We start from the raw sequence: 115343 nt of genomic DNA, 5'->3' as shown, positions 1-115343 counted from the left end.
GAAGCGGAAAAAACCGGGGAAAAGCTGCAATCTTTATTAGAGGAAAAAAATGATTTAAAAGAACAAGTCAGTCTTGTACAGCAGAGCTACCAGCTGTCAAATGATGATGTCGACAAGCTAAAAGAGTTGGATAAACTGATGAACCAACTGAAAAATCATTACAAGCATATTTTGGCAAGCATAGAGAACTCCAATATTGCGTATTCCGTTTTACAGGAGGAACTGGAAAGTTTTAATAAGCAAATTGATCAAGCAAAGGAAAAATACAACGAATGGCATTCGATGCTTCAGGCATTGAGAAAGGATGAATTAAACGCGCGCGACAAATTAGCAGAACTAAAGCGAATGATGGCTGAGATTAAACGGGCGATTCGAAAAAACAACATTCCCGGCCTTCCGGAAAGCTTCGTGGAGCAATTACAAACTGCTCAGCAATCGTTTGAAAAGGTCAGCAATGCGCTTGAAGAAATTCCGCTCGATATGGATCGAGTCCAAACGTATTTAAACGATGCTGTGAGCATCATCGAACAATTAAAAGAAAACACAGATGAGATCATTGCCCAAGTTTGTTTAGTCGAAAGATTAATACAATACGGTAATCGATACCGCAGCACGTATTCGGGCCTTGATAAAAAATTAAAAGAAGCTGAACAGTTGTTCAGAAATTATGAATACAGCAAATCTTTGGAGCAAGCGGCTGCTGCCATAGAGGAAATCGATTCGGAAGCGATGAAAAGAATACAGAAGCTTGTTGAAAATGAATTGAAAGATCTATGATTTATGCCTGTCTTCGTTTGAAAGACGGGCATTTTTATTGCCGATGCTTCCATATTGGACTATAGTCAGTAAGCATTTTTATTTAACTATGAGGAGTTGAAGCAATAATGCTGCGCGAAATGTCGGTTTGGAGAGCATATTTTTTCACTTAACATGAGAAAACCTATAAGAAATTGAAACTCCACTCGTACAAACATGAGCAATTGCAGAGCTTGTTATCTATAAGATAATGAAATTCCACAGCCGGATGATTTTGTGAATCGTCCTTTCCTTATTTTTATTTGTCCCTTCTAGGCGCTTGCCGCTGTGACGGGCTTTTTTGTTGTAATTCATTGCCACATTTGTTATAAAGGTGAAAAAGGGAAACAATAGCAATCAAACAAACATTAAAAACAAGTTTCGAAAGCACGTACATATTTTTGAAGTTGAAAAGACGGTTGAGGTATGAAAGCGGAATTTTATAGAATGGGAAATTCACAATATAACGGAAAGGGTCGAGAGTGGATGGGAATATTGGACAGTAATAAAATCATGGAAATAAGAAGTCATGTTGAAAAACGAGTAGTGAAGCTGCCTGATGGTACGACTGTTCCATGCATAGGTCAAGGAACATGGTACATGGGAGATAAGCCACAGGAGAAAGCTAAAGAAATAAAAGCCTTACAACTTGGAATAGAATTGGGCATGAAAGTAATTGACACTGCTGAGATGTACGGAAATGGCGCTTCTGAACGCTTAGTCGGCGAAGCAATCAAAGGGCGCAGAGATGATGTGTTTTTAGTCTCTAAAGTGTATCCGCATAATGCAGGACTAGACAAGATTTCCGTTGCATGTGAAAACAGCTTAAAACGGCTGGGGACGGACTATTTAGATTTATATCTTTTACATTGGCGAGGCCGCATTCCTTTAGAAGAAACAATCGAAGGTATGGAAAAGCTGCGAAAAGAAGGAAAAATATTAAGATGGGGAGTCTCCAATTTTGACACAGACGATATGGAAGAGCTATGGAACACGCTCAACGGATCAAACTGTGCGACAAACCAAGTGTTATACCATATAGGTTCGAGAGGAATTGATTTTGATCTGCTGCCTTGGCACCGGGAACATCATATACCGATTATGGCGTACAGCCCCCTTGCCCAAGGAGGTACATTAAGAAAGCAGTTGTTGACGGATCCAACTGTTAATGAAATTGCCAAAAAATATAATGTAAAACCATTACAAATTGCACTTGCTTGGACGATACGCACGGATGATGTCATTGCTATTCCAAAAGCTGGGCAAGAGCAGCATGTGCTGGAGAATGCTGAAGCTGCTGCTATTGAATTAACCCAAGAAGACTTGAACCGACTTGATGAGGCATTTCCAAAACCTCGTAAAAAAGTGCCTTTGGATATCATTTAACATGTTGCTGAAGCAATATTCGGTAATACGCTGGAGTTGTCCAGAAAGTCAAGCTCCCATCGAAAACAAAAAATCATAAACACCGATATATCAAAGTTTCTAAAACATTAAAGGGGTCAATAACCCGAAAAAACGACTTATTAGACAGCCCCTTCATTAAAAGGAAATAGAAACGAAGGTCGTCATGAAAACTTTTTTCAAGGATTGACGTTTCCCGAGTTAGCTCTGGCAGGCAAGGAGCAAGCAAAAAGGGCAGCTAAAGGACATGATGATGAACGGATTCAAGAAGCGAATCATCAGCGGGTTAAAACTATTGAACCTGCTGGCAGCTGTGGCAGTGTTCCGGCAGTCTTTTGGAACGACATTACGCTTTGCGCTATAGGCGTTTTATGAGCTGCTTAAAAAGTAATTCACGATAGTCCGGTTATTTTGAAAAATAGAAGCCGATGCTTTTATCAACTTTTTATGGCATAATGAACAGCTGAGAAAATCAGCTAATTCTCGTTTCTCTAAAGCAAAATGCTAGAGGAGTAACGAGTTTTTTTATTTCTTTACTCTGTGTTCTAAAAGTGATTGATAGGAATGAGGAAGAGATTGATCTCAAATTTTATTTGCGGTTCAAGAAATGGGGAACGACTGACGAAGAAAGGGGAAATCATCCGCTTTGAGCGAGATTAGTCGTGCTTGATGATGTCGGTTTTTAAGATTGAACGCGGGAAGTTTTACACGCTGCTTGGGATCGGCGGATGCGGGAAGACGACAATGATCGAAGATGACGTTGTTGAATTCACAAAAAAAGCGGCTTACGTGCGTGGACAAAGGCTTTCGTCTGAATGAGCCCGTTTATGTGATGATCTTTTCTTTTTCATTTCAATTTACTTATGTTAATATTGCATTGCAAAGTGTTAGAAAATATAATTCAAAGGGGTATACAACCGATGCTTTACTTGGATAATAGTGCAACTACAAAGCCTTACCCTGATGTACTTGATACGTACCGGCAAGTGGCGGAAAAGTTTTTCGGGAACCCATCATCTCTTCATCATTTGGGTGTTCAAGCGGAAAGACTTTTAACAAAAGCAAGAGAACAAGTAGCCGATTTGCTAGGTGTAAGCGGACAGGAAATCATATTTACGTCTGGAGCAACGGAAGGAAATAATTTGGCGATTAAAGGCGCGGCTTTTGCACAAAGACATAAAGGAAAGCATTTGATTACGACTGTAATTGAACACCCTTCTGTCAGCGAAGCATTTGAACAGCTTGAAAAAGAATTCGGGTTTGAAGTGACGTGGATTCCTGTAAATGAAAATGGCATTGTGTCTCCAGCTGACATACAAAAGGCTGTACGTAACGATACAATCTTAGTGTCTGTTATGCATGTCAACAATGAAATCGGAGCGATTCAGCCAATTGAAGAGATTGGCGAAATACTTAAAAACTATCCGAACATCGTTTATCATGTCGATCACGTGCAAGGAGTCGGGAAGGTTCCTTTAAATATAAAAAAAGCGGGAATTGATTTATGTACAATATCTGGCCATAAATTTCATGCCCTAAACGGTACAGGAGTGTTGTACATTAGAAAAAATACACCAATTCTCACTCTTTTATCAGGGGGTGGCCAGGAAGCAAGCATTAGATCAGGCACTGAAAATTTAGCGGGCAGCGTGTCCCTAGCGAAAGGTTTAAGGCTGGCATTCAACGACTATGAAGAGAAGATCGATCGTCTGATTAATACGAAAAACTATCTTATAAATGAGCTTGAAAAAATAGATGGCATTATTATCAACACACCAAAGGAATCTTCCGCCCCTCATATTATCAACTTTTCTGTACCTGGTATAAAAGCGGAAGTTCTAGTTCATATGCTTGAAGAGGAGAATATTTATGTCTCCACTACTTCAGCTTGTTCTTCAAGGAAAAAGGGAGAAAGCAAAGTATTGAAGGCGATGGGCAAAAAAAGCAGCATCACCGAAAGCGCCATCCGCATAAGCCTTTCAATTGGGCAGACGATCGATGATGTCAAGCCGTTGATTGACGTCCTGCCATCATCTATACAAAAATTAAAAAATATAATGGGGTTATAAACATGCAATATGATCATATTTTAGTCAGATATGGTGAAATGTCTTTAAAGGGAAAAAATCGTAAACATTTTATTAACCATTTGAAAAACAATATAAAACTTGCATTGTCTTCCTTTTCGTCTTTAGAGTATACAGCAAACAGAGATCGTCTTTTCATCAAATTAAATGGAGAAGACGGGGAAAAGGTAGCGGAAAAATTGCAAACAGTTTTTGGCATACAGTCCTTCAGTTTGGCAATCAGAACGAAAAGCGACATCGAAGCCATAAAGGACACGGCTTTACAGGCAGTCAAGCAATTGTATAAAAACGGAGACACTTTTAAAGTGTCGGCCAAAAGAGCAGATAAATCGTTTCCGTTAACTTCAGACCAACTCAATTATGAAATTGGCCGGCATATACTTATTCATACTGACGGTTTGAAAGTAGATGTTCATCATCCGGACATAAACGTGCGCGTAGAAGTCCGTCCGCATGCCACATATATAATGTGCAAAGATTTTAAAGGGGCGGGAGGGCTTCCGGTTGGTTCAAGCGGAAAGGCGATGCTGATGCTTTCTGGAGGAATTGACAGCCCTGTCGCTGGGTATTTGTCAATGAAAAGAGGCTTGGAGATTGAAGCGATCCATTTCTTCAGCCCTCCATATACGAATGAAAGAGCGAAGCAAAAGGTTATGGATCTCGTAGAAAAATTAACCGAATTTGGCGGCAAAATCGTGCTTCACATCGTTCCGTTTACAGAAATTCAAGTGACCATTCAGCAAAAAATATTAGAAAATTATACAATGACATCGACTAGAAGAATGATGTTAAAAATTGCCGATGAAATTCGGAAAAACCGAGGCGCCTTAGCCATTGTAACAGGCGAAAGTCTAGGGCAGGTAGCAAGCCAAACGCTTGAGAGCATGTATGCTATTAATGAAGTGACGACAACTCCTATACTGAGACCTTTAATTTCAATGGATAAAAATGAAATCATTGAAATTGCCGAAAAAATTGATACGTTTGAGATTTCAAACAGACCTTATGAAGACTGCTGTACTATTTTTACACCAGCTTCACCGAAAACGAAGCCGAAAAGGGAGAAAATATTAAAGCTTGAAAGCTATGTAGATTTTCAACCTCTCATTCAGAAGGCGATTGAGGAAACAGTAACAATTGAATTTCCAAGAAAACATGATATACAAGAAAAAATAGAAGAGGATTTTGAAAATTTACTATAATATTCCACAAGTTCAAAACAATTACCATTTCGTTTTATGCATGAAGCCATGTGTTTTTTCACATTCTATATCCACAAGGAGGTGAATGACACATGGCTCAAAACAGATCTAGCAACTCTAACCAAATTTTAGTTCCTGGTGCTGAACAAGCACTTGAGCAATTAAAAACTGAAATCGCATCAGAATTCGGTGTAAACTTAGGTCCTGATACTACATCCCGCGCGAACGGCTCCGTTGGAGGAGAAATTACAAAGCGGCTTGTATCTTTTGCTCAGCAGCAACTATCTGGCGGTGGCGGAACATTTCAATAAATGAATATTTTGGCTTTTGAGCGAAAAGGTGATCCTTTTCGCTCATTTTCATTTTATAAAAAGGTTCTTTTCACTTTATCCCAGAAAGAATTATCTTTTAATTTAACAGTTTTAATTTTTTTCTTTCCTAATTCAATATCCAGCTGGTTGACATGACGAATGCTTAGAGCTTCGTTGTCCATTCCGATAATCGGATAATCGTTGCCGTCCTGCACTACTTTTAACGTAAGCTTTCGATTTCCGCTTAAAATAAAAGAGGATCCTAACGTCCGATATAGATTATTGTTCAAAGATGCAAGTTCAGTTACTTGTAAACAGTCTATGAGCGGATCGACGACAGCTCCCTTCACAGATTTATTGTAGGCTGTGCTCCCTGTTGGAGTGGCAATAATCATTCCGTCGCCTCGGAACGTTTCAAAATGCATATCATCAATAAATACATCCAGAACAAATGTTTTAATAATTGCTGATCTGACACTGCATTCATTTAAGCAGGAAATCTTTACTTCATGGTCGACGGTGACATCGATGGTTGGATATCTTCTTACCTCGACCTTTTCCAGCTGAAAAGCTTCAACTAATTTGTCTTTTTGATCTATATGGAAATCACAATAAAAACTGATATGCCCTTCAGTTGCGATGCCTATGTACAGACAGTCGTCGCGAAATTGCGTTTTTCTAACCGCTTGCAAAAATGTTCCGTCCCCTCCGATTGCTACGATAATGTTCGCATGTCTCCAATCTTCAACAGGACGAAAATCATACTGCTTCGCCAAGTCAATCAACGAAGCTATTTTCTGTTCAAGGTGATCGCTATGTTTGTAAAAGAAGTAGATATTTCGGCGTGGATCCATCAAAAAAACCTCCTCTTTTTGGAAGATTCTCCACAATTATATAAATAAATGTTAAAATACACTATGATATATAGTTTAACATTTTTATAATGGAACATGTCAAAAAAGGTGAAATTGAATCAAGGAGGTAAACATCTTGAGTGGAAAAAGGTGGGCTGCGTTAGGAATTGCCGCAGCATTATTTGTTTTTTCGATGATCATTAGCTTTACTTCTATGGCTGTTTCAAATGCAGAAAAATTGTCTGAGAATTTTTTTGAATCGCAGTTTTCCGAGGAAGTCCTTGAAGAAGGAATGCCGGATGAAAAAATTGCGGTGCTGGAAGTAAATGGAGTGATTCAAGATACGGGAGAAGATGTTACATCGATTTTTGCCAGTGAAGGCTACAATCATAAAGAATTTTTGAAATTGATTGAAAAGGCCGGCGAGGATAAAAGCGTAAAAGGAATAATTTTGCGAGTCAACTCTCCTGGCGGGGGAGTAGTGGAAAGTGCAGAAATTCATAAAAAACTAATGGAAGTTAAAGAAAAGGCGAAAAAGCCGATTTATGTTTCGATGGGAACCATGGCAGCTTCAGGAGGATATTATATTTCAACTCCTGCCGATAAAATTATTGCAGCACCGGATACGATGACAGGCTCGCTAGGGGTCATTATGCAAGGAATAAACTACAGTGAATTGGCAAAAAACTTTGGGGTGAAAGTAGAAACGATCAAAAGCGGTCCATATAAAGACATTTTTTCTTCAACAAGAGATATGACAAAAGAGGAAAGAGAAATTCTTCAAAAAATGGTGAATAACGCTTATGAAGGCTTTGTAGACGTAATCTCGCAAGGAAGAAAGATGGATGAAGGGGAAGTGCGGAAAATTGCCGATGGACGAATTTATGACGGCCGGCAGGCGAAGCAGCTCCATTTAGTTGACGAGCTAGGCTATTTTGATGATGCGGTGGAAATGATGAAAAAAGACTTAGACTTATCAGATCCATATGTATTCAAATATAAATCGAGCTTTGGATTTGAATCGTTCCTTTCCATGATGGCTGGGAAGGTGATCTCTAAAGATCTGGAAATGCAGGGACTATACAAATTGTTTTCACAACCGAATTCTCCCCGCCTGATGTATTTATATTCGGAGTAGGAGGTGCCAACATGGATGGAACATTTGAAGAAATAAATCAAATTGAACAAAAGCGTGAGGTTCAAACAGACATCTCTTATCACTTTGCGGGATTTTGGATGCGGTTTTGGGCATACTTGCTTGACCTCATTGTTGTTTCAAGCGTCATCCGAATTGTTGCCAATCCGCTTTTTTTACTGATCGGATTGGAAAAAAGCGATTTTATTTTTTCACCTTATCGAATTTTAAGCGCCTTGTTTTTCTTTTCCTACTTTATTCTTATGACGAAGTTTTTAGGACAAACGCTCGGGAAAATGGTTTTTGGCCTGCGTGTTATATCTTTAAAAAATGATAAGCTTACATGGACCGATGTTTTCTTCAGGGAATGGATCGGACGGTACATCTCCAAGGTTACGTGGATTGGATATTTGATCGTTGCTTTTACAAAAAAGAAACAAGGACTGCACGATTTATTCAGCGATACAACAGTTATTCATGATGAACGGTTTTCAAGATGACCTGCCGAAAAGGCAGGTTTATTTTTTTATAGAGAGGTGATAATGGTTCACTGAAAGGATGTGAAATTATGCCATTTTGGCTTGCAATAGTCTTTTTCCTATTTTTGATATTTGTGCTTCTTGTTGCAATGACAAAATTAACGATTGTACTTTCATATAAACACGATAAATATGACGATCGGTTAAGAGTGACATTTCTATTGTTTTTTGGCCTTATTCGCTACACAATCAAAATCCCTTTTATAAAACTGGATCAAGAAGGTCCAAATATTGTTTATAAACAAGAAAAAGAAACGAAACATTCAACTCAAAAATCGTCCGAAAAAGTGACTCCTGAAGAGCTGTTTGAGAAGCTGCAAAACTTTAAAGAAATATTGGAAAATGTTATCCATTTTTCCTTTATTATTCGGAAATTTTTGAAGAAGGTTCGGATTGTGAAATGGGAGTGGCGTACTGAAATCGGAACGGGAGAAGCTGCCTCAACAGGAATGTCGGCGGGTACACTATGGGGGATGAAAAGCTCTATTATTTATTTCGCTTCCCGATACTTTACATTAATAGGTTATCCAGTTGTTTCAATCTTTCCTAATTTCAACCGAATGGTTTTGAAAACGACATTTGTATGTATGATGCAATTCCGACTTGGGAATGCTATCATAGCAGGATTGCGTCTCGTAAAATGGTCGAGATCAAAAACAGCATTATGGCGAAACTTACCGTTTGCCAAGAAAAACAAGAAGAATGAACATAGTTTAGAGGAGGCAAAAGTATGAGCGATCATCCGATTCAAGGGTTAATGAAAACGGCAATGGAAAACTTGCAGCAAATGATCGATGTCAATACCATAATTGGCGATCCAGTTGAAACTCCTGATGGGAGTGTTATACTAACCGTTTCAAAAGTGGGATTCGGATTTGCGGCAGGTGGCAGTGAATTTTACGGACCGACAGGTGAAAAACATTCAAGCAGTCCTTATGGAAGCAGCACTACAGGTGAAAAAGGAAAACTTCCTTTCGGCGGAGGAAGCGGAGGTGGTGTATCGATTACGCCAATCGCATTTCTTATTGTTGGAACAAATGGAATCAAAATTCTTCATTTAGATGAAAATACCCATCTTTATGAAAAAATTTTAGATGCAACCCCTCAAACGGTAGAAAAAATTCAAGAACTGTTTCGAAAGAAAAAACATATACAAGACGATAACAATGAAAAAGAAAAAATTGATTTTGACATTTAAAGCTGCTTTGGCAGCTTTTTGAAATTTTCAAACACTTTTTCTTTGAAAAGTCTTCAAAAACAAGCTATAGTTAAACTATACATAGATTTGGAGGGGATAAAATGGCAAACGTAACATTTAAAGGAAATCCGGTAACTCTTTTAGGAAATGAAGTGAAGGTTGGAGATAAAGCGCCTGATTTCAAAGTGCTTGCGAATGATTTGTCGGAAGTTACTTTAGCTGATACAAAAGGGCAGGTCCGAATCATTTCTGTTGTTCCTTCGATCGATACTGGCGTATGTGATGCACAAACACGCCGCTTTAATGAGGAAGCTTCCAAGCTGGATAATGTTAAAATTTTAACAATCAGCATGGATCTTCCTTTTGCGCAACAACGTTGGTGCGGTGCGAACGGAATTGAAAATGTACAATTGTTATCTGACCATCGCGACGCTTCTTTCGGACAGGCGTACGGAGTATTAATCAAAGAATTGCGTCTGCTTGCTCGCGCTGTTTTTGTTGTTGATTCAAACGATAATGTAACATATGTAGAATATGTCAGCGAGGCGACAAATCATCCAAACTATGAAGCGGCGATTGAAGCTGCAAAAGCAGCAAATTAAGGACCTGATGCAAGGTCCTTTTTTTCTTGCTTATAAAACAATGAAACGCTAAAATGAAAGGATGTGACGAGCTTAAAGGAGGAAGCCTTTATGCAAGGATTTTCAAATGTTGAAAAACTGTTTTCACTCATTAATGAGACGGCAGAAATCATTAAAAACGAAATGAATTGTACATACATTGAAGCGGTAGCGAATACAGGAGAAAACCTGTTTCACAGAACTGCAGTTCAAGATTCCATTAGCGAAATTACAAGTAAAAAACTGAACAATATATACCGGACGTTTCATTTGGATCACTACTCAAATGAAGAAATTCGGAGAGCTTTTCAGCTCGCTGTTTTAAAAGGATTAAAGGAAGATAATCAGCAAATCCACCAAATGACCCCTGACAGCGTTTGCATATTGCTCGGCTATCTTGTGCAAAAATTTTTTCAAGATGAAAAAAATTTAATGATTTTAGACCCTGCTGTAGGTTCGGGTAATTTACTCTCGGCTGTCTTAAACCAACTGGAAGCAAAGCAAGTTGAAAGCATTGGAATCGATATAAATGATTTGTTAGTTAAAATCGCTTATGTGAATGCAAATTTGCAGAAGCATTCTATTGACTTTTATAATCAGGATAGCTTAAAAAACCTTTTTATCGACCCTGTGGATGCGGTGGTGTGCGACCTGCCAGTCGGCTATTATCCCGATCATGACGTCGCAAAGCATTTTGAATTGAAGGCTGATGAAGGCCATTCTTACGCCCATCATCTTTTTATTGAGCAGAGCATCCGCTATACAAAAGAAGGCGGTTATTTGTTTTTCCTTATACCAAACCATCTTTTTGAGACGCCTGAAGCTCCAAAATTGAATCGATATTTAAAAGAAAATACAGTGATCCAAGGCCTGTTGCAGCTCCCGCGCTCCATGTTTAAATCGGAAAATAGTCGAAAAAGCATCTTTATTTTGCAAAAAAAGGGAGAAGGAATTGTACCGCCCAAACGGGTTATGCTTGTTGATCTACCGAAATTTTCGAATAAAAAAGCTCTTGCTTCGATTATGGATCAAATTGATGAGTGGCTCCGGACAAATAAATGAAAAGATGAAGACACTAAAAGGTGACAGCCATGTCGCCTTTTTTTTTAGGATTCGGTTTATTTCTTCTATTTTTCATAAAAACTAAACTAGAGAAAAGAAATCTTCGGTTTTAGCGAATAGTGGCTTCCCGTTTCATTTAGGAAGTGGATGGAAGCGCTTTTTATTTTTAGAAATTTTTGTATACAGATAAACATTTATTTTTCACTTGAAATGTTGCTTTATCAATGTTTAAATGTATAGAGCGATCATCTCTCTTTTTAAAATTAGACAAGTCTGGTGTTTCACATATTTTGCTAATTTCTATGTCACATGCAGGAATTTTTAAAAAAGCTTCATCAACAAAAAGAAGGAGAGAATGAAAATACATGCCTAAGATTTTAGCTGTAAATGCTGGAAGCTCTTCATTAAAGTTTAAATTGTTTGAAATGCCGAATGAAGAAGTTTTAACAAAAGGGGTAGTTGAAAGGATTGGTTTGGACCAATCATTTTTTAAGATATATGTTAACGGAGAAGAAAAGAAAGAAAGTTGTCAAATTACCGATTTTTCAATAGCGGTACAGCTTGTGCTAAATAAATTAACTGAATATGGAATTATCCGGACGTTAAATGATATTGACGGAATCGGTCATAGGGTTGTACATGGAGGAGAGATCTTCAGTGACTCAGCGCTTATTACGGATGGAACTTTAAAGAAAATTGAAGAACTCTCTCATTTGGCGCCTTTGCATAATCCAGTCAATGTGCTTGGCATTCGCGCCTTCCAAAAGGTGCTTCCGGACGTTCCAGCGGTAGCGGTGTTCGATACTGCCTTTCACCAATCGATGCCGGAACAATCTTACTTATACAGTTTGCCATATGATTATTATGAAAAATACGGAATTCGCAAATACGGCTTCCATGGAACGTCTCATAAATATGTAACGGAACGGGCAGCTCAATTGCTTGAAAGACCTTTAAAGCATTTGCGGCTTATTTCCTGCCATCTAGGAAATGGTGCCAGCATTGCAGCAGTTGAAGGTGGAAAATCAATCGATACATCGATGGGATTTACGCCTCTTGAAGGTGTTGCGATGGGAACTCGTTCCGGAAGTATTGATCCAGCGCTTATCCCATATATCATGGAAAAAACAGGTAAAACCGCTGATGAAGTTATTAATGTATTAAATAAAAAGAGCGGACTTTTAGGAATATCCGGTTTCTCAAGCGATTTGCGCGATATCGAAGATGCTGCAGCGAAGGGGAATGCTCGCGCCGAATTGGCATTGGCGGTTTTTGCTGACCGCATTCATAAATATATCGGATCTTATGCGGCGCGGATGTGCGGTGTGGATGCGATTATCTTTACCGCCGGCATTGGTGAAAACAGTGACGTTGTCCGCGAACGAGTGCTGCGGGGATTGGAATTTATGGGCGTTTATTGGGATCCTGCCTTAAACAAAGTACGTGGAAAAGAAGCGTTTATTAACTATCCACACTCACCAGTAAAAGTTCTAGTTATACCGACAAATGAAGAAGTGATGATTGCAAGAGATGTAATGAGAATAGCGAATTTATAAGGTTTTGCCGAGGGTTAACAGCAAAACCTGAACTCGTAACCAACCAAGACCTAAATTTACCGTAAAGCAACCTTTTTCATGTAAAATTAAAATTACATGAAAGGAGGTTGCTTTTTTTTACCAATAAAAAGTGGAAATAATCTATTTATATGATGAACGATGCAGGGGAACTCGTTTTACATATTAAAAAATTCGCTTGATCATGACAAAAAATATTTAATAATTTTTTTGAGGAGAGGTAGCAGATTTTTCATCTTACAATAGCTGATGTGAAACAATTTACCGGGAGCCGTATCTCTGAAATGGTGAATAGGAGAACAGCTCCCGCACAAGAGACTGATGCTCAGTGGAAAGGGAAATCTCATTTAAAGTTTTTGGTTAATTGTATCGTTCTACAAACATATGTTGAAGCGATTCATGTTGTTTTGGCAAATCCTATTTCTCTCCGTTTAAAAATACACGCATTTTCTAGGATTTCTAAACTATTTGCCAGTATTAAGCGTTTCTGAATCTTCTTGATTGTTCGTTCACATAGCATTGGTCGTATAAATTACACTATGATCCTGCTTGGGAAGGACTATTCGATATATTCATCGTAATAGGTATGATCCTTCCAAAAGGTTTTTGTCAAATCAAAGAATTTCCTGCCTCCTGTTGTTACTGATGATGAAGAGACAACTATAAATTGTGGATAGCAAGTAATAAAAAATGGGTAAATAGTAAGTGAAGGAATAATATGGTATAAATTTTCTTGAAATAGCATACCCTAGCCTCTTAAGGAGGTGCTGTGTATGTGTAGTAAGGGGAATAGGAAATGGCGATTACTCAAAAAGCAGATAACCAAAAATTATCATTTATGGACGACATGAAAGCAATCATTCGGAAAAACATGAAGGAAAAAGGTTTAACTTCTGCCGAAGCGAGGAAGTCTTTAGGAATTAAAAAATATGAAAAGAAATAACATAAAAGCAGTTATGGATACAAATATTTTTATTGCAGATTGGTTTGAAGAATCTGAAGAATTCTAAAAATTACTTGAATTGGTGAAAAATAGAAAATAAGACTTCTCTTCGAACAAGATACAATCGTTGAATTGATTTATTTGGTAAAAATTTTGCTCGGCATAACATCGATGATGTTTCGGAAAGAATTTTATTACTGAAAGGGATTGCTGAACTGTTTTATCATTCCTTATCCATTAATACGATGAATTATAAAATTGAGAGTTCAAATGATAAATATGATGACATGTTTTTAAAATGTGCATTAAAAGGAAATGCAGATTATTTAATAACAGATGACATGCAGCATGGTCTACATGAAAGAGAATATGATAATTTAAAAATATATACGTCATGGGATTTCGTTAGACAGCAGCAAGAAGAAGAATATGGTGAAATTAAAGTAGAATGATGCTGACTATAAAACATTGCTTTTATTTTACACTCTTTTTCCTCTACACTCCTCACTTTTAGTGAAGAATAAGTTCAATTTTTATATGTAAATTCCCTCTATTTCGTTAATAATTCCTATACGCTTTGCTTGCAGTTTCAATGGCAGTACTCCATATCTTTTGATTTACCGCTTGCGCATTTTTTATTTCTTTTCATATAAAGCTCCGATAAGCGAACGGCCGAATTTCGGTTCTGGAAAAAATAAAAATGATTCATTCCCTCCAACATTTCTTATTTCAAAAATAAAGTAGTGATGATTGAAGGGGGATGAGAATAATAAATAGCGGTGAATCATTGCTCCGGTTTAAAAAACCGGAGTTTTTTGCATGATTTTCACCTTCTAGACAAATTCTAATAGCAAATAAACGATGAGGATGGAACAAAATGGCTAAAAAAAATGTGATATTGTTGATTATCGATACTCTCATGCTCCCTTTTTTGAAAAAAGCAGTAGACAATAAAATGGCGCCGGCTTTCGCCTTTTTCATGAAGCATGGTACTGCTTCAGAAATTATCAGTCCTTTTCCGACGATGTCCGTCAATGTGGAAAGCAGTCTGCTTACCGGGCATTACTCAGATGTGCATCACGTTCCAGGATTAGTCTGGTTTCATGATGAAGAAAAGCGTCTCATTAATTATGGAACAAATGCATCTGAGCTTTTACAGCTGGGGCTCGCAACTTCATTAAAGGATCCGCTGTACAATATAAATCATGAGCATTTAAACAAAAAGGCCGCAACCATTTTTGAAGAACTGAGCAAAAAGGGGAAAAATTCCGCGTCTATTAACGGACTTCTCTATCGAGGAAGTCAGGAAAAAGTAATGCAGCTTCCGTTTTTATTATCTTTGCTGCCTACTTTTCATAGAAGCCTTACTGTTAAGGGGCCGGATTTGTTAACTTACGGCTCCTTCATTAAACAGAACCCATTTGCAAAGTATGGACACTTCTGGCAAAGATTTGGCTTTAATAATCGATTTTCTGCTCAGGAGCTTATTTATCTTATTAAAAATCATTCTTTGCCTCCTTTTACAATGGTCTATTTTCCTGATATGGATCAAATTATACATAAAAAAGGAGTTGAGGATCTGTCAGGAATCGTAAAAACAGATCGTGAATTGCAAAAAGTGTTAGACAGTTTTCATTCATGGGAGGAAGCGCTGAAGAACAATGTTTGGATCATTATGGGCGATAACGGCCAAGCGGTTGTCCGCCCGAGAAATCAAAATCCTCTGATCCATTTAGAAAAGCTACTCAGCCCATATCGTATTACCAAGCTGTCAAAAGGTGTACGGAAGGATGATGATATCGTACTTGCGGTCAATCAACGCATGGCGTTCGTATATTTATTACAGCCGAACCATTCGCTTGAAGAAATTGCAAACATTTTGAAAACAGATGCACGCATCGATGTCATCGCTTGGCGGGAAGAAGAGGAAAAAATAAAAGTTGTTTCAGGGCGGCGGGAAGGAATGCTAATGTTTAAAAAAGGAGGTCAATGGGAAGATCCGTATGGAAGTATGTGGACTTTAAACGGAGACATTGAAGTGTTGGATATTTTCACGGAAGGAAGCCGAATTAAGTACGGGGAATATCCGGATGCGCTGGCAAGATTACATGCAGCCGCTTTGTCACATAAAGGACAATTTCTTATGATTAGCGCTTATCCTGGCTTTGAATTCAAGTACGGGTCATCTCCAGTGCATGTGGGCGGTGCGAGTCATGGCGGTTTACACCAGCATGACTCTTTAGCAGCAATCATCGTTTCAGGGACAGAGCGATTGCCGAAGTATAATCGGATGATAGATGTAAAGGATTGGATTTTATCAATGCTCGACTCTTAAGAGTTATATCAATTCCGTGATATAATATCATTGTATATTTGCGCGCATTTTTTTAAAAAGAAAGGCGGTGCATTTTTGGGGGCCATTTTGGAAGAAAGCTGGGAAAATCAAATGAAATGCTGGGAGGAAGAGTTGGAAAAATGTGCATGTAAATGCACGCTTCCATTTGACAAATGGCTGGAAACAAGATTGAATGACCTTCCTGAGCATATTCAAAAAGAAATGTTTGAGAAGGTCGATTACGTTTTGTTTCATATGCATTCGATTTTGCAAAGCTCGATCTTCTATTCAGAAACACGGAAGCGGATCCTCTCATTTGCACGTGTTATTTCCGATCAAGTTCAAACGATCACTGATTTAAAAAAGCTCCCTTTAGAAGAATGCTATCAATTGGCTGAGAAGGAAATGGCGAAGCAGCGGCTGTATTCCTTTATTCAAGGAGGAATCGCTTCTTCCGGTGGAGTTTTTTCGCTAAGTGCAGATATTGTGCTGCAAATGATTTTTCATATGCGGGCTGTGCAAACATTATCTCTTGCGTATGGTTATGAAGTTTCGTCCCCTTATGAAATGATGCTGTCTCTAAAGGTTTTTCACGGCTCTTTAATGCCGAAACATTTAAAATTTGAAGCGTGGAATCAATTAAAAGAGGAATTACAAAATGGAGATGATGCTTATTTTTATGAGCAGAACGAACCATTTGTCAACCATCAAACTGTAAATCAAATCTTAAAATGCATTGCCGTGCAAACATTCAAATATAAAACAATTCGGGGAAAACCGATTTTAAGCTTAATGATCGGAGGCGGCATTCGCTATCGTTCTATGAAAGTGGCCATTGAGTTTGCACATAAATTTTATCAATATAGACATCATTATGAAGGGATGAGCTTGAGATGAAAATATAATTTCTCAAGCTTTTGTTATATGCGGATCAATCCGGTACCAAAGCCATAAATCATTGATGATGGAAGCAATCTCACTGATTTCTTCATTTAGTCTGCACGAAAGATCAAAATCCTCTTCGTCATTCAACTGCTCTTGCTTTTTATTTATTATCGCTTCTAAATGTTTAATGCGGTCAGGGATTTGTCCACGTATACATTCCCAATCCGATAAAATTTGCTGTTGAACCTCATTTGGATATTCCTCCCAATGCTTGCTGAATGCAGGAAGAGGAATCCCCAATCTTTCGTTATATTCAAACATTTCCATTCCTCCATTTTTTATTATGCAAATTATATCATAAACAAATAATGCTTTTTTAAAAAAACTATTGAAAAAAGTCAGCAAAACTGTTACATTTTTAATTAATGATTGCATTTTTATGAATAAAAAAGTATTTTTATTCATTTTGTATACATCGGAGAGGAGAATGAACATGTCAAAACCAAAAGTAGTATTGGCCTATTCTGGAGGTTTAGATACATCTGTCGCCATCAAGTGGCTGCAAGAAAAAGGATACGACGTCGTTGCCTGCTGTCTGGACGTTGGGGAAGGGAAGGATTTAGAGTTTATTAAAGAAAAAGCACTAAAAGTCGGTGCTGTACAATCTTATATTATAGATGCGAAAAAAGAGTTTGCGGAAGAATATGCGTTGATCGCCCTTCAGGCACACACCCTTTATGAAGGTAAATATCCTCTTGTTTCCGCTCTTTCAAGACCGCTCATTGCCAAAAAATTAGTGGAAATTGCGGAAAAGACCGGCGCTGTCGCAGTTGCTCACGGTTGTACCGGAAAAGGAAACGACCAAGTGCGCTTTGAAGTTTCCATAAAAGCGTTAAATCCTGAGCTGGAGGTTTTGGCACCTGTTCGGGAATGGAAATGGTCGCGTGAAGAGGAAATTGAATATGCGAAACAGCATGAGATTCCAATTCCGATTGATCTGGACAGCCCATATTCCATCGATCAAAACTTATGGGGAAGAAGCAATGAATGCGGAGTTTTAGAAGATCCATGGGCTGCACCGCCTGAGGATGCTTATGAACTGACTTCTTCCATTGAAAATGCGCCGGATGAAGCGGACATCATCGAAATTGAATTTGAACAAGGCGTACCGGTAGCAGTGAACGGTCAAAGAATGCAGTTAGATGAACTTATTTTGAAGCTGAATGCGCTCGCTGGAAAACATGGCGTCGGCAGAATCGATCATGTGGAAAACAGACTTGTCGGCATTAAATCGCGCGAAGTGTACGAATGCCCTGCGGCTATGACATTGATCAAAGCGCATAAAGAATTGGAAGATTTAACACAGGTTAAAGAAGTAGCGCATTTTAAACCGCTGATCGAACAAAAGCTTGCCGAGCTTATTTACAACGGTCTTTGGTTCTCTCCGCTGAAAAGCGCATTGGAAGCATTTTTGAAAGAAACTCAAAAATATGTAACAGGGACAGTGCGCGTAAAATTGTATAAAGGGCACGCAATTGTTGAAGGAAGAAAATCTCCGTACTCGCTTTATGATGAAAAGCTGGCCACCTACACGCAAGAAGATTCATTTGATCATGAAGCAGCAGTCGGCTTTATTAAACTGTTCGGCCTTCCAACAGCGGTGAACAGCATCGTGAAAAACAAGAAGGTGACAATATGAAAAAACTTTGGGGCGGCCGTTTTCAAAAGACGCCCGAAGCATGGGTCGACGAATTCAATGCGTCGATCACGTTTGACAAACAGCTCGTAGAGGAAGACATTCAAGGGAGCCTCGCCCATGTTAAAATGCTTGCCAAGTGCGGCATTTTAACAAAAGAGGAAGGAGAAGCGATTGAAAAAGGGCTGCACCGTCTTTTGGAAAAAGCAAAAAATGGGGAGCTTGAATACTCCGTTCAATATGAAGATATTCATTTAAACATTGAAAAAATGTTAATAGATGAAATCGGACCGATCGGCGGAAAGCTGCATACATCAAGAAGCCGCAACGACCAAGTGGCGACCGATATGCATCTATACTTAAAAAAACATGTTGAAGCCATTGTGGAACTGATCAGAGAATTGCAAAAAGCGCTTGTAAACAAAGCTGAACAGCATATTGAGACGATTTTGCCGGGATATACACATTTGCAGCGGGCGCAGCCGATTTCATTCGCCCATCATTTATTGGCTTATTTTTGGATGCTTGAGCGTGACAAATCTAGATTTACAGAATCTTTGAAACGGATTAATATCAGTCCGCTTGGCGCTGCCGCATTAGCTGGGACAACCTTTCCGATTGACCGGAAATATACGGCTGAGCTTTTAGGCTTCGATGAAGTTTATTTAAACAGCCTGGATGCGGTGAGCGACAGGGATTTTATTGTTGAATTTATGAGCAACAGCTCGCTGTTGATGATTCATCTCTCAAGATTTTGCGAAGAATTAATTTTATGGTGCTCGCAGGAATTCCAGTTCGTTGAAATGGATGACGCTTATTCGACCGGCAGCAGCATCATGCCACAAAAGAAAAATCCGGATATGGCGGAATTAATTCGAGGGAAGAGCGGTCGCGTCGTCGGCAATCTCGTCGGTTTGCTGACGGTTTTAAAAGGTCTCCCTCTTGCCTATAACAAAGACTTGCAGGAAGATAAAGAGGGCATGTTCGATACTGTAAAAACAGTAGAGGGCTGTTTGCAAATTATGACGGGAATGATCGAAACGCTGAAAGTAAATAAAGAGCAGATGGAAAAATCGGTGAAGCAGGATTTTTCAAACGCTACTGAACTCGCTGACTATTTGGCGAAAAAAGGTCTTCCTTTCCGCGAAGCTCATGAAGTAGTCGGGAAACTTGTATATAAATGCATTCAAAAAGGAATCTATTTACTTGACTTGCCATTAGAAGAGTATAAGGAAGCATCCTCTCTGTTTGAAAATGATGTATATGAAGTTCTGAACCCATACGAAGCGGTCAACAAACGAAACAGCTTAGGTGGAACCGGATTTAAGGAAGTAAAGGAGCAAATCAATAAAGCAAAGGCGATTATATAAATCCAACTCCATTTGTTTTAATTGAATAAAGACCTTCAATGAAAAATCAGTCTTCTGCGCATAAGCTGAAACAGGCGGGTACTCATTGTGCCCGCTTTTTTGTATGGAAAGGCCGCCTTGCACTTGCATTCCAACCTCTTGCTGATAAAAATCGTGGAAGCTATTCCGTTTTTGCATTTTAAAAAATTATTGTAAAATGATTGTAGTAAATAAAGGGAGGAATTGATGGGTGCGCCATGCAATTGTTACGGCAGGCTCAAGAGGTCTTGGACGAAAGGTGACCGAATTATTTTTGGAAAAGGGGTACAGCGTGACGGTCAGTTATCACAATAATCAAACAGGAGTTGAACAACTGCAGGAAAAATATGCTTCTATGCGCGACCGTTTGCTGTTTATACGATGTGATGTGACGAAAAAGGAAGATTTAATTCGGCTGATTGATCAAACTTATCAGTGCTTTGGCCGTATTGACTGTTTAGTTAATAATGCGGGTCCGTATATATTTGAGAGGAAAAAGCTTGCTGATTATTCTGATCAGGAATGGTATGAAATGATTGAAGGAAATTTAAGCTCGGTGTTTCATTTAGTGAAACGAACAATCCCGATTATGAGGAAACAAAAGTATGGCCGAATCATTACCTACGGCTTCCAAGGTGCCGGGGATGCTTCAGGCTGGCTTCACCGCTCGGCGTTCAGCGCGGCTAAGACCGGACTAGTCTCTTTGACAAAAACGATTGCTATTGAAGAGGCGGAAAACGGCATCACAGCAAATATGGTTTGTCCAGGAAACATTACGGCGGAAATGAAAGAGGCGACCATTGAAGAAGCTAGAAAGCATATTGACGTGAACACGCCGATTGGAAGATCAGGTACAGGAGAAGATATCGCAAGAATTATAACCTTTTTGTGCGATGAACAGTCAGATTTTATTACAGGCGCCATAATTGAAGCGACGGGAGCCGCTAATGTCATTCATCGATTTCATCAATAATGATAAAACGTTTTCAAAAGCATAAGTTTCCAGTAAAATGAAAGTAGATTCAAAAAGGAGGGGTTTTTTATGAAGGTTTCCTTTCACGGTCATTCCATCGTTCAAATTGAAACAAATGGGAAAAACATTATCATTGATCCGTTCATTAATGGGAACGGGCAAACCGATTTGAAGGTTGAAGATGTGAAAGCAGATGTCATTTTGTTGACACACGGCCATAATGATCATGTAGGGGATACGGTTGAGATTGCAAAAAGAAATGATTCGTTAGTCGTGGCGATTGCAGAGCTGGCTACATACTTGAGCTGGAAAGGGATTAAAACCCATGGAATGAGCATCGGGGGAGCATACGAGTTTGAGTTTGGAAAAGTAAAGCTGACTCAGGCTTTCCATGGCTCCAGCTATACGGAAGATAACCAAAACATTGTGTATACTGGCATGCCAGCAGGAATTTTGTTGACAGCTGAGGACAAAACGATTTATCATGCAGGCGATACAGCATTGTTTTCTGATATGAAATTAATTGGAGAACGCAATGAAATTGATTTAGCCTTTTTGCCGATTGGCGATAATTATACAATGGGGCCGGAGGATGCTCTTACAGCAGCAGAATGGATTCGAGCTAAAAAAGTCGTGCCGATTCATTACAACACGTTCCCAGTGATCCAGCAAAACCCTGAAGATTTTGTTTCCAAGCTTCCAGACGGTGTCGGTCTCCTATTGAAACCAGGAGAAACAATCGAACTGTGAGATTTTTGATGGACGGCTTTTAGCCGTTCATTTTACGTATTATGAGTTCCAAGCATTTGTTTGCTAAACAGTAAATTTTAGGAAAAAATAAGTAAATGTTTGAAGAATTCGCCAATCTTGTAACTTAAAAGGAGGGAAGAAATTGGCGACAAAGCATGAACAAATTTTGAACTATATTGAGTCTCTGCCCGTCGGAGATAAAATTTCAGTCAGACAAATTGCCAAAGTTATGAATGTCAGTGAAGGAACTGCCTATCGTGCGATTAAAGATGCGGAAAATAAAGGCTTTGTCAGCACAATCGAAAGGGTCGGCACCATTCGAATTGAAAAAAAGAAAAAAGACAATATTGAAAAGCTGACATTTGCGGAGGTTGTCAATATTGTCGACGGACAAGTGTTAGGCGGAAGGGCCGGCCTTCATAAAACATTAAATAAATTCGTTATCGGCGCCATGAAATTGGAAGCGATGATGAGATATACAGGTGCTGGAAACTTGCTCATTGTCGGCAACAGGACAAAAGCTCAGCAGTCGGCTTTGGAAGCAGGAGCCGCCGTTTTAATAACCGGGGGATTTGACACAGATGATTATGTAAAAAAACTGGCGGATGAGCTCGAGCTCCCGATAATATCCACTAGCTACGATACTTTTACAGTGGCTACGATGATAAACAGAGCGATATATGACCAGCTGATCAAAAAGGAAATCGTGTTAGTGGAAGACATTTTGACCCCGTTAGAAAAAACTGTCACGTTAACCCCGAATGATCCGATTGAACGCTGGTTTGAATACAACCGGCAAACTGGACACGGACGATTCCCGGTCATTGATCAAGGTTTGAAGGTTGTTGGAATTGTCACGGCAAAGGATATTATGACGTCAGATCGAAAAACATCCATTGAAAAAGTGATGACAAAAAGTCCGATAACCGTTACAGGAAAAACATCTGTCGCTTCAGCTGCGCAAATAATGGTTTGGGAAGGAATTGAAGTATTGCCTGTTGTGGACGGAAACGGCCGCCTATCAGGTATGATTTCCAGACAGGACGTTTTAAAGGCTCTCCATTCAATTGAACGGCAGCCGCACACAGGTGAAAAAATTGATGACATCATCACGAGGCAGATGATCAATCTTTCTGATGAAGCAAAAGAATCAAACATTTTTAAATGTGAAGTAACACCGCAAATGACAAACCAGTTCGGTACCATTTCATACGGTGCCTTCACAACTCTAGTTACAGAAGCGGCCAATTATCATTTGAGACAGAAAAAGAAAGGCGAGCTTGTCGTTGAGAATATGACGATTTATTTTTTGAAACCTGTTCAAATGGAAAGCATGATTGAAATTCATCCGAAAATATTAGACGTGGGTCGAAAATTCGGGAAAATTGATGTGGAAGTATTCCACGAAAACACTTTAGTCGGCAAAGCTATGTTAATGGTGCAAATCATGGATCGTAATTAAAAAAAGGGGCTGTCCGAAAAGTCGATTGAATCGACCTTGGGCTCAGCCCTTTTTTCTGTTTTTAGGGTACAAAAAAATCGTCCTTTTTTATAGAATGAAATTGACCAAAAAACATTCTACAGAAAGGACGATTTCTTATGAATAATCAAATGACTATTCAAGAAAATTATAACACGCAATTAGAAATGACTCTAGAGGGTATTCAAAAAATAGAGGTTCAAAAGAATAAGAAACGCAAAAAACTAGTTTTCCAACCTTATTGCAATCGTCAAGTCATGAGCATTTTAGATATCGAAATGTATATTCCTGAAAATCATGTCGCCCGTTTAGTGGATGAAATGGTGGAATCGATTCCGGATGAAGTGTTGTATACTCATTATGTTGGTGGGGGTCGTGCACCCTATCACCCTAAAATGTTATTGAAAGTGATTTTATATGCGTACACTCAAAATGTTTATTCAAGTCGGAAAATAGCGCAAATGGTGAAAGAAAATCTTCCGATGATGTGGTTGGCGGGATTGCAAACCCCTGACCATCGCACAATAAATGATTTTCGTAGTGTTCGTATGTCAAACATGATGGATTCTGTATTTGAACAATTTGTCCTTCAACTAGTAGAACAAGGACTTATCGACCTCGACCATATTTTTGTGGATGGTACGAAAATAGAAGCGAATGCCAACAAATATACGTTTGTATGGCGAAAATCCGTAGAAAAATATGATCAGAAACTACGAGCCAAAATTCAATCGTTTCTACAAGAAGCGCACCAAATCGCCTTGGAGGAATTAAAAGAAGAACAATTAGAAGAAGAATTAGAAAAATCATCGGCACAACTTTCTGAGAGAATAGAAGCTTTGGAAAAAGATTATAAACAGGAAGAAGACAAAGAAAGAAAAAAAGAACTTCGCTCTAAAAAATCCCAACTCACCAAACAACTGAAAACGATTCAAACGGATTATCTTCCACGATTACGAAAATACAAAGTACAAAAACAGATTCTAGGTGAACGAAATAGCTACTCGAAAACCGACCATGAGGCCACTTTTATGCGAATGAAAGAGGACCATATGAAAAACGGCCAACTCAAGGCGGGTTATAATGTTCAACTCGCCACACAACATCAATTTATCGTGGGATTTGAAATTTATCAAAATCCAGGAGATACTCGCTGTTTCCAACCATTTATGGAAAAGTTATTGGAATCGATGCCGAAGGAAAAGAAACTCAAGTATGTCATTGCCGATGCAGGATATGCGAGTGAAGAAAACTATTTATATGCGATTGGCGAAGAAAAAGAACCTCGTTTTGAATTATTAGCCCCATACCAAACCTATTTGAAGGAACAAAGTAAAAAGTTTAAAAAGGATTTATCAAAAGTACAAAACTGGAAATACATCGAAGAAGACGATTGCTTTATCTGTCCGAACAATCGGAAAGTCGTATTCAAGTATTATCAAAAAAGAAAAAATGCATCTGGATACATACAAGATTTGAAAGTGTACGAGTGTGAAGATTGTACGGATTGCCCGTTGAAGAATGGGTGTACGAAAGCCAAAGGAAATCGTCGAGTATATTGGAACACGATTTATGAAGAAATGAAAGCGAAAGCCAAAGCAGCTCTTGGTGACGAACAAAAGGCAGCTCTTTATGCGAAGCGTAAAGTGGATGTCGAAAGTGTGTTCGGTAACATCAAGGGCAATTTGCGTTTCACTCGATTTCTGTTACGGGGGCTTCATAAAGTCCGAACAGAATTCGGGATTGTGGCAATGGCCCACAACATACTGAAATGGGCCGCAAATTCCCAAACCAATTTCAAAAATAAGGAAACAGAGCGAATGGAAAAACTCATTGTTTTCTCCATTCGCTCTGTTTTTATGGACTTTTTAGACAAGCCCTCTTCCATATAATTTTCTTAGCGGGCATTTTCGCTTTCTTTGATTGCCAAAGGCAAATAATATTTGTAAGCTTTATATCCTGCCCAAATGCTCAGACAACCTGTTATAATAAAAACAACACCGACGATGAGCGCAACAGTGGATCGGTTTAAAAACATTTGGTTTAATCCGAAAAAGAAGACAAACAATCCTAGAGAAATGCTAGATTTAGATGAAATCCAGCTTCTTTCCATCGGACGTTTCGTGCGAAAATATTTGATTTTGTAAAAAACATAAAAAGATAAAGAAATGACCGTTAGGATAGCTAAAACAGGCATGATGTCAACCTCCATCTAAGTATCGTATATCATTTTACCATTAGTAAATGATGAAATAAAACATTTATGATGATAAAGGAGAGCTGAAATGAAACAACAGATTTTAAATGAAATAAAAGCATTCGATACGATTATTATACATAGACATGTCCGGCCGGATCCTGATGCATACGGTTCTCAGTGCGGGCTTGCGGAATTGTTAAAAGAATCGTTTCCTGAAAAAAACATATATGTAGTCGGCAACGATGAGCCTTCTTTAACGTTTTTATACAAAATGGATGAAATTCAAGATGACGTCTATCAAGAAGCGCTCGTCATCGTATGTGACACAGCTAACCAAGAACGAATTTGCGATCAAAGATATGATAAAGGGAAAAAATTGATCAAAATCGATCATCATCCAAATGAAGATCCTTATGGAGATATAGTCTGGGTAGACACATCTGCCAGCTCTGTCAGCGAAATGATTTATGAATTTTATCTATTTGGCAAAGATCAAGGCTTAACGTTATCGAAAAAAGCAGCCAGTCTCATTTATGCCGGAATTGTTGGGGATACAGGAAGATTTTTGTTTTCAAATACGACGAAAAAAACGTTCCAATATGCAAGCGAGATTATAGACTATGGGTTTTCATTTACGCAAATATACGACGAAATGTATAAAACGAAACTTAATGTGGCGAAGCTGAACGGTTACGTCCTGCAAAATTTCGTTTTGACTGATTCAGGGGCCGCTTATATAAAGCTTCCAAAAGAACTATTGGACGAATACCGCGTCACTCCTTCCGAAGCTTCACAGCTCGTCGGTGCTTTAGGAAATATTGAAGGGATCAAGGCGTGGGTGCTGTTTGTCGAGGAAAACAACGAAATTCGGGTCAGATTCCGCTCGAAGGGAATCGTGATCAATGAGCTTGCAAAACGCTTTAAAGGCGGAGGCCATCCGCTTGCGGCCGGAGCTACGATCGACAGCTGGGAAACTGCGGATCTAATCATTCAAGAGCTGGTCGCTTTATGTAAAGCATCTTAAGGAGGGCGCTTTTTCCCTCCTTATAATAGGAGAAAAGTTGCCATTATTATTTGCTCAATTTCAATTCTACTTCAACAATAATGGTCGGTGTAATGACAAGCTCCACGACAGTAGCGTTGTATTCTTTGTCATCTATTTTATATTTTCTATTTTCAATCGTTTTGGCAATTAAATGCCTTGTTTTCACAACACTGTCAATATCTTTTGCAATTAAATCAGCTAAATCGTTTTTGATCGTATTTTCAATCGAATATTTCATTAATTCATCCAGCTTATATTTTTCCGCATTTTTAATTTCGATTTTGACATCCTGTACAGTCAATAATTCTAAGTTTCTCTTATTTAGCTCTTTGTAATCCCTCTGCCAAATTTGAATGTCATTTTTTAATTGTTCGATCGTTTCTTGCTGCGTTGAAATGATTTTTACTTGTTTTTCTTGGTAATAGCCAAAGGAATATAGAAAAAACCCCCAGCTAATAAGAGCTCCTACGGCAACTCCGGCAAAAAAACGCTGCCATGAAGGCTTTTTATAATAAGGCGGGATTCTCATTGCGAAACATGCTCCTGTGTGAACCAAGAGATTAAGAGCCAGCCTGTTTGAGAACCACCCATGGCGGAAATGATTAACAAAATCTGTTTCACAATGTCCTTTGTCGCTCCTTCAAAAATCCCTCGTTCAAAGCTGTAAAACGCATCAAACGTCCCTCCAATAGCTGCAACAAGAGCCCAAATTTTCAATTTGTTTGCCATTCTGAAAATGGAGGTGAGAGGAGCATCGCCTGTAATATATGCGCCAATACCGCCGATTAACGAGCCGCCGAAAATGACTCCTAACGCAATAAAATACACTTTAATAAAGGTTGCAATAAAAGTATCTGTTTCCATTGAGCTTCCACCATCCTTTCTTCCGTTCATTGGTGAAATATGATTATAATAAACTTGCTAAATAGCCGGTTTCAGCAAGCAGTGAAAAGGCTTGTTTTATTCTCTTTCTTTATATGTATATGGATGGGAAGATAAAAGTATGAAGTTTGTCTTTCATTGAAAACAATGACTATAATTGTTTTAAGAAATCATTGAAAAAAGGTGGGGTCTTCATTGCCTTTTGTTCACCTACAAGTGAAGAGCGCCTATAGTTTGCTGACTAGTGCTGCGGGATTGGACAAGCTTGTCCGCTATGCGAAAAAAACTGGTCAAACAGCTCTAGCCTTGACAGACCATCATGTCATGTATGGAGCGCTCTCTTTTTATAAAATTTGTAAAGAACACGGGATTAAACCGATTTTCGGTTTAACTGCTACCGTTATCATAAAAAACGAACCGTATCCTTTTGTTTTGCTTGCTAAAAATAACAGCGGATACCGCAATTTGCTTAAATTAAGCAGTTTGCTGCAAACAAAGTTTCCGAAAGGACTTCCGCTTTCTTTTTTTAAACAATACAGCAGGGATCTTTTTGTGATCACACCTGGCAGACAAGGCTTGATTGAGCAGCTGCTTATAAACGGACAGATTGCAGAGGCAGGAAAAGCGGTGGAGTTTTTTCAAAGCATGCTCGATCCCAATTCTTTTTACATATCCGTACAAAATCACGGCTTGCCGGAAGAGCAGCAATTAAACGAAAAAATTGCGGAGCTGAGAGAAACGATCAAAGTTCCGATTGTCGCAACGAACGATGTTTTATATGTTGAAAAGGATGATGCATTTGCACACCGCTGTTTGCTGGCGATTAAAGACGGAACGACTGTAGAAGAACAAGACGCAGCGTTTGCTTGCGAATATTATTTAAAATCCCCGGCGGAAATGCTAAACAATTTCGCGAACTTTCCTGATTCCATTGAGAATACTGTTCGGATCGCCTCCGAATGCCATGTTGAAATAGAATTAGGCAAAACAAAATTGCCTAAATACCCCTTTTCTGGAGGATTGAGCAGCGATGATTTTCTTGAACAGCTGTGCTTTGAAGGATTAAGAAAAAAAGTAACATCCCCTTCGAACGAGTATGTCAAAAGGCTGTCGTATGAGCTGTCTGTTATAAAAAAAATGAATTTTAGCGATTATTTTTTAATCGTTTGGGATTTTATGAAATACGCGCATGAAAAAGGTATTGTAACCGGTCCAGGCCGCGGTTCAGCAGCCGGCTCTTTAGTGGCATATGTACTAGATATTACGAATGTAGATCCAATTCGCTATAATCTATTGTTTGAGCGTTTTTTAAATCCTGAACGTGTTTCTATGCCAGATATCGATATTGATTTTCCGGATACAAGACGGGATGAAATGATTGAATATGTTGCGCGAAAATACGGAAAAGGGCATGTGGCTCAAATCATCACTTTCGGTACTTTTGCGGCCAAAGCTGCTATTCGAGATGTGGCAAAAGCGCTTGGAGCTTCGAATAAAGAGGTGGATGTGCTCGCAAAGCACATACCTTCAAAGCTTGGAATTACTTTAAGAGAAGCATTTGAACAATCGGCAGTATTTCGAAACATCCTTCATTCAATGGAAAAAGGAAAGGAAATTTTTGAAACGGCTTTAAAGCTGGAAGGCTTGCCGCGCCATGTATCGACGCATGCTGCGGGAGTGGTGCTAAGCGATCACCCGCTGACTGAAGTCATTCCGATTCAAAATGGTCATCACAATATATATTTAACACAATATTCAATGGATTTTTTAGAAGAAATCGGGCTGTTGAAAATCGATTTTTTAGGTCTGCGAAATTTAACGTTAATAGAAGATATCAAACGTTTAATTGAACGTTACGAGGGAACAAAGCTCTCTGTCCACTTTACAAATTATGATGATGAAAAAACGTTTTCCCTTTTATCGGAAGGAAATACGACAGGTGTGTTCCAATTTGAGTCAGAAGGAATGAGGAAAGTTTTACAAAAGCTAAAACCTACTAATTTGGAAGATTTGGTTGCGGTTAATGCTTTATATCGTCCAGGACCGATGGAAAACATTCCTGTCTATATCGAACGGAAGCACGGCCGGATGCCGGTAGAATATTTGCATAAAGATTTGCAGCCTATTTTAGAAAAGACATACGGAGTCATTGTGTATCAAGAGCAAATAATGGAAATCGCAGCGAAAATGGCCGGTTTTTCGTTAGGGGAAGCAGACCTGTTGAGACGGGCCGTCGGCAAAAAAATTAAAACGATTTTGGATGAAAACAGAAATCGCTTTATTATAGGTTGTTTAAAAAAAGGATACGACGAAAAAACCGCGAATAAAGTATACGATCTCATTGTTAAATTTGCCAACTACGGTTTTAACCGCAGCCACGCTGTTGCCTACAGCATGATTGCCTATCAGCTTGCTTATTTAAAAGCCCACTATCCTTTATATTTTATGGCTGCGTTAATGTCGAGCATCGGAGGAAATCAAGAAAAATTAGCGCAATATGTTCGAGAAGCTTCAGAAATGGGAATTACAATCCTGCCACCGTCCATTCATAAAAGCGGTTTTTCTTTTTTAGTGGAAAACGGATCTATCCGATTCGGACTTGCCTCGATTAAAAATGTTGGCATTGCCGCCATGAAAGAAATTGCAAAAGAAAGAAAAAAGAAGCCTTTTGAAGATTTGTTTGATTTTTGTATCAGGATGTCTTCAAAGGCAGTCAATCGCCGAACAATAGAAGCGCTCATTTTTTCTGGTGCGATGGATGATTTTGGGCAAGATCGGGCAACGTTGCTTGCTAGTATTGATGTTGCGCTCGAACATGCAGAATTGTTCAAAATGGATGAAAAAGAGCAAATCGTTTTTCCGCTTGACGATCTTGCTGCGATTAAACCAAAGTATGTGGAAGTGGAACCGTTCACCATTGAAGAAAAATTAAAATTCGAAAAGGAAACATTAGGATTTTATTTATCAAGCCATCCGATTCAGCCTTACGATTCGGTTTTGAAGCAGCTGGGGGCAGTTCGATTAATGGATTTATCGCAATGGATTGAAAAAAAAGTTCATGTGGGCGCGTATGTGACGAACGTAAAGGCAATTCGCACAAAAAGCGGCCAGGCGATGGCTTTTCTCAATATAAGCGATCAAAGCGGGGATGTAGAAGCGGTCTTGTTTCCTAATGAATACGCAAAGTTCAGCGGAAAAATAAAGAAAGGGAATGTATATTTGTTGACCGGAAAACCGGAAATTAGAAATGAACATGTTCAATATATAATTCAAGACGTAAAAGACATCTCGGAATTTAAACGGCAGCGTGCTTTATTTTTAAAAATTGCAGATGAAGCATCAGAGAAACAAAAGCTTCTCGAAATAAAAAAAGTTTTGCAGGATTATCCAGGCAGCATACCTGTATTTATTTACCATGAACGAAAAAAGAAAGCGGTCAAGCTTCCCGAAACATTTGGTGTACAACCGTCTGAACAATGTTTGAATCGATTGCGGGCATTGCTCGGAGAAAGGAATGTCGCCTTGAGAGAATAAACATGTCTTTTTCTTTACAACGGATTGCATGTATAATATTTTAGAAATATCTAAAAAGTGGTCTTTCCATTTTGACGATTATCCATGTTGTTAAGTCCTGCGGTAATATGTCAAGGTGAAAAATCATAGAAATTGGAAATTCCCTTGTCCGATGATCCGAAAAAAGGCAATACTGAAGAAACCCAGTATTGGTACATGTAATAAACTGGGTCTAAAGGTTGATATTGGTATACCAGATCGATCCTCTTATCGATCTTCCCCCTTTCTTGGCGTGTAGATTTGACCGTTGCGTAGCAGCGCATCGATCACACGCACGAGTTTTCTAGCGGTGAGGACGAGGGCTCGTTTATGTTGGTGTTTGGGCACTTCCTCATACTTCTTCCGGTAGTACGCACGAAACGTCGCATCATGCCGTTGCACCGAGTTGGCAGCCTCCACTAGGTAGTAACGGAGATAGCGATTGCCGGAACGAATGAGGGAGGTGTCCTCGGCTTGAAAACGGCCCGATTGGTGCTTGGACCATGTCAAGCCGGCATATTTTGCCAAGGCGGCCTGGTTGTGAAACCGCTCGATTTGCCCGATTTCGGCCAGGATGCCTGCGGTATAAACCGGTCCGATGCCTGGGATGGTTTGCAGTGTGTTCGGAATGCCTTCAAGATGGCGGGTAATGGCTTTATCGAGCTCTTTGAGCTGCGATTGCAGGCTGCGGATTGATTGAATCGACAGCCCTAACAGCAAGTCGATGGAATCCTCGACACACTTGGACAACCGATACGACGAACGGGCCGCCTTTTGAATCGACTTGGCGATGCATTCCGGATCGGCAAAGCGATTGCGCCCTTTTTGGCGCAGGAAGTCGGCCAACTGCTTGACATCCATTTGGCAGATGTCATCGAGGCTCCACGACTCAAGCAGCAGTTCGAGAATGGCATGTCCGAAGATCGAACTGTCCACCTCTTGGGTAAAGGAACTGCATTTGTAAAACAAGTGCTGGAGAAAATACTGTTTCTCACGGGTTAACTGGTGGACGAGATGATATCGCATGCGTGTCAGTCGCTGAAGCGCGAGAAACTGCTCCTTGAGGACAGCCGTCATCTTCAGACGGCCGAAGCGAAGCCGATCCGCAATGATCCAAGCATCGATGTCATCCGTTTTCTCCAAGTCGACATAGGCTTCTTTAAACTTGCGAATGAGCTTTGGATTGATCGTAAACACCTTGACGTTCCAAGCCTGCAAGGCCTCCTGCTGGTGGAAAAACATAGCTGGATGCCAACTGTAGACCGAGGTGGCTTCCATCCCGATCAGAATTTCGGTTGGCTTTCGCTTGTTAGCCCACAGGAGGATTTGATCCCGAAGGAAGGTGGCGCCCAGAAGATGATTATCCACTTTGAAGCGTGCGCACGTATTTCCTTCATGATCCATAATGCAGGTGGCTAAGTCGCGTGAGCTCACGTCGATCCCGACGTAGAGTTTCATGAGATCACCTCCTATTGTTGTAGGATCGAGGGGTAGGACTCTTCGGGATGCCCCCGGATCGCGCCTGTTGACCAGTCACCCTCGCATATGAGAACTCACGTTGGACCATGGGCTGCCCTGGAAGCTGCTCCTTCCAGCATGGGGAAAACCAACGGGAACAGCCTGCGGGTTAGACGTCCAAACAGGGGCCGAGGAGACAGACTTTACAAGTAGTCAAAGCTACAGGAGTGAGAAGAGTATCCCCGATGATCCTAAGACCATTATCCAGGAACATTGCGAAAAGTCCAACCCCGGTACGCTGAACCCTTTGTGGGAGGGGCGCGCCCCTCCCACAAAGGCAACCACCCAAGATATGCGATTGTCAAGGAGCGTATCGGACTGGAAATTCGATAAAAAAACTTTCTGAAACTTAGTATACGAGGAGTGATAAAGGTTGTCATTAAGAGAAGAAGCATTACATATTCATAGTGTTCAAAAGGGAAAACTTGAAACAAAATCAAAAATTCCGGTACGAAATGCAAAAGATTTAAGTTTAGCATACTCTCCTGGAGTGGCTGAGCCGTGCAAGGCAATTTATGATGATAAAAGCAAAGTGTATGAGTATACGATGAAGGGGAATATGGTGGCGGTTGTCTCTGATGGAACAGCCGTTTTAGGGCTTGGAAACATCGGACCGGAGGCAGCTCTCCCTGTCATGGAGGGAAAAGCTGTTTTATTTAAAAGCTTTGCAGGTGTCGATGCGTTCCCGATTTGTATAGATACGACAGATGTGGAAAAAATTATTGAGACAGTAAAGCTTCTTGAGCCGACTTTTGGCGGCATAAACTTGGAGGATATTGCCGCACCAAATTGCTTCGAAATTGAAGAACGTTTAAAAAAGGAAACGAACATTCCGATTTTCCATGACGATCAACACGGAACCGCCATTGTAACTGTCGCTGGTTTATTAAATGCGTTGAAGCTGGTCGGCAAAGAGATGTCAAATATTAAAGTTGTCGCAAACGGAGCAGGAGCGGCTGGAATAGCTATTATAAAATTATTATATCGCTATGGTGTTCGTGACATTATTTTGTGCGATTCAAAAGGAGCCATTTTCGACGGACGCCCTTACGGAATGAACAGCATAAAAGCTGAAGTGGCTAAATATACAAATCATAATCGCTTAGAGGGCTCTTTGGCCGATGTAATCGAAGGAGCGGATGTTTTTATCGGTGTGTCAGTCGCAGGAGCCCTAACAAAAGAAATGGTAAAATTAATGGCGGATAATCCGATCATTTTCGCTATGGCCAATCCTGATCCGGAAATTATGCCTGACGATGCGAAAGAAGCTGGAGCAAAAGTCATTGGAACAGGACGTTCAGATTTCCCTAACCAGGTGAATAACGTTTTAGCATTTCCAGGGATTTTCCGTGGAGCATTGGATGTAAGAGCAACACATATAAATGAACAGATGAAAATGGCTGCTGCTGAAGCGATTGCTTCTCTTATTAAGGAAGATGAGCTTCGTCCTGATTATGTTATTCCGGCGCCGTTTGATCCTAGGGTTGCACCATGTGTTGCTGCAGCTGTTGCGAAAACGGCAATGGAAACAGGTGTTGCACGCATAAAAGTAGATCCGGAAGAAGTTGCGGAAAAAACAAGAAAGCTTGCTATTATTGGAAAATAAAAGCGGCTACAAATGGCGAAAGAATGAGAAACCTCTCTTCTCTGCTGTTGGGAGAAAGAAAAATATGATATATTTATAATATTTGAATACCTCTCAAAAGATATAGGAAGAAGATCCGGAAGATTTAAGATTGATTGAAGGTGTCATCCCTTGCAATGAAGACATTATTCAGCCAAAAAGGGAGGTTCTATTTTGATAAAAAACATTTTTTCAAAAAAGAAAAAATATGCATCGATCCCTTCCGGACATGCAAAATATGATGTTCCTGAAGGTATTATGACAAAATGTCCAAAATGTAAAAAGATTATGTACTCAAAAGAAATTGAAAAAAATTTAAAAGTGTGCAACAACTGCGGCTACCATTTTCAAATGGGAGCGAGAGAAAGAATTGCCAGCCTTTTAGATCATGGCAGCTTTTTAGAATATGACAGCGATATGCGTTCTGAAAACCCTCTTAATTTTGAAGGGTATTTAGAAAAGCTAGAAAAAGACAAAGAGAAAACGAAGCTAAATGAAGCTGTCGTGACAGGCGAAGGAACAATCGGCGGATTTCCAGTAGTGATTGCCGTTATGGATGCAAGTTTTCGCATGGGGAGCATGGGTTCGGTAGTTGGCGAAAAAATTACAAGGGCAATTGAAAAAGCGAAGAAAAAAAACATCCCCTTTATTATTTTCACAGCTTCAGGCGGTGCTCGTATGCAAGAAGGCGTCCTCAGTTTAATGCAGATGGCGAAAACTAGCGCTGCTTTAAAATTATTCAGTGATGAAGGCGGACTCATTATTTCGGTTATGACCCATCCGACTACAGGGGGAGTATCGGCTAGCTTCGCTTCTTTAGGTGACTACAATTTTGCCGAGCCTGGTGCATTAATCGGTTTTGCAGGGCGCAGAATCATAGAACAAACGATCAGAGAAGAGCTTCCGGAAGATTTCCAAACTGCTGAATTTCTGCTGAAGCATGGGCAGCTTGATTCTGTATTGCACCGCCACCAACTGCGGGATACGTTAATCAACCTCTTGGATATACACCAAGCAAAGGGGGATGTAGATTGGTAGGAGAACTGGAATTTGAAAAGCCGATTATAGAATTAAAGAAAAAAATTCATGAATTAAAGGAATTTACAAAAACGGCGGATGTAGATTTGTCGGCTGAAATTGAAAAGCTGGAAACAAGACTAAAAAATTTAGAAAAGGAAATATATGATCACCTCTCCCCGTGGAATCGCGTCCAAATCGCACGCCATCCGAATCGCCCTACAACGCTTGATTATATTGAGCTGTTGTTTGAAAATTTTTTCGAATGCCACGGAGACAGATATTTTGGTGATGACGAAGCGATTGTAGGAGGCGTTGCAAAATTTCATGGGATCCCTGTAACGGTAATCGGGCAGCAAAGAGGAAAAGATACGAAAGACAATATCCGAAGAAATTTTGGTATGCCGCATCCTGAAGGTTACCGTAAAGCATTGCGCCTTATGAAACAGGCGAACAAGTTTAACCGCCCTATTATAACATTTATCGATACAAAAGGAGCTTACCCAGGAAAAGCAGCAGAAGAGCGGGGACAAAGTGAAGCAATTGCCAGAAATTTGTTTGAAATGGCCGGTTTTTCTGTTCCAATTATATGTATTGTCATTGGAGAAGGGGGAAGCGGCGGCGCATTAGCATTAGGAGTAGGAAATCATATATATATGTTGGAAAATTCTACTTATTCAGTTATTTCTCCCGAAGGGGCTGCCGCCCTATTATGGAAGGATGCCGGCTTAGCTAAAAAAGCGGCAGAAACAATGAAGATCACTGCCCAAGATTTAAAAGAGCTTGGTGTCATTGATGATATCATTCCGGAAGTAAAAGGCGGGGCACATAGGGATGTCCAATTGCAAGCTAAACACATTGAACAGGCTTTAAAACGATCATTAAAAGAATTGACCAATATGAGCGGAGAAGAGCTGATAAGGCATCGGTACGAAAAATTTAAAAGTATTGGGGCCGTTATTGACGAACAAGTGACAAATACGCAGTAACGTGCGCTCCTTGATGGAGCCGCACGTTATTTTTTTATTTTTATCTTTCGCATCGCTTCTTTTTGTGTATAATAATAAAGAATTTAACTATTCTAAGCTTACTATGCTCAGCGATTATCAGATAATATGATCATTATTTTATGTAAGCTTTGTTTGAGCAGTCCAAGAGAGGTGAAATTATGAAAAAAATCGGCGTTTTAACGAGCGGCGGCGATTCTCCTGGTATGAACGCTGCAATTCGTGCCGTTGTCCGCAAAGGAATTTTTCATGGATTAGAAGTTTATGGAATTTATAATGGTTACTCAGGTCTTATTTCGGGAAAAATTCAAAAGCTTGAACTTGGTTCAGTAGGTGACATCATTCATCGCGGTGGAACGATGCTCTATACGGCACGGTGCGAAGAATTTAAAACAATCGAAGGACAAAAAAAAGGAATTGAACAATTGAAGAAATTCGGGATTGAAGGTCTTGTCGTTATTGGCGGAAACGGCTCCTACATGGGCGCGAAAAAGTTGACTGAACATGGATATCCATGCGTTGGGGTGCCGGGCACCATCGACAATGACATACCTGGAACTGACTATACGATCGGTTTTGATACAGCACTTAATACGGTGATACAAGCAATTGATAAAATTCGTGATACAGCTACCTCCCATGAGCGTACATACGTAATAGAAGTAATGGGTCGGGATGCCGGTGACATCGCTTTATGGTCCGGGCTTGCCGGAGGTGCGGAAACCATTTTAATTCCGGAAGCAGATTTCAAAATAGAGGAAATCATCGATCGATTAAAACGAGGCCATGAAAGAGGGAAAAAACATAGTATTATTATTGTCGCTGAAGGTGTGGGAAGCGGCGTCGAAATAGGCCAAAAGATCAAAGAGATGACAAACTTTGAAACGCGTGTTTCTGTATTAGGCCACATTCAACGCGGCGGATCGCCTACCGCATTTGATAGAGTATTGGCAAGCAGACTAGGCGCTTATGCGGTGGAACTGCTTCTTAATGGTAAAGGCGGACGATGTGTAGGCATCCAAAATAATCAGCTTGTGGATCATGACATTTTAGAAATTTTAGATCAGCCTCATACGGTTGACAAGTCAATGTACAAGCTTTCAAAAGAACTTTCTATATAAAGTATGAACATGGGATCGTTTTCATAATGTTTAGGAGGTATGCCAATTTATGCGAAAAACGAAAATTGTTTGTACAATAGGTCCTGCAAGCGAGAGCATCGAAATGTTGGAAAAACTAATCAAGGCCGGCATGAATGTGGCACGGCTCAATTTTTCGCATGGAGATCATGAGGAGCATAAAGCGAGAATTCAAAACATTCGGGAGGCAGCGAAGCGCTTGGGCAAAAGTGTTGCAATATTATTGGACACAAAAGGCCCTGAGATTCGAACGCATACAATGGAAAACGGAGAGATACAATTAGAAGCAGGATCCCGCCTTCTTATTTCAATGGAAGAGGTTGTCGGCACGAAAGAAAAAATTTCGGTTACATATAAAGGATTAATAAATGATGTTTCCGTTGGTTCTAAAATATTGCTTGATGACGGATTAATTGGTTTAGAAGTTACAAAGATTGATAAAGAAAAACAGGAAATTGAAACGAAGGTATTAAACAGCGGAATTTTGAAAAATAAAAAAGGAGTCAATGTTCCTGGAGTTAGTGTCAATCTTCCTGGAATTACGGAGAAAGATGCAAAAGATATTTTGTTTGGCATTGAGCAGGGAGTCGATTTTATCGCTGCATCATTTGTTCGCCGCGCTTCCGATGTATTGGAAATTCGTCAACTGTTGGAGGAACACCAAGCTGACGATATTCAAATTATCCCGAAAATAGAAAATCAAGAAGGCGTTGACAATATTGATCAAATTTTGGAAGTTTCCGACGGGCTAATGGTTGCTCGAGGAGATTTAGGAGTAGAAATTCCCGCTGAAGATGTTCCGCTTGTCCAAAAGGAACTGATTCGCAAATGCAATCAATTAGGAAAACCTGTTATCACTGCTACTCAAATGCTTGATTCGATGCAGCGAAACCCAAGACCTACCCGGGCGGAAGCCAGCGATGTAGCAAACGCTATTTTTGATGGAACCGATGCAATTATGCTTTCAGGCGAGACAGCTGCCGGTTTATATCCGGTAGAAGCAGTGGAGACGATGCATAAAATTGCTTCCCGCGTTGAACAAGCTTTAGATTATCGCCAAGCCTTAACGAAACATACGAAAGTTGCTGATTCAACGATCACAAATGCAATTGGACAATCAGTAGCTTATACGGCGATAAATTTGGACGTTTCGGCCATTATCACGCCAACAGTCAGCGGCTATACGGCCAAAATGATTTCGAAATATCGGCCAAAAGCGCCGATTATTGCAGTAACATCCAGCAGTAAAGTATGCCGTAAGCTTGCCCTTGTATGGGGTGTGCATCCAACAATAGGACAAATTGCTACAACAACAGATGAAATGCTTGACATAGCTGTGCGTGAATCTATAAACACTGGAATTATTACACATGGAGATCGAGTGATTATTACAGCCGGAGTACCTGTAGGAGAAACAGGTTCCACAAATCTGATGAAAGTCCATGTTGTTGGCGATGTTTTAGGAAAAGGTCAAGGGATTGGACGAGCATCGGCGTTTGGAAAGGTTATCGTTGCAAAGAATAGTAAAGAAGCTGTTGAGAAAATGGTGAAAGGTTCAATTCTCGTTACGAATGGAACCGACAAAGACATGATGGAAGCGATTGAAAAAGCAGCTGCACTTGTTACGGAAGAAGGCGGCTTAACGTGCCATGCGGCCGTAGTCGGTTTGAGCCTTGGCATTCCAGTCATTGTCGGGGTAGAAAATGCAACAGAAATTTTGAAGGATGGTATGGAAGTCACTGTGGATGCAATCCAAGGGATGATATATAAAGGACATGCGAGCGTTCTATAATTTTGATTGAAAGGAGAAGGATTTCAGTTCCTTCTCTTTTTTTGTATAGTAAAGATTAAGAAACGAGTATTTTACATCTCTCTTTTGTATAGTAAAGAGTAGGGAACGGGTATTTTATATATGGAGGAGATAGCATATGCGAGCATTATTGATTTTTTTTATTGTTGCACCGGCTTGTGAAATAGGGGTTTTGCTTTTATCTGGAAAGACGATCGGGGTGCTTCCGACTGTGCTATTGATTATCTTAACAGGCTTTGTTGGGGCTTATTTGGCGAAAAGACAAGGAATTCAGGCAGTGCGAAATCTTCAAAAGGAAATTCAATATGGGCGCATTCCAAGCAATGCCATTTTGGATGCAATGGCTATTTTTGTCGGAGGAATCATGCTATTGACGCCGGGATTTATTTCGGATATCGTCGGTTTGTTTCTTTTATTTCCAATCACAAGAAATTGGATAAAACCTTTTCTTATTCAATTCATAAAAAAATGGATTGATAAACATACGATCCATATTATTCGGCCATAATTCAATAAAAGATTTATTATGCTGAAATAAGTAATTCTTATTCAATTCTATAAGATTTTTTTATTAAAAAAAAGAATTCCGTAAAAAATATCTTATTTATCTGATTCACAAAAGTCTGATAATTGTTTATAATAGAGGTGTATTTTTTAATTCATATGTTTGGTGATCATTTCACTGATAAAAAATATTTCACAAAAGAAATGAAAGCATTTTCTTTTTGTGAAAAAATGAAAGTTTTATGAATTTTGTTTATTTCTATTTGAATTGCAGTTGAAAATTTTTATGTAAAGGGGAGATAGCCATGACAGCAACGCGTGGACTAGAAGGCGTGGTAGCCACAACTTCATCAATAAGTTCTATTATTGATGATACATTGACATATGTTGGTTACAATATTGACGATTTAGCTCAAAACGCAAGCTTTGAAGAAGTTGTTTACCTGCTTTGGCATCGAAAGCTTCCGAATAAGGAGCAATTAGAGGAATTAAGAAAGCAGCTTGCTGAGAATGCGTCGATACCGAATGAAATATTAGAACATTTTAAAACTTATCCGATTGATAAAGTACATCCGATGGCAGCTTTGAGAACAGCTGTATCTTTGCTTGGATTGTATGACGAAGAAGCGGACAACATGTCTGATGAGGCAAATTATCGAAAAGCAATTCGATTGCAGGCGAAAATTTCTACAATTGTCGCTGCTTTTGCCCGCATCCGCAAAGGATTGGAGCCTGTTCAACCGAGAACAGATTTAGGCTTTGCCGCTAATTTCTTATATATGTTAAAAGGTGAAGAACCTGATCAAACTTCCATTGAAGCCTTCAACAAAGCGCTCGTCCTTCATGCAGACCATGAATTGAATGCTTCGACATTTACTGCAAGAGTATGTGTGGCGACGCTTTCGGACATTTATTCCGGAATTACTGCGGCAATTGGAGCATTGAAAGGACCGTTGCATGGCGGTGCGAACGAACGCGTTATGCGAATGTTAACAGAAATTGGTGAACCTGAAAATGTAGAATCTTACATTCGCGAAAAATTAGCAAACAAAGAAAAAATTATGGGATTTGGTCATCGAGTTTATCGCAAAGGGGATCCTCGTGCCAAACATTTAAAAGAAATGTCCCGCAGACTAACAGAAATCACCGGTGAAACGAAATGGTATGAAATGTCAACTAAAATTGAGGAAATCGTAACATCTGAAAAATCTTTACCGCCGAATGTTGATTTTTATTCAGCGTCTGTATACCATTGCTTAGGTATTGATCATGATTTATTTACGCCGATTTTTGCAATAAGCCGCACATCTGGATGGTTAGCCCATATTTTAGAGCAATATGAAAACAATCGATTGATTCGTCCTCGTGCGGAATATACAGGACCAGAAAAACAAGTATTTATCCCTATCGAAAAGCGCAGCTAACAGGTAAAATAGAAAAGGGATTCCTTTTTCTTCCCTGTTAAGCATGGCCATGCTTTTATACACAAATAGAGAATACATATTTAGGAGGTAATGATTGTGGCAGAAGGTCAAAAAATTACAATGACAAATGGTACTTTAAACGTTCCAAATGATCCTATAATTCCGTTTATTGAAGGAGACGGCACTGGTCCTGATATTTGGAGAGCTGCGTCAAAAGTGCTGGAAGCAGCTGTAGAAAAAGCATACAATGGCGAAAAGAAAATCGTTTGGAAAGAAGTGCTTGCTGGTGAAAAAGCTTTTAAAGAGACTGGGGAATGGCTTCCTCAAGAAACGCTTGATGTGATACGCGAGTATATGATTGCGATCAAAGGTCCGTTAACAACTCCTGTAGGTGGAGGAATCCGTTCTTTAAACGTTGCTCTTCGCCAAGAGCTGGATTTATTTGTGTGCTTAAGACCTGTCCGTTATTTCAATGGAGTTCCTTCCCCTGTAAAACGTCCTCAAGATACAGACATGGTAATTTTCCGTGAAAATACCGAAGACATCTATGCCGGCATAGAGTATGCAAAAGGGACAGAAGAAGTAAAAAAAGTCATTGAATTTTTACAAAAAGAGCTGGGAGTAAACAAAATCCGTTTCCCTGAAACGTCCGGAATCGGCATTAAGCCTATTTCTGAAGAAGGAACGAAACGGCTTGTCCGTGCGGCCATTAACTATGCAATTGAACACGGAAGAAAATCTGTCACCCTTGTTCATAAAGGGAACATTATGAAATTTACAGAAGGCGCGTTTAAAAATTGGGGATATGAATTGGCTGAGCAAGAGTTTGGCGATAAAGTATTCACATGGGCTGAGTATGACCGCATTGTTGAAAAAGAAGGAAAAGAAGCGGCTAACAAAGCGCAAGAAGAAGCAGAAAAAGCTGGAAAAATTATTATTAAAGATGCAATTGCAGATATTTTCCTACAGCAAATTCTTACTCGTCCGCGCGAGTTTGATGTAGTAGCAACGATGAATTTAAATGGAGACTACATTTCGGATGCTTTGGCTGCACAAGTAGGCGGAATCGGTATTGCTCCAGGAGCAAACATTAACTACGAGACAGGGCATGCGATTTTTGAAGCAACACACGGTACAGCACCAAAATACGCCGGACTTGATAAAGTGAATCCATCTTCCGTAATTCTTTCTGGAGTGCTTATGCTCGAACATTTAGGCTGGAAAGAAGCAGCTGATTTAATCATTCAAGCAATGGAAAAAACGATCGCTTCAAAAGTTGTCACCTATGACTTTGCACGCCTCATGGACGGAGCTACGGAAGTAAAATGCTCTGAATTCGGCAATGAATTGATTAAAAACATGGGTTAAACAAAGAACTGAGAGCTGCTTCTTTACGAAGTAGCTCTCCATTTAGATTCATTTTTGAAAAATCACTTACATAAAAGAGAGGATGGATGCTTGAAATGGCGATTAAAAGAAAGAAAATTTCTGTCATTGGTGCTGGATTTACTGGTGCGACAACAGCTTTTTTGCTGGCAAAAAAAGAGCTGGGAGATGTTGTGCTCGTTGACATTCCGCAAGCAGAGAATCCGACAAAAGGGAAAGCGTTGGACATGCTTGAATCAAGCCCTGTTCTTGGATTTGATGCGAACATTATCGGAACATCAAACTATGAGGAAACGGCTGATTCCGATATTGTTGTGATCACGGCAGGAATTGCAAGAAAACCTGGAATGAGTCGAGACGATTTAGTGCAGACCAACCAAAAAGTAATGAAAAGCGTCACAAAAGAAGTTGTAAAATATTCCCCAAATTCCATTATCATTGTGCTGACAAATCCGGTTGATGCAATGACTTACACTGTTTATAAAGAATCCGGATTTCCAAAACACCGCGTCATCGGTCAATCTGGAGTTTTAGATACCGCAAGATTCCGCACATTTGTTGCTCAAGAATTGAATTTATCAGTCAAAGACATTACAGGATTTGTGTTAGGCGGCCACGGAGATGATATGGTGCCATTAGTTCGCTATTCATACGCAGGGGGCATTCCGTTAGAAAAATTAATCCCGAAAGAGCGCTTGGATGCGATTGTTGAAAGAACTAGAAAAGGCGGGGGAGAAATTGTTAACCTGCTTGGAAACGGAAGCGCATACTACGCACCAGCCGCATCTCTTGTAGAAATGGTGGAAGCGATTGTTAAAGATCAGCGCCGCGTATTGCCTGCCATTGCATATTTAGAAGGAGAATACGGTTTTGAAGGTATTTATTTAGGCGTTCCAACAATTCTTGGAGGCAATGGCTTAGAGCAAATTATTGAGCTTGAACTGACGGATGAAGAAAAATCAGCTTTGGAAAAATCTGCAGAATCTGTAAGAAATGTTATGAAAGCATTAATATAGTGCATGATAGAAAAAGGAGGACATGTTATGTTCCTCCTTTTTCTTATAAAAGAAAAAAGAGAGTTTGCATAGAAAATTCGTCCGCTTTTTCAATTTCCGCTTCAAAACCGCTCCATCATGTTTCTATCGATTCTTTAAAATCTTCTGAAAGCAGCTTTTCTTGTATTGGTTCTTTCTGCTTCGTGGACTATAATAATAATAAAGAATAATAAGAACAGTAGGAGAAAATTATTGGAGGATTTTATGAGTAAAAAAATATTAGTAGTGGATGATGAACAATCGATTGTCACTCTTCTTCAGTATAATCTTGAACAAGCAGGCTATGAAGTCATTACTGCTCAGGATGGAAGCGAAGGATTTGAAAAAGCAATTACAGATGCACCGGATTTAATTGTGCTTGATTTAATGCTCCCGAGTATAGATGGTATGGAAATTTGTAAACAGCTTAGACAGCGCAAAGTGATGACGCCCATTTTAATGCTTACGGCAAAAGATGATGAATTTGATAAGGTGCTTGGGCTTGAGTTAGGTGCGGACGATTACATGACAAAACCGTTCAGTCCAAGAGAAATTATCGCTCGGGTAAAAGCAATCCTGCGGCGTGTCAGATCAGAAGATGCTCACATGCATGTAAAAAAAGAAGCGGAAGAAAACAACATTATTATCGGTGATTTAAAAATTATGCCTGAACGATATGAAGCTTATTTTGAACAAGAAAGACTTGACTTTACACCGAAAGAGTTTGAACTGCTTCTTTATCTTGCGAAACATAAAGGCCGAGTTTTGACAAGGGATCAGTTATTAAGCGCTGTTTGGAATTATGATTTTGCCGGTGATACAAGAATTGTGGATGTTCATATCAGCCATCTAAGAGAAAAAATTGAACGGAATACGAAAAAGCCTGAATATATTAAAACGATCAGAGGTCTAGGCTACAAACTGGAGGATCCAAAGCTAAATGAGTAAGTTCCGTTCAAAACTGCTTCTTGCGTTTACAGCATTAATTATTACTGTTCTGCTTGGTTTTGGATTTATTTTAGGACAATTATTTCAATCGTTTTACTTCATCAATTATGAGAAGCAATTTAAAAAAGAAGCCGAGTTGATCAAGCTGGTCATTGAGAATGAAAAGATCGGTTCTACCGAAATGAAGCATAAAATGGAGGAAATGAGCGAAAAGTTAAACTCACTCCTTCTTTTTATGGATATGGACGGAAACATCGTTTTTAAAACAGGTCCTAGCTTTCATCAAAGCGACGAAAGGTTATCAGAACTGATCTTGGCCAACCACCGAAATGCAAAGGAAGGATTTCGCCTAGATCTCGATCAAGCTGATTTGTTATTTTACGGTATTCCCATCTTTCAACAAGATGAACGAAAGGGATTTTTAGTTTTCGGGACTTCCATCAAATATTTCGAAGCGATGAATAAAGAAATTTGGTTTTTCATTATAGGGAGTCTTATTGCGGCATTAACGATCATTTTAATTTTTGGCACCCGCATTATGAAGCAGTATACGAAACCGATCGAATCGGCGACAGAAGTGGCGATGGAGCTTGCAAAAGGAAATTACAAAGCGAGAACATATGAAAATTCATCAGGCGACGAAACGAGTATGTTGAGCAAATCCATCAACATTTTGGCACGCAACCTTCAAGACATGACAAGAACCCAGGAATTGCACCAGGAAAGGCTGCAAACATTGATTGAAAACATGGGAAGCGGTCTTCTTTTCATTGATGAACGTGGCTATATTAGCCTGATGAATAAAGCCTTTAAAGAAATTTTCCAAATTAATCAAGAGGATTATTTATATAAATCTTACCAAGAAGCGATTGCATATAAAGAAATTATTCAAATGGTCGAAGAAATTTTTTTGACGGAATCAAATATAAGAAAGCATATTATGCTTCCTGTTAACATCGAAAGAAAGCATTTTGAAGTTTACGGTGCTCCGATCATTGGAAAAAGCGAAGTATGGAAAGGCGTCGTTCTTGTTTTTCACGATATTACCGAATTGAAAAAGCTTGAACAAATACGAAAAGATTTTGTAGCAAATGTATCTCATGAATTAAAAACACCGATCACCTCCATCAAAGGGTTTTCTGAAACATTGCTGGATGGCGCCATGAAAGATGAACAAACATTGCATTTTTTTTTATCCATCATTTTAAAAGAAAGCGAACGAATGCAATCTTTAATTCAAGATTTATTAGATTTATCAAAAATCGAGCAGCAGGGCTTTCAGCTGGAGCTTAGAAAATGCAATGTAAACGAGTTTTTAAAAGAAATTCATCATTTGCTAGATAGAAAAGCGAAAGAAAAAAATATTGATTTTATATTGGATGTTCCAGACGAGCCTGTTTTTATTGAAGGCGATCCTCATCGGCTGAAGCAAATTTTTATAAACTTAGCCAGCAACGGAATTATGTATACGCCAGCTGGCGGAAAAGTGACCCTTTCTGTTAAGGCTGGACATGATGAAGTAGCCATTTCTGTTCAAGACACCGGAATTGGAATTAGAGAAGAGGAAATTCCTAGAATTTTTGAGCGTTTTTATAGAGTTGATAAAGCTAGAAGCAGAAACTCAGGTGGAACTGGTTTAGGGCTTGCGATCGTAAAACATTTAGTAGAAGCCCACCAAGCAAATTTGACAGTCAAAAGCACCGTTGGTGTTGGAACGACTTTTACTGTGACTTTTCAAAGATACAATGAATAGTTTAACATAAGATTTACATCCAATTTATGCTAAGTTAACATTTGATTGTTAAAATGGCATTCGAAAACCCCTTCATCCAAGGAGCCCATTTGCAGATGGAAACAATTACGTTTCCGTCTTTTTTTTTATGGCTGCGTTTTTTAAATGAAACAAAATCGTACTTTTTTCGTATGAAATAATAAATAGAGAGAGATGGGGGGATATAATGGTAAGCATAAGAAGATTATTAACAATTATTGGATTTATTTTTCTGATCAGCATTCTCGGTCTTGTTGCGATTACTTCCTGGTATACTGTAGACGAGTCGGAACAAGCGGTTATTACTACATTTGGAAAAGTGGAAGAGGGTATAACTGAGCCTGGGCTTCATTTTAAATGGCCATGGCCGATTCAATCGGTAAAAAAACTATCCAAAGAAACATTCAGTTTACAATTTGGATATAAAGAGAAAGATGGAAAAGTTGAGTCTTTTCCAAAGGAAACAAAAATGATTACAGGCGATGAAAACATTGTGTTAGCAGATATGGTCGTTCAATGGAAAATAACGAATCCGGCAAAATATTTGTTCAATGCTGAAAATCCAAAGGAAATTTTGCGGGATGCAACATCTGCTTCGTTAAGAAGCATTATTGGAAGCACAAAAATTGACAATGCTTTAACGAGCGGAAAAGTGGAAATTGAAGCTCAAGTGCAAGAATTATTAAGCTCGTTGATGAAAAAGTATGATATTGGCATTTCAATCATTGCGGTCAAATTGCAGGATGTTGATTTGCCGAACGAAGAAGTTCGAAAGGCGTTTACAAACGTTACGGATGCAAGAGAAATGATGAATACGAAAATAAACGAAGCCAATAAATATAGGAATAAACGAACAAAAGAGGCAGAAGGAGAGCGCGATGCAATCATCTCCAAAGCTGAAGGGGACAGAGCGTCCAGAATTGAACAAGCGAAAGGGGAAGTCGCACTATTTAATTCTTTATACAATGAATACAAAAATTCGAAAGAAATCACAGAAAAACGTCTAATTTTAGAAACAATAGACAGCGTGCTGCCAAATGCGCAAATTTACATTATGAAGGATGATGGAAATACAATGAAGTATTTTCCTGTTCAGCCTATGCAGCAAGTGCTGCCTAATGATCAGCAAAGTCAGCAAAAAGCTGATCAATCGAGTGAGAACACGCAAAAAAGAGGTGAAAACAATGGACAAGAATGAAAAGAAAATTAATTTTGAATGGAAGAAATACATACGCCTAGGGGCTGTTATAGCCGGTTTATTTGCGTGTTTGCTATTTTTATTCAGCAACGTTTTTGTTGTGAAAGAAAATGAATATAAAGTCGTTCGCCAATTTGGCGAAGTTGTAAAAATTATAGAGAAGCCCGGCCTCCATTTAAAAATTCCTTTCATACAAACAGTTGAAAGTCTTCCAAAGCATCAATTAACGTATGATGTGGAGGAAGCGGAAATCAATACAAAGGATAAAAAACGAATATTAATTGACAACTATGCGGTTTGGAGAATCGAAGATCCGAAAGAAATGATCGCCAATGCAAGAACAGTTGTCAATGCAGAGGCAAAAATGTCGGAATTTATCTTTTCCACTGTGAGATCGGAGCTTGGAAAACTGAATTATGATGAAATTATTAATGATGAAAAGTCTTCCCGCGGGAGCCTCAATGACAAAATCACAAATATTGTTAATAACCTGCTTGAACAAAATCATTTCGGCATTAAGGTGGTTGATGTAAGAATTAAACGGACGGATTTGCCGGAAGCAAATGAAAAATCGGTATTTACTAGGATGATATCAGAGCGGGAATCAAAAGCCCAAGAATATTTATCGATGGGGGATGCAGAAAAAAATCGAATTGTTGCTGAAACGGACAGACAAGTAAAAGAAATGCTGGCAAAAGCTGAAGCTCAAGCTGAAACCATCCGCGGTCATGGAGAGGCGGAGGCGGCGAAGCTCTATAACCAGGCTTATTCAAAAGATCCTAAATTTTATGAATTATATAGAACACTTCAATCCTACAAGAAAACAATCGACGGTGAAACAGTCATCGTTCTCCCGTTCGATTCTCCATACGCCAAAATATTAATGGGAGAAACAGAATAAAATCGATAAGCCATGTTTTTTCTTCTGCTGAAAGTAATGGTAGAATAGAAGGAAGGCATGGCTTTTTTAGTTGAAGGAGGCTAGTAGTAGTGACAAAGAAGCTAGTTTTAATTGATGGAAACAGTATTGCTTACAGAGCGTTTTTCGCTTTGCCGCTTTTAAATAATGATAAGGGGATTTATACGAATGCAATTTACGGCTTTACAAATATGCTGTTAAAAGTACTGGAGGAAGAAAAACCGACACATATCCTTGTTGCATTTGATGCAGGGAAAACAACGTTCCGGCATAAAACTTTTAAAGAATATAAAGGAACTCGGCAAAAAACCCCTCCTGAATTGTCGGAGCAGCTACCATTTATACGGGATTTGCTTGATGCCTACAAAATTACAACATATGAACTCGAAAATTATGAGGCTGATGATATTATTGGAACAGTTGCGAGACAAGCTGAGAAGCAAGATTTTGAAGTGAAAATTATTTCCGGAGATAAGGATTTAACACAGCTGGCAACTGAAAAAACGACCGTTTCCATTACGAAAAAAGGAATTACGGATGTTGAACCGCACACTCCCGAATCGATTCAAGAGAAGTATGGGCTAAGCCCGGCACAAATTATTGATTTGAAAGGATTGATGGGCGATCAATCAGATAATATCCCAGGTGTGCCCGGCGTTGGAGAGAAAACCGCGATTAAATTGCTGAAACAGTTTGAGACAGTCGAAAATATTTTAAATTCAATTGAAGAAGTAAATGGAAAAAAATTAAAGGAAAACTTACAAAACTATAAAGAGCAAGCATTAATGAGCAAACAGCTTGCGACAATTCATTGTGAAGCTCCTGTCGAAATAAAAATTCAAGACCTTGAGTATAAAGGCTATGACAAAGAAAAAGTAGTGAAAATTTTTAAGGAACTAGGCTTCCAATCGCTCCTAGACAAAATGGGAGAGCATGAGAATGAAGAAGCGGATGAAATGCCGACGATTAAGTTCGAAAAAGTTGAAAAGCTGTCAGACAAGGTTTTATCAGAGAAGGCAGCTCTTTTAGTGGAAATCATTGATGAAAATTATCATACTGGAGAAATCATCGGGTTTTCTATCGCAAACGAAAATGGATGTTTTTATATTCCAGCCGAAATTGCGCTACATTCAAAAGAGTTCATAGAATGGGTGAAGGATGAAACAAAGCGGAAAGTGGTGTATGATGCGAAAAAATCAATTGTGGCGCTGCGCTGGCGAAACATTGATTTAGCAGGTATTGAGTTTGATGTTCTCATTGCCTCATACATTTTAAACCCGTCTGAATCGATTGACGACATAGCCGAGCTTGCCAAGACAAAAAATAAACATTTAGTTCAAAAGGATGAAGTGATTTACGGAAAAGGCGCTAAACGTCATATCCCTGATGAAGACATTTTAGGCGAACATCTTGCCAGAAAAGCGTTAGCCATTTATGAGCTGGAAGAATTATTAATACAAGAATTAGAAGAAAATGAACAATTTCATTTATTCAGCGAATTGGAGCTTCCGCTGTCAGCCATTTTATCTGACATGGAAACAACAGGAGTAAAGATAGACGTCAACCGTCTGAAAGAAATGGGAAAAGAGCTTGATGAACAGCTGAAGCAATTAGAAAAGGATATTCATCGTCTAGCTGGAGTGTCATTTAACATTAATTCTCCGAAGCAGCTTGGGCCGATTTTATTTGAAAAGCTCAATCTACCGGTTTTGAAAAAGACCAAAACGGGGTATTCGACCTCTGCGGACGTTTTAGAAAAATTGAGAGGACAACACGAAATTGTGGAGAAAATTTTGCATTACCGGCAGCTCGGAAAGCTTCAATCGACGTATATTGAAGGGTTGCTGAAGGTTGTCCATCGTGATACGCATAAAATCCACACCCGATTTAATCAAGCATTAACGCAAACCGGAAGATTAAGCTCCACAGACCCGAATTTGCAAAACATTCCGATTCGCCTTGAGGAAGGCCGCAAAATTCGTCAAGCATTTATCCCTTCTGAAAAAGATTGGGTCATTTTTGCAGCGGACTATTCCCAGATTGAACTGCGAGTGCTTGCGCATATATCTGGAGATGAAAAATTGATTGAAGCGTTTAAACAAGATCTTGATATTCATACAAAAACGGCGATCGATGTGTTCCATGTCGAAGAAGATAAAGTGACCTCCAACATGAGAAGACAGGCAAAAGCAGTTAATTTCGGGATTGTTTACGGAATCAGCGATTACGGATTGTCGCAAAACTTAGGAATTACCCGAAAAGAAGCTGGTGAATTTATTAAAAAATATTTTGAAATTTATAAAGGTGTTAAAGAATATATGGATGGCATAATCCAAGAGGCGAAGCAAAAAGGCTATGTAACGACACTAATGCAGCGTCGGAGATATATTCCGGAAATTACGAGCAGAAATTTCAATATCAGAAGCTTTGCCGAGCGAACAGCCATGAATACTCCGATTCAAGGAAGTGCAGCGGATATTATCAAAAAAGCGATGATCGATATGGCGCAAGAAATTGAAAAACGAAATTTGCAAACGAGGCTGCTGCTTCAAGTTCATGACGAATTGGTGTTTGAAGCGCCAAAGGATGAAATTGAAATTTTAGAAAAGCTTGTTCCGGAAGTAATGGAAAATGCCATTCAGCTAAAAGTGCCGTTAAAGGTTGATTATTCTTACGGTTCTACGTGGTATGAAGCGAAATAATTTGAAAAAGGCGGAAAGGGAAGCTCCCCCGCCTTTTTCGAGTGTAGATAAGGGGTGAACATAATGCCTGAGCTTCCTGAAGTAGAAACGATTCGAAAAACATTAAGGGAGCTTGTCATAGGAAAAGTCATCGATGAAGTTATCGTATCATGGCCGAAAATCATCAAACGTCCCGAAGACGCAGAGCAGTTTTGCCGCGTTTTGAGAGGGGAAACAATCAATGAAATCGGAAGAAGAGGGAAATTTTTAAAATTTTATTTAGATCGATATGTTCTTGTATCACATTTACGAATGGAAGGAAGATATGGACTGTATCCAAAAATAAAGCCCATTGAACCTCACACACATGTCATTTTTCGCTTTCAAGATGAAACGGAATTAAGATATCGGGATGTTCGCAAATTTGGCACTATGCATCTGTATCAAAAGGGCGAGGAGGAGAAGCATCCTCCTTTGTCCCAGTTAGGGATGGAGCCTTTTTCGGAACAATTTACTGCTGAAAGACTTATGAGCAAGCTTCAGTCTACCTCTAGAAACATCAAGACGGTTTTGCTTGACCAAAAAATAGTGGCGGGATTAGGAAACATTTACGTTGATGAAGTATTGTTTCGATCAGGCATTCATCCGGAGCGGCTGGCAAAAGATTTGACAGCGGAAAAAGTGAAAATATTGCATCGGGAAATTATTCAAACGCTGAAGGAAGCAGTTGAAAAAGGAGGAAGTACTGTCCGATCCTACGTCAATTCACAAGGGCAAATCGGGATGTTTCAACTGGACTTATTTGTCTATGCAAGAGAAAAAGAACAATGTAAAATTTGCGGAAGCCCTATCCAAAAAATAAAAATTGGGGGAAGAGGCACACATTTTTGTTCATCTTGCCAAGTGTAGAAAGATTTATGCCACCTTCTTTAAGCGAACACATTTTAGGCGGTTTTCATATTACTATGTTAGCAATAAAAGGAAAGAAGGGGCATTTGATAAAATGACGGAAATCGGATCGGTTTTAATATTGGCGTTGGCAGTCAGTCTTGATAGTTTTTCTGTTGGCTTAGCGTTCGGTTTGCGTAAAGTAAAAATTCCAATTAAATCGATTATCACTATTTCATGCTGTTCGGCGATTGTGTTGCTCGCTGCGATGATGGCCGGACAAATAGCTCAAAGTGTTCTTCCTCCCTATTTTACGGATAGGCTTGGCGGAGCTATTTTCATTTTGCTTGGCATGTTTGTGTTATATTCCTTTTTCCGCAACAATGAATCAGAGGATGAGAAAGATGAGGAAAAGAGTGAAAAAACGATTTTAAATATGGAATTAAAATCGTTAGGCATTGTCATTCATATATTGAAAAAGCCTGCTGCAGTTGATATGGATCGATCTGGCGAGATTACAGGCGTGGAAGCTTTGCTGCTTGGGATCGCTCTTTCGCTCGATTCATTCGGAGCAGGAATCGGTGCGGCTTTAGCAGGGTATGAACCTTTTTTAACAGCTATTTTCGTCACTTGTATGAGCACGCTGTTTGTTTATATTGGAATGAAATCCGGCCGATTTGCTTCATCCTATTCGTTTTTTGAAAAGTTTTCATTTATCCCGGGTTTATTATTAATAATGATCGGTGTTTGGGCCATGTAAGGATAAAGGAGAATGATGATATGACAATGATTATTGGATTAACTGGAGGCATAGCAAGCGGAAAAAGCACTGTGTCTGAAATGCTTAAAAAAAGAGGCATTCCAGTTATTGACGCAGATCTAATTGCAAGAGAAGTGGTAGAAGTCGGCAAAAAAGCATATACAGAGATCGTAAATGCTTTCGGAAAGGAAATATTAAACGAAGACTTAACGATCAACCGAGCTCGATTAGGCTCCATTGTATTTCAAAACGAAGATAAGCGGGAGAAGCTAAACAGTATTGTACATCCTGAGGTCAGGCTGGAAATGAAAAGGCGACAGGAACAATTGATCTCAGAAGGTGCGAAAGCAGTAGTTCTCGATATTCCCCTTCTATTTGAAAGCAATTTGAAGCATTTAGTGGATAAAGTGATTGTTGTTTATACGGGAGAAAAAAATCAACTGGAACGATTAATGAAAAGGAATAATTTTTCGAAGGAAGAAGCTTTATCACGCATCAATGCACAAATGCCTTTGAAAGAAAAAGTAAAATTTGCCGATGCAGTGATCAATAATGATGGAACATTAGAAGAAACGGAACAGCAATTGGAAAACATTCTCATGAATTGGGGAATTGGTTAATCCGCTCGCGAATAGAGCGGTTTTTTTTATTTTTAGTATATATTTTTTTAAGAAACGATTAAAATAATTGTTTCGTTATTTTATAAATATGATATACTAATTAACAGAATAGGAGATAAAAAGTGTAACATAATGCCGGAAGGGGATATTCACATGAGTGCTAAGGTTGCCATTAACGGTTTCGGCCGAATTGGCCGAATGGTATTCAGAAAAGCAATTTTAGAAGGAGATTTGAATATCGTAGCAATCAATGCAAGCTATCCAGCAGAAACATTGGCTCATTTAATTAAATACGATACAAACCATGGGAAATTTGAAGGAGAAGTCATTCCAAAAGAAGATCATTTAATTGTAAATGGCCATAAAGTGCTTCTTTTGAACAATCGAAATCCTATTGAACTTCCCTGGAAAGATCTAGATGTGGACATAGTGATTGAAGCGACAGGAAAATTCAACTCCCGTGAAAAAGCGATGATGCATATTGAGGCAGGGGCGAAGAAAGTCATTTTAACAGCACCTGGAAAAAATGAAGATGTAACGATTGTTATCGGTGTAAACGAAGAACAATATGATCCTGACAACCATGTCATTATTTCGAATGCTTCTTGTACAACAAACTGTCTAGCGCCTGTTGCAAAAGTTCTTGATGAACAGTTTGGCATTGAATATGGTTTAATGACTACTGTCCACGCATATACGAACGATCAAAGAAATATTGATAATCCGCATAAAGATTTAAGAAGAGCGCGAGCGTGCGCCCAATCAATCATTCCGACAACTACCGGTGCAGCAAAAGCGATCGGCTTAGTATTACCGCAATTAAAAGGGAAATTGCACGGTCTTGCATTAAGAGTGCCTACACCAAACGTCTCCCTCGTAGACTTTGTTGTAGATCTAAAACGCGATGTAACCGTTGAAGAGGTAAATGAAGCGTTTATCCAAGCTTCTCAAGGAAAGCTGAAGGGGATATTAGATTTTTCTTCAGAACCGCTCGTATCAGTTGACTACAACACAAACCCGCACTCTGCTATTGTCGACGGTTTAACGACAATGGTTATGGGAACAAGAAAGGTAAAAGTGCTTGCATGGTATGATAATGAATGGGGCTACTCTTGCCGTGTTGTGGATTTAGCAAAACTTGTAGCAAGCAAATTGAATAAATTGGCCGCAGCTGTATAAAATGATGGGAGGGTTGATCTTTACAAAGATTGACCCTCTTCTTCTTTTTGTTTGGATACTTTTTTCAGCGCAAAATTTTTGACAAAGTATGTTGCAAAAACAAATCAAACCATATATACTATTTTTCGTGAACTTCTTAAACGCAAGGTAATGTGGCTACTTAAAGGGTTAGGACCTCTTTGGACTAACTTTCCCCCGTGGTAGTTAAACATACCAGAGTGCGAAGAATTCATAAAAATTTATAAAGGGGGATCCATGGCTATGGAAACAATGGGACGTCACGTTATCTCTGAGCTGTGGGGATGCGACTTTGATAAGTTGAATGACTTGGAATTTATTGAAAAAACGTTTGTAAATGCAGCATTAAAATCAGGTGCTGAAATCCGGGAGGTTGCGTTTCATAAGTTTGCGCCTCAAGGTGTAAGCGGAGTTGTGATCATTTCAGAGTCACACCTAACAATTCATAGTTTTCCAGAGCATGGATATGCTAGCATTGATGTGTACACTTGCGGTGATTTAAATCCAAATATTGCAGCGGATTACATTTCTGAAGCTTTAGGTGCTCAAACGCGCGAAAATATTGAAATTCCTCGCGGTATGGGTCCTGTTCAAATCAAACAGGGTCAAGCAAAAGCACTTTAAAGTGAAAACAGAATAAAATTTGAATGGAAATGCAAAGAGGTGTCAGCTTTTTACTGCACCTCTTTTTATATTATAATAAAGAATAATATTTCATATTGAATGGTATTTAGAGGCATCTTATTTGTGGCCTCAAAGGACCGAGTTATTCTCCCCCCTTCAAAGCCGTTATGAAAAAGAGGCTTTGATGTTTTTAAAATCATTCATGGTAGTGATGCAAAAATAAAAAAGCTTTTATTGGCATGGCTGCCATCACTGTTTGGCGGTTCGAACATCATTTGATTGGACCGGACTGACAGAAATCCATTTCATTCAGTCGAATTATCTATAACAAAAATACAAGAACTTGAAAGTTTCTTGTCTGATCCAATGCTATTTAATAAGATGTAGGTAGAGCTTTTTTGATTTAGTTAAAAAGATTGGAGCTGGTGATATGAAATGCCCTTCCTGCCACCATTTTGGAACACGTGTTTTAGATTCGCGTCCAGTCGATGAAGGGAGATCAATTCGGAGGCGAAGGGAATGTGAGGAATGTCAATATCGGTTCACAACGTTTGAAAAAGTAGAAGAAATTCCGCTCATCGTTGTGAAAAAGGAAGGAACACGTGAAGAGTTCAGCAGGGAAAAAGTTTTGCGCGGGATGATTAAAGCTTGTGAGAAAAGACCGGTTTCTTTAAAAAAATTGGAAGATGCTGCGCATGATATTGAAAAAGAACTAAGAAATCTAGGTACATCGGAAATATCAAGCGAAACGATCGGCGAAATGGTGATGGACAGACTAGCCGAAATTGATGAAGTCGCATACGTTCGATTTGCTTCTGTTTACAGGCAATTTAAAGATATAAATGTCTTTATTGAGGAATTGAAAGAACTGATCAAAAAAGAACGTTCATAAAGAGCTGCGAGATTATGACATGCTATTTGGGAAGGTTTTGAAAAAATGATTGGACATCATCACTGGAAAGAGCTCCTGCCTGTTGATCGCTACGTTGTGAAATGTACGAGCAGTTTGATTCATGAATTTGACCGAAAAGTTCTTACATTACTATACCAGCCCTTAATCGGGCCAAGAACGTTAAACTTATACATGACGCTTTGGAGCGAGCTTGAACAAAACCGTCTTTGGGGGACGGAATCGACCCACCATTTTTTAATGGCTGTTACTCAATCCCCATTAAATGAAATTTATCATGACCGTTTGAAATTAGAAGGAATAGGTCTTTTAAAAACATACCTTGTCGATGAAAGCGAACCGAAAAAATATATTTATGAACTTCAACGACCTCTTTCCCCCAAACAATTTTTTTATGATGGAATGTTGAACATATATTTATATAACAGAGTTGGAAAAACGGTGTACCAAAGATTGAAAAGCTATTTTTCCGATAAATCGGTTGATAGCAACGCCAAAGATGTGACAAGATCATTTCATGAAGTATACCAATCGATCCACCCATCTGAGCTTTCAGCCAATATTGCAATGGAACCCGAGGAAAACGATCAGGAGCTTTTTGATCATGCGCCTGGAGAACCGATTTCGATTCAAAACCAGTCCTTTGATTTTCAATTGTTTTATGCAGGTTTATCAGAGCATATTGTGCCCAAAAAAGCGATCACGCCTGCGGTTAAGGAAGCTGTTGAGAAATTAGCATATGTTTATGGAATTGATCCAATTGAAATGAAAAATCTGGTCATCCGTTCTTTGGATCATGATGAGCAAATTAATTTAGACGAGCTGCGAAAATGGGCGAGGGATTGGTATAAGCTGAATCACGGCAACCGTCTTCCAGAGCTTGTTGATAGGCTTCAGCCTTTGAATCAGCGGGTGAAAGACGAAGAAATTGAACAGTCAAAAGATAAGGAATTAATTCGACAGCTTGAATCCATCTCTCCAAGACAGTTTCTAAAAGATATTTCAGGCGGTATTGAACCGTCCGCAGCGGATTTGAAAATTATTGAAGATGTCATGTTTCAGCAAAAGCTGCTTCCCGGAGTTGTCAACGTTTTAATTTATTATGTCCTGCTAAAAACAAATATGAAATTGTCAAGAGCGTATGTTGAGAAAATTGCCAGCCACTGGGCTCGATTAGGAATTAAAACTGTGAAGGATGCAGTGGATGTGGCGAAAAAAGAACATAAGAAATATTTAACTTGGGCGGAAACAAAGGATAAGAAGACTGACAGCAAAAAAATCGTTCGAAAAGAAAAACTCCCTTCATGGCTTTTGGAAAACGAAAATCAACAGGTAGAAAACATCGATCCGGAAGCGTTTGAAAAAGAAAAACAAAAGCTGCAGGAGCGGATTAAAAAATATAAAAATAAACAGAAGGACTAGGCGAAAGGAGGGAGGAAGATGGAATCCCTGCAAAATCATTTAAAACAATTCATGAACAGCAAAGGGTTTCGGGAAACGTATTTGAACTTGAAACAGCAAATAAAATCGGACAAAGATGTCAGGTTATTTTTAGAAAAGCATAAAAATCAAATCGATGAACATATGATTGACCGCAGCTTAGGCAAACTGTATGAATTTGTAACGCAGAGCAAGTTTTGCCGTGAATGCCGAAATTTAGATGAGTGCAAAAATATTTTAAAAGGATATCACCCTACATTAATTATTGAAAGAAAAACAATCGACCTGAAATATGATAAATGCCCGAGAAAAGAAGCATATGATGCTCGAAAAAAACAAGAATCGCTCATTAAATGCATGTATGTACCAAAGGAAATCCTCAATGCACACCTTGAGGATATTGATTTAAACGAACCGAACCGTCTGAAGGCAGTGTCTCTCGTGCAAGATTTTGTTGAGCAATACGGTCAGAATGATCGGTTAAAAGGATTGTATTTATACGGTTCCTTCGGCGTGGGAAAGACATTTATTCTTGGAGCGATCGCGAATGAGCTGGCGGAAAAAGGCGTTCCTTCCATGCTTGTATATGTTCCGGAGTTTGTCAGGGAGTTAAAAAGCGCTCTTCAAGATCATTCACTGAATGAAAAGATTGATGCGGTTAAAAAAATTCCGGTATTAATGCTTGATGATATTGGTGCTGAATCGATGTCGAGCTGGATGAGAGACGACATTTTAGGCTCGATTCTCCAATTCCGCATGCTTGAAAATTTACCGACCTTTTTTACATCCAACTTTAATTTTAGCGAATTGGAACACCACCTGACTTATTCACAAAAAGGCGAAATAGAACAGCTAAAGGCAAAAAGAATTATGGAAAGGATTCGTTTTTTGGCCATTCCCGTGGAATTGAAAGGAAAAAATCGCAGACAAGAATAACCGCTGGACAGCAAACACTTCTAAATAATGCCATCCCCCCATATATATAGAAACAGGACTTGCTATATAAAGGGGGGGATCTTTTTTTGCTGGAAATAACTTTTCAAACGGAAAAAGAAGCTTCTTATCTGCATCAATTGCTTAATACAGAGAAGGAAAACTTTGATTTCCAAGCAGCCTTGCTGAACGGCACAGTATTAACATGTGAAACAGATGATTGGGAAACATTTATATCTGATGTGCTCGTACCATCATTTGTTGACTTTTTTCTAAATGTGAAAGAGCCCCGTCTCCTTCTTTTTATAATTGAAAAACAATTTTATTTTGAGGATGAAGATGAAAAACAGCAAATTTTACATATTGCTCAATCGATCTTGGAAGGAGAGCGGGCGGAAATTCCAATGATCAAACATTTTGAGCCGAGAGAAAACTTAATTATTTCTGCTTTAACGAATTTCCTTCGGCCAAACCAATCTTTTTCTATAGAATCATTTATTCAGTTCCGCTTGTCTGATTATTTATCAAGACTTTCGGAATATGTCGGTCTCTCCATTGAAGAGTATAAAATGGAGCAGGAATACCAAAATTTTATTCAAAGCTTGCGGGAATATGTTCTCAATAAAAAACCGAAATTATCAACGATACATCTTTTGCATGATACTTCCTTTCAAGTGTTTAATGAAAAGTTCATCGAAATAAAAGAGCTGGAATTGAAAAAGTGGGTTGATCGGGAATTTATTTATCGCCACCCGATGTATATTGATTCCCATTTGCTGGCCCCGCTTGTATCCATTGCTCCTTTAGAAATTTATATATACTCCGATCAACAGGAGGAAGCAATGATTCAAACGATCCAAAACATCTTTCAGGAACGGGTTCGATTTTTTTCAAGGGCTAGCTTTCAAAAACGATAAGTTTCTTTCAGTACTCCTTGATTTTTGGTGGCGAATCAGTCTATAATACGGTTGAAATCATTCATCACGAAAAGGTTATGATGAGGACACGGGAGTATTATCACAGTTCAAAGAGAGGGAAGGCACAGGCTGAAACCTTCCTAACTAGTGTAATGCTCTTACCACCTCTAAACTTCAGCTGTGAACGGCTTTTGCCAAGTAATAGCTGGCGGATTGTTCCGTTATCAAAATGAGCCGCGCAAAGTTTTGAGCGGGAACTAGGGTGGAACCACGGGTTTTACATACAACACTCGTCCCTTTTTTTAGGGACGGGTGTTTATTTTTGCAAGAAAAAACAAAGGAGGAAAGAAGATGAAAGAAGCCATTAAAATTACTTTTCCAGACGGTTCTGTAAAAGAATTTCCGTACGGAACAACAACGGAAGAAATCGCCGCATCCATCAGCCCTGGATTAAAGAAAAAAGCCATTGCAGGTAAAATAAATGGAAAGCTTATTGACTTAAAAACCCCGATTGAACAAGACGGCCAGATTGAAATTTTGACGCCTGATACAAAAGAAGCGTTAGAAATTTTACGACATAGTACAGCACATTTAATGGCGCAAGCGATTAAACGGCTTTACCCAAATGTAAAATTGGGAGTCGGGCCCGTCATTGAAAACGGTTTTTATTATGATATCGATATGGATGAAACGATCTCTCACGAAGATTTGCCTAAAATCGAAAAAGAAATGAAAAAAATTGTCGGCGAAAATTTGCCGGTTATTCGTAAAGAAGTAAGCCGCGATGAAGCAAAAAAAATGTATGAGGAAATCGGCGACCATTTAAAGCTTGAGCTTATCGATGATATTCCGGAAGGCGAAATCATTTCCATATATGAGCAAGGAGAATTTTTCGATCTATGCCGAGGAGTCCACGTTCCTTCTACCGGAAAAATAAAGGAATTTAAATTGCTCAGCGTAGCCGGCGCCTACTGGCGTGGAGACAGCAAAAACAAAATGCTTCAACGCATATACGGTACAGCATTTTTTACAAAAGAAGAGCTTAAAGAACATCTCCGCATGCTTGAAGAAGCGAAAGAGCGGGATCATCGCAAGCTTGGAAAAGAATTAAACCTGTTTACCACTTCTCAAAAGGTTGGACAAGGCTTGCCGCTTTGGCTGCCAAAAGGTGCAACTATCCGCCGGATTATCGAACGCTATATTGTTGATAAAGAAATTAAACTCGGATACCAGCATGTATACACACCTGTTCTCGGCAGCGTCGATCTTTATAAAGCTTCCGGCCATTGGGACCATTATCAAGATGATATGTTTCCGCCAATGAAGATGGATAACGAAGAGCTTGTATTGCGTCCGATGAACTGCCCGCATCATATGATGATTTACAAAAATGAAATTCACAGCTATCGGGAATTGCCGATCCGCATTGCAGAACTTGGAACAATGCACAGATACGAAATGTCAGGGGCATTGACAGGGCTGCAGCGTGTTCGCGGGATGACGTTGAACGATGCGCATATTTTCGTGCGGCCGGATCAAATTAAAGACGAATTCATCCGAGTTGTCCGCCTTATTGAAGAGGTATACGAGGATTTTGGTATAAAAGATTATTCGTTCCGATTATCTTACCGCGATCCTGAGGATAAAGAAAAATATTATGATGATGATGAAATGTGGGAAAAGGCCCAGTCGATGCTGAAAGCCGCAATGGACGAACTCGGGCTGGATTATTATGAAGCGGAAGGTGAAGCGGCATTTTACGGACCGAAATTGGATGTACAAGTGCGGACGGCTTTAGGAAAAGATGAAACATTATCGACTGTTCAGCTAGATTTTCTCCTTCCGGAACGGCTTGATTTAACATATGTTGGCGAAGACGGCAAACATCATCGGCCAGTTGTTATTCACCGCGGAGTTGTTTCAACGATGGAACGGTTTGTTGCCTTCTTAATTGAGGAATATAAAGGCGCCTTCCCAACTTGGCTTGCACCTGTGCAAGTGAAAGTCATCCCTGTTTCGCCAGAAGTGCATCTTGATTATGCCAAAACAGTAGAACAGCGTCTTCAGCAAGAAGGCTTGCGCGTTGAAGTCGATATTCGGGATGAAAAAATCGGCTATAAAATTCGTGAGGCACAAATGCAAAAAATCCCGTACATGGTCGTTGTCGGTGATCAAGAAGCAGAAAATGAGACGGTCAATGTCAGAAAGTATGGAGAACAAAAATCAGAATCCATGCCGCTGGAGACATTTGCTGTATCTGTTGGAAAAGAAGGGAGAAAATAAGGAAATCGGCGTTTGCTGATTTCCTTTTTTTGAAACATAAGCGAGGGGTGTACGGATGGAAATAGTAGGAATTGATGCAGGGGGAAGTTTATTAAAAATTGCTTATGTTGAACATGGGCGATATCGGTATAAATGGTTTCCAATTGATGAAATGGATCAAGCTCTTTCTTGGATGAAGAGATTGAAGCCGGCTGCCCGCTATAGAATAACAGGAGGCAGAGCTGCAAAAGTAAAAGAAAAATTGACCGGAGCTGATGTGACCTTTATTCCAGAATTTGATTCAGTTTGTATAGGAACAAGAGAGCTTTTAGTAAAAGAAGGAAAGGAGCCAAAGAGCGATTTTTTAATCGTCAGCATCGGAACGGGAACATCTTTTTTCCTTATGAAGGGCGAGCGTTATGAGCGTCTGCTTGGTAGCGGTATCGGCGGCGGTGTTATTTCCGGTTTAAGCCGGCTCATTTTGCAGGAGAGCAATTTTTATCAAATCGTTGATTTGGCGAAAAAAGGTGATCGAAGCCATGTTGATTTGTTGGTAAAAGATTTGTATGGAGAAGAGGCTCCTCCAATTTTAGGAGATTTAACCGCTGCTAATTTTGGCAATCCGGATTTATCGAGAGCACGGAAAAAAGATGCTGCTGCAGCGTTATTTCAATTGATTGGTGAAACGATCGTTCTTTTGGCAAAGCAATGTGCCGAGCTTCATCAAGTGGACACGTGTGTCTATGTTGGAGCTGCAATTTCGCAAAACCCTCCTTTACAACAAATCATCCAAAGCTTTGATTCCATGACAGGTCTGCAAAGCATATTTTTATCAAACGGTTCTTTTACCGGAGCATTGGGAGCTATTTTATATCAATAAAGTTTAAAACAATGGAGGAATTATTTTTCTTCAAGCTCAGAAATATTTACAACCGTACGTTCTTTAAACGGACCTCTTACATGAACGGTTGCTGTTTTTCCATCTTCATTTAGCTGATCAATCCAAACGGAAGCTCCGTTATAGAGAACTTCAATATCAGCCGGCGAGGATAAAATTTGTTTTACGCGGTTTGCATCCATTTCGATCACTCCAATAGTTATATGATATATTGATTATCATGTCCACTCCATTCCGATTTATGTATGTTCATTCAAATAGTCTCTTGCATTTTCTGTTTGAATAGTTTAAAATGGTATCGTTTTTGAAGAAATGTTGTTTTGACAAAGCTGCTTTGCCATGATAGAATATTATAGTCAAGGAGAACAAGCAGAAGCACCCGCTTCTCACCTGATTGACGCACATCGTTGCTGTTGACAGGTTTATACATTGGACAAAAAGTTCGTGTATTCAACGTGTGGGTGCAGTGTGCGTCTACGCGTTTTTTATTTGCATAAACGAATGTATAAGCTCTGTCAAGGCGAACGTGCACTTTGTTTATAAAATCTTGGAGGTGGCTCATTATTAGCAAAGACATGTTAGTAAACGAGGGCATCCGCGCTCGTGAAGTTCGACTGGTCGATCAAAACGGTAATCAATTAGGCATTAAATCACGGCAAGAAGCGCTTGATATTGCCGCAAATGCCAATTTGGATCTCGTTCTTGTTGCTCCGAATGCAAAACCGCCGGTTGCTCGCATCATGGATTACGGAAAATACCGCTTCGAGCAGCAAAAGAAAGAAAAAGAGGCGCGTAAAAAGCAGAAAGTTATTAATGTGAAGGAAGTCCGCCTAAGCCCAACAATTGAAGAGCATGACTTTAATACAAAGCTTCGCAATGCTCGGAAATTTTTGGAGAAGGGTGACAAGGTGAAAGCATCGATCCGCTTTAAAGGAAGAGCGATTACCCATAAAGAAATCGGCCAACGAGTTCTAGAAAGATTTTCTGAAGCATGCGCTGACATCAGTTCTGTTGAAACGAAGCCGAAAATGGATGGGCGCAGCATGTTTCTAGTGCTAGCACCGAAAAACGAAAAGAAATAGAAGGAGGATCCTTTTATGCCTAAAATGAAAACTCATCGCGGCTCTGCGAAAAGATTTAAAAAAACTGGGAACGGAAATTTGAAACGGTCTCATGCATTTACTAGTCATTTATTCGCTAACAAAACTCAAAAGCAAAAACGCAAACTTCGCAAACCAGCATTAGTAAGCAAAGGTGACTTTAAACGTATTCATCAAATGCTTGACAATATAAAATAATTTTTAACTTCGATTTTTTAGGAGGGAATGCATTATGGCACGTGTTAAAGGCGGTACAGTGACACGCAGACGCCGCAAAAAAATTATTAAGCTTGCAAAAGGTTATTACGGTTCGAAGCATCGTTTATATAAAGTTGCTAACCAGCAAGTAATGAAATCTTTAATGTATGCATACCGTGACCGTCGCCAAAGAAAACGCGATTTCCGTAAGCTTTGGATTACGAGAATCAATGCTGCTGCGCGCATTCACGGTCTTTCCTACAACCGGTTCATGCACGGTTTAAAGCTTGCTGGCATTGAAGTAAACAGAAAAATGCTTGCTGACTTAGCAGTAAATGATGAAAAAGGATTTGCACAACTCGCCGAAACAGCTAAAGCTGAATTAAATAAGTAATCGAAAAAGCAAGCCACCTATAAACGTACATTGCCCTTTGGGCTGGACATAATTGAACAGCACATTATTGATCCCCTTTAAGTAGACGTGTAAAAAATCTGCGCAATGACTCGCGGATGCTGCACTTCTATTTGGAGGGGATTTTTATATGGCTGAAAAGGTAAACGATTATGGCTTTACGTTTCTCGACAGTGAAAAAAGTCAAAAGTTCAAGGGTTTTTTAGGCCGATGCAAAAAATTTAGGTTCTATACTAAATGTTGGGATCAAGAATATCATCAAAATGAAAAAAGCATTTACGAAGCACTCTATTTTATAATGAAAGTGACCAAACCCAATTAAAAAGGAGACTTCGAAAAATTATAATCAATTACCGAGCTGTTTTACAAAATTTCATAGAGGAAGAGAAAAGGTAATGGGATAAAAATAGAAATGGAAGCTAACAGCAGCTCCCGCAATGGGAACTGCCTTCAGAATGCTTATTTTCTTTTTAAATCAGAAATGTTGCATAGATTGATCAAAAAAGCGACACCATGATCGTCCAGTCATGAACCGCATAGTCTTTTAACGCTGTCAATTTTGAACGGGAATGTCAAGCTGCTCTTTCTTTTTTGCCGTCTTAAGATAGTGTCGGGAATTCCGATTCGTTCCGATTCAAAAACTCTTTAATTGGACTTTTCCAGTCGATTTTGGCGTAAGGATATGCTTCTTTTATTTTCGATTCTATAAATTGAAAATCTTCTTTTGTAAACCCCCTTAACTTATTTGGAGTAGATGTCCAAATAAAAACGGAGATAACTTCAAAAGAAGTTTCAGTCGTGCCTAAATATTTTTCCCCTTCAAATAAAACTCCTTTATGCGTTAACAAAAAATTTTTGTGGACATTTTCTTTATCATCAAGAAAGAAAAATTTTTTTTGCTCATGAGCCAATTCTAACTTTCGCTTCGGGTTCAATAAATATTTAATGAATGAATAAATTAGGAAAATAATCGCAGCAATTATGAAAAGACGAAGAAGGATGACAATCATTTACTTTAAACCTCCCCGAAGGTCATATTCATACATATACATTACGGAAAAGGAATTGAAGGGGTTTCATTAATGATCACATTTGCTATAATTTTTTTAGATATATTTTAGGGGTTGAGAAAATGGATTTTGAACAGTTATATAAAATGCAAAAAGAATTGGATGAAAAAATTGAAAAGAAACACGGTTTGGAGGAAGAAAGGCTGATCGAGAGAAAAGTTTTAGCCTTGCTTGTTGAAATTGGCGAATTGGCTAATGAAACGCGCTGCTTTAAATTTTGGAGCGTTAAGCCGCCTTCCGACAGAGAGGTTATTTTGGAAGAGTATGTAGACGGCCTTCATTTTTTATTGTCGATCGGCCATGAATTGTATATTGAAAAACTGCCGGAAATGAAAGCAAGAAAAATCGATAAAAGCCTGACCGATCTTTTTTTAAACGTTTATCAAAAAACGGCAAAATTCAATGAATATTTGTCTGTCCAAGCGTATATCGATTTATTTAACGACTATGTTACACTCGGCTCTGCGCTGGGCTTTTCAGAGGAAGATATTATTTCAGCATACATGGCGAAAAATGAAGTCAATCATGCTAGACAAAATCAAGGATATTAACAATTCCGTTTGGAAAAAATGAAGAATATAAATTAAAGGAGGTTTCAGTGTGGAGAAATGGGATGAAACATTGAAAATGTTAAAAGATTTAACAGACGCGAAAGGCATCGCCGGCAATGAACGGGAAGTCAGAGAAGTAATGAGAGGGTACATAAAAGATTATGCGGATGATATCCAAACGGATGGACTCGGCAGTTTAATTGCCAAAAAAGAAGGAGAATCAGGCGGACCCAAAATTATGATCGCGGGCCATCTTGATGAGGTCGGCTTTATGGTTACGCAAATTGATGATAAAGGGTTCATTCGCTTTCAGCCTGTTGGCGGCTGGTGGAATCAAGTTATGCTCGCACAAAGAGTGACGATTGTCACCCAAAAAGGAGATGTGACCGGCATCATCGGTTCCAAGCCGCCGCATATTTTGCCGGCAGAAGCACGAAAAAAGCCTGTAGAGATCAAAGACATGTTTATTGATATTGGCGCCAGCAGCCGAGAAGAAGCGATGGAATTTGGTGTTCGTCCCGGCGACCAAATTGTGCCTTATTTTGAGTTCACCGTTATGAAAAATGATAAAATCCTTTTGGCGAAAGCTTGGGATAACCGCATCGGTTGTGCAATAGCGATCGAAGTTTTGAAAAAGCTGAAAGGGGTAAACCATCCGAACGTCGTTTACGGTGTAGGAACCGTTCAGGAGGAAGTAGGATTAAGAGGAGCCCGCACATCAGCCCATTATATTGAGCCTGATATTGCTTTCGGCGTAGACGTCGGAATAGCCGGCGACACTCCAGGCATTTCCGAAAAAGAAGCGATGGGAAAAATGGGGAAAGGTCCGCAAATTATTTTATATGATGCTTCTATGGTCTCCCATAAAGGGCTTCGCGATTTTGTCGTAGGGGTCGCTGAAGAATGCGGCATTCCATATCAGTATGATGCTATGCCGGGTGGCGGTACAGACTCCGGATCGATTCATTTAACAGGAAATGGTGTTCCAACGCTTTCCATTACGATTGCAACGCGCTACATTCATACACACGCTGCGATGATTCATCGCGAAGACTTTGAACATACGGTTCAATTATTGACAGAAGTCATTAAACGCCTCGACAAAAAAACGGTTGAAAACATTACGTACAACTAAAAAGCAGGAGCTGGTTATTTCCCAGCTCCAGTCTCTTTTAATCCTTGTTCAAGTGTTTCAACCATTTCCTGCTGATCACGCTGACTTGAATGGTTCCAGATAATTTCAAATAACACGCCTAACCCTGGAAGCATTTTTTCTTCCTTGCTATTGATGGCATCAACGATCGTTTCTCTCAGCTCGTCTTTTGAATTTTGCGATATGTTGGCAATGACTGCATTGCGCAAATCAAAATTCATATCCTTCACCTCGTTTTTCTTCATTCTTCTTTATTTTTTCTTTTGTTTTCTATAATATGTATATGAAATGAACTATCAGTTGAAGGAGACACCATCATTGAAACGGATTGCGTCAACTAAAAATGAAAGAGTAAAAGAATGGAAAAAGCTGCAATCAAGAAAAAAACGGGAAGAGCGCGGGCTGTTTTTAATTGAAGGCTTGCATTTAATCGAGGAAGCTCTCAAATACAAATCAATTGTTCAAGAGTTAATTGTTTTAGACGGAGCGAAGCTGCCAAATCATTTTTTCGAAGGTACTATTCCGACAACGATTGTTTCCAAAGAGGTGTTTTCGCTTCTGTCTGAAACGGATTCCCCGCAAGGTGTCATGGCTGTTTGTAAGCAGCTTAGGTGGGAAATCGATTTGAACGCCAAAAAATGGCTGTTAATAGATGCGGTTCAAGACCCAGGAAATCTCGGTACGATCATTCGTACTGCAGATGCGGCTGGAATGGATGTTGTGATTTTAGGTGACGGGACGGTTGATTTGTACAATAGTAAAACGATCCGGGCGACACAAGGATCAATTTTTCATTTGCCTGTGGTCAATTCGTCATTAAAACAGATTATAAACAAATTGAAGGAAGAGAAAATTCCTGTATTTGGAACTTCAACAAAAAATGCTGTTTTCTATAAAGAGATCCCTCCATCTGAAACATTTGCCCTCCTTGTAGGAAATGAGGGAAATGGGGTCTCAAAAGAGCTGCTGGATATGACGGATCAAAATTTACACATTCCGATTTATGGAAAAGCGGAGTCATTAAATGTTGCCGTTGCTTCAGCTATTTTCATGTACCATCTTCGCAAATAGTGTTGCGCCTTTAATTTCTTTTTTTTATAATTAAAAGCAATTGAATAAAGGAATAACGATGACGGAGAAGAGTAGTTTGCAGGTCGCCATTTAGGGAGAAAATGCCGTAGACTGGAAGCATTTTTATGGTAGAGGCAAACGAATTCACCTCCAGAGTTGACGCCAGGACCATGCGGAAGCATGTAAAGGCGCTCCGGCTGTGCCGTTATGATAATGAAGTGAACAAAGATTCTTTCTTTGTTAATAAGGGTGGTACCGCGAAATTCAACTCGTCCCTTTTTTGGGATGGGTTTTTTTATTTATTTTAAAAAAGGAGGAATTTACATGCAGGAAGAATTAACAAAGCTTCGCGATGAAGCGTTGCAAAAGGTACGGGAAGCAACGGATTTAAAACAATTGCAAAATATTCGCGTTCAATATCTTGGAAAAAAAGGACCGATTACCGAAGTTCTTCGCGGAATGGGAAAGCTTTCGAAAGAAGAACGGCCGAAAATAGGTGCGTTAGCAAATGAAATTCGGGAAGTGATTGCCGGGGAAATAACAAGTAAGCAAGAACAACTCGAAAAAGCAGAAATCGAGAAAAAATTACAGCAAGAAACGATTGACGTTACCCTTCCAGGCAGACCGGTTCGAACAGGAAACCATCATCCTCTCCAAGCGGTCATTGAAGAAATTGAAGATTTGTTTATCGGCATGGGATACACAGTAGAGGAAGGTCCAGAAGTTGAAACAGATTATTACAATTTTGAAGCGCTCAATTTGCCGAAAGGCCATCCGGCAAGGGATATGCAAGATTCCTTTTACATAACTGATGAAATTTTGCTGCGCACACACACATCTCCAGTTCAGGCGAGAACGTTAGAAAAATATAAAGGGAAAGGTCCTGTAAAAATCATTTGTCCAGGGAAAGTATACAGACGTGATACAGATGATGCAACGCACTCCCATCAATTTACGCAAATTGAAGGGCTCGTTGTGGATGAAAACATTCGCATGAGCGATTTAAAAGGAACGCTCGAAGTGTTTGCGAAAAAACTGTTCGGTGAAGACAGGCAAATTCGTCTGCGTCCGAGCTTTTTCCCGTTTACTGAACCGTCGGTGGAAGTCGATGTATCCTGTTTTAAATGCTCCATGAAAGGCTGTCATGTATGCAAAGGAACAGGCTGGATTGAAATTTTAGGAGCAGGGATGGTTCATCCAAACGTTTTGGAAATGGCGGGATTCGATTCGAAAAAATACCGTGGTTTTGCATTTGGAATGGGACCGGAACGGATTGCCATGTTGAAATATGGAATTGATGATATTCGTCATTTTTATACAAACGATGTGCGTTTTTTGAAACAGTTTAAACAAGCTTAAAAGGAGGTTTTCTCATGTTCGTTTCATACAAATGGCTCTCTGAATATGTTGATCTAGACATTTCCCCTGAGGAGCTGGCTGAAAAAATAACGAAGAGCGGCATTGAAGTTGAAAATGTTCAAGCTGTTAATGAAGGAATAAAAGATGTTGTAGTTGGACAGGTGCTTGAAAAAGAACAGCATCCAAATGCAGAAAAATTAAGCAAATGTTTAGTTGACATCGGTGAAGGAGAACCAGTGCAAATTATATGCGGCGCCCAAAACGTTGAAAAAGGTCAAAAAGTGCCGGTAGCCAAAGTTGGTGCGGTTTTGCCGGGCAATTTCAAAATTAAACGGGCAAAGCTGCGCGGTGAAGAATCTAACGGTATGATTTGTTCTTTGCAAGAGCTGGGCATTGAAGGAAAGCTTGTCCCAAAAGAGTTTTCTGACGGCATTTTTGTTTTCCCTAGTGATGCTGAAGTTGGAAAAAATGCGATTGAACAGCTGTTTATGGACGATTATGTACTTGAATTAGGTCTTACACCAAACCGTTCTGACTGTTTAAGCATGATCGGTGTTGCCTATGAAGTTGCAGCAATTTTAAAGAAAGAGGTTCGAAAGCCGGAAGTTCATTATGAGGCTGCCGAAGAAAAAGCAACTGATTATATTACTGTGAATGTTGAAGCAAAAGAAGATAATCCATTCTATATAGCTAAAATTATTAAAAATGTCAAAATTGCCCCTTCCCCTTTATGGATGCAAATGCGCTTAATAAAAGCCGGAATCAGACCGCATAACAACGTCGTCGATATTACAAACTATTGTTTATTAGAATACGGCCAGCCGCTTCATGCGTTTGACTATGACCGGTTCGGATCAAAGGAAATACTCGTTCGCCGCGCACATGACGGAGAGACGATCGTGACCCTTGATGATCAAGAACGAAAGCTTACAAGCGATCACCTTGTGATCACAAATGGCAAAGTACCTGTTGCATTAGCTGGTGTAATGGGAGGGGCCGATTCTGAAGTAAGAGACGATACGACGACCGTTTTGCTTGAGGCCGCCTATTTTAAAGGCAGTGTTGTCCGAAAAGCGTCGAAGGATTTCGGACTTAGAAGTGAAGCGAGCTTGAGATTTGAAAAGGGAGTTGACCCGAACAGGGTAAAAGCTGCAGCAGAGCGGGCAGCACAATTGATCGCAAAATACGCCTCCGGAACTGTTTTAGAAGGTGAAGCAGAATTTCATGATTTTTCAATCGAGAAAAAAGTGATCACCATTTCCGCTGAGAAAATTAACAACGTTTTAGGGACAAACATTGCAGTAGATGAAATAAAAGAAATTTTTGACCGCTTGCAATTTGAAACCGTTGAAGAAAACGGTCTTTTTACAGTAACCGTTCCGACAAGAAGAGGCGATATTGCGATTGAAGAAGATTTAATTGAAGAAGTAGCCCGCCTTTACGGATATGACTATATTCCGTCAACATTGCCTGAAGGATCTTCAACATCCGGAGCATTAACAGACTATCAATTGAAAAGAAGAAAAGTGCGAAGATTTTTGGAAGGCGCCGGGCTTTATCAAGCGATCACATATTCATTAACGAGCAAAGAAAAGGCGGGACAATTTACGCTGGAGACGTCAAGCTTTACTCAATTAGCATTGCCGATGAGTGAAGAGCGGAGTGTTTTGCGTTTAAGCCTGCTTCCTCATTTGCTTGAGTCTGTAAAATATAACAAAGCGCGGCAAATCGATGATATTCATCTTTATGAAATTAGTTCTGTTTTCATTTCGGACGATGCTTTAGAAAAGCCTTTGGAAAAAGAACGTTTATCAGGCGTCATGACGGGTCACTACGTTTATCACCCATGGCAAGGGGAAAAAACAAAAGTTGATTTTTATGTTGTGAAAGGAATTTTAAACGGTTTATTTGATCTGCTTGGACTGTTGGATGAAATTGAGTATAAACAGGCAAAACGTGAAGGGCTGCATCCCGGCAGAACGGCAGATATTTATTTAAACGGATCATTCATCGGATTTGTCGGCGAATTAAATCCGGAAGTTGAAAAAGAGTATGATTTAGATGAAACATATGTTTTTGAGCTGAAGCTAGCCGATCTCATTCAATATGAAGCTAAGCCAGTCATATATACGCCGATTCCAAGGTTCCCATCTATTACAAGGGATATCGCCTTAGTCGTTGATCAGCATGTGCATGCTGGCGAGCTTCAAGAAACGATCCGGGAAGCGGGCGGAAAACTGTTAAAAGAGATTTCCATTTTCGATGTGTATGAAGGAGAACGTTTGGGAGCAGGGAAAAAATCGATCGCATTTTCACTCCGCTACTACGATCCTGAACGAACATTGACGGATGAGGAAGCAGCAAAAGCTCATGAAAAAGTAATTAAGGCGGTAGAGGAAAAATTTTCAGCAGTTCTTCGCAGCTAACGCAGGACGATAAATCCCTAAAATAATTCCAGCTAACAAATGAAGGTGCAGATAGCACCTTCATTTTTATTGAAATCATAAATTGGTCCTGCTAACCTCAGAAAATAAGATTTCCGGATTCGTCATTTCAATTCAATAGATTCAAAGCTTTTTCGGTGTTGGCAAAATGAAGCTTTGCCATTTTGCCAAGTGTGTTTTTCCCTTTTTCCTTTATTAATTTGGCAGCAGCTTCATCAACAGTATGGCTGGCTCCTTTTGGTAAATAAAATCCGGCTGCGTTGGATAAGCTGTTTAATTCTTTTAAAAAAGCATATCTTGCGATAATGGATGCTGCAGCGACAGATATGTGTATATGCTCCGCCTTCGGTTTAAAGATGGTTATGTCTTTAAACGGAACATCCCGGTCTTTAAGATATTGAAAGTAAACATTCGGCTCTGCAAACTGATCGATTAACACAGCTTCTGGTTTATCAGGAGAAATTTTCTTGAGTAAATGATGAATCGCTTGATTATGAAGGATAGCTTTCAATTTCCCTTGGTTCATTCCAGATTTTTGCAATTGATTGTATTTTTCATTGCGCAAAATTAAGAGGCTGTACGGAACTTTCTCTATTAAAGTGTTGGCGATTGAAAAAACTTGTTTGTCTGTCAAAGCCTTTGAATCTTTTACTCCAAGCTGCTGAACCAGTTTTCTTTTTTCTTTAGGGACAAATACTGCAGCAACCGTGATCGGTCCAAAATAATCCCCCGTTCCTGCTTCATCAGAGCCGATGACTGACATCTGTTGAAGCTGTTGAAGCTCATCCTCTGTTTGAGAAGGGGTTGTTTTTGCTATTTTTTCCCATCTGTTTGCTTCCTGCTGAGCGGCAGATCCTTGAAAAAGCACTTTTCCCGACTTGTAAGCAGTGATCGTACAGTTTGTCAATTTGGCAGAAAAGACGGCACCTGGAGGGGTTCTGTCTATAATGAAAGGATTATAAAAATCTTTCAAAGTTTGAATTCCCCCATGATCAACTTTTATGACGATATTGGACAATAAAAAACGCCTCGCTTTCCTAAAATGGATGCTATATTATTGTACCCTTTCTTTTGTTCTTCTTTCCATCTTTTCGACAAACATGTTATGATTATGATTAGGATTTTGAATCATTTTGCGATATTTTTTCATAGAGGATGGAGGATTCGCTTTGTCTGATCAACCTAAAAATAAAGCGACTGTTTATATATATGGACAGCAGTATTCGATTGTTGGAAATGAGAGCGTAAATCATATGAAGCTTGTCGCTTCAATTGTTGACGAAAAAATGCGGGAAATCAGTCAAAAAAACCCATCTCTAGATTTAAACAAGCTGGCAGTACTAACTGCGGTAAATGCTGTTCATGATTATCTCAAATTAAAGGAGAAATTTGAAGAACTAGAAAAGCAACTTCAGGAAAAGGATTGAAATTTAAAATGCTTGACTTGATCATTTTATTTTTCTTAGTATTCGGATTGCTCACTGGCCTTAAAAGGGGATTTATTCTCCAAGTAGTTTATTTATCAAGTGTTATAGTGTCTTTCATAATTGCCAAAACATATTTTGACGATCTTGCTCCTAAACTGGAATTATGGGTACCGTATCCAAATATAGGAGATTCAAATGCTGCTCTATCTATATTGACAGGGGGCCATTTGGAGGAAGCTTACTATCGCGGAGTTGCATTCGTGCTTTTGTTTATCGGATCAAAAATAGCACTTCACATCATCGGATCTATGTTTGATTTTGTTGCGATGCTTCCAATACTTAAGCAAATCAACCGCTTGCTGGGTGCGGTTTTAGGTTTTGCGGAAACATACCTCATTTTATTCATTCTGCTTTTTTTGGCAGCGCTCATTCCAGCCGAGCAAATTCAAAATCTTATCGATAAATCGCTGCTGGCTGATTTAATTGTCAATCATACCCCTGTCTTATCTGATAAAATTCACGATCTTTGGATCGGCTATTTCGGTAAAGGAAGTTAGACGTAAAGGGACGATGGAAACATCTTTATTTAGACCCCCATCGTCCTTCTCTGTTTCTATTAAATAGTTCGATAGCAGGTGATTTTTATATTGTTTAAAATTCAAGAGGTGACGTAAAACATGACGGTTCACAAAAAGGATGTTGTCAGCCTGTTAAAGAAAATTGCTGTATATATGGAGTTAAAAGGCGAAAACCCTTTTAAAATCTCCGCGTTTTATAAAGCTGCCAATGCCCTTGAAAGAGATGCGAGAAGCCTATCAGACATCCACGATTTTACTTTAATCAGTGGGATTGGGAAAGGAACGAGTGCAGTCATCGAAGAATTCATAAAAACCGGCGAGTCAAAAACGCTGCAAACCTTGCAAAAGGAAGTTCCTGAAGGGTTAATCCCTCTTCTTCAATTGCCAGGGCTGGGCGGAAAGAAGATTGCAAAATTGTACAAAGATTTAGGTGTTGTGGACATCGATTCTTTAAAAAAAGCCTGTGAAGAACATAAAGTGCAAAGTTTACAAGGTTTTGGAAAAGTAACGGAAGAAAAAATATTGGCTGCGATCGATGAAATGAATAAAAAGCCGGGCCGACTGCCTCTTGCTTATATGCTGCCGATTGCAGAAAAAATAGAGAAATTTTTAGAAAAAGGACAAGGAAACGGAATAGTTCGCTTTTCTCGCGCAGGAAGCTTAAGAAGAATGAAAGAAACGATAAAAGACCTTGACTTTATTATTGCGGCGGAAAATAAAGAAGCTGTGCGAGATTACATTTTAACAATGCCGAATATAACTGAAATCATTGCGAAAGGCGATACGAAAATATCGATTGAACTCAAGTTTGATGTCAAGGTTCAGGTCGATTTTCGCATCGTGCACCCAAAGGAATTCATTTCGGCTTTGCACCATTTTACAGGCTCAAAAGAGCATAATGTAAAAATGCGCCAGCTAGCGAAGGAAAGAGGAGAAAAAATAAGCGAATACGGCGTAGAAATAATAGAATCCGGAGAAGTGCTCACATTTGAGTCAGAAAAAGAGCTGTATGCACACTTTCAGCTTCCCTACATTCCGCCAGAGGTTCGGGAAGATGGGGAGGAAGTGGAAAAATACAAAGGAAATCTTATTTCGCTCGAGGAAATAAAGGGAGATCTCCATATGCATTCAACATGGAGCGACGGCGCTCATTCAATCAAGGAAATGGCTGAGGCTGCTAAAAGAAAAGGCTACAAGTACATCGCGATTACAGATCACTCGCAATTTTTAAAAGTAGCCAACGGCTTGACTCCTGAGCAGCTGAAAGAACAAAAAGAAGAAATTGACATGTTGAATGAACAATATTCTGATTTTACGATTTTCAGAGGAATCGAGATGGATATTTTGCCGGACGGTACACTTGATTATGACGACGATTGTCTAAAAGAGCTAGATATAGTTATTGCATCGATCCATTCGAACTTTTCCCAGCCGCAGAGTGTAATTATGAAAAGGCTGAAAGCAGCCCTATATAATTACCATGTTGATATTATCGCTCATCCGACTGGAAGGTTAATTGGGCGAAGAGAAGGATACGATGTTGATATAGAAATGCTTTTAGAACTTGCAAAGGAAACAGATACTATTTTAGAATTGAACGCAAATCCGAACAGGCTTGACTTATGTGTAGAACATTTGAAAAAAGCGAAGGAATACGGTGTAAAGGTTGTGATTAATACAGATGCCCACAGCATAAACATGCTAGAACATATGGAGATAGGGGTTGCGTATGCGCGAAAAGCTTTCATTCAGCCGGATGACGTTGTGAATACGTGGGATGTTGAACAATTAAAGCAATTTTTAAAAAAGAAAGACTGACCATTCAACTGTCAGGAGGTTTTGAGAAGTTGCAGGAACGAGTGTTACATGTTTTGGAATTTAATAAAATAAGAGAACAGCTGAAAGAGCATGCTTCTTCTTCTTTAGGAAAAGAGAAAGCGTTAAAGCTTATGCCGTCAGGAGACATCAACGAAGTACTGAAGAGGCAGGAGCAGACAGATGAAGCACTAACAGTGCTCCGATTGAAAGGCTCTGCCCCTTTCGGAGGATTAAGCGACATACGGCCGAGTGTAAAGCGTGCGCAAATAGGCGGAACTTTAGGTCCGCAAGAGCTTGTGGCTGTTTCTGCCGTGTTATATGCTTCAAGACAAATGAAGCAATTTATTGAAAAGTTGACTCAAGAAGAGGAGGTTTCACTTCCTCATTTAGAACAATTGGTCAGCGAAATCGGAATTTATTTAAAAGAAGAAAAAGAAATTCAACGTTGCATACGCGATGACGGGGAAATTGTTGATGATGCGAGCGATAAATTAAAAGCGATAAGAGGTCAAATCCGTACACTGGAGGCTCGTATTCGCGAAAAGCTGGAATCGATCATTCGCTCCCCATCTGCACAAAAAAATCTTTCGGATGCCATTATTACGATTCGAAATGACCGCTATTGCATTCCTGTCAAACAAGAATATAGAGGAGTTTACGGAGGAATCGTCCATGATCAATCTTCCTCAGGAGCAACTCTGTTTATTGAGCCGCAGGCTATCGTAGAAGCGAACAACTCTTTAAATGAAGCGCGGATTAAGGAAAGGCGCGAAATTGAACGGATCTTAACGGAATTGTCGAAAATGGTTGCTGACATAAGCAAGGGAATCATTCATAATATCACTGTAATGGGTGAAATCGATTTTATGTTTGCCAAGGCATTGTATGCTAAAAAATTAAAGGCTACAAAACCAAATATAAATGATCGTGGCATTATGAAGCTGTATAAAGCCCGCCATCCTCTTATTGACCCTGAAACCGTTGTGCCAAATACAATTGAACTTGGGGAAGATTTTCAATCGATTGTCATCACCGGTCCAAACACCGGCGGTAAGACGGTGACGCTGAAGACAATTGGACTGCTCGCACTAATGGCGCAATCAGGTCTGCAAATCCCTGCTGAAGAAGGATCTACAATGCCGGTATTTGAGGCAGTTTACGCAGATATTGGGGATGAACAGTCAATTGAACAAAATTTGAGTACATTTTCTTCTCATATGGTGAACATCGTCAAAATTTTACAAGAACTTAATGATCGCTCACTCGTACTATTTGATGAACTTGGGGCAGGTACAGATCCTGGAGAAGGTGCCGCTCTAGCCATTGCAATTTTGGATGAAGCTTTAAACAGAGGAGCGCAAGTTGTTGCAACCACCCACTATCCCGAATTGAAAGCATACGGATTTAACCGTAAGGGCGTGATCAATGCAAGCGTTGAGTTTGATGTCGACACATTATCGCCGACGTATAAATTGTTGATCGGTGTACCTGGCCGAAGCAATGCGTTTGAAATATCAAAAAGGCTTGGATTGAGCAAAGAAATTATTGAGCGCGCCAAATCGTTCATGAGCGCTGACAGATCCAAAACGGATGCAATGATTGCCTCCCTTGAGGAAAGCAAAAAACGTGCTGAAGAGGATTGGATGGAAGCTGAAAAAACGCTGAAAGAAGCAGAAAAACTTCATAAAGAACTACAAGAACAAATCATTGAATTTAATAAGCAGAAAGACCGCCTATATCAAGAAGCTGAGGAAATGGTGAAAAAAAGGCTGGAAGAAGCGCAAAAAGAAGCAGATCAGATTATTCAAAAATTGAAAAACATGCAAAAAGAGCACAGTTCAGCTATTAAAGAGCATGAATTAATAGAAGCAAAAAAGCGGCTTGAATATGCAGCGCCTGAATTTATAAATACTGAACAAAAATCTGAAAAACAAAAAAGCAAAAAGCAGCTGCGCCCCGGCGATGAGGTAAAAGTGATCAACTTAAATCAAAAAGGACATCTGCTTGAAAAAGCAAATGAAAGTGAATGGCTTGTACAAATTGGAATATTGAAAATGAAAGTAAAAGAAGAAGATCTTGAATATATTGGCAGCCCGAAACAAGAGGGAGAAAAAACGCTCGCAACAGTAAAAGGGAAGGATTTTCATGTTTCATTAGAACTTGATTTGCGGGGAGAGCGATATGAAGATGCGCTCATCCGTCTTGAAAAATATATTGACGATTGTCTTCTCGCAGGATATCCGCGGGCGCACATTATTCATGGCAAAGGGACGGGCGCTTTAAGAAAAGGGGTGCGGGAATTTTTGCAAAACCACCGCGCTGTTAAAAACGTCCGTTTCGGTGAAGCAAATGAAGGCGGAACAGGTGTTACAATTGTGGAGTTCAAATAAACTTTTCTTTAAGGAGAGTAAACATGAATCTGTTTTGGGAAAACGTATATGTTCAAACTGCTGCTAATTATAGTGTTGTCATATTGTGCGGGGTTTTATTTTTAGTCATTTTTGAATTGGTGACGAAATATAAAAACTGGGAAGAAATCCAAAAAGGCAATGTGGCTGTTGCAATGGCAACAGGCGGCAAAATTTTCGGGATTTCAAACGTTTTCCGCTTCTCAATTGAACAGCATGACGGCCTTTTTGAAATGATCGGCTGGGGCTTTTACGGATTTGCCTTGCTCTTAATCGGATATTTTATTTTTGAATTTCTGACTCCTAAATTTAATATTGATGATGAAATTCAAAAGGATAACCGTGCAGTTGGCTTTATCTCAATGGTCATATCCATAGGCTTGTCCTTTGTAATCGGAGCAGGAATTACAAATTAGGAGAGGGGAACATGGAAACGCTGGCTAAAATTTTATTTGGTTTGTGCGGTCTGTTTATTGCGATCGGTATTATTTATATGGTGTTTTTTGCTTGAAAAAGCGGAGAAAAGAAAAGGTCTCCGCTTTTTCCTGTTTAAAATTCTAAAAATAATTATATTTCTGAATTTTATTTTGATATAATGAAATAAAATCATCATTATTTTTCAAAGGAGAGGAGATAAATGGAATGTCAAAAACCTTGGCTCAATTTTTATCCCTCGGAAATTCCGCATAATATCTCTTGGGAGAATAAGCCGCTTTCCAAATATTTTCAAGATACGGCTAATCAGTTTCCGAATCATACAGCCGTTTCATTTCTTGGAAAGAACATTACGTACCGCAAGCTATACGAACAGATGCTTCAATTGGCTAATTATTTGGAGCAAACAGGGTTTGAAAAAGGGGATCGGGCAGCGATTATGCTTCCAAACTGTCCGCAGGCAGTTATTGCATATTATGCAGTTCTGGAGGCAGGCGGAATAGTCGTTCAATTGAATCCTCTTTATACAGAATCAGAGCTGGAGTACCAGTTGAATGACAGCAGTGCTACACATCTCATTACATTAGATCTTTTCTATCCAAAAGCCTCGAAATTGAAATCTCTCACAAATATCAAGCATATCATAATAACAAAGATCCAAGAGTATTTGCCTTTCCCAAAAAATCTTCTATACCCGCTCATTCAAAAGAAGGAGCAAAATCTTTTAATAAAGGTAAACGCAGCAAATGGTGTTCATGTATGGACAGAGATCTTAAAAACATCGCCTGCTAAAGAATTGACAGCAAATATTGATCCGAAAGAAGATATTGCCCTTTTGCAATATACAGGAGGGACGACAGGGACGCCTAAAGGGGTGATGTTGACGCATGAAAACTTAATTTCCAATACGAAAATGTGTGCTGCCTGGATGTATAAATGCAGGAAAGGAGAAGAGTCCATACTAGGAGTTTTGCCTTTTTTTCACGTATATGGCATGACGACTGTAATGAATTTATCGATCATGGAAGGTTTTAAAATGATTTTAATCCCCAAATTTGATTCAACCGAAATTTTGAAAGCGATTGAAAAAGAAAAGCCAACGCTTTTTCCAGGAGTGCCAACGATTTATGTTGCTCTTTTAAATCATAAAGATTTGCGAAAATACGACTTGTCCTCGGTTAAATATTGTATCAGCGGTTCGGCTCCTCTTCCGGTAGAAATTCAGGAGCGCTTTGAAAAAGAAACAGGCGGGAAGCTTGTTGAAGGATATGGACTCTCGGAAGCTTCTCCCGTTACGCATGCAAACTTATTTTATTCAGATGTCAAGAAAAAAGGAAGCATTGGCATCCCTTGGCCCAATACGCATGCAGCCATTTATTCGGCTGAAAAAGAAGGATTTGCAGATGTAAACGAATTCGGCGAGCTTATTGTAAAAGGACCGCAGGTGATGAAAGGCTACTGGAACAACCGAGAGGAAACGGAAGCGGTTTTCAAAGACGGATGGCTTTTTACAGGAGATATCGGCTATATGGATGAAGACGGATTCTTTTATATTGTCGATCGTAAAAAAGATATGATTATTGCTGGCGGGTACAATATTTATCCCCGCGAGATAGAAGAAGTGTTGTATGCTAATGAAAAGGTTAAAGAGGTTGTCGTTGCAGGTGTTCCGGATCCTTACAGAGGCGAGACCGTGAAAGCTTATGTTGTACCAAAGGGAGGAGCACAGCTTACGGAGCAAGAGCTTGACCAATTCGCCCGAAAACATCTTGCCCCGTACAAAGTGCCGAAAAAATACGAATTTCGCGACGAGCTTCCGAAAACAGCAGTAGGAAAAATTTTAAGAAGAAAACTAGTAGAGGAAGAAAGAAAAATATAAAACGGACATCTATCGGTTTTGAACGAGAATAAAAACTTCCCTCAATGCTTGACAAAAAGGCTTAATCTAAATATCATATAAATGAATGACCATTCATTCATTTTGAAGGGAAGATACACGTTGAAAGAAAAAAAGGAAAAATATAAACAAATCATTGATGCAGCTATTGTCGTCATTGCGGAGAACGGCTATCATTCCGCTCAGGTTTCGAAAATTGCCAAACAGGCTGGCGTAGCAGATGGAACGATTTATTTGTATTTTAAAAACAAGGAGGATATTTTAATCTCCCTTTTTCGAGAAAGATTGATGAATCATATCGCTGAAGTGAAAAAAAGCATTGATGCAAAGCAGACTGCTGCAGAAAAATTGTTTGCGCTGATCGAAAAGCATTTTCAAATGCTAGTTCATGATCGGAATTTGGCAGTGGTTCTTCAATTGGAATTGCGGCAAGTAAACAAAGAATTGCGCCGGCGAATAAATGAAATTTTTAAAGAATATTTGAAAGTAATAGACGAAGTGATCGAATTCGGAAAAAAAACGGGAGAGTTTCGACAAGATTTGGATTTAAGGCTGGCAAGACAAATGATTTTTGGGACGATGGACGAAACGGCGACAACGTGGGTAATGAAAGATCAAAAATACGATCTCCTCGCAATTGCAGAAAAAATTCCTGAGCTGTTAATCAACGGCTTTAAAAGCAATCATTCATAAAAAGAGAATGATCAATTTTTAAAAAGGGGATGGGAAAGGTGAATATTTTTGTCCTTATGAAAAGAACTTTTGACACAGAAGAAAAAATTTTAATTGAAAACGGATCAATCTCCGAGGATGATGCAGAATTCATCATAAACCCTTATGATGAATATGCCATTGAAGAAGCGCTGCAGCTTAAGGAGGCTCATGGCGGAGAAGTAACTGTTGTTACAGTAGGATCAGAAGAAAGCGAAAAAGAGCTGAGAACGGCTCTTGCGATGGGATGCGATAAAGCTGTCTTAATAAATATTGAGGAAGATTTGGAAGATGGAGATCAATTTACAACAGCAAAAATTCTATATGAATTTTTGAAGGATAAAGAAGCGGACATTATATTAGCTGGAAACGTTGCCATTGACGGAGGATCTGGCCAAGTAGGCCCCCGTTTGGCGGAGCTTCTTGACATTCCGTATGTCACAACGATCACAAATGTTGAAATAGATGGAAAAAACGTGAAAATTGTGAGAGATGTTGAAGGGGATTCGGAAATCATTGAAACAACACTCCCTCTTTTAGTAACTGCCCAACAAGGTTTAAACGAACCGAGATACCCGTCTTTGCCGGGAATTATGAAGGCAAAGAAAAAACCGCTTGAAGAGTTGGAGCTCGATGATTTAGATCTTGAAGAAGAAGATGTCATGCCGAAAACAAAAACGTTAGAAATTTATTTGCCGCCTAAAAAAGAAGCAGGAAAAATATTGCAAGGGGAACTGCAGGATCAAGTGAAGGAACTTGTTTCTTTATTGAGATCAGAAGCAAAAGTTATTTAGTGGAGACGAATATAGCAGGGGGATGAAAAAATGGCTCGAAAAGTGTTCGTATTGGGAGAAATAAGGGATCAATTTTTAAGGAACGTATCATTTGAAGCGCTTGCAGCCGGCAAGATAATATCCGAAGGCGGAGAGGTGGTCGCCGGATTAATTGGAGAGAACGTTAGAACGCTTGCAAATGACATGATTTATTATGGAGCGGATAGGGTTGTCATCGTGGAAGATGAAAAATTGAAATATTATAGTCCGGACGGGTATTCACAAGCTGTCATGGCGATCATTGACAGTGAAAAGCCTGACGCTATTATTTTCGGACATACGGCATTAGGCAAAGATTTATCTCCAAAAATAGCGGCTAAATTAAACGCAGGTCTTATTTCTGATGCTACCGCTGTAGAAATAGTGGGCGGTAACGTTGTTTTCACAAGACCGATCTATTCAGGAAAAGCTTTTGAGAAAAAAATCATTACGGATGGGATTATTTTTGCGACCGTTCGTCCGAACAATATTCCACCTCTCGAAAAAAATGAATCAAGGAGCGGAGAAGTTGCTTCCATATCGGTAGAAATAAAAGATCTGCGCACGATCGTGCGTGAGGTTGTCCAAAATGCAGCGGAAGGTGTTGACTTATCTGAAGCAAAGGTGATCGTTGCCGGAGGGAGAGGGGTAAAAAGTGCAGAAGGGTTTGAACCGCTAAAAGAATTGGCATCTGTGCTCGGAGGAGCAGTAGGGGCGTCACGCGGAGCCTGTGATGCAAACTATTGTGACTACTCGCTGCAAATCGGACAAACGGGAAAAGTCGTTACACCGGATTTATATATTGCCTGCGGAATTTCTGGAGCCATTCAGCATTTAGCGGGAATGTCGAATTCTAAAGTAATTGTTGCAATCAATAAAGATCCGGAAGCGAACATTTTCAACGTCGCAGACTACGGTATTGTCGGAGATTTATTTGAAGTTGTGCCAATGCTTACGGAAGAATTTAAAAAATTAAAAATCCATTCCTCTTAACGTGTCCTGAATGGACTCGTATTTTTTTGAACAAATCCATTCCTCCTAGTATAAGTGGAGACGGGTCACGACGTACATAAAATACAAAAAATATGAAAAAATAGTTGCAGATCAAAACATTCGCTTCAAGCGAAAGAACATGGTATACTTCACATAGAAAAAGTGAATTAGGAGGAATTAAGATGGCAATTGTAAACGTTACTGACCAGAATTTTTCCCAAGAAACAAGCGAGGGTGTAGTATTGGCAGATTTCTGGGCGCCTTGGTGCGGTCCATGTAAAATGATTGCCCCAGTCCTTGAAGAATTGGATCAAGAACTTGGTGACAAAGTAAAAATTGTTAAGCTTAACGTGGATGAAAATCAAGAAACTGCCGGTCAATACGGAGTCATGAGCATTCCGACGTTAATCGTCTTTAAAAATGGTGAAGCAGTGGATAAAGCGATCGGTTACCAGCCGAAAGAAGCTTTAGCGCAATTGCTTAACAAACATTTGTAATATAAAATATAAAAAGAGGCGCTCACGAAAGTTACCTTTTGGAGCGCCTTCTTGCTTTTAAATGAAAACGGCTGAATAAATCCAGCACAGATTAGAATAAGTTGGAGTGTTTTACCGATGTATGAGCATTTAAAAGAAAAACTTTCGCTTCTTCCGAATAAGCCTGGCTGTTATTTAATGAAGGACAAAAACGGAACCGTCATTTATGTTGGAAAGGCAAAAGTATTGAAAAACCGGGTTCGTTCCTACTTTACTGGATCACATGACGGAAAAACGTTAAGACTCGTTCAAGAAATTGCCGATTTTGAATATATCGTAACATCCTCGAATATTGAGGCGCTTCTATTAGAAATGAATTTAATTAAAAAACATGAACCGAAATACAATGTCAATCTAAAAGATGATAAAAGCTATCCGTATATTAAAATTACTTCCGAGCGCCATCCGCGGCTGATCGTCACACGAAAAGTAAAAAAAGATAAGGGAAAATACTTTGGACCGTATGCAAACGTCCAAGCTGCGAGAGAGACAAAAAAGCTGCTTGACCGCATGTATCCTTTGAGAAAATGCAATTCGCTTCCAGACCGGGTTTGCATCTATTATCATATGGGCCAGTGTCTTGCGCCTTGTGTTCACGAAGTTTCCGAAGAAACGAACAAACAAATGGTGGAAAGCATCATCCGTTTTTTAAATGGTGGATATAAGGAGATCAAAAAAGAATTAACAGAAAAAATGCTGAAATGTGCAGAAAATCTTGAATTTGAAAGGGCAAAAGAATATCGGGACCAAATCGCGCATATCGAAGCAACAATGGAAAAGCAAAAAATGGTTCTCAATGATTTTATTGATCGCGATGTATTTGCTTATTATTACGATAAAGGATGGATGTGCGTCCAAGTATTTTTTATCAGGCAAGGAAAACTGATAGAACGGGATGTGTCCATTTTCCCTCTGTACCAAGAGCCAGAGGAGGAATTTTTAACATTTATTGGTCAATTTTACGCAAAGAACGACCATTTTCTTCCGAAAGAAATAGTCATTCCGGAAGATGTCAATGAGGAAATGGTTCGAGCTTTAGTACAAGTACAGGTCAGCAAACCAAAGAAAGGAAAAAAGAAAGATCTCGTACAGCTAGCTTATCAAAATGCAAAAATTTCGTTAAAAGAGAAGTTTTCACTCATTGAACGAGATGAAGAAAGGACGATCAAAGCAATTGAAAATTTAGGAAAGCAGTTGAATATTCCTACACCACATCGGATTGAAGCTTTTGACAATTCCAATATTCAAGGCGCGGACGCTGTTTCGGCTATGGTTGTTTTCATAGATGGAAAACCTGCGAGAAAAGAGTATCGAAAGTTTAAAATAAAAACAGTCAGCGGGCCTGATGATTATGAATCGATGAGGGAAGTAATTCGCAGGCGATATACTAGAGTGCTGAAGGAGGAGCTGCCGTTGCCGGACCTTATTATTGTTGATGGAGGAAAAGGACAGGTACAAGCAGCTATGGATGTATTAGAAAACGAACTGGGACTTGACGTTCCTGTTGCCGGGCTTGTGAAAGATGACAAGCACAAAACGAGCGATTTGCTTCTCGGCAACCGGGAAGCTGCTGTTCAATTGTCAAGAAGCAGCCAAGAATTTTATTTGCTTCAGCGCATTCAAGATGAAGTGCACCGCTTTGCCATTACGTTTCATCGACAAGTCCGCCAAAAGAATACGTTTAAGTCTGTATTAGATGAAATCCCCGGCATAGGACCTAATCGTAAAAAACAACTGTTAAAATCGTTCGGTTCCGTTGAAAATATTAAAAAGGCATCGCTTGAAGAGCTAAAACAGGCAGGAATGCCTGAAAAAACAGCACAAAACATTTTACAATATTTCAGCGAATAGCGATGTAATAAAACAAATAGGAGGAAGCTTTTAAATCCTCCTACTGCCCTTTCATTCTGTTAAATTTTATCTTTTTCATCCCATTTTACAATGAAAATAACTTTGTTTAAGCGTTTGTTTATCTGTTCATACGCTTCTGTGACGACACCGTTCATACATTCGATTTGCTGCGCGATAAATCCTGCTTCTAGTTGGAAGGATAAATCTTTGAAAAGCTTCATCCTTTTTTCGATCAATTGGCCTGTTAATTCAAATTCCATTTCGTTTTTTTTCTGGCGAATAATATGAAGATCGCCCCATCCGGCTGATGAAAAAAAAGATATAAGTTCTTCTAACGTAGATAATTGAATTTTTCGAGCTAGCTGTTTGCCTGCCCAATACAAAATGGAATGATGCTCTTTTCCTAGAAGTTCAGGAAGTAAATAGTCGCGAAGCAGCAAAACGCTAAAAGGATGTAAGGTTATTTCTTCTAATTCTTTTAATTGATCGTGATATGACAGCTCTTTCAATCGTTTCCCCTCTTTCTAGCGAACAATTATATTATATCAGCTTTCACATAAGATGAAAGAGTTTATAAAATCAATTTCGGATACGGGAAATATTCTATTTTCCGATCAGAAAAAATGATTTTACTGAACAATACTTTGTAGACGTTTTCTTGACGGTACTACTTTATGGGAGTACAATGAATTTGTCCTATTATTTTAAGATTTCGTCATATTTTGTCGGCGGATTTTTACATGCCAAGCAGGGGGAGCAGGAGATTTTTAAGAAATCTTTCAAATTATTAAGATTAGGGGGTAAACGCATATGTCTGGTAACAGAGAATTTGCAAACCGCAGACTACATTCACTTTTAGGTGTTGTACCGATTGGCGTATTTTTAATTCAACACCTGACTGTCAACCATTTCGCCACAAGGGGCGAAGAAGCATTTAACAACGCAGCGCATTTTATGGAAAATTTACCATTCCGCTATTTTCTGGAAATTTTCATTATTTTCCTTCCTCTGTTATACCACGCCATTTATGGGATTTATATTGCTTTCACAGCAAAAAACAATGTAGGCCGCTTTGGCTATTTCCGCAATTGGATGTTCCTGCTTCAACGTGTAACTGGTATTATTACCCTTGTTTTTATTGCATGGCATGTATGGGAAACTCGTATTGCCGCGATGTTTGGGGCTGAAGTTAATTTTGATATGATGGAATCCATTTTAAGCAATCCTGTTAGTTTAGTGTTTTACATAGTAGGCGTTCTTTCAGCGATTTTCCATTTTTCCAACGGTCTATGGTCTTTTGCAGTCAGCTGGGGAATTACGGTTACTCCAAAATCTCAGCTAGTCTCAACTTATGTGACAATAGGTATTTTTGTGTTGCTTTCAATCGTAGGTCTTCGTGCCATTTTTGCGTTTGTCTAATCTAACTAAATTGCGTTCAAGGGAGTGGGCGAAAAAATGAGTAAAGGAAAATTAATTGTTGTCGGCGGCGGCTTGGCTGGCTTAATGGCAACTATAAAGGCTGCGGAAGCCGGGGTGTCTGTTGACTTATTCTCGTTAGTACCTGTAAAACGTTCCCATTCAGTATGTGCTCAAGGAGGGATCAACGGGGCGGTAAATACGAAAGGAGAAGGAGACTCTCCGTGGATCCATTTTGATGATACGATTTATGGCGGAGACTTTTTGGCTAACCAGCCACCGGTTAAAGCGATGTGTGAAGCAGCACCGGGAATTATTAACCTTTTAGATCGCATGGGTGTTATGTTTAACCGTACACCAGAAGGATTGTTGGATTTCCGTCGTTTTGGAGGAACACAGCATCACCGGACAGCGTTTGCCGGAGCAACAACTGGACAACAGCTTTTATATGCATTGGACGAGCAAGTTCGACGTCACGAAGTAGCAGGTCTTGTGACGAAATATGAAGGCTGGGAGTTTTTAGGAATCATACAAGATGATGAAGGACGCTGCCGCGGCATCGTTGCTCAAGATTTAAAATCAATGGAGATTCAAGCTTTCCGTTCGAATGCCGTAATAATGGCGACAGGAGGACCTGGAATTATCTTTGGTAAATCAACAAACTCTGTGATTAATACGGGATCGGCTGCTTCTATCGTTTATCAGCAAGGAGCTTATTATGCAAACGGGGAATTTATACAAATTCATCCGACAGCCATCCCTGGAGATGACAAGCTTCGATTAATGAGCGAGTCTGCACGCGGCGAAGGCGGAAGAATTTGGACATATAAAGACGGAAAACCATGGTATTTCCTTGAAGAAAAATATCCGGCATATGGAAACCTTGTTCCTCGTGATATTGCAACGAGAGAAATATTCCATGTATGTGTAGACTTGAAATTAGGCATTAATGGCGAAAACATGGTATATCTTGATCTTTCTCATAAAGATCCAAAAGAGCTTGATATTAAACTAGGCGGTATTATCGAAATTTATGAAAAATTCATGGGTGAAGATCCAAGAAAAGTGCCGATGAAAATTTTCCCTGCCGTCCATTATTCTATGGGAGGTCTATGGATCGATTACGATCAAATGACAAACATCCCTGGTTTGTTTGCAGCTGGTGAATGCGATTACTCTCAGCATGGTGCGAACCGGCTTGGAGCAAACTCATTGCTTTCTGCAATTTACGGTGGTATGGTTGCAGGACCAAAAGCTGTTGAATATATGAATGGATTGGAAAAATCAGCTGATGATTTACCATCCACATTATATGATGCACGCGTAAAAGAAGAACAAAGCAAATGGGACGAAATCCTGAAAATGGATGGAAACGAAAATGCTTACGTTCTTCATAAAGAGCTTGGTGAATGGATGACGGATAATGTTACAGTCGTACGCTACAATGATAAACTTCTAAAAACAGATGAAAAAATTCAAGAGCTTATGGAACGTTGGGAAAGAATTAATATTAACGATACTGCGAAATGGAGCAACCAAGGCGCAAGCTTTACTCGCCAGTTGAGAAACATGCTTGTGTTGGCTCGGGTTATTACGCTTGGGGCTTATAACCGTAATGAAAGCCGAGGTGCTCACTATAAACCAGAATTTCCGGAACGAAATGATGAAGAGTGGCTCAAAACAACTATGGCAACGTTTGCCGGCTTGAAGGAAGCTCCTAAATTCCACTACGAAGATGTTGATGTATCACTCATTAAGCCTCGTGTGCGTGACTATACGAAGAAACATTAAAAAAGCTGGGAGAAAAGGGGGAGTAAACAATGAGTGAAAAAAAAGTGCGGTTTATTATCACTAGACAGGATCGACCAGACACGGAACCATATCAAGAAGAATTTGAAGTGCCATATCGTCCGAATATGAACGTTATTTCGGCCTTAATGGAAATTCGCCGTAATCCTGTTAATGCCAAAGGCGAAAAAACAACGCCTGTTACATGGGATATGAACTGTTTAGAGGAAGTATGCGGTGCTTGTTCAATGGTCATTAACGGGAAGCCCCGCCAATCATGTACAGCGCTTATTGATCAGCTGGAACAGCCTATTCGTCTCGAGCCGATGCGCACATTCCCGGTTATTCGCGATCTTCAAGTAGACCGCAGCCGCATGTTTGACTCTTTGAAAAAAGTAAAAGCATGGATACCAATTGACGGTACGTATGACTTAGGACCAGGACCAAGAATGCCTGAGAAAAAACGCCAATGGGCATATGAGCTTTCAAAATGTATGACGTGCGGCGTATGCCTTGAAGCTTGTCCAAACGTAAACAGCAAATCGAACTTCATCGGTCCAGCGCCATTATCACAAGTTCGTTTGTTTAACGCTCATCCGACAGGCGCGATGCATAAATCAGAACGCTTGGAAGCTATTATGGGCGACGGCGGACTTGCGAACTGCGGAAATTCCCAAAACTGCGTTCAATCCTGTCCAAAAGGAATTCCGCTTACAACATCGATTGCAGCATTAAATAGAGAAACAACTGTTCACGCATTTCGTAAAATGTTCGGAAGCGACTATATTGACAGCTGATGTATATTGTGAAAAAGGAACACCTTGCAATGTCAAGGTGTTCCTAATTTTAGAAACGGTTGAATCTTTCTCGAACATTTCCTCCTTCAAACGAGTCCCTTTAACGTAAAGAAGCTTCTTTTCGCCTAAAATGCACCTTTCTTTTATGAATCTTGTCACGGTCATCTTTTTGCGATCATACTATATGGTGACAATTTTTAAATCCATCCTGTCGACTGGCTCTCATCTGCAAGGAGGGTTACAATACTTGAATGAGAAGGATTTTCAGCCAAAGCCGCTGCTAACAAAGAGAGAGAGAGAAGTATTTGAGTTATTAGTGCAAGATAAGACTACAAGAGAAATAGCCAGTGAACTTTTCATAAGCGAAAAGACGGTGCGGAACCATATTTCAAATGCTATGCAAAAATTAGGTGTGAAAGGGCGCTCACAAGCAGTCGTAGAACTTCTTCGTATGGGAGAACTAAAGCTTTAAACAGTAGAGGCAGCCTTAGTGGAACTTCGCCGTCGGCTGCCTTTTTTAGATTGATAAGGACAGAGTTTGTTTTACTCTTTTTCTATGAATCATTGGCTTCTTAAAAAGGCTTGTGACTTTTTGAAAAAATTCGTCTTTCCACATTTTGAAAATACGGCTATGCTTGAAATTTTACATAAAAAAATGGAAAATAGATTTGATCTTATCTGTTAATCTTGAAAGAAAGGGTTCCCCGTTATGACGTACGTTTTCAATACTGTTGAAGAAATAGAAAAATCCCTCCGCTGCATAGCTGCGATCTTAAAAAAGAAGGGCCGTGATATTTTAAGCAACTACTCGATTACTCCTCCGCAATTTGACGCGCTTCTGTTATTGAATGAATCAGGAAACATGACAATTGGAGAACTTTCAAATAAAATGTATCTTGCATGCAGCACGATCACGGATTTAATGGATCGAATGGAAAAAAACAACCTTGTTAAAAGGGTGAAAGACGAAAAGGATCGTCGATTAGTCAGGATTCAATTGCTTGAAAATGGACAACGCGTTATCGAGGCTGCATTAGCGAAGCGGCAAGAATATTTAAGAGAAGTTTTGAAAAACTTCTCGGATCAAGAAATTGTTCAATTGGAAAAGCTATTAGCAAAATTGCAACAAGAAATGAAAGAATAGAGGCGATTTTTTGAATAGACCAATTGGAGTTATTGATTCAGGTGTTGGTGGATTAACTGTTGTTAAAGAGTTGATGAGGCAGCTTCCAAAAGAAGAATTAATTTATTTGGGTGATACCGCCCGATGTCCGTACGGCCCGAGGCCGAAAACGGAAATTCGACAATTTACATGGGAGCTGACCAACTATTTAATTTCAAACTTTCATATCAAAATGCTTGTCATTGCTTGTAATACTGCAACAGCAGTTGTATTAAAAGAAATTCAAGAACAACTTGATATCCCTGTGATTGGTGTAATTCAACCAGGGGCAAGAGCTGCCATAAATGCTACACGCTCAGGCCATATTGGTGTAATCGGAACAAAAGGAACTATATCGAGCGGCGCGTACGTTCGTGCGCTCAAAACGATTAATAGTTCCGTCATTGTGGAGAGTCTCGCTTGCCCTGAGTTTGTGCCGTTAGTAGAAAGCGGCGAATTTGAAGGTGAACGGGCGGAATATATTGTTGCAGAATCTTTACTTCCTTTTAAAGGAAAGAGAATTGATACGCTTATTTTAGGATGCACACATTATCCTCTATTACGGCCTTTAATTCAAAAATATATCGGGAAAGACGTAAAAATAATCACCTCGGGAGATGAAACAGCCCGGGAAGTGAGCGCTATTTTATCCTTTCATCATTGTTTAAACCAAGAGGATGGCAATAAAAACCACAAATTTTTAACTACTGGGTCGAAACAAATGTTTCAAAAGATTGCTTCAAAATGGTTCGGTCATCACATTGATCATGTAGAAAGTATAACTTTAACGAAAACAGTTTGCTCTAAATGAGCAAGCTGTTTTTTTGTCCATTGAATTTTTGGTTGGAGCTGGTCTATTTTTTTTCAATGCTCGTATACATAGTAGTACAAACTGCCTTAGGAGGGATTGTTATGCCAAAAAACAGATGGGTGAATGTGACAGCAGCAGTTTTGGCTACTTTTGTTTTGCTTTCAGGGTGTTCTTCATTTGGAAGCAAGAGTTCAAAACAAGAAATAGATCCGCCGCAGGATATTACCTATTTGGAGGACGGGGATCAGCTTGATCAGCAATTAGACTCAGCGAAATCAACGTCCGACAAAGAGGAATCCTCAAAGGAAACGGTGAAAAGAGTTCTGTATTTAATTGACAAAAACGGAATGGTCGTTCCACAAACATTGGAGCTGCCTAACACGAAGGAAGTAGCCAAACAAGCCGTTGAATATTTAGTGGCTGGAGGGCCCGTTTCAAACATTCTCCCGAACGGGTTCCGTGCGGTATTGCCGGAAGATACAGTTGTTAAAGGAGTAGATATTAAAGACGGAACGGCTATTGTAGATTTCTCAAATGAATTTACTAACTACAAGCCGGAAGATGAAGAAAAAATTTTGCAGGCAATTACATGGACATTAACCCAATTTAAAAATATTAATAAAGTAAAGCTCTGGGTGAACGGCCATGAACTGAAAGAAATGCCAGTAAAGGGAACCCCAATCGGCGAAGGAACGACTAGAAAAGACGGCATCAATATTGATACGAGCGATGCTGTTGATATTACGGATACTCATCCTCTAACCGTGTATTATATTGGGGAAGAAGGGGATAACGTATATTATGTTCCCGTGACAAAGAGGATCAGCAATGAAGAAAAAGACGAAGTCGTAGCTGCTGTTAACGCATTAGTTGAAGGTCCAGACCGTTCAAGCGGATTATTAAGCGAGTTTCAGTCTGAAGTGAAGCTGATTGAAAAGCCAAAATATGAAGACGGTCAAGTCACTTTAAACTTCAACGAAGCGATTTATGGAAGCTATGATGAGGAGAAAAAGATCGTTTCCAATCATGTTATAAACTCCCTTGTGCTTACATTGACGGAGCAGGAAGGAATAGAAAAAGTAGCACTAAAAGTGAACGGCAAGCAAGACCTTGTGAATGAAGATGGAAAAAGTTTGTCAGAGCCAGTGTCAAGACCTGAAAATGTAAACACAGGTAGTTTTTAAACATCTATTTTTGATATACTATAAGAATGAGACTTTAGAGGCGAGCATGATAGCTGCCTCTTCTTTCATGTTTTCGTACATTGCAGTTGGTAGGAGGGAAAACAATGCGCCTTGATGGCAGAAATCAAGATGAGTTAAGAGAAGTCACAATAGTAACGGATTATTTGAAGCATCCGGAAGGGTCTGTTTTAATAACGGTTGGAGATACAAAAGTGATATGCAGCGCAAGTGTAGAAGACCGTGTCCCTCCTTTTATGAGAGGTGAAGGGAAAGGATGGATTACCGCAGAATACTCCATGCTTCCGCGTGCAACGGCTCAAAGAACGGTCCGGGAAGCATCAAAAGGAAAAATCTCCGGAAGGACAATGGAAATTCAACGGCTGATTGGAAGAAGCTTGCGTGCAGTAGTTGATTTGGAGAAACTGGGTGAAAGAACATTATGGATTGATTGCGATGTAATTCAAGCGGACGGGGGAACGAGAACGGCTTCCATAACAGGTTCTTATGTTGCAATAAATCTCGCTCTCGGTAAATTATTCAATGACGGTGTACTAGATACATATCCAGTAACAGATTTTTTAGCAGCTACGTCTGTAGGGATCGTTCCTGAACACGGAGTCATTTTAGATTTGAATTATGAAGAGGACTCAGCGGCAAAAGTTGATATGAATGTTGTTATGACATCAAGCCGCCATTTTGTTGAATTGCAGGGAACTGGGGAAGAATCCACGTTTTCAAAAGAAGAGCTGAACTTACTGTTGGAATATGCTGAAAAAGGAATTTTGGAACTAATCGAAAAACAAAAAGCGGCATTAGGGGAATGGACTGCAAAAATTATCAATAACAGGGATCAGCGGGAAGAGGGATGCTCATGAAAGAATTGGTGATCGCCACCAAAAACAAAGGGAAAATCGAAGAATTTCGCGCGATGTTAGAAAAAAAAGGAATACAGGTCAAGTCACTGTTGGATTATCCGAATTTGCCAGATGTTGAAGAAACCGGCCAAACTTTTTATGAAAATGCTGTTCTAAAAGCGGAGACAATCAGCCAATTGCTTAATAAACCCGTTGTTGCAGATGATTCCGGGCTTTCGATTGATGCTTTAAATGGTGAACCGGGGGTTTATTCGGCCCGATATGCAGGAAATGAAAAAGATGATCAAAAAAATATTCAAAAGGTTTTAAAAAAAATGGAAGGCGTTGAAAATCGAAAAGCAAGGTTCATATGTGTTTTGGCGTTTGCTGCTCCAGACCTTGAAACGATGACGGTGGAAGGTGTGTGTGAAGGACAAATTACAACTGAACCTCGCGGTGACAATGGCTTTGGATATGATCCTATTTTTCTTGTGGACGGCAAAGAAAAAACGATGGCTCAACTAGAGCAGTTCGAAAAAAACAAAATCAGCCATCGTGCAAAAGCTTTGAAGAAACTAGAAAAATTAATAGGCGATTGGGGAGAGGCTAATCGTGAAAGTTTTAATTATAAGTGATAGTCACGGTCTTACGGATGAGCTTGTGGAAATTAAGAAAAGGCATATAAACGAAGTAGAAGCAATCATCCATTGCGGTGATTCAGAGCTGAATGATGGAGCGGAACAAATTCAAGATATGTTGATCGTGAAAGGAAATTGCGATTTCCTTGGAAGCTTCCCGAATGAAATCATTGAAACAATCGGAACCTATCGCTTTTTTATCACCCATGGCCATTTATATTCTGTCAAAACGACTTTAATGAAATTAAAATATCGTGCAGAGGAAGCGCAAGCGAACATTGTTTGTTTCGGCCATTCGCATATAGCCGGAGCCGAGCTTGTAGACGGGAAATTGTTTATTAATCCAGGAAGTATTTTCCTTCCGAGGATGAGAAATGAAAAAACTTATGCTATACTAGAATTGATGAATGGCCAAGCAATTGTAGATTTTTACAATCTTCATGGAGAGAAAATTTCAAACTTGTCCACTAAATTCCAATTTGCTTAACCACTCTTCCTTGAGGGAGAATTTTTCTCCCTCAAAAAATTTTTTTAAAAAAGTAGTTGACATACTTTTAGCATGAAATTATAATAAACATTGTCTTTCGAAAAAATAATAAAAAATTATCCAATGTCCCAGTAGCTCAGCTGGATAGAGCAGCGGCCTTCTAAGCCGTCGGTCGGGAGTTCGAATCTCTCCTGGGACGCCATTTATGTTAATTTTGAATAGGATGAATTTATTACATAATGCTCATAAATATTGATATGTCAATATTTATGAGCTTTTAATTTTTGCTTTTCTGATAAAGAGTTTGAACATTTTATCGGGTTTGATATTGTAGATCTTAATAAATACAATGAACATGCTTTAGAACAATTAGTAATTTAAAAAAATAATTAATACAGTTTATTAGACAGAGTAAGGATTTAGCTTGCTCTGCTTTTTATCGTTTCAATGTTTAAAAATTTATTGCTGCAGGCCTATGGTTTCTATGCATTAAAAGACTAGCATGTGTATAAGCGAAATCCGTGGATGCAAATCCAATTCTAAGCTCCATTTAAAAAGATTTGAGGCTTTTCACTGAGGAGGAGTTCACATCTAATAAGTGACGCCCAAAACAGCAATGTCATTATTTCCTAAGTTATTGCAGTTTTATTTGCTTTTGTATTTTCTTCGGCAATTTTTGAAAAACAAGTTCGTAGGAACGAAAAATCAGGTTTTCCAAAATTTCCTCCGGGATGTTCGTGTTAAAATATATTGAGATCCAATGATTTTTGTTCATATAGTAGCCTGGAATGACGCCATCGTAATTTTCTCTTAATTGTTCAGAATGATGCGGATCACATTTTAACGTGATGATTGGCTTTCCTTCAGAATCACATCCTATAATCGCAAATATTTTGCCTCCCACTTTATATCGGTCTGCTTCCCAATCAATTTGGTAATCATGAACAGAACCGGGAAGTTTGAGACAGAAAGATTCAAGCTTTTGTTTGTTCATCATATAATCTCCTCCACCATATATTGTTCCAAATATTTTTTATACAACATACTTTGTCTTTTTTCCTTCTTCCGAAATTGCTCGTTTCAAGTGAAGGGCTTTTATTTAAAATCGAATAACGTTCAAGGTTTTAGAACATACATATGCTGCATTACTGTTTAAAACAGATTACAGCCCTCTTTCTGAAGTGTTCGGGTTGCCGAGCCTTTAAGAAAAACTGGTGTAATTTCGAATAAAATGGATGTTTTTTCTTTTGCCGCATTTGTTGAAAACGTTGGCTATTCAAATTAATTTAAATAAAATATTACGCACATTTTGCCTAATGGTTTGGAATCGATATTTATTTCAATTTAGAGCATAAAAAATTTTCATTGTATTATAAAATGTTGAAATAATGAGTTTGTAAACGTTACCAAAAAACTGTTTCATAAAAATAATCAAATAATTCATAAAAATGGTGTTGACACTTTTGAAAAATCAGCGTATTATAAGGCTCAAACATAAATTTTCGTATAAGGATTGAATGTAAAAATTTATAGATGAAAACGATGAAGAGGATTAGTAATCTTTGGTTAAGATAACTCCAGAGAGCCGGGGGAGCTGAAAACCGGCGTTATCACCAAGGATGAACTCGCCTCCGAGTGCCTTTTCGAAAGCGGACAGCGAGTAGGATTGGCCGGGTGCATCCCAATGCACTCGTTAGGAAAAGAACGGATATTCCGTTCATGAGGTGATCGATTTGATCACGAAGAAGGGTGGTACCGCGGGAATTCAACCTTCTCGCCCCTTTGGCCTGCTATAAGTGGGTTTCATAGGGGCGGGAAGGTTTTTCATTATCTAAAAATTCTATCACATCTGTTTAAAAGGAGGATATATTCATGACTGCGAATGTACAGTTGGATGAGTTGAAAACCAAATGTACAACAACAACCATGACGGGGTCGGAAATGCTCATCGAAGCCTTAAAAAGGGAAAATGTAGAAGTCATTTTCGGCTATCCCGGTGGAGCCGTTTTGCCAATATATGATAAGCTATATAATTCTGGAGTCTTTCACGTCTTAACAAGACACGAGCAAGGAGGAATCCATGCTGCTGAAGGATATGCACGTATATCCGGAAAACCGGGTGTCGTCATTGCCACTTCAGGACCTGGTGCAACCAACTTAGTGACAGGGCTTGCGGATGCATTAATTGATTCTTTGCCGCTCGTCGTCTTTACAGGGCAAGTAGCAACAACTGTGATCGGTTCTGATGCTTTCCAAGAAGCAGATGTGATCGGAATTACCATGCCCGTTACAAAACATAATTATCAAGTTCGAGATATAAATGATTTACCGAGAATTGTTAAAGAAGCGTTTCATATCGCAACAACTGGAAGACCAGGACCTGTATTGATCGATATTCCAAAAGATATTTCACAGGCGGAAGGCAATTTCGAATATGATATGGAATTGTCATTGCCTGGCTACCAGCCGAAATTAGAGCCGAATTACTTGCAAATCCGCAGGCTGGTGGAATCGGTCAGCAGTGCAAAAAAACCGGTGATTTTAGCTGGTGCCGGCGTTCTCCATGCCAATGCTGCGAATGAACTGAGAGAATATGTTGAGCAGCAGCAAATTCCGATCACAAACACTCTACTTGGATTAGGAAGTTTCCCAGCGGATCATCCTCTATTTTTAGGAATGGCAGGAATGCATGGAACATACGCGGCTAACATGGCTCTTTATGAATGCGACTTATTGATTAGCATCGGAGCCCGCTTTGATGACAGAGTAACAGGAAATCTTAAACATTTTGCGCCTAATGCAACTGTAGCACATATTGACATTGATCCTGCCGAAATTGGTAAAAATGTTCCCACACAAATTCCGATTGTCGGCGACGCGAAGCAAGTATTGAAGCTTTTGATCGAGCAGGAAGGAAATAAAGGCGATCATCAAGAGTGGATTCAGCATCTTGCTGAATATAAAAAAGAATATCCATTATGGTATGAAAAATCTGAAAATGAAATCAAACCTCAAGAAGTGATCGAAGAAATTTATAAACAAACAAAAGGAGAAGCAATTGTTACAACAGATGTAGGCCAGCATCAAATGTGGGCTGCGCAATATTATCGCTTTAATTCGCCAAACAGATGGGTGACATCGGGCGGACTTGGAACGATGGGCTTTGGACTCCCTTCAGCTATCGGCGCGCAATTTGCTGACCGCAACAGAACGGTTGTCGCGATATTGGGTGATGGAGGGTTCCAAATGACCTTCCAAGAGCTTGCGGTAATCAAAGAGCACAATTTGCCAATCAAAGTAATCGTTCTGAACAACAATTCGCTCGGTATGGTTCGCCAATGGCAAGAACTCTTTTATGAAAAACGTTATTCTCATTCCGTCTTTCAAACGCAGCCTGATTTTATTAAATTGGCAGAAGCGTTTGGAATAAAAGGAGTAAGAATCCAAAATCATCAAAATCTTAAGACAGTGTTGGAAAAAAGCTTTGCAAACAGAGAGCCGGAGCTGATTGAAATCGTCGTAGCACCGGAAGAAAACGTATATCCAATGATTGCTCCTGGCAAAGGACTGAATGAAATGGTGGGGATAAAGAAATGAAGCGAATCATTACGCTGACTGTCATGAATAGATCAGGAGTTTTAAACCGAATTACTGGCCTGTTTACGAAAAGACACTATAATATCGAAAGCATTTCTGTCGGCCATTCGGAAATAGAAGGCGTTTCGCGAATTACATTTGTTGTAAATGTTAAAGAAGAAAAAGAAGTTGAACAAATTACAAAGCAATTAAATAAGCAAATTGATGTGTTGAAAGTGATGGATATCACAAATCAATCAATTGTTGCAAGAGAACTAGCATTAATTAAAGTTGTTGCAAATCCATCGACAAGAATGGAAATATACGGTGTGATCGAACCGTTTCGCGCATCGATCATTGATGTTAGCAGAGACAGCGTTGTCGTACAGGTAACAGGTGAGCCGAACAAAATTGAAGCGCTGATTGACTTATTGAAACCGTACGGCATCAAGGAAATAGCCAGAACAGGACTGACAGCTTTTCCTCGCGGTACACAAAAGCTGCAGCAGTCCGAAAAAACTTTTTCAATCGTCTAATACATTTTTAAATATAGTAAAACATTTAAGAAAGGGAGATGTACAAATGACAAAAGTATACTATAACGGAGATATTAACGGAGCTGTATTAGAAGGGAAGAAAGTAGCGATTTTAGGATATGGTTCTCAAGGTCACGCGCATGCTTTAAATTTAAAAGAAAGCGGCGTAGATGTAGTAGTTGGCGTTAGAAAAGGTAAATCATTTGAAAAAGCTCAAGAGGATGGATTGGAAGTTAAAACAGTTCGTGAAGCTGTTGAAGAAGCAGACATTATCATGGTGCTTGTTCCGGATGAAAAGCAAAGAGAGCTTTATGAAAATGAAGTGAAGCCGGGACTAAAAGCAGGAAATGCTCTCGTATTTGCCCATGGATTTAACGTTCATTTCAATCAAATTGTTCCGCCAAGCGATGTGGATGTATTTTTAGTTGCACCTAAAGGCCCAGGTCATCTTGTGCGAAGAACTTACACTGAAGGAGCTGGGGTTCCGGCATTGATTGCTGTAGAACAAAATGTAACAGGTCAAGCGAAAGAATTGGCTTTAGCATATGCAAAAGCAATCGGATCCGCACGTGCCGGCGTTCTTGAAACAACGTTTAAAGAAGAAACAGAAACGGATCTTTTCGGTGAGCAAGCAGTTCTTTGCGGCGGGTTAACATCCCTTGTGAAAGCTGGATTTGAAACGCTTGTTGAAGCAGGTTACAAGCCTGAAGTTGCATATTTTGAATGTTTGCACGAACTAAAATTAATTGTGGATTTACTGTATGAAGGCGGACTTTCCAACATGAGATACTCCATTTCCGATACAGCTCAATGGGGTGATTTTGTATCTGGACCGCGCGTAATCGATGCGCATGTAAAAGAAAACATGAAAGCTGTATTGAATGATATTCAAACTGGAAAATTTGCGAAAGAATGGATTTTGGAAAACCAAGTAGGAAGACCACAGTTTAACGCGATCAACAATCGTGAAAATGAGCATCAAATTGAACAGGTCGGAAGAGTGTTAAGAGACATGATGCCGTTTGTAAAGCCTAAAAATAAGGAAGCGGTGGTAACTGGTGCGAAAAATTAACTTTTTTGACACAACCTTAAGAGATGGCGAGCAATCCGCTGGAGTAAACCTAAACTTAAAAGAAAAATTAGAAATCGCAAAACAGCTGGAACGAGTTGGAATGGACATTATTGAGGCAGGCTTTCCTGCCTCCTCTCCAGGCGATTTTCGCTCAGTACAGGAAATTGCCAGAACAATCAAAAATTCTTCTGTTACAGGATTGGCGAGATCTGTTAAAGGAGATATCGATGCGGCGTGGGAAGCATTGAAAGACGGGGCGGAGCCAAGACTTCATACGTTTATTGCAACATCGCCTGTTCATCGGGAATATAAATTGAAAATGACGAAGGAGCAAGTGATCGAGCGTGCAGTAGAATCCGTCAAATATGCAGCGAAATTTTTCCCTATTATACAATGGTCTGCAGAGGATGCCTGCCGCACTGAACTCGATTTTTTGGCGGAAATTGTTGAAAAAGTGATTGAAGCCGGCGCGAAAGTCATCAATATTCCTGATACTGTAGGCTATATCACTCCGATTGAATATGGCAAAATATTTGAATATTTAAAACAAAATGTGAAAAACATTGATCAAGTCATTTTGTCCGCTCATTGCCACGACGATTTAGGAATGGCAGTAGCGAACGCTCTCAGCGCTGTAGAACATGGAGCAGGACAAATTGAAGGTACGATTAACGGAATTGGAGAGCGTGCGGGCAATTCAGCTTTAGAGGAAGTGGCTGTCGCTCTGTACATTCGAAAAGACTATTACAAAGTTGAAACAAACATCCGCTTAAATGAAATTAAGAGAACAAGTGATTTAGTGAGCAAATTGACAGGAATGATAGTTCCGCCAAACAAAGCGATCGTCGGGAAAAACGCTTTTGCCCATGAATCTGGCATACATCAAGACGGTGTGCTGAAAGAAAAAACAACATATGAGATCATATCTCCTGAACTTGTTGGGGTACAGTCCAACAGTTTAGTATTAGGAAAACATTCTGGTCGTCACGCATTTCGGGTAAAGCTCAAGGAATTAGGCTTTACAATGGATGAAGAAGCGACAAATCGTTTATTCACTGCTTTTAAGGAACTTTCTGAAAAGAAAAAAGAATTGACGGAAGATGATCTTGTAGCTCTTGTATTAGAAGAACAATTAACAGGTGAAGAAGGAACATATGAACTTTGTGCGCTGCAGGTAACATATGGTACGACTGGAGTCCCGTCTGCCACTGTGACGCTGAAAACGAAAGAAAACGAGGAAATTCAAGAGGCTGCGACAGGAAATGGAAGCGTAGAAGCTATTTACAATACGTTAGAACGCTGTTTGAAGCAGTCCGTCACTTTGCTGGACTACCGAATCCAATCTAATTCAGGAGGACGCGATGCGTTAGCGCAAGTATATGTAAAAGTTAACGTGGACGGAATTGAAATGGGAGGACGCGGCATTGCCCAGGATGTGCTTGAAGCATCTGCCAAAGCCTATCTAAATGCTGTCAACAGGGCGATATTACTCAAACATACAGCGAAGGAAAAACATCAGGCGACTGTATAAAATCATGAAAGGGGTGGAACGTGATGAAGAAAAAAATCGCTGTTTTGCCGGGAGACGGCATTGGAAAAGAAGTAGCGAACGGAGCTATTGAGGTTTTAAAGGCTATTGGACAATATTACAAACATGATTTTGAATTTGAATTCGGCTTAATTGGCGGAGAAGCGATAGATAAGTGCGGGACACCTCTTCCTGAAGAAACGATTGAATTATGTCGTTCAAGCGATGCGGTTTTATTAGGAGCTGTAGGCGGTCCGAAATGGGATAAAAATCTTCCTGAACTCCGTCCGGAAAAAGGATTGCTAGGCATTCGAAAAGAGTTGGACTTATTTGCAAATATCCGCCCTGTTCAAACTTATAAAGCCCTTCAAGAAATATCTCCGTTAAAGGGAGAAAAAATAGAAGATGTTGACTTGGTGATTGTACGCGAATTGACAAGCGGACTTTATTTCGGGAAACCGAGTGAAAGAATCGTTTCAGACGGAGAAGAAGCAGCGGTTGACACGCTTTTTTATAAACGGAAAGAAATTGAACGCATTTTGGAAACAGCTTTTCAAATGGCGCAAAAACGCCGAGGAAAAGTAACGTCTGTTGATAAGGCAAACGTGCTTACAACTAGCAAGCTTTGGCGTGAAATTGCCGAAGAATTGGCTTCTAAATACCCTGATGTCACATTGGAGCATATGCTTGTTGATAATGCGGCCATGCAATTGATCCGCATGCCAAGCCAGTTTGATGTGATTGTGACGGAAAATATGTTCGGTGACATTTTAAGCGATGAAGCATCCATGATTACTGGATCGTTGGGCATGCTTCCTTCAGCAAGCTTATCAAACAGTGGATTGCACTTATATGAACCAGTGCATGGATCGGCTCCTGACATTGCCGGCCAAAACCTGGCAAACCCTGTCGGAATGATTTTATCTGGTGCGCTCATGCTCCGCTATTCCTTTGATCTTCATGAAGAAGCTAGAGCCATTGAAAAAGCGGTTAAACACGTGTTGGATTCCGGAAAGTGCACGAGAGATTTAACAAATAATGAAGGTGCATTTATTCATACAACTGAAATGGTGGAAGAAATCAAAGAAGTGCTTGCGAACGATTATGCACTATTAAATATTATCGATTCCTATGAATAAAATGGGGGGGTGTGGGCTTTTCCGGGAGGAGAAGCTCACCGTTTTCTTAATAGATACAAAACAGGAAATAGGGGGAAAAAGAAAATGAAGCCTCGAAACATAATAGAAAAAATCTGGGATGATCATGTGGTCGTAAGGGAAGAGGGAAAACCGGATCTGCTTTATATTGACCTTCATCTCATACATGAAGTTACATCACCGCAAGCTTTTGAAGGATTGAGACAAAACGGACGGAAAGTGAGACGTCCTGATCTCACCTTTGCCACAATGGATCATAATATCCCAACCGTGAACCGCTTTGTCATTGAAGATGATGTAGCTAAAAACCAAATAAGTGCTTTAGAAAGAAACTGCCAAGAATTTGGAATTACTCTGGCAGGATTAGACAGCGATGATCAAGGAATTGTCCATGTTATCGGTCCGGAATTAGGGCTTACTCTTCCAGGAAAGACTATTGTATGCGGAGACAGCCATACATCGACACACGGCGCTTTTGGGGCGCTGGCATTTGGAATCGGAACAAGTGAAGTAGAACACGTTTTGGCCACTCAAACATTATGGCAGCACCGTCCGAAAACTTTGCAAGTGAAAGTGACAGGATCTTTGTCAGAAGGAGTCACGGCCAAAGACGTCATCCTTTACATTATTGGAAAATTTGGTGTTGATTTCGGTACAGGCTATGTTATTGAATATTCGGGTGAAGTGATTGAAAGCTTATCAATGGATGAACGGATGACTATTTGCAATATGTCAATCGAAGCAGGTGCCCGCGCCGGTTTAATAGCTCCGGATGAAACAACCTTTAATTATATAAAAGGAAGAAAATATGCTCCGAAAGGGGAAGAGTTCGAAAAAGCAGTTGCTTACTGGAAATCTTTAAGATCTGATCCAGGAGCTACATTTGATAAAACGATTGAAATCCGCGGGGAAGACATCGCACCGATGGTTACCTGGGGTACAAATCCAAGCATGGTGCTGCCTGTTGACCATTCGATTCCGACACTTGAGGATGCACGCAATGAAAATGAAGCAGCTTCCTTCAAACGGGCGTATGAGTACATGGGACTTGAACCGGGAACGAACATTCAAGACATTGAAATCGATTATGTATTCATTGGATCATGTACAAACTCAAGACTAACTGATTTGCGTGCAGCGGCGAATGTAATTAAAGGACGAAAGGTTGCTCCAAATGTGAAAGCGATCGTAGTTCCAGGCTCCCAAAAAGTAAAACAAGCAGCAGAACAAGAAGGATTGCATGAAGTTTTCATCAATGCTGGTTTTGAATGGAGAGATTCTGGATGCAGCATGTGTTTAAGCATGAATAACGATGTCGTGCCTCCTGGAAAACGATGTGCGTCTACTTCCAACCGCAACTTTGAAGGACGTCAAGGGAAAGGGGCAAGAACTCACTTAGTGAGTCCTGCAATGGCAGCACTGGCAGCAATTTATGGTAAGTTTGTTGATATTCGGACAGAGAAGCTTGAAGCAGTAAAATGAGGAGGGAAGAAGCAGCATGCAGCCTTTTACAACATTAACTAGCCATATTGCAGTATTAAATAGAACAAATGTGGATACGGACCAAATCATTCCGAAACAATTTTTAAAACGAATTGAACGGACAGGTTATGGAAGATTTGCTTTTTTTGATTGGAGATATTTAGATAATGGTGAGGAAAATCCACAATTCGAGTTAAATCAGCCAGTCTACAAAGGCGCACAAATTTTGCTAGCTGGCGAAAATTTCGGTTGCGGTTCATCAAGAGAGCATGCTCCATGGGCTTTAGCAGACTTTGGTTTCCGCGCAATTATCGCGCCTAGCTTCGCAGATATTTTTTATCAAAACTGTTTAAAAAACGGAATCCTGCCGATACGGGTCAATGAAGAAGTGTTTGAAACATTGCTCAAAAAAGCGGAAGGAAATGTGTACGAATGCACGATTGATTTAGAGCAGCAAAAAGTATTTGATCAAGAAGGATTTGAGTTTCATTTTGACATTAATGAGCATTGGAAGGAAATGCTTTTAAATGGACGCGACGAAATAGGATTTACATTATTATATGAAGAGCAGATCAGCCAATTTGAACAAAAGGCAAAAGCGTGGGGATGATGATTGCATCCTCCGCTTTTTCTTGTGCGCCCGGCATGGGTGTAATCTATAGGGTGAAAGTCCCGAGCTGCGAAGGCAGAAGTAGCAGTTAGCTTAACGCAAGGGTGTCCGTGGTGACGCGGAATCTGAAGGAAGCGAGCGGCAAACTTCCGGTCTGAGGAACACGAACTTCATATGAGGCTAGGTATCACTGGGTGAGTTTGCAAGACAAAACAAAGCCCTTTCTGCCGAAGGTGATACAGAGTAAATGAAGCAGATGGATGGAAGGAAAGATTACACTCTTACCCGGGGAGGTCTGGCTGGCACGCCAAGTAACCTTGGTAACCTATCTAGTGATAGATAGCTGAACAGTCAGAAGTCAGCAGAGGTCATAGTATTAGTTGGTCTAGAACAACTAAGAAGGACCGAACAATTAAGAGAGAATAGCCCTTGGCATTCAGTGAGTCATGATGAACACAGAAAACGTAGTACCTCACTTGAGGGAGGAAGCGGTGAATCCCGTGGGAGATCTCTTGGAGGGTGGAGTGACCACTGGCATAAAGAGAACAGCTATTCACGGAAGTTATAAAGACTTGCGTCAATTATCTTAATTGAACCGCCGTATACGGAACCGTACGTACGGTGGTGTGAGAGGACGGGAGTTAATCGCTCCCTCCTACTCGATTTGATTCTTGTTTTCTCGTTGCTCAGCTGGTAAACTTGTAGCAAAATCATAAAGAGGTTTTCTACAATGAAAAAAGCGAATGGAAAAATCATTCCCTTTCCCCGACTTAATGAACGATTGATTGAAAAAGGAATGAATGCGTTACATAATAAACAATTTGAACAAGCGCTCGACCTTTTTTTAGAGGCGAGATCTTGGAATTCAAATCACCCTGATATTGAAATAGGAATTGCTTTATGCTTAATGGAGCTTGGAGAATATCAGGAAGCAAAACAAATTTGTAAAAAAATGCTTCACGAAGCAAAAGGAAATTATTTTGAAATATTGCAGATGTATTTAACGATTTTAGTACAGCTTGGACAATATGATGAGGTAAAAACGACGATTGAAGCGGTTTTGGAAGAAAATAAACTTCCGGCAGCACATGCAGAACAGTTTTACAAGCTGCTTCATTTTAGCCGGAGGATGAGCGAAGAGCAAATCAGTCCAGAACCGAATGACGATGATCTTTTCAGCAGGCTGGACAAGCAAATTTCCTACATACATTCGATCAAAAATAATAATAATGTTAAAAAAAATTTACATACGATTGAAGAGATGCTTCAGTCAAAAACGGTCCATCCGGTTGTGAAAACAATGCTGCTGCAAATATTGCGAGATCATGAAATAGCACGAATAATGACCGTTGAGAAATTCGGGGAAACTACCGCTGTAAATCCTATCCATCTTCAAGATTTATTAGAAATGACGTTTGCCAAAAAAGTGCTCAATCTTTTGGACGATTTTTTAGGAAATGAAAATCCAACCCTTTTCGAAGCTGTAAAAGATATATGGATTCGTCATTTATATGTCATGTATCCTTTTCATCCTAAACCGGAAAATGCAAATATTTGGGCAGCAGCGCTTCATTACGTTGGCTACGAAATTTTTGGGATCGTCATCAAGCTGACGGAAGTTGAGCGGATTTACAACATAAAAAGTGCTGAGTTTATTTCAGTTTGCGATAAAATTAGACAAATTGAAGAAATTTCAAACATTAGATGGTAGAGTCCTATTGAAAGGATTGAATCCTATGGTATAATAAAATGGTTGTAAAATGTATATTTTTTGTATGCACCTTTCTTGCTATTGGTGCCGGTTATCCTTTTTTGACATATTTATTTTATGGCTTGTTTCTTTACGGACAAGGCATATAAAAAATTTTTATCGTGTACTCACGAATAATATTTATAGATTGTTGGAGGGAAACAAATGTCAGTTAAATGGGAAAAATTAGAGAAAAACGAAGGAGTCTTAACCGTTGAAGTAGATGCACAAACATTTAAAGAAGCGCTGGATCGAGCATTTAAAAAAGTTGTAAAAAATGTAGCTGTTCCAGGATTCCGCAAAGGAAGAGTGCCGCGCCCTATTTTTGAAAAGAGATTCGGTGTTGAGGCGCTATATCAAGATGCGCTTGATATTTTGCTTCCAGAAGTTTACCCAAAAGCGGTTGAAGAAGCTGGAATTGAACCGGTAGACCGTCCTGAAATTGATATTGAACAAATTGAAAAAGATAAACCGCTTATTTTTACGGCTAAAGTAACGGTCAAACCAGAAGTGAAACTTGGCGAATATAAAGGTTTGGATGTCCAAAAAGAAGATACAACCGTTACGGATGAAGATGTGGAAAACGAATTAAAACAGCTTCAAGAACGGCATGCTGAATTGGTTGTGAAAGAAGAAGGAAAAGTGGAAGAGGGAGATACAGTCGTCCTCGACTTCGAAGGTTTTGTTGACGGCGAAGCGTTTGAAGGCGGAAAAGCTGAGAATTATTCTTTGGAAGTCGGCTCCGGCACATTTATCCCTGGTTTTGAAGATCAGTTGATCGGGCTTGAAGCAGGCGAAGAAAAGGATGTAGAAGTAACGTTCCCTGAAGAATATCATGAGGAAAAGCTTGCTGGAAAACCGGCTGTCTTTAAAGTGAAAATTCATGAAATCAAAACGAAAGAACTCCCTGCATTGGATGATGAATTTGCAAAAGATGTAAACGATGAGGTTGAAACACTTGAAGAATTAAAGGCGAAAATTAGAGAGCGTTTAGAAGAGCAAAAGAACACACAAGCTGAAAATAAACTTCGTGATGAACTTGTTGAAAAAGCTGCAGAAAATGTTGAAGTGGACATTCCGCAAGTGATGATTGACAATGAACTTGAAAGAATGATGAATGAATTTCAACAACGCTTGCAATTGCAAGGCTTGAACTTAGAACTGTATTACCAATTCTCTGGCCAAAGCGAAGAAGAATTGCGTGAACAAATGAGAAAAGACGCTGAAAAGCGCGTGAAATATAACTTAACATTAGAAGCAATTGCGAAAGCTGAAAACATTGATGTGACAGAAGAAGAAGTAAATGAAGAGCTGCAAAAAATGGCTGACATGTACAATATGCCAGTTGAAAGCGTTAAGAGAGCACTCGGTTCAACAGAAGGAATAAAAGAAGATTTAAAAATTAAAAAAGCGGTCGATTTTCTTGTAGAAAATAGAAAAGATGTTGCATAATATAGTTACAGGAACATCATGATCTTTGATAAAGTTGATAACAAGGCGCGATTTGATCGTGCCTTGTTTTATAAAATGAAAAGCGTTAAATCGTTCGAAACTGTACATAATAATTGTCACATAACTATACATACTTTTCATTACCGCTTTTCTTTTGTTTTATGATAAAATGCGATACATACTTTTCTTTTGTTTGAAAAGCATTGTTCCCCGATTCATGCGTGCGGTTTATATATGGGTGGGGAGGCAATGAAGGAAATTAAGGGGTGATATCATGTTTAAGTTTAACGATGAAAAGGGACAGTTAAAATGTTCGTTTTGCGGAAAAACTCAAGATCAAGTGAGAAAGCTGGTTGCTGGTCCTGGCGTCTATATATGCGATGAATGTATTGAACTTTGCACAGAAATTGTAGAAGAGGAGCTTGGCACAGAAGAAGAGGCTGAATTTAAGGATGTTCCGAAACCGAAAGAAATTCTCAGCATCCTAGATGAATATGTAATCGGGCAGGAGCAGGCAAAAAAATCTTTGGCGGTTGCAGTTTACAACCATTATAAGCGGATTAATTCAAACAATAAAATTGATGATGTTGAGCTGTCCAAAAGTAATATTGTGTTAATCGGGCCGACAGGAAGCGGAAAAACGCTGCTTGCACAAACGCTTGCACGCATTTTGAATGTTCCATTTGCAATTGCTGACGCAACGTCGCTAACGGAAGCTGGATACGTTGGGGAAGATGTTGAAAATATTTTGCTGAAGCTAATCCAAGCTGCTGATTACGATGTGGAAAAAGCGGAAAAAGGAATTATTTACATCGATGAGATTGACAAAATTGCTAGAAAATCAGAAAATCCATCCATTACAAGAGATGTGTCTGGTGAAGGCGTCCAACAAGCACTTCTGAAAATTTTGGAAGGAACTGTAGCAAGTGTTCCTCCACAAGGCGGAAGAAAACATCCGCATCAAGAATTTATCCAAATCGATACGACTAATATATTATTTATTTGCGGCGGAGCATTTGACGGCATAGAGCAAATCATCAAGCGCAGATTAGGGCAAAAGGTCATTGGATTTGGAGCAGATAGCCGAAACAAAGAGCTTGATCAAAAGCAACTGCTTTCAAAGGTGCTACCTGAGGATTTATTAAAATTCGGGTTAATTCCGGAATTTATCGGGCGTTTGCCTGTCATTGCCAGCCTTGAACCGCTTGATGAAGCAGCACTTGTCGAAATATTAACAAAACCGAAAAACGCGCTTGTTAAACAATATCAAAAAATGCTCGAGCTAGATGGCGTTGAGCTGGAATTTGAAGAAGAAGCATTATCAGAAATTGCGAAAAAAGCAATTGAACGAAAAACAGGTGCGCGCGGCCTTCGTTCTATCATTGAAGGCATTATGCTTGATGTGATGTTTGAATTGCCGTCTCGTGATGATATTACAAAATGTGTCATCACGGCAAACACTGTAAGAGAAAAAATTCCTCCGAAGCTGATTGCAAATGATGGAACCATTATAAATGAAGATACGAAAACTTCCGCATAAGACACGTTTTGACGGGCTTTTTAGTCTGAATTTGCAGCAGTTTAGTTTTGTAAAAGGATAGTTGTTCTCATAAAAATAAGAAGGATCGAGTTCATACAACTCGATCCTTCTTTTCATGAAAATCCGTCCTCAACATATGTTTAATCCGTATATGCAAAGGAGATAATAGGGGATAAACATTTGTTGAGGAGGAAACTCAGGATGAACTGGACAGGGATTGCCCTTTTCATACAATTAATTTTCGGAGTCATTGTCGGTCTTTATTTTTGGAATTTATTGCGGAATCAGCGGACGCAAAAAATTTCCATTGACCGCGAGTCGAAAAAAGAAATGGAACAATTGAGAAAAATGAGAGCTATCCAATTATCAAAGCCGCTTTCAGAACGAATTCGTCCAAAAAGCTTTTCTGACATCGTCGGACAGGAGGATGGCATCAAAGCATTAAAAGCGGCTTTATGCGGGCCGAATCCCCAGCATGTTATTATTTACGGACCTCCTGGTGTAGGAAAAACGGCTGCTGCAAGGCTCGTTCTTGAAGAAGCGAAAAGAAATAAAAAGTCTCCTTTTCAACATAATGCTGTTTTTGTTGAATTGGATGCAACAACAGCGAGATTTGATGAACGGGGAATAGCTGATCCTTTAATAGGTTCTGTTCATGATCCCATTTATCAAGGTGCTGGGGCAATGGGACAAGCCGGAATTCCACAGCCGAAACAAGGAGCAGTGACTCATGCACACGGCGGCGTGTTGTTTATTGATGAAATTGGCGAACTCCATCCCATTCAAATGAATAAACTGTTAAAAGTACTTGAAGACCGAAAAGTTTTTTTAGAAAGCGCCTATTATAGTGAAGAAAATTCTCAAATTCCAAGTCATATTCATGATATTTTCCAAAACGGTCTCCCGGCTGATTTTCGCTTGATCGGGGCAACTACAAGAACACCATCTGAAATACCGCCCGCCATTCGCTCGCGCTGCCTTGAAGTATTTTTTAGAGATTTAACGGCCGATGAACTCGCGGTCGTTGCTCGGAAAGCGGCTGAAAAAGTAAATGTAAAAATTTCAGAAAAAGGAATATCCATTTTAACTTCTTATGCCCGCAATGGAAGAGAAATTGCCAATATGATGCAAATTGCTGCTGGAATTGCCATCACCGAGGACCGAAATGAAGTGAAAGTCGAAGATATTGAATGGATTGTCCATTCCAGCCAGCTTACACCAAAATATGAAAAGAAAATTGGAAATGAACCTAAAGTTGGACTGGTGAACGGTCTTGCTGTTTACGGACCAAACAGCGGCTCTTTATTAGAGGTGGAAGTGACGGTTATTCCGGCAAAAGAAAAAGGAACGATCAACATTACAGGTATTGTAGAAGAAGAAAACATTGGCGACCGCGGAAAATCCATCAAAAGAAAAAGCATGGCCAAAGGCTCCGTTGAAAATGTCATAACAGTGTTACGATCAATGGGAGTTAATGCCCATGATTATGATATACATGTAAACTTTCCCGGCGGGGCACCTGTTGATGGACCGAGTGCAGGAATAGCGATGGCAACCGGCATTTTTTCTGCCATCCACAAAATTCCTGTTGATAATACCGTTGCGATGACTGGAGAGATCAGCATTCATGGGAATGTAAAACCGATTGGCGGAATTATTCCAAAAATAAAAGCTGCCAAGATGGCAGGTGCAAAAAAAGTGATCATACCAGAGGAGAATATGCAGTCAATTTTAAAAACGATTGAAGACATTGAAATTATTCCTGTTCGAAGCTTTCAGGAAGTGTTAGATTGTGCGCTCATCAATCCTCCAACGGAGCAAATTTATCCAGAGACAATCATAGAGAAAAAATCGGTTTAAAGCAGCGTCTTTATTCCAAATGCCTAACAGGGTTCAGGCCGTGGCACTGAACCTTTATTTTTATTGAGGCAGTTATTTATTCCTTTCAATAAAGATAAGTTTGAAAATAGACAGTGCAGAAAGAATAGGATAGAATTGAACAAGGACGCTGTATAATCTATTTTTCACATGATGGAGGTGTAAAAATATGGCGAAAAAAGAGAATAGAATCGTCCCCCTCCTACCGCTTCGAGGTTTGTTAGTTTATCCATCGATGGTGCTACATTTAGATGTAGGACGCGATAAATCTGTACAGGCGCTTGAGAAGGCGATGATGGATGATCATATGATATTTTTAACAACACAAAAGGAAGTTTCAATAGATGATCCAAAAGAGGATGATTTATACCATATTGGAACGCTGACGAAAATTAAGCAAATGCTCAAACTGCCGAACGGCACCATTCGCGTGCTTGTCGAGGGACAAAAAAGAGGCGAAATCAAAAGTTTTGAAAGCAAGGAACCATATATTTCTGTACAAGTTGATACTTATGAAGAACCGCTTCAAAAAGATGTTGAAGAAGAAGCTTTGATGCGAACTGCGCTTGAATATTTTGAGCAATACATAAAAATGTCTAAAAAAATTTCAAGTGAGACGTTTGCAACCGTTTTGGATATAGAGGAACCAGGAAGATTGGCCGATATTATTGCTTCTCACTTGCCGATCAAGCTGAAAGATAAGCAAGAAATATTAGAAACATTTGATGTGAAAGAAAGATTAAATAAAATTATTCAAATGCTCCATAATGAGAAGGAAGTTCTGCAGCTTGAAAAGAAAATAGGCCAGCGGGTCCGTCAATCAATGGAACGGACGCAAAAAGAATATTATTTGCGCGAACAAATGAAGGCCATTCAAAAAGAGCTCGGAGAAAAGGAAGGGAAAACGGGCGAAATAGAAGATTTGACTGAAAAAATTGAAAAATCGGGAATGCCGGAACATGTTTATAAAACGGCTATGAAAGAGCTCAGCCGATATGAAAAAATCCCTTCAACATCCGCTGAAAGTGCGGTGATCCGCAATTATTTAGACTGGCTCATTTCCTTGCCGTGGAACAAGGCAACAGAGGACAGACTGGATATAAAGCTGGCGGAAGTGATCTTAAATGAAGAGCATTACGGACTAGATAAAGTAAAGGAACGGGTGCTTGAATATTTAGCAGTGCAAAAATTAACAAATTCGCTTAAAGGCCCTATTTTATGTTTAGTGGGACCGCCTGGCGTTGGGAAAACATCTCTTGCCCGTTCTGTTGCAAAATCATTAAATAGAAAGTTCGTTCGAATTTCTCTTGGCGGCGTTCGGGATGAATCGGAAATAAGAGGCCATAGAAGAACATATGTCGGTGCGATGCCGGGTCGGATCATTCAAGGGATGAAAAAAGCGGGAACGATTAATCCGGTATTTTTGCTGGATGAAATTGATAAAATGTCCAGCGATTTTCGCGGTGATCCTTCAGCTGCTCTTCTTGAAGTGCTGGATCCGGAGCAAAACCATAATTTCAGCGATCATTATATTGAAGAGCCATATGATTTATCAAAAGTCATGTTTATTGCGACAGCTAATAACTTAGCAACTATTCCAGGTCCGCTGCGCGACAGAATGGAAATTATCACAATTGCCGGTTATACCGAATTAGAAAAAGTTCATATCGCCAAAGATCATCTTCTTCCAAAACAATTAAAAGAGCATGGACTGAAAAAAGGTCACTTGCAAATAAGAGAAGAAGCAATTTTAAATATAATTCGTTATTATACGCGCGAAGCAGGGGTAAGAGGGTTAGAACGCCAAATCGCAGCAATATGCCGAAAAGCAGCGAAAACGATTGTAACAGGTGAAAGAAAAAGAATTGTTGTAACCGCTAAAACTCTTGAAGACTTTTTGGGCAAAAAATTGTTTCGATACGGTCAGGCAGAATTGCAGGATCAAATCGGTGTGGCGACCGGTCTCGCATATACGACGGTCGGCGGCGATACGCTGTCCATTGAAGTGTCCATCTCTCCGGGTAAAGGCAAGCTGATTTTAACCGGAAAGCTCGGAGATGTCATGAAGGAATCGGCTCAAGCCGCTTTCAGCTATATTCGATCTAGAACAAAAGAACTAAAGATAGATCCAGATTTCCACGAACAATATGATATCCATATTCATGTGCCTGAAGGAGCTGTTCCAAAAGATGGACCGTCTGCAGGCATTACGATGGCAACGGCGCTTATTTCAGCATTAACTGGAAGACCGGTTCGAAAAGAAGTCGGAATGACAGGTGAAATTACTTTAAGAGGCCGCGTTCTGCCGATAGGCGGTTTAAAAGAAAAAACATTAAGCGCCCATCGTGCCGGTTTAAAGAAAATTATTTTGCCGAACGAAAATGAAAAGGATTTAGATGATATTCCGGAAAGCGTAAGAAAAGAATTGACTTTTGTTCTTGTCTCACATATGGATGAAGTATTAAAACATGCATTGGCAGGAGAAAAAGAATGAAGGTAACAAAAGCAGAAATTGTCATAAGTGCGGTTAAATCTGATCAATATCCATCAACCGATTTTCCAGAAATCGCTCTGGCAGGAAGGTCTAACGTCGGGAAATCTTCGTTTATTAATAAAATGATCAATAGAAAAAATTTGGCGAGAACCTCTTCAAAGCCTGGGAAAACGCAAACGTTAAACTTTTATTTAATTAACGATCAATTTTATTTCGTTGATGTTCCCGGATATGGATTTGCCAAAGTGTCGAAAAGGGAGCGGGAAAAATGGGGGAAAATGATCGAAGCGTATTTGCTCAAAAGAGAACAGCTTAAAGCATGTATTCTTATCATTGACATCCGCCATGCACCTACATCTGATGATGTCATGATGTACGAATTTTTAAAATATCATGGAATTCCTGCTGTAATTGTCGCAACAAAGGCGGATAAAATTCCTAAAGGAAAATGGCAAAAACACTTAAAAGTAGTGAAGGAAACGCTAAAAATGGAAAAAAATGATCCGCTTATTCTTTTTTCAGCAGAAACTGGCTACGGAAAAGAGGATGCATGGTCAGCCATTTATCCATTCCTATCATAAAACGAAATTGCTTTAGGCTGAATGCAGAAGGAAAAGCTCGAGAAGCTTTACCGCTTCGAGCTGTTTCCTTTTATTTTTTTCTGAAAAACAATAAATACAAACCTGCAATAACAAAAAGAATCGGCCAAAAGGCTTGCCAATTGGAAACGCTCTTTTGAATAAAAGATGTCAAAGCGGACGGAAAATAGTAAAGGAAACTTCCGATCAAAAGAAGGATAAATCCTTGTGCAAACCCGCTTTTTGTTTGAGCAGACCGAATGATGAAAGCAAGGGCAATGATCCAGATCATTGCGGTTAAATCATCAGGCCAGAACGGGAATGATTTTCCCCATAAAAAATGGATGCCAAGGCCAAGCAGCAGAACGGCAGGAACGATTGCTTGGTCATCCTTTTCCGCTTTTGCCTGAACCATAAAGGCGATGCCAAACATGATAAAAAAGAAAGGCAAAGTGTTCATGTTCATATTGAAAAAGAGATCGAAATTTTTCAACAAGAAATAAAGCCCGATCTCCAGCATAATCATAGCAACAAACGTCCAACGCACTTAACGATCACCTCTGTTTTGATGACTTGATTCCGGCTCTCTTTTTTGATAATATTTTTAATGTAATAATTAATATAATTTATATCTGTTTCTTACTTTATCATCATATCATACAGTTTCATATACTGTTCACATTTTTTTGTCGATATTTTGTTATAATAAAGTCAGTATGTATTTGCTTTTGGGGGGTCGGAGATGCATATTTTAGCTGTTGGGTTAAATTATAAAACAGCCCCTGTTGAAATTCGCGAAAGGTTGAGTTTTAGCAGCAATGATTTAGCTTCTGCAATGAAACGGTTGAAGAATGAAAAAAGCATTTTGGAAAACGTGATCGTTTCCACCTGCAACCGGACAGAAATCTATGCAGTTGTTGATCAGCTTCATACAGGGCGTTATTATATAAAAGCATTTTTAGCTGAATGGTTCAATATGGACATTGAGGAGTTCGATTCGTATCTAAAATACTTTGAAAATGAACAGGCTGTTCAGCACTTGTTTCGGGTGGCATGCGGCCTGGATTCTATGATTTTAGGCGAAACGCAAATTTTAGGACAAGTCCGTTCAAGCTTTTTATTAGCTCAAGAACATAACACGATCGGAACGATTTTTAATCAACTGTTTAAACAGGCAGTAACATTGGCTAAAGAAGCCCATTCGGAAACGGAAATCGGTTCAAATGCTGTTTCCGTCAGCTATGCTGCCGTAGAATTGGCAAAAAAAATTTTCGGCGACCTATCCAGCAAGCATGTGCTTATTTTAGGCGCAGGAAAAATGGGAGAGCTTGCCGTACAAAATTTACATGGCAGCGGAGTCAAACAAATTACGGTTATGAACCGCACATTT

At 39.5% G+C, this 115343-nt stretch carries 107 protein-coding genes, 1 tRNA gene and 3 other annotated features (2 of these 111 running past the window's edge); of the genes, 95 read left to right on the top strand and 13 right to left on the bottom strand.

All coding sequences use genetic code 11. From position 1 onward, the window contains the following. The 6 genes from ezrA to NSU02_RS14940 all read left to right on the top strand — a co-directional run. Positions 1 to 777, top strand: the 3' end of a protein-coding gene (gene ezrA / locus NSU02_RS14965) for a septation ring formation regulator EzrA (RefSeq protein WP_339193215.1). Its footprint begins 924 nt before the window's first position; the window shows 777 of its 1701 coding nt (coding positions 925-1701); the start codon falls outside the window, past its left edge; it ends in the stop codon at positions 775 to 777. 504 nt (positions 778 to 1281) lie between these two features. Beyond that, positions 1282 to 2181 (top strand): aldo/keto reductase, encoded by a 900-nt coding sequence (locus NSU02_RS14960; RefSeq protein ID WP_339195812.1) that lies wholly within the window; start codon positions 1282 to 1284, stop codon positions 2179 to 2181. Between the two features lie 684 nt (positions 2182 to 2865). Beyond that, entirely contained in the window at positions 2866 to 3018 is a 153-nt protein-coding gene (locus tag NSU02_RS14955; RefSeq protein WP_339193214.1) for a hypothetical protein, read from the top strand. Positions 3019 to 3119: 101 nt separating this feature from the next. Continuing rightward, positions 3120 to 4268 (top strand): cysteine desulfurase family protein, encoded by a 1149-nt coding sequence (locus NSU02_RS14950; RefSeq protein WP_117017221.1) that lies wholly within the window; start codon positions 3120 to 3122, stop codon positions 4266 to 4268. Between the two features lie 2 nt (positions 4269 to 4270). Next, a complete protein-coding gene (thiI, locus tag NSU02_RS14945) occupies positions 4271 to 5488 on the top strand; it encodes a tRNA uracil 4-sulfurtransferase ThiI (protein WP_066247844.1) in 1218 nt (405 codons plus the stop codon). Between the two features lie 92 nt (positions 5489 to 5580). After that, on the top strand, positions 5581 to 5799 hold the full coding sequence (locus NSU02_RS14940; protein WP_063387370.1) for an alpha/beta-type small acid-soluble spore protein: 219 nt from the start codon (positions 5581 to 5583) through the stop codon (positions 5797 to 5799). A 53-nt stretch (positions 5800 to 5852) separates the two neighbouring features. Here the strand turns inward: NSU02_RS14940 and NSU02_RS14935 are convergent, their stop codons facing one another. Continuing rightward, a complete protein-coding gene (locus tag NSU02_RS14935; protein WP_094246343.1) occupies positions 5853 to 6653 on the bottom strand; it encodes an NAD kinase in 801 nt (266 codons plus the stop codon). A 136-nt stretch (positions 6654 to 6789) separates the two neighbouring features. On the opposite strand from NSU02_RS14935, the gene sppA reads away from it, so the two are divergent. The 11 genes from sppA (at position 6790) to NSU02_RS14880 (ending at position 16956) form a co-directional block, all read left to right on the top strand. Further along, complete coding sequence (sppA, locus tag NSU02_RS14930; RefSeq protein WP_063387372.1) at positions 6790 to 7791, top strand: signal peptide peptidase SppA; 1002 nt, start codon at positions 6790 to 6792, stop codon at positions 7789 to 7791. 11 nt (positions 7792 to 7802) lie between these two features. Then, positions 7803 to 8288: an RDD family protein gene (locus tag NSU02_RS14925; protein WP_063387373.1), complete on the top strand. Its 486-nt coding sequence runs from the start codon at positions 7803 to 7805 to the stop codon at positions 8286 to 8288. Between the two features lie 68 nt (positions 8289 to 8356). Then, a complete protein-coding gene (locus NSU02_RS14920; protein ID WP_063387374.1) occupies positions 8357 to 9061 on the top strand; it encodes a DUF2953 domain-containing protein in 705 nt (234 codons plus the stop codon). After that, positions 9058 to 9525, top strand: a complete 468-nt coding sequence (gene ytfJ, locus NSU02_RS14915; protein ID WP_066247839.1) for a GerW family sporulation protein — start codon at positions 9058 to 9060, stop codon at positions 9523 to 9525. Before NSU02_RS14920 ends, ytfJ begins: the two co-directional genes overlap by 4 nt. Positions 9526 to 9626: 101 nt before the next feature. Next, entirely contained in the window at positions 9627 to 10127 is a 501-nt protein-coding gene (gene tpx / locus NSU02_RS14910) for a thiol peroxidase (protein WP_339193213.1), read from the top strand. A 90-nt stretch (positions 10128 to 10217) separates the two neighbouring features. Then, positions 10218 to 11207 carry a class I SAM-dependent methyltransferase gene (locus NSU02_RS14905; RefSeq protein ID WP_339193212.1) on the top strand — a complete coding sequence of 330 codons (990 nt, stop codon included), beginning with the start codon at positions 10218 to 10220 and terminating at the stop codon, positions 11205 to 11207. A 365-nt stretch (positions 11208 to 11572) separates the two neighbouring features. Further along, complete coding sequence (locus NSU02_RS14900) at positions 11573 to 12763, top strand: acetate kinase (RefSeq protein ID WP_063387378.1); 1191 nt, start codon at positions 11573 to 11575, stop codon at positions 12761 to 12763. 814 nt (positions 12764 to 13577) lie between these two features. Next, complete coding sequence (locus tag NSU02_RS14895) at positions 13578 to 13724, top strand: hypothetical protein (RefSeq protein WP_161939803.1); 147 nt, start codon at positions 13578 to 13580, stop codon at positions 13722 to 13724. Between the two features lie 245 nt (positions 13725 to 13969). Then, positions 13970 to 14176, top strand: coding sequence for a hypothetical protein (locus NSU02_RS14890; protein WP_339193211.1), 207 nt, complete (start codon positions 13970 to 13972; stop codon positions 14174 to 14176). Between the two features lie 425 nt (positions 14177 to 14601). Then, on the top strand, positions 14602 to 16059 hold the full coding sequence (locus NSU02_RS14885; protein ID WP_311066387.1) for an alkaline phosphatase family protein: 1458 nt from the start codon (positions 14602 to 14604) through the stop codon (positions 16057 to 16059). 75 nt (positions 16060 to 16134) lie between these two features. Continuing rightward, complete coding sequence (locus NSU02_RS14880; protein ID WP_339193210.1) at positions 16135 to 16956, top strand: EcsC family protein; 822 nt, start codon at positions 16135 to 16137, stop codon at positions 16954 to 16956. A gap of 12 nt (positions 16957 to 16968) precedes the next feature. Here NSU02_RS14880 and NSU02_RS14875 read toward each other — a convergent pair whose 3' ends face one another. Next, positions 16969 to 17271 carry a hypothetical protein gene (locus NSU02_RS14875; RefSeq protein WP_144597841.1) on the bottom strand — a complete coding sequence of 101 codons (303 nt, stop codon included), beginning with the start codon at positions 17269 to 17271 and terminating at the stop codon, positions 16969 to 16971. A gap of 166 nt (positions 17272 to 17437) precedes the next feature. On the opposite strand from NSU02_RS14875, the gene NSU02_RS14870 reads away from it, so the two are divergent. The 6 genes from NSU02_RS14870 (at position 17438) to NSU02_RS14845 (ending at position 25123) form a co-directional block, all read left to right on the top strand. Beyond that, positions 17438 to 18643: an argininosuccinate synthase gene (locus tag NSU02_RS14870; protein ID WP_339193209.1), complete on the top strand. Its 1206-nt coding sequence runs from the start codon at positions 17438 to 17440 to the stop codon at positions 18641 to 18643. Then, positions 18640 to 20010 (top strand): argininosuccinate lyase, encoded by a 1371-nt coding sequence (argH, locus tag NSU02_RS14865; RefSeq protein WP_066247830.1) that lies wholly within the window; start codon positions 18640 to 18642, stop codon positions 20008 to 20010. The genes NSU02_RS14870 and argH overlap by 4 nt, the downstream gene beginning before the upstream one ends. A gap of 229 nt (positions 20011 to 20239) precedes the next feature. Continuing rightward, a complete protein-coding gene (locus tag NSU02_RS14860; RefSeq protein WP_063387386.1) occupies positions 20240 to 21001 on the top strand; it encodes an SDR family oxidoreductase in 762 nt (253 codons plus the stop codon). 69 nt (positions 21002 to 21070) lie between these two features. Next, positions 21071 to 21751 (top strand): metal-dependent hydrolase, encoded by a 681-nt coding sequence (locus tag NSU02_RS14855; RefSeq protein ID WP_063387387.1) that lies wholly within the window; start codon positions 21071 to 21073, stop codon positions 21749 to 21751. A 142-nt stretch (positions 21752 to 21893) separates the two neighbouring features. After that, positions 21894 to 23213: a CBS domain-containing protein gene (locus NSU02_RS14850; protein ID WP_066247825.1), complete on the top strand. Its 1320-nt coding sequence runs from the start codon at positions 21894 to 21896 to the stop codon at positions 23211 to 23213. A gap of 137 nt (positions 23214 to 23350) precedes the next feature. Continuing rightward, positions 23351 to 25123, top strand: a complete 1773-nt coding sequence (locus NSU02_RS14845; protein ID WP_339193208.1) for an IS1182 family transposase — start codon at positions 23351 to 23353, stop codon at positions 25121 to 25123. A 5-nt stretch (positions 25124 to 25128) separates the two neighbouring features. Here NSU02_RS14845 and NSU02_RS14840 read toward each other — a convergent pair whose 3' ends face one another. Next, entirely contained in the window at positions 25129 to 25428 is a 300-nt protein-coding gene (locus NSU02_RS14840; RefSeq protein WP_063387389.1) for a YtpI family protein, read from the bottom strand. An 88-nt stretch (positions 25429 to 25516) separates the two neighbouring features. Between NSU02_RS14840 and NSU02_RS14835 the strand changes: the two genes are divergently transcribed. Beyond that, positions 25517 to 26455: a bifunctional oligoribonuclease/PAP phosphatase NrnA gene (locus NSU02_RS14835; protein WP_144597843.1), complete on the top strand. Its 939-nt coding sequence runs from the start codon at positions 25517 to 25519 to the stop codon at positions 26453 to 26455. Positions 26456 to 26501: 46 nt separating this feature from the next. Here the strand turns inward: NSU02_RS14835 and ytrI are convergent, their stop codons facing one another. Continuing rightward, on the bottom strand, positions 26502 to 27005 hold the full coding sequence (ytrI, locus tag NSU02_RS14830) for a sporulation membrane protein YtrI (RefSeq protein ID WP_066247820.1): 504 nt from the start codon (positions 27003 to 27005) through the stop codon (positions 26502 to 26504). Continuing rightward, complete coding sequence (locus tag NSU02_RS14825) at positions 27002 to 27340, bottom strand: YtrH family sporulation protein (protein WP_063387392.1); 339 nt, start codon at positions 27338 to 27340, stop codon at positions 27002 to 27004. Before NSU02_RS14825 ends, ytrI begins: the two co-directional genes overlap by 4 nt. Positions 27341 to 27553: 213 nt before the next feature. On the opposite strand from NSU02_RS14825, the gene dnaE reads away from it, so the two are divergent. Then, positions 27554 to 30892 carry a DNA polymerase III subunit alpha gene (gene dnaE / locus NSU02_RS14820; protein ID WP_339193207.1) on the top strand — a complete coding sequence of 1113 codons (3339 nt, stop codon included), beginning with the start codon at positions 27554 to 27556 and terminating at the stop codon, positions 30890 to 30892. 246 nt (positions 30893 to 31138) lie between these two features. Here the strand turns inward: dnaE and NSU02_RS14815 are convergent, their stop codons facing one another. Next, positions 31139 to 32368, bottom strand: coding sequence for an IS110 family transposase (locus NSU02_RS14815; RefSeq protein ID WP_027725928.1), 1230 nt, complete (start codon positions 32366 to 32368; stop codon positions 31139 to 31141). 433 nt (positions 32369 to 32801) lie between these two features. Between NSU02_RS14815 and NSU02_RS14810 the strand changes: the two genes are divergently transcribed. From NSU02_RS14810 to coaW, 25 genes are all read left to right on the top strand, one after another. Beyond that, positions 32802 to 34034, top strand: a complete 1233-nt coding sequence (locus tag NSU02_RS14810) for a malic enzyme-like NAD(P)-binding protein (RefSeq protein ID WP_311066384.1) — start codon at positions 32802 to 32804, stop codon at positions 34032 to 34034. A gap of 192 nt (positions 34035 to 34226) precedes the next feature. Next, positions 34227 to 35090 carry an acetyl-CoA carboxylase, carboxyltransferase subunit beta gene (accD, locus tag NSU02_RS14805; protein WP_066247816.1) on the top strand — a complete coding sequence of 288 codons (864 nt, stop codon included), beginning with the start codon at positions 34227 to 34229 and terminating at the stop codon, positions 35088 to 35090. Further along, positions 35084 to 36058, top strand: coding sequence for an acetyl-CoA carboxylase carboxyl transferase subunit alpha (gene accA / locus NSU02_RS14800; RefSeq protein ID WP_063387396.1), 975 nt, complete (start codon positions 35084 to 35086; stop codon positions 36056 to 36058). The genes accD and accA overlap by 7 nt, the downstream gene beginning before the upstream one ends. A 179-nt stretch (positions 36059 to 36237) precedes the next feature. After that, on the top strand, positions 36238 to 37197 hold the full coding sequence (gene pfkA / locus NSU02_RS14795; RefSeq protein ID WP_063387397.1) for a 6-phosphofructokinase: 960 nt from the start codon (positions 36238 to 36240) through the stop codon (positions 37195 to 37197). Between the two features lie 49 nt (positions 37198 to 37246). Then, complete coding sequence (gene pyk / locus NSU02_RS14790) at positions 37247 to 39007, top strand: pyruvate kinase (protein WP_130156149.1); 1761 nt, start codon at positions 37247 to 37249, stop codon at positions 39005 to 39007. A 136-nt stretch (positions 39008 to 39143) separates the two neighbouring features. Beyond that, entirely contained in the window at positions 39144 to 39533 is a 390-nt protein-coding gene (locus NSU02_RS14785; protein WP_339193206.1) for an FxsA family protein, read from the top strand. Between the two features lie 301 nt (positions 39534 to 39834). Then, positions 39835 to 40953: a citrate synthase gene (gene citZ / locus NSU02_RS14780; RefSeq protein WP_063387400.1), complete on the top strand. Its 1119-nt coding sequence runs from the start codon at positions 39835 to 39837 to the stop codon at positions 40951 to 40953. Between the two features lie 96 nt (positions 40954 to 41049). Further along, positions 41050 to 42321, top strand: coding sequence for an NADP-dependent isocitrate dehydrogenase (icd, locus tag NSU02_RS14775; protein ID WP_066247811.1), 1272 nt, complete (start codon positions 41050 to 41052; stop codon positions 42319 to 42321). Positions 42322 to 42416: 95 nt separating this feature from the next. Further along, on the top strand, positions 42417 to 43355 hold the full coding sequence (gene mdh / locus NSU02_RS14770) for a malate dehydrogenase (protein WP_094246539.1): 939 nt from the start codon (positions 42417 to 42419) through the stop codon (positions 43353 to 43355). Between the two features lie 243 nt (positions 43356 to 43598). Continuing rightward, on the top strand, positions 43599 to 44321 hold the full coding sequence (locus tag NSU02_RS14765; RefSeq protein WP_063387489.1) for a response regulator transcription factor: 723 nt from the start codon (positions 43599 to 43601) through the stop codon (positions 44319 to 44321). Then, positions 44314 to 46074, top strand: a complete 1761-nt coding sequence (locus NSU02_RS14760; RefSeq protein ID WP_339193205.1) for an ATP-binding protein — start codon at positions 44314 to 44316, stop codon at positions 46072 to 46074. Before NSU02_RS14765 ends, NSU02_RS14760 begins: the two co-directional genes overlap by 8 nt. Before the next feature lie 205 nt (positions 46075 to 46279). Further along, entirely contained in the window at positions 46280 to 47290 is a 1011-nt protein-coding gene (gene hflK / locus NSU02_RS14755) for an FtsH protease activity modulator HflK (RefSeq protein ID WP_311066378.1), read from the top strand. Next, positions 47277 to 48191, top strand: a complete 915-nt coding sequence (locus NSU02_RS14750; RefSeq protein WP_339193204.1) for a protease modulator HflC — start codon at positions 47277 to 47279, stop codon at positions 48189 to 48191. The genes hflK and NSU02_RS14750 overlap by 14 nt, the downstream gene beginning before the upstream one ends. 89 nt (positions 48192 to 48280) lie before the next feature. Then, entirely contained in the window at positions 48281 to 50911 is a 2631-nt protein-coding gene (gene polA, locus NSU02_RS14745) for a DNA polymerase I (protein WP_094246328.1), read from the top strand. A 63-nt stretch (positions 50912 to 50974) separates the two neighbouring features. Further along, positions 50975 to 51799 (top strand): DNA-formamidopyrimidine glycosylase, encoded by an 825-nt coding sequence (gene mutM, locus NSU02_RS14740; RefSeq protein ID WP_130156137.1) that lies wholly within the window; start codon positions 50975 to 50977, stop codon positions 51797 to 51799. Positions 51800 to 51893: 94 nt separating this feature from the next. Next, positions 51894 to 52538, top strand: a complete 645-nt coding sequence (ytaF, locus tag NSU02_RS14735; protein WP_339193203.1) for a sporulation membrane protein YtaF — start codon at positions 51894 to 51896, stop codon at positions 52536 to 52538. Between the two features lie 20 nt (positions 52539 to 52558). Further along, positions 52559 to 53158, top strand: coding sequence for a dephospho-CoA kinase (gene coaE / locus NSU02_RS14730; protein ID WP_066247801.1), 600 nt, complete (start codon positions 52559 to 52561; stop codon positions 53156 to 53158). Positions 53159 to 53311: 153 nt separating this feature from the next. Then, on the top strand, positions 53312 to 54337 hold the full coding sequence (locus NSU02_RS14725; protein WP_339193202.1) for a glyceraldehyde-3-phosphate dehydrogenase: 1026 nt from the start codon (positions 53312 to 53314) through the stop codon (positions 54335 to 54337). A gap of 261 nt (positions 54338 to 54598) precedes the next feature. Beyond that, positions 54599 to 54979 carry an adenosylmethionine decarboxylase gene (gene speD / locus NSU02_RS14720; protein ID WP_063387410.1) on the top strand — a complete coding sequence of 127 codons (381 nt, stop codon included), beginning with the start codon at positions 54599 to 54601 and terminating at the stop codon, positions 54977 to 54979. 430 nt (positions 54980 to 55409) lie between these two features. Next, entirely contained in the window at positions 55410 to 55871 is a 462-nt protein-coding gene (gene nrdR / locus NSU02_RS14715; protein WP_063387411.1) for a transcriptional regulator NrdR, read from the top strand. Between the two features lie 45 nt (positions 55872 to 55916). Continuing rightward, positions 55917 to 57311 (top strand): replication initiation and membrane attachment family protein, encoded by a 1395-nt coding sequence (locus tag NSU02_RS14710; protein ID WP_327862619.1) that lies wholly within the window; start codon positions 55917 to 55919, stop codon positions 57309 to 57311. Between the two features lie 18 nt (positions 57312 to 57329). Then, positions 57330 to 58265 carry a primosomal protein DnaI gene (gene dnaI / locus NSU02_RS14705; protein ID WP_063387413.1) on the top strand — a complete coding sequence of 312 codons (936 nt, stop codon included), beginning with the start codon at positions 57330 to 57332 and terminating at the stop codon, positions 58263 to 58265. Positions 58266 to 58351: 86 nt separating this feature from the next. Beyond that, positions 58352 to 59179 (top strand): putative sporulation protein YtxC, encoded by an 828-nt coding sequence (ytxC, locus tag NSU02_RS14700; RefSeq protein WP_339193201.1) that lies wholly within the window; start codon positions 58352 to 58354, stop codon positions 59177 to 59179. 351 nt (positions 59180 to 59530) lie between these two features. Next, complete coding sequence (gene thrS / locus NSU02_RS14695) at positions 59531 to 61462, top strand: threonine--tRNA ligase (RefSeq protein ID WP_066247800.1); 1932 nt, start codon at positions 59531 to 59533, stop codon at positions 61460 to 61462. A gap of 55 nt (positions 61463 to 61517) precedes the next feature. Further along, positions 61518 to 62321, top strand: coding sequence for a type II pantothenate kinase (coaW, locus tag NSU02_RS14690; RefSeq protein ID WP_144597650.1), 804 nt, complete (start codon positions 61518 to 61520; stop codon positions 62319 to 62321). A gap of 20 nt (positions 62322 to 62341) precedes the next feature. On the opposite strand, the gene NSU02_RS14685 is transcribed toward coaW, so the two are convergent. After that, the gene (locus NSU02_RS14685) at positions 62342 to 62521 is read right to left on the bottom strand and encodes an H-type small acid-soluble spore protein (RefSeq protein WP_094246321.1); all 180 of its coding nucleotides are present in this window, start codon (positions 62519 to 62521) and stop codon (positions 62342 to 62344) included. Positions 62522 to 62700: 179 nt separating this feature from the next. Then, positions 62701 to 62831 (top strand) — a sequence feature (ribosomal protein L20 leader region). Between the two features lie 68 nt (positions 62832 to 62899). Between NSU02_RS14685 and infC the strand changes: the two genes are divergently transcribed. The 4 genes from infC to NSU02_RS14665 all read left to right on the top strand — a co-directional run bounded on the left by infC (position 62900) and on the right by NSU02_RS14665 (position 64371). After that, positions 62900 to 63421: a translation initiation factor IF-3 gene (infC, locus tag NSU02_RS14680; protein WP_222422773.1), complete on the top strand. Its 522-nt coding sequence runs from the start codon at positions 62900 to 62902 to the stop codon at positions 63419 to 63421. 15 nt (positions 63422 to 63436) lie between these two features. Next, positions 63437 to 63637: a 50S ribosomal protein L35 gene (rpmI, locus tag NSU02_RS14675; RefSeq protein ID WP_063387419.1), complete on the top strand. Its 201-nt coding sequence runs from the start codon at positions 63437 to 63439 to the stop codon at positions 63635 to 63637. 34 nt (positions 63638 to 63671) lie between these two features. Beyond that, on the top strand, positions 63672 to 64031 hold the full coding sequence (rplT, locus tag NSU02_RS14670) for a 50S ribosomal protein L20 (protein WP_063387420.1): 360 nt from the start codon (positions 63672 to 63674) through the stop codon (positions 64029 to 64031). Between the two features lie 148 nt (positions 64032 to 64179). Beyond that, the gene (locus NSU02_RS14665) at positions 64180 to 64371 is read left to right on the top strand and encodes a hypothetical protein (RefSeq protein WP_339193200.1); all 192 of its coding nucleotides are present in this window, start codon (positions 64180 to 64182) and stop codon (positions 64369 to 64371) included. Positions 64372 to 64648: 277 nt separating this feature from the next. Here NSU02_RS14665 and NSU02_RS14660 read toward each other — a convergent pair whose 3' ends face one another. Beyond that, positions 64649 to 65059 (bottom strand): hypothetical protein, encoded by a 411-nt coding sequence (locus NSU02_RS14660; protein WP_063387422.1) that lies wholly within the window; start codon positions 65057 to 65059, stop codon positions 64649 to 64651. Positions 65060 to 65181: 122 nt separating this feature from the next. Here NSU02_RS14660 and NSU02_RS14655 point away from each other — a divergent pair, with 122 nt between their 5' ends. Both NSU02_RS14655 and NSU02_RS14650 read left to right on the top strand, forming a co-directional pair. After that, positions 65182 to 65670, top strand: a complete 489-nt coding sequence (locus tag NSU02_RS14655; protein ID WP_311066374.1) for a dUTP diphosphatase — start codon at positions 65182 to 65184, stop codon at positions 65668 to 65670. Positions 65671 to 65719: 49 nt separating this feature from the next. Then, a complete protein-coding gene (locus tag NSU02_RS14650) occupies positions 65720 to 66805 on the top strand; it encodes a M42 family metallopeptidase (RefSeq protein ID WP_063387424.1) in 1086 nt (361 codons plus the stop codon). A 14-nt stretch (positions 66806 to 66819) separates the two neighbouring features. Here the strand turns inward: NSU02_RS14650 and sspI are convergent, their stop codons facing one another. Continuing rightward, positions 66820 to 67044, bottom strand: coding sequence for a small acid-soluble spore protein SspI (sspI, locus tag NSU02_RS14645; RefSeq protein WP_063387425.1), 225 nt, complete (start codon positions 67042 to 67044; stop codon positions 66820 to 66822). A gap of 97 nt (positions 67045 to 67141) precedes the next feature. On the opposite strand from sspI, the gene NSU02_RS14640 reads away from it, so the two are divergent. From NSU02_RS14640 to pheT, 3 genes are all read left to right on the top strand, one after another. Next, a complete protein-coding gene (locus NSU02_RS14640) occupies positions 67142 to 67894 on the top strand; it encodes an RNA methyltransferase (protein WP_144597654.1) in 753 nt (250 codons plus the stop codon). Between the two features lie 49 nt (positions 67895 to 67943). Next, positions 67944 to 68174, top strand: a binding site (T-box leader). A gap of 44 nt (positions 68175 to 68218) precedes the next feature. Further along, positions 68219 to 69253, top strand: a complete 1035-nt coding sequence (gene pheS / locus NSU02_RS14635; RefSeq protein ID WP_063387428.1) for a phenylalanine--tRNA ligase subunit alpha — start codon at positions 68219 to 68221, stop codon at positions 69251 to 69253. Between the two features lie 14 nt (positions 69254 to 69267). After that, the gene (gene pheT, locus NSU02_RS14630; RefSeq protein ID WP_311066373.1) at positions 69268 to 71679 is read left to right on the top strand and encodes a phenylalanine--tRNA ligase subunit beta; all 2412 of its coding nucleotides are present in this window, start codon (positions 69268 to 69270) and stop codon (positions 71677 to 71679) included. Between the two features lie 127 nt (positions 71680 to 71806). Here pheT and rnhC read toward each other — a convergent pair whose 3' ends face one another. Next, positions 71807 to 72670, bottom strand: coding sequence for a ribonuclease HIII (gene rnhC / locus NSU02_RS14625; protein ID WP_339193199.1), 864 nt, complete (start codon positions 72668 to 72670; stop codon positions 71807 to 71809). Between the two features lie 196 nt (positions 72671 to 72866). Between rnhC and zapA the strand changes: the two genes are divergently transcribed. From zapA to uvrC, 11 genes are all read left to right on the top strand, one after another. Next, a complete protein-coding gene (gene zapA / locus NSU02_RS14620; RefSeq protein ID WP_063387431.1) occupies positions 72867 to 73124 on the top strand; it encodes a cell division protein ZapA in 258 nt (85 codons plus the stop codon). An 8-nt stretch (positions 73125 to 73132) separates the two neighbouring features. Then, complete coding sequence (locus NSU02_RS14615) at positions 73133 to 73681, top strand: CvpA family protein (RefSeq protein WP_311066371.1); 549 nt, start codon at positions 73133 to 73135, stop codon at positions 73679 to 73681. Positions 73682 to 73801: 120 nt separating this feature from the next. Next, positions 73802 to 75520: a DNA polymerase/3'-5' exonuclease PolX gene (gene polX, locus NSU02_RS14610; RefSeq protein WP_327847822.1), complete on the top strand. Its 1719-nt coding sequence runs from the start codon at positions 73802 to 73804 to the stop codon at positions 75518 to 75520. 29 nt (positions 75521 to 75549) lie between these two features. Then, complete coding sequence (locus NSU02_RS14605) at positions 75550 to 77910, top strand: endonuclease MutS2 (protein ID WP_066247785.1); 2361 nt, start codon at positions 75550 to 75552, stop codon at positions 77908 to 77910. Between the two features lie 23 nt (positions 77911 to 77933). Next, positions 77934 to 78344: a DUF350 domain-containing protein gene (locus NSU02_RS14600; protein WP_063387435.1), complete on the top strand. Its 411-nt coding sequence runs from the start codon at positions 77934 to 77936 to the stop codon at positions 78342 to 78344. Positions 78345 to 78565: 221 nt separating this feature from the next. Continuing rightward, positions 78566 to 80242: a long-chain-fatty-acid--CoA ligase gene (locus NSU02_RS14595; protein WP_066247783.1), complete on the top strand. Its 1677-nt coding sequence runs from the start codon at positions 78566 to 78568 to the stop codon at positions 80240 to 80242. A 120-nt stretch (positions 80243 to 80362) separates the two neighbouring features. Then, positions 80363 to 80953: a TetR/AcrR family transcriptional regulator gene (locus NSU02_RS14590; protein WP_339193198.1), complete on the top strand. Its 591-nt coding sequence runs from the start codon at positions 80363 to 80365 to the stop codon at positions 80951 to 80953. A gap of 38 nt (positions 80954 to 80991) precedes the next feature. Then, positions 80992 to 81765 carry an electron transfer flavoprotein subunit beta/FixA family protein gene (locus NSU02_RS14585; RefSeq protein WP_339193197.1) on the top strand — a complete coding sequence of 258 codons (774 nt, stop codon included), beginning with the start codon at positions 80992 to 80994 and terminating at the stop codon, positions 81763 to 81765. A gap of 30 nt (positions 81766 to 81795) precedes the next feature. Further along, positions 81796 to 82776: an electron transfer flavoprotein subunit alpha/FixB family protein gene (locus tag NSU02_RS14580; protein WP_063387439.1), complete on the top strand. Its 981-nt coding sequence runs from the start codon at positions 81796 to 81798 to the stop codon at positions 82774 to 82776. Positions 82777 to 82958: 182 nt separating this feature from the next. Next, positions 82959 to 83273, top strand: coding sequence for a thioredoxin (trxA, locus tag NSU02_RS14575; protein WP_063387440.1), 315 nt, complete (start codon positions 82959 to 82961; stop codon positions 83271 to 83273). 117 nt (positions 83274 to 83390) lie between these two features. Continuing rightward, complete coding sequence (gene uvrC / locus NSU02_RS14570; protein WP_339193196.1) at positions 83391 to 85163, top strand: excinuclease ABC subunit UvrC; 1773 nt, start codon at positions 83391 to 83393, stop codon at positions 85161 to 85163. 59 nt (positions 85164 to 85222) lie between these two features. On the opposite strand, the gene NSU02_RS14565 is transcribed toward uvrC, so the two are convergent. Further along, positions 85223 to 85672 carry a YslB family protein gene (locus NSU02_RS14565; RefSeq protein ID WP_232515579.1) on the bottom strand — a complete coding sequence of 150 codons (450 nt, stop codon included), beginning with the start codon at positions 85670 to 85672 and terminating at the stop codon, positions 85223 to 85225. A gap of 301 nt (positions 85673 to 85973) precedes the next feature. Here NSU02_RS14565 and NSU02_RS14560 point away from each other — a divergent pair, with 301 nt between their 5' ends. From NSU02_RS14560 to NSU02_RS14510, 11 genes are all read left to right on the top strand, one after another. After that, a complete protein-coding gene (locus NSU02_RS14560) occupies positions 85974 to 86582 on the top strand; it encodes a succinate dehydrogenase cytochrome b558 subunit (RefSeq protein WP_063387443.1) in 609 nt (202 codons plus the stop codon). Between the two features lie 36 nt (positions 86583 to 86618). Then, on the top strand, positions 86619 to 88370 hold the full coding sequence (sdhA, locus tag NSU02_RS14555; protein WP_066247775.1) for a succinate dehydrogenase flavoprotein subunit: 1752 nt from the start codon (positions 86619 to 86621) through the stop codon (positions 88368 to 88370). Between the two features lie 29 nt (positions 88371 to 88399). Then, entirely contained in the window at positions 88400 to 89164 is a 765-nt protein-coding gene (sdhB, locus tag NSU02_RS14550) for a succinate dehydrogenase iron-sulfur subunit (RefSeq protein WP_063387445.1), read from the top strand. 247 nt (positions 89165 to 89411) lie between these two features. Beyond that, the gene (locus NSU02_RS14545; protein ID WP_063387446.1) at positions 89412 to 89636 is read left to right on the top strand and encodes a response regulator transcription factor; all 225 of its coding nucleotides are present in this window, start codon (positions 89412 to 89414) and stop codon (positions 89634 to 89636) included. 237 nt (positions 89637 to 89873) lie between these two features. Beyond that, positions 89874 to 90308 (top strand): MarR family transcriptional regulator, encoded by a 435-nt coding sequence (locus tag NSU02_RS14540; protein WP_339193195.1) that lies wholly within the window; start codon positions 89874 to 89876, stop codon positions 90306 to 90308. 10 nt (positions 90309 to 90318) lie between these two features. Further along, the gene (gene racE, locus NSU02_RS14535; RefSeq protein ID WP_066252185.1) at positions 90319 to 91137 is read left to right on the top strand and encodes a glutamate racemase; all 819 of its coding nucleotides are present in this window, start codon (positions 90319 to 90321) and stop codon (positions 91135 to 91137) included. A gap of 101 nt (positions 91138 to 91238) precedes the next feature. After that, positions 91239 to 92321, top strand: a complete 1083-nt coding sequence (locus tag NSU02_RS14530) for a GerMN domain-containing protein (RefSeq protein ID WP_339193194.1) — start codon at positions 91239 to 91241, stop codon at positions 92319 to 92321. A 104-nt stretch (positions 92322 to 92425) separates the two neighbouring features. Beyond that, positions 92426 to 93196, top strand: a complete 771-nt coding sequence (gene rph, locus NSU02_RS14525) for a ribonuclease PH (protein WP_063387450.1) — start codon at positions 92426 to 92428, stop codon at positions 93194 to 93196. Next, entirely contained in the window at positions 93193 to 93810 is a 618-nt protein-coding gene (locus NSU02_RS14520; RefSeq protein WP_339193192.1) for an XTP/dITP diphosphatase, read from the top strand. The genes rph and NSU02_RS14520 overlap by 4 nt, the downstream gene beginning before the upstream one ends. Continuing rightward, positions 93788 to 94300, top strand: coding sequence for a metallophosphoesterase (locus NSU02_RS14515; protein ID WP_144597669.1), 513 nt, complete (start codon positions 93788 to 93790; stop codon positions 94298 to 94300). The genes NSU02_RS14520 and NSU02_RS14515 overlap by 23 nt, the downstream gene beginning before the upstream one ends. Positions 94301 to 94425: 125 nt before the next feature. Beyond that, positions 94426 to 94502, top strand: a tRNA-Arg gene (locus NSU02_RS14510). 432 nt (positions 94503 to 94934) lie between these two features. Here the strand turns inward: NSU02_RS14510 and NSU02_RS14505 are convergent. Then, entirely contained in the window at positions 94935 to 95294 is a 360-nt protein-coding gene (locus tag NSU02_RS14505; RefSeq protein ID WP_063387491.1) for an MmcQ/YjbR family DNA-binding protein, read from the bottom strand. Positions 95295 to 95833: 539 nt separating this feature from the next. Then, positions 95834 to 96085: a binding site (T-box leader), on the top strand. 87 nt (positions 96086 to 96172) lie between these two features. Here NSU02_RS14505 and ilvB point away from each other — a divergent pair. The 13 genes from ilvB (at position 96173) to yihA (ending at position 113956) form a co-directional block, all read left to right on the top strand. Further along, positions 96173 to 97897, top strand: coding sequence for an acetolactate synthase large subunit (gene ilvB, locus NSU02_RS14500; RefSeq protein ID WP_063387453.1), 1725 nt, complete (start codon positions 96173 to 96175; stop codon positions 97895 to 97897). Further along, positions 97894 to 98412 carry an acetolactate synthase small subunit gene (ilvN, locus tag NSU02_RS14495; protein WP_063387454.1) on the top strand — a complete coding sequence of 173 codons (519 nt, stop codon included), beginning with the start codon at positions 97894 to 97896 and terminating at the stop codon, positions 98410 to 98412. The genes ilvB and ilvN overlap by 4 nt, the downstream gene beginning before the upstream one ends. Positions 98413 to 98458: 46 nt before the next feature. Next, positions 98459 to 99484, top strand: a complete 1026-nt coding sequence (gene ilvC / locus NSU02_RS14490) for a ketol-acid reductoisomerase (RefSeq protein WP_094246308.1) — start codon at positions 98459 to 98461, stop codon at positions 99482 to 99484. Further along, positions 99471 to 101015, top strand: coding sequence for a 2-isopropylmalate synthase (locus NSU02_RS14485; RefSeq protein WP_339193188.1), 1545 nt, complete (start codon positions 99471 to 99473; stop codon positions 101013 to 101015). Before ilvC ends, NSU02_RS14485 begins: the two co-directional genes overlap by 14 nt. Positions 101016 to 101038: 23 nt before the next feature. Continuing rightward, a complete protein-coding gene (leuB, locus tag NSU02_RS14480) occupies positions 101039 to 102151 on the top strand; it encodes a 3-isopropylmalate dehydrogenase (protein WP_063387457.1) in 1113 nt (370 codons plus the stop codon). Positions 102152 to 102235: 84 nt separating this feature from the next. Beyond that, positions 102236 to 103651 carry a 3-isopropylmalate dehydratase large subunit gene (gene leuC / locus NSU02_RS14475; RefSeq protein WP_339193187.1) on the top strand — a complete coding sequence of 472 codons (1416 nt, stop codon included), beginning with the start codon at positions 102236 to 102238 and terminating at the stop codon, positions 103649 to 103651. Positions 103652 to 103667: 16 nt separating this feature from the next. Continuing rightward, positions 103668 to 104261 carry a 3-isopropylmalate dehydratase small subunit gene (gene leuD / locus NSU02_RS14470; protein ID WP_063387459.1) on the top strand — a complete coding sequence of 198 codons (594 nt, stop codon included), beginning with the start codon at positions 103668 to 103670 and terminating at the stop codon, positions 104259 to 104261. A 730-nt stretch (positions 104262 to 104991) separates the two neighbouring features. Then, positions 104992 to 105972, top strand: coding sequence for a tetratricopeptide repeat protein (locus NSU02_RS14465; RefSeq protein ID WP_339193186.1), 981 nt, complete (start codon positions 104992 to 104994; stop codon positions 105970 to 105972). 204 nt (positions 105973 to 106176) lie between these two features. Continuing rightward, positions 106177 to 107463: a trigger factor gene (tig, locus tag NSU02_RS14460; RefSeq protein WP_063387461.1), complete on the top strand. Its 1287-nt coding sequence runs from the start codon at positions 106177 to 106179 to the stop codon at positions 107461 to 107463. 274 nt (positions 107464 to 107737) lie between these two features. Further along, positions 107738 to 109003, top strand: coding sequence for an ATP-dependent protease ATP-binding subunit ClpX (gene clpX, locus NSU02_RS14455; RefSeq protein ID WP_066249773.1), 1266 nt, complete (start codon positions 107738 to 107740; stop codon positions 109001 to 109003). 201 nt (positions 109004 to 109204) lie between these two features. Continuing rightward, positions 109205 to 110863: an ATP-dependent protease LonB gene (gene lonB / locus NSU02_RS14450; protein WP_339193185.1), complete on the top strand. Its 1659-nt coding sequence runs from the start codon at positions 109205 to 109207 to the stop codon at positions 110861 to 110863. Positions 110864 to 111050: 187 nt separating this feature from the next. After that, a complete protein-coding gene (gene lon, locus NSU02_RS14445; protein WP_339193184.1) occupies positions 111051 to 113375 on the top strand; it encodes an endopeptidase La in 2325 nt (774 codons plus the stop codon). Further along, positions 113372 to 113956: a ribosome biogenesis GTP-binding protein YihA/YsxC gene (gene yihA / locus NSU02_RS14440; RefSeq protein ID WP_063387465.1), complete on the top strand. Its 585-nt coding sequence runs from the start codon at positions 113372 to 113374 to the stop codon at positions 113954 to 113956. Before lon ends, yihA begins: the two co-directional genes overlap by 4 nt. A 70-nt stretch (positions 113957 to 114026) precedes the next feature. On the opposite strand, the gene NSU02_RS14435 is transcribed toward yihA, so the two are convergent. Then, complete coding sequence (locus NSU02_RS14435) at positions 114027 to 114500, bottom strand: hypothetical protein (protein ID WP_339193183.1); 474 nt, start codon at positions 114498 to 114500, stop codon at positions 114027 to 114029. A gap of 195 nt (positions 114501 to 114695) precedes the next feature. Between NSU02_RS14435 and hemA the strand changes: the two genes are divergently transcribed. After that, a protein-coding gene (hemA, locus tag NSU02_RS14430) for a glutamyl-tRNA reductase (protein ID WP_339193182.1) crosses the window boundary here: on the top strand, positions 114696 to 115343 show its 5' end (the start). It continues 690 nt past the right edge of the window; the window shows 648 of its 1338 coding nt (coding positions 1-648); it begins with the start codon at positions 114696 to 114698; its stop codon lies off the right edge, out of view.

It is taken from the genome of Aeribacillus sp. FSL W8-0870, from assembly GCF_037963755.1.
GTDB lineage: Bacteria > Bacillota > Bacilli > Bacillales > Aeribacillaceae > Aeribacillus > Aeribacillus composti.
The sequence above is the reverse complement of the archived record's forward strand: the minus strand, read 5'-3'. Positions and strand labels throughout refer to the sequence as shown.

What these genes read in the sequence shown, in the direction of transcription:
- NSU02_RS14960 (WP_339195812.1), top strand. Translation starts at nt 1,282, where the DNA reads ATGGGAATATTGGACAGTAATAAAATCATGGAAATAAGAAGTCATGTT.
- NSU02_RS14950 (WP_117017221.1), top strand. Translation starts at nt 3,120, where the DNA reads ATGCTTTACTTGGATAATAGTGCAACTACAAAGCCTTACCCTGATGTA.
- thiI (WP_066247844.1), top strand. Translation starts at nt 4,271, where the DNA reads ATGCAATATGATCATATTTTAGTCAGATATGGTGAAATGTCTTTAAAG.
- NSU02_RS14940 (WP_063387370.1), top strand. Translation starts at nt 5,581, where the DNA reads ATGGCTCAAAACAGATCTAGCAACTCTAACCAAATTTTAGTTCCTGGT.
- NSU02_RS14935 (WP_094246343.1), bottom strand. Translation starts at nt 6,653, where the DNA reads ATGGATCCACGCCGAAATATCTACTTCTTTTACAAACATAGCGATCAC.
- NSU02_RS14925 (WP_063387373.1), top strand. Translation starts at nt 7,803, where the DNA reads ATGGATGGAACATTTGAAGAAATAAATCAAATTGAACAAAAGCGTGAG.
- NSU02_RS14920 (WP_063387374.1), top strand. Translation starts at nt 8,357, where the DNA reads ATGCCATTTTGGCTTGCAATAGTCTTTTTCCTATTTTTGATATTTGTG.
- ytfJ (WP_066247839.1), top strand. Translation starts at nt 9,058, where the DNA reads ATGAGCGATCATCCGATTCAAGGGTTAATGAAAACGGCAATGGAAAAC.
- tpx (WP_339193213.1), top strand. Translation starts at nt 9,627, where the DNA reads ATGGCAAACGTAACATTTAAAGGAAATCCGGTAACTCTTTTAGGAAAT.
- NSU02_RS14905 (WP_339193212.1), top strand. Translation starts at nt 10,218, where the DNA reads ATGCAAGGATTTTCAAATGTTGAAAAACTGTTTTCACTCATTAATGAG.
- NSU02_RS14900 (WP_063387378.1), top strand. Translation starts at nt 11,573, where the DNA reads ATGCCTAAGATTTTAGCTGTAAATGCTGGAAGCTCTTCATTAAAGTTT.
- NSU02_RS14895 (WP_161939803.1), top strand. Translation starts at nt 13,578, where the DNA reads ATGGCGATTACTCAAAAAGCAGATAACCAAAAATTATCATTTATGGAC.
- NSU02_RS14890 (WP_339193211.1), top strand. Translation starts at nt 13,970, where the DNA reads ATGAATTATAAAATTGAGAGTTCAAATGATAAATATGATGACATGTTT.
- NSU02_RS14885 (WP_311066387.1), top strand. Translation starts at nt 14,602, where the DNA reads ATGGCTAAAAAAAATGTGATATTGTTGATTATCGATACTCTCATGCTC.
- NSU02_RS14875 (WP_144597841.1), bottom strand. Translation starts at nt 17,271, where the DNA reads ATGGAAATGTTTGAATATAACGAAAGATTGGGGATTCCTCTTCCTGCA.
- NSU02_RS14870 (WP_339193209.1), top strand. Translation starts at nt 17,438, where the DNA reads ATGTCAAAACCAAAAGTAGTATTGGCCTATTCTGGAGGTTTAGATACA.
- argH (WP_066247830.1), top strand. Translation starts at nt 18,640, where the DNA reads ATGAAAAAACTTTGGGGCGGCCGTTTTCAAAAGACGCCCGAAGCATGG.
- NSU02_RS14855 (WP_063387387.1), top strand. Translation starts at nt 21,071, where the DNA reads ATGAAGGTTTCCTTTCACGGTCATTCCATCGTTCAAATTGAAACAAAT.
- NSU02_RS14845 (WP_339193208.1), top strand. Translation starts at nt 23,351, where the DNA reads ATGAATAATCAAATGACTATTCAAGAAAATTATAACACGCAATTAGAA.
- NSU02_RS14840 (WP_063387389.1), bottom strand. Translation starts at nt 25,428, where the DNA reads ATGCCTGTTTTAGCTATCCTAACGGTCATTTCTTTATCTTTTTATGTT.
- NSU02_RS14835 (WP_144597843.1), top strand. Translation starts at nt 25,517, where the DNA reads ATGAAACAACAGATTTTAAATGAAATAAAAGCATTCGATACGATTATT.
- ytrI (WP_066247820.1), bottom strand. Translation starts at nt 27,005, where the DNA reads ATGAGAATCCCGCCTTATTATAAAAAGCCTTCATGGCAGCGTTTTTTT.
- NSU02_RS14825 (WP_063387392.1), bottom strand. Translation starts at nt 27,340, where the DNA reads ATGGAAACAGATACTTTTATTGCAACCTTTATTAAAGTGTATTTTATT.
- NSU02_RS14815 (WP_027725928.1), bottom strand. Translation starts at nt 32,368, where the DNA reads ATGAAACTCTACGTCGGGATCGACGTGAGCTCACGCGACTTAGCCACC.
- pfkA (WP_063387397.1), top strand. Translation starts at nt 36,238, where the DNA reads ATGAAAAAAATCGGCGTTTTAACGAGCGGCGGCGATTCTCCTGGTATG.
- pyk (WP_130156149.1), top strand. Translation starts at nt 37,247, where the DNA reads ATGCGAAAAACGAAAATTGTTTGTACAATAGGTCCTGCAAGCGAGAGC.
- NSU02_RS14785 (WP_339193206.1), top strand. Translation starts at nt 39,144, where the DNA reads ATGCGAGCATTATTGATTTTTTTTATTGTTGCACCGGCTTGTGAAATA.
- citZ (WP_063387400.1), top strand. Translation starts at nt 39,835, where the DNA reads ATGACAGCAACGCGTGGACTAGAAGGCGTGGTAGCCACAACTTCATCA.
- mdh (WP_094246539.1), top strand. Translation starts at nt 42,417, where the DNA reads ATGGCGATTAAAAGAAAGAAAATTTCTGTCATTGGTGCTGGATTTACT.
- NSU02_RS14765 (WP_063387489.1), top strand. Translation starts at nt 43,599, where the DNA reads ATGAGTAAAAAAATATTAGTAGTGGATGATGAACAATCGATTGTCACT.
- NSU02_RS14760 (WP_339193205.1), top strand. Translation starts at nt 44,314, where the DNA reads ATGAGTAAGTTCCGTTCAAAACTGCTTCTTGCGTTTACAGCATTAATT.
- hflK (WP_311066378.1), top strand. Translation starts at nt 46,280, where the DNA reads ATGGTAAGCATAAGAAGATTATTAACAATTATTGGATTTATTTTTCTG.
- NSU02_RS14750 (WP_339193204.1), top strand. Translation starts at nt 47,277, where the DNA reads ATGGACAAGAATGAAAAGAAAATTAATTTTGAATGGAAGAAATACATA.
- mutM (WP_130156137.1), top strand. Translation starts at nt 50,975, where the DNA reads ATGCCTGAGCTTCCTGAAGTAGAAACGATTCGAAAAACATTAAGGGAG.
- ytaF (WP_339193203.1), top strand. Translation starts at nt 51,894, where the DNA reads ATGACGGAAATCGGATCGGTTTTAATATTGGCGTTGGCAGTCAGTCTT.
- coaE (WP_066247801.1), top strand. Translation starts at nt 52,559, where the DNA reads ATGACAATGATTATTGGATTAACTGGAGGCATAGCAAGCGGAAAAAGC.
- NSU02_RS14725 (WP_339193202.1), top strand. Translation starts at nt 53,312, where the DNA reads ATGAGTGCTAAGGTTGCCATTAACGGTTTCGGCCGAATTGGCCGAATG.
- speD (WP_063387410.1), top strand. Translation starts at nt 54,599, where the DNA reads ATGGAAACAATGGGACGTCACGTTATCTCTGAGCTGTGGGGATGCGAC.
- nrdR (WP_063387411.1), top strand. Translation starts at nt 55,410, where the DNA reads ATGAAATGCCCTTCCTGCCACCATTTTGGAACACGTGTTTTAGATTCG.
- NSU02_RS14710 (WP_327862619.1), top strand. Translation starts at nt 55,917, where the DNA reads ATGATTGGACATCATCACTGGAAAGAGCTCCTGCCTGTTGATCGCTAC.
- dnaI (WP_063387413.1), top strand. Translation starts at nt 57,330, where the DNA reads ATGGAATCCCTGCAAAATCATTTAAAACAATTCATGAACAGCAAAGGG.
- thrS (WP_066247800.1), top strand. Translation starts at nt 59,531, where the DNA reads ATGAAAGAAGCCATTAAAATTACTTTTCCAGACGGTTCTGTAAAAGAA.
- coaW (WP_144597650.1), top strand. Translation starts at nt 61,518, where the DNA reads ATGGAAATAGTAGGAATTGATGCAGGGGGAAGTTTATTAAAAATTGCT.
- NSU02_RS14685 (WP_094246321.1), bottom strand. Translation starts at nt 62,521, where the DNA reads ATGGATGCAAACCGCGTAAAACAAATTTTATCCTCGCCGGCTGATATT.
- rpmI (WP_063387419.1), top strand. Translation starts at nt 63,437, where the DNA reads ATGCCTAAAATGAAAACTCATCGCGGCTCTGCGAAAAGATTTAAAAAA.
- rplT (WP_063387420.1), top strand. Translation starts at nt 63,672, where the DNA reads ATGGCACGTGTTAAAGGCGGTACAGTGACACGCAGACGCCGCAAAAAA.
- NSU02_RS14665 (WP_339193200.1), top strand. Translation starts at nt 64,180, where the DNA reads ATGGCTGAAAAGGTAAACGATTATGGCTTTACGTTTCTCGACAGTGAA.
- NSU02_RS14660 (WP_063387422.1), bottom strand. Translation starts at nt 65,059, where the DNA reads ATGATTGTCATCCTTCTTCGTCTTTTCATAATTGCTGCGATTATTTTC.
- NSU02_RS14655 (WP_311066374.1), top strand. Translation starts at nt 65,182, where the DNA reads ATGGATTTTGAACAGTTATATAAAATGCAAAAAGAATTGGATGAAAAA.
- sspI (WP_063387425.1), bottom strand. Translation starts at nt 67,044, where the DNA reads ATGAATTTTGATTTGCGCAATGCAGTCATTGCCAACATATCGCAAAAT.
- pheS (WP_063387428.1), top strand. Translation starts at nt 68,219, where the DNA reads ATGCAGGAAGAATTAACAAAGCTTCGCGATGAAGCGTTGCAAAAGGTA.
- pheT (WP_311066373.1), top strand. Translation starts at nt 69,268, where the DNA reads ATGTTCGTTTCATACAAATGGCTCTCTGAATATGTTGATCTAGACATT.
- NSU02_RS14615 (WP_311066371.1), top strand. Translation starts at nt 73,133, where the DNA reads ATGCTTGACTTGATCATTTTATTTTTCTTAGTATTCGGATTGCTCACT.
- polX (WP_327847822.1), top strand. Translation starts at nt 73,802, where the DNA reads ATGACGGTTCACAAAAAGGATGTTGTCAGCCTGTTAAAGAAAATTGCT.
- NSU02_RS14600 (WP_063387435.1), top strand. Translation starts at nt 77,934, where the DNA reads ATGAATCTGTTTTGGGAAAACGTATATGTTCAAACTGCTGCTAATTAT.
- NSU02_RS14595 (WP_066247783.1), top strand. Translation starts at nt 78,566, where the DNA reads ATGGAATGTCAAAAACCTTGGCTCAATTTTTATCCCTCGGAAATTCCG.
- NSU02_RS14580 (WP_063387439.1), top strand. Translation starts at nt 81,796, where the DNA reads ATGGCTCGAAAAGTGTTCGTATTGGGAGAAATAAGGGATCAATTTTTA.
- trxA (WP_063387440.1), top strand. Translation starts at nt 82,959, where the DNA reads ATGGCAATTGTAAACGTTACTGACCAGAATTTTTCCCAAGAAACAAGC.
- uvrC (WP_339193196.1), top strand. Translation starts at nt 83,391, where the DNA reads ATGTATGAGCATTTAAAAGAAAAACTTTCGCTTCTTCCGAATAAGCCT.
- NSU02_RS14560 (WP_063387443.1), top strand. Translation starts at nt 85,974, where the DNA reads ATGTCTGGTAACAGAGAATTTGCAAACCGCAGACTACATTCACTTTTA.
- sdhA (WP_066247775.1), top strand. Translation starts at nt 86,619, where the DNA reads ATGAGTAAAGGAAAATTAATTGTTGTCGGCGGCGGCTTGGCTGGCTTA.
- sdhB (WP_063387445.1), top strand. Translation starts at nt 88,400, where the DNA reads ATGAGTGAAAAAAAAGTGCGGTTTATTATCACTAGACAGGATCGACCA.
- NSU02_RS14540 (WP_339193195.1), top strand. Translation starts at nt 89,874, where the DNA reads ATGACGTACGTTTTCAATACTGTTGAAGAAATAGAAAAATCCCTCCGC.
- NSU02_RS14530 (WP_339193194.1), top strand. Translation starts at nt 91,239, where the DNA reads ATGCCAAAAAACAGATGGGTGAATGTGACAGCAGCAGTTTTGGCTACT.
- rph (WP_063387450.1), top strand. Translation starts at nt 92,426, where the DNA reads ATGCGCCTTGATGGCAGAAATCAAGATGAGTTAAGAGAAGTCACAATA.
- NSU02_RS14520 (WP_339193192.1), top strand. Translation starts at nt 93,193, where the DNA reads ATGAAAGAATTGGTGATCGCCACCAAAAACAAAGGGAAAATCGAAGAA.
- NSU02_RS14505 (WP_063387491.1), bottom strand. Translation starts at nt 95,294, where the DNA reads ATGAACAAACAAAAGCTTGAATCTTTCTGTCTCAAACTTCCCGGTTCT.
- ilvB (WP_063387453.1), top strand. Translation starts at nt 96,173, where the DNA reads ATGACTGCGAATGTACAGTTGGATGAGTTGAAAACCAAATGTACAACA.
- ilvN (WP_063387454.1), top strand. Translation starts at nt 97,894, where the DNA reads ATGAAGCGAATCATTACGCTGACTGTCATGAATAGATCAGGAGTTTTA.
- ilvC (WP_094246308.1), top strand. Translation starts at nt 98,459, where the DNA reads ATGACAAAAGTATACTATAACGGAGATATTAACGGAGCTGTATTAGAA.
- leuB (WP_063387457.1), top strand. Translation starts at nt 101,039, where the DNA reads ATGAAGAAAAAAATCGCTGTTTTGCCGGGAGACGGCATTGGAAAAGAA.
- leuC (WP_339193187.1), top strand. Translation starts at nt 102,236, where the DNA reads ATGAAGCCTCGAAACATAATAGAAAAAATCTGGGATGATCATGTGGTC.
- leuD (WP_063387459.1), top strand. Translation starts at nt 103,668, where the DNA reads ATGCAGCCTTTTACAACATTAACTAGCCATATTGCAGTATTAAATAGA.
- NSU02_RS14465 (WP_339193186.1), top strand. Translation starts at nt 104,992, where the DNA reads ATGAAAAAAGCGAATGGAAAAATCATTCCCTTTCCCCGACTTAATGAA.
- tig (WP_063387461.1), top strand. Translation starts at nt 106,177, where the DNA reads ATGTCAGTTAAATGGGAAAAATTAGAGAAAAACGAAGGAGTCTTAACC.
- clpX (WP_066249773.1), top strand. Translation starts at nt 107,738, where the DNA reads ATGTTTAAGTTTAACGATGAAAAGGGACAGTTAAAATGTTCGTTTTGC.
- lonB (WP_339193185.1), top strand. Translation starts at nt 109,205, where the DNA reads ATGAACTGGACAGGGATTGCCCTTTTCATACAATTAATTTTCGGAGTC.
- lon (WP_339193184.1), top strand. Translation starts at nt 111,051, where the DNA reads ATGGCGAAAAAAGAGAATAGAATCGTCCCCCTCCTACCGCTTCGAGGT.
- yihA (WP_063387465.1), top strand. Translation starts at nt 113,372, where the DNA reads ATGAAGGTAACAAAAGCAGAAATTGTCATAAGTGCGGTTAAATCTGAT.